This window comes from Pseudomonas sp. LBUM1674 (assembly GCF_059695635.1).
The window spans coordinates 2233504-2348846 of sequence record NZ_CP166779.1; the positions used below are offsets into that span (position 1 = coordinate 2233504).

93 protein-coding genes, 3 rRNA genes, 2 pseudogenes and 1 riboswitch (2 of these 99 only partly in view) are annotated in these 115343 nt (G+C 60.3%); of the genes and pseudogenes, 51 read left to right on the forward strand and 47 right to left on the reverse strand.

Annotated features, from left to right (window positions below; all coding sequences use genetic code 11):
* The 6 genes in view from ACA067_RS10510 to ACA067_RS10535 are tightly spaced (at most 52 nt apart) and all read left to right on the forward strand, a layout consistent with a single transcriptional unit that may run on beyond the window.
* Window positions 1-445 carry the 3' portion of an enoyl-CoA hydratase/isomerase family protein gene (locus ACA067_RS10510; protein ID WP_497461678.1) on the forward strand. The gene continues 347 nt to the left of window position 1, outside the view, so 445 of the gene's 792 nt are visible here — the last part of the coding sequence; its start codon lies beyond the left edge, outside the window; the stop codon is at window positions 443-445.
* A 52-nt stretch (window positions 446-497) separates the two neighbouring features.
* On the forward strand, window positions 498-1658 hold the full coding sequence (locus tag ACA067_RS10515; RefSeq protein ID WP_497461679.1) for an acyl-CoA dehydrogenase family protein: 1161 nt from the start codon (window positions 498-500) through the stop codon (window positions 1656-1658).
* Between the two features lie 18 nt (window positions 1659-1676).
* On the forward strand, window positions 1677-3776 hold the full coding sequence (locus ACA067_RS10520) for an acetate--CoA ligase family protein (RefSeq protein ID WP_497461680.1): 2100 nt from the start codon (window positions 1677-1679) through the stop codon (window positions 3774-3776).
* A gap of 10 nt (window positions 3777-3786) precedes the next feature.
* Window positions 3787-5400: a 5-guanidino-2-oxopentanoate decarboxylase gene (locus tag ACA067_RS10525; RefSeq protein WP_497461681.1), complete on the forward strand. Its 1614-nt coding sequence runs from the start codon at window positions 3787-3789 to the stop codon at window positions 5398-5400.
* A gap of 24 nt (window positions 5401-5424) precedes the next feature.
* Complete coding sequence (locus ACA067_RS10530) at window positions 5425-6615, forward strand: pyridoxal phosphate-dependent aminotransferase (RefSeq protein ID WP_497461682.1); 1191 nt, start codon at window positions 5425-5427, stop codon at window positions 6613-6615.
* Window positions 6608-8023, forward strand: a complete 1416-nt coding sequence (locus tag ACA067_RS10535) for an aldehyde dehydrogenase family protein (protein ID WP_497461683.1) — start codon at window positions 6608-6610, stop codon at window positions 8021-8023. The genes ACA067_RS10530 and ACA067_RS10535 overlap by 8 nt, the downstream gene beginning before the upstream one ends.
* A gap of 134 nt (window positions 8024-8157) precedes the next feature.
* Here the strand turns inward: ACA067_RS10535 and ACA067_RS10540 are convergent, their stop codons facing one another.
* Window positions 8158-8598: an Rrf2 family transcriptional regulator gene (locus ACA067_RS10540; protein WP_497461684.1), complete on the reverse strand. Its 441-nt coding sequence runs from the start codon at window positions 8596-8598 to the stop codon at window positions 8158-8160.
* 176 nt (window positions 8599-8774) lie between these two features.
* Here ACA067_RS10540 and ACA067_RS10545 point away from each other — a divergent pair, with 176 nt between their 5' ends.
* The 5 genes from ACA067_RS10545 to ACA067_RS10565 all read left to right on the forward strand — a co-directional run bounded on the left by ACA067_RS10545 (window position 8775) and on the right by ACA067_RS10565 (window position 14629).
* Window positions 8775-10376, forward strand: a complete 1602-nt coding sequence (locus tag ACA067_RS10545; protein WP_497461685.1) for an ABC transporter substrate-binding protein — start codon at window positions 8775-8777, stop codon at window positions 10374-10376.
* Window positions 10377-10445: 69 nt separating this feature from the next.
* On the forward strand, window positions 10446-11405 hold the full coding sequence (locus ACA067_RS10550) for an ABC transporter permease (RefSeq protein WP_497461686.1): 960 nt from the start codon (window positions 10446-10448) through the stop codon (window positions 11403-11405).
* 3 nt (window positions 11406-11408) lie between these two features.
* Window positions 11409-12236, forward strand: a complete 828-nt coding sequence (locus ACA067_RS10555) for an ABC transporter permease (RefSeq protein WP_497461687.1) — start codon at window positions 11409-11411, stop codon at window positions 12234-12236.
* Window positions 12237-12238: 2 nt separating this feature from the next.
* Window positions 12239-13900: an ABC transporter ATP-binding protein gene (locus ACA067_RS10560; protein ID WP_497461688.1), complete on the forward strand. Its 1662-nt coding sequence runs from the start codon at window positions 12239-12241 to the stop codon at window positions 13898-13900.
* Between the two features lie 9 nt (window positions 13901-13909).
* On the forward strand, window positions 13910-14629 hold the full coding sequence (locus ACA067_RS10565; RefSeq protein WP_497461689.1) for an NAD(P)H-dependent oxidoreductase: 720 nt from the start codon (window positions 13910-13912) through the stop codon (window positions 14627-14629).
* 106 nt (window positions 14630-14735) lie between these two features.
* On the opposite strand, the gene ACA067_RS10570 is transcribed toward ACA067_RS10565, so the two are convergent.
* The 3 genes from ACA067_RS10570 to ACA067_RS10580 form a co-directional block, all read right to left on the reverse strand.
* Complete coding sequence (locus tag ACA067_RS10570; RefSeq protein WP_497461690.1) at window positions 14736-15002, reverse strand: DUF1652 domain-containing protein; 267 nt, start codon at window positions 15000-15002, stop codon at window positions 14736-14738.
* Window positions 15003-15395: 393 nt separating this feature from the next.
* Window positions 15396-17057 carry a PHA/PHB synthase family protein gene (locus ACA067_RS10575; RefSeq protein WP_497461691.1) on the reverse strand — a complete coding sequence of 554 codons (1662 nt, stop codon included), beginning with the start codon at window positions 17055-17057 and terminating at the stop codon, window positions 15396-15398.
* A gap of 181 nt (window positions 17058-17238) precedes the next feature.
* Entirely contained in the window at window positions 17239-18213 is a 975-nt protein-coding gene (locus ACA067_RS10580; RefSeq protein WP_497461692.1) for a ribonuclease Z, read from the reverse strand.
* Between the two features lie 263 nt (window positions 18214-18476).
* Here ACA067_RS10580 and ACA067_RS10585 point away from each other — a divergent pair, with 263 nt between their 5' ends.
* Window positions 18477-18641, forward strand: a complete 165-nt coding sequence (locus ACA067_RS10585) for a KGG domain-containing protein (RefSeq protein WP_497461693.1) — start codon at window positions 18477-18479, stop codon at window positions 18639-18641.
* Between the two features lie 60 nt (window positions 18642-18701).
* Here ACA067_RS10585 and aldA read toward each other — a convergent pair whose 3' ends face one another.
* The 4 genes from aldA to ACA067_RS10605 are packed head-to-tail and all read right to left on the reverse strand — an operon-like array spanning window position 18702 to window position 23469.
* Window positions 18702-20135 (reverse strand): aldehyde dehydrogenase, encoded by a 1434-nt coding sequence (aldA, locus tag ACA067_RS10590; RefSeq protein ID WP_497461694.1) that lies wholly within the window; start codon window positions 20133-20135, stop codon window positions 18702-18704.
* A gap of 20 nt (window positions 20136-20155) precedes the next feature.
* A complete protein-coding gene (locus tag ACA067_RS10595; protein ID WP_497461695.1) occupies window positions 20156-20956 on the reverse strand; it encodes an aldolase/citrate lyase family protein in 801 nt (266 codons plus the stop codon).
* Between the two features lie 14 nt (window positions 20957-20970).
* Window positions 20971-22155: an L-rhamnonate dehydratase gene (rhmD, locus tag ACA067_RS10600; protein WP_150799084.1), complete on the reverse strand. Its 1185-nt coding sequence runs from the start codon at window positions 22153-22155 to the stop codon at window positions 20971-20973.
* 18 nt (window positions 22156-22173) lie between these two features.
* The gene (locus tag ACA067_RS10605; protein WP_497461696.1) at window positions 22174-23469 is read right to left on the reverse strand and encodes an MFS transporter; all 1296 of its coding nucleotides are present in this window, start codon (window positions 23467-23469) and stop codon (window positions 22174-22176) included.
* Between the two features lie 124 nt (window positions 23470-23593).
* Between ACA067_RS10605 and ACA067_RS10610 the strand changes: the two genes are divergently transcribed.
* A complete protein-coding gene (locus tag ACA067_RS10610) occupies window positions 23594-24535 on the forward strand; it encodes a LysR family transcriptional regulator (protein ID WP_497461697.1) in 942 nt (313 codons plus the stop codon).
* Between the two features lie 503 nt (window positions 24536-25038).
* Here ACA067_RS10610 and ACA067_RS10615 read toward each other — a convergent pair.
* Window positions 25039-26073 carry an ABC transporter substrate-binding protein gene (locus ACA067_RS10615; protein WP_497461698.1) on the reverse strand — a complete coding sequence of 345 codons (1035 nt, stop codon included), beginning with the start codon at window positions 26071-26073 and terminating at the stop codon, window positions 25039-25041.
* Window positions 26074-26149: 76 nt separating this feature from the next.
* Window positions 26150-26923 carry a class II aldolase/adducin family protein gene (locus ACA067_RS10620; RefSeq protein ID WP_497461699.1) on the reverse strand — a complete coding sequence of 258 codons (774 nt, stop codon included), beginning with the start codon at window positions 26921-26923 and terminating at the stop codon, window positions 26150-26152.
* A 173-nt stretch (window positions 26924-27096) separates the two neighbouring features.
* Between ACA067_RS10620 and ACA067_RS10625 the strand changes: the two genes are divergently transcribed.
* The 5 genes from ACA067_RS10625 to ACA067_RS10645 all read left to right on the forward strand — a co-directional run bounded on the left by ACA067_RS10625 (window position 27097) and on the right by ACA067_RS10645 (window position 34772).
* Complete coding sequence (locus ACA067_RS10625; RefSeq protein WP_497461700.1) at window positions 27097-28497, forward strand: aminotransferase-like domain-containing protein; 1401 nt, start codon at window positions 27097-27099, stop codon at window positions 28495-28497.
* Window positions 28498-29061: 564 nt separating this feature from the next.
* Window positions 29062-30598, forward strand: a 16S ribosomal RNA gene (locus ACA067_RS10630).
* A 312-nt stretch (window positions 30599-30910) separates the two neighbouring features.
* Window positions 30911-33803: ribosomal RNA gene (locus tag ACA067_RS10635) — 23S ribosomal RNA — on the forward strand.
* A 152-nt stretch (window positions 33804-33955) separates the two neighbouring features.
* Window positions 33956-34071, forward strand: a 5S ribosomal RNA gene (gene rrf / locus ACA067_RS10640).
* Together the 16S, 23S and 5S rRNA genes form the textbook arrangement of a ribosomal RNA operon.
* Window positions 34072-34322: 251 nt before the next feature.
* Complete coding sequence (locus ACA067_RS10645) at window positions 34323-34772, forward strand: hypothetical protein (protein ID WP_497461701.1); 450 nt, start codon at window positions 34323-34325, stop codon at window positions 34770-34772.
* Between the two features lie 137 nt (window positions 34773-34909).
* Here ACA067_RS10645 and ACA067_RS10650 read toward each other — a convergent pair whose 3' ends face one another.
* Both ACA067_RS10650 and ACA067_RS10655 read right to left on the reverse strand, forming a co-directional pair.
* Window positions 34910-36265, reverse strand: coding sequence for an amidase (locus ACA067_RS10650; RefSeq protein ID WP_497461702.1), 1356 nt, complete (start codon window positions 36263-36265; stop codon window positions 34910-34912).
* A 13-nt stretch (window positions 36266-36278) separates the two neighbouring features.
* Window positions 36279-37610, reverse strand: coding sequence for an MFS transporter (locus tag ACA067_RS10655; protein ID WP_497461703.1), 1332 nt, complete (start codon window positions 37608-37610; stop codon window positions 36279-36281).
* 211 nt (window positions 37611-37821) lie between these two features.
* Between ACA067_RS10655 and ACA067_RS10660 the strand changes: the two genes are divergently transcribed.
* The 3 genes from ACA067_RS10660 (at window position 37822) to ACA067_RS10670 (ending at window position 40715) form a co-directional block, all read left to right on the forward strand.
* Entirely contained in the window at window positions 37822-38859 is a 1038-nt protein-coding gene (locus tag ACA067_RS10660) for a LacI family DNA-binding transcriptional regulator (RefSeq protein ID WP_497461704.1), read from the forward strand.
* 210 nt (window positions 38860-39069) lie between these two features.
* On the forward strand, window positions 39070-39735 hold the full coding sequence (locus tag ACA067_RS10665; RefSeq protein WP_497461705.1) for a c-type cytochrome: 666 nt from the start codon (window positions 39070-39072) through the stop codon (window positions 39733-39735).
* On the forward strand, window positions 39732-40715 hold the full coding sequence (locus ACA067_RS10670; protein ID WP_497461706.1) for a c-type cytochrome: 984 nt from the start codon (window positions 39732-39734) through the stop codon (window positions 40713-40715). The genes ACA067_RS10665 and ACA067_RS10670 overlap by 4 nt, the downstream gene beginning before the upstream one ends.
* Window positions 40716-40807: 92 nt before the next feature.
* Here the strand turns inward: ACA067_RS10670 and ACA067_RS10675 are convergent, their stop codons facing one another.
* A complete protein-coding gene (locus ACA067_RS10675) occupies window positions 40808-41086 on the reverse strand; it encodes a hypothetical protein (RefSeq protein ID WP_497461707.1) in 279 nt (92 codons plus the stop codon).
* A 292-nt stretch (window positions 41087-41378) separates the two neighbouring features.
* Here ACA067_RS10675 and ACA067_RS10680 point away from each other — a divergent pair, with 292 nt between their 5' ends.
* Window positions 41379-41576: a hypothetical protein gene (locus ACA067_RS10680; RefSeq protein ID WP_497461708.1), complete on the forward strand. Its 198-nt coding sequence runs from the start codon at window positions 41379-41381 to the stop codon at window positions 41574-41576.
* Between the two features lie 104 nt (window positions 41577-41680).
* Here ACA067_RS10680 and ACA067_RS10685 read toward each other — a convergent pair whose 3' ends face one another.
* Window positions 41681-42898 (reverse strand): DUF3422 domain-containing protein, encoded by a 1218-nt coding sequence (locus ACA067_RS10685; protein WP_497461709.1) that lies wholly within the window; start codon window positions 42896-42898, stop codon window positions 41681-41683.
* 217 nt (window positions 42899-43115) lie between these two features.
* Here ACA067_RS10685 and ACA067_RS10690 point away from each other — a divergent pair, with 217 nt between their 5' ends.
* Entirely contained in the window at window positions 43116-43400 is a 285-nt protein-coding gene (locus tag ACA067_RS10690; RefSeq protein ID WP_497461710.1) for a hypothetical protein, read from the forward strand.
* Between the two features lie 137 nt (window positions 43401-43537).
* Here the strand turns inward: ACA067_RS10690 and ACA067_RS10695 are convergent, their stop codons facing one another.
* The gene (locus ACA067_RS10695) at window positions 43538-43903 is read right to left on the reverse strand and encodes an avidin-fold protein (RefSeq protein ID WP_497461711.1); all 366 of its coding nucleotides are present in this window, start codon (window positions 43901-43903) and stop codon (window positions 43538-43540) included.
* An 899-nt stretch (window positions 43904-44802) separates the two neighbouring features.
* A complete protein-coding gene (locus ACA067_RS10700; protein WP_497461712.1) occupies window positions 44803-45186 on the reverse strand; it encodes a DUF6124 family protein in 384 nt (127 codons plus the stop codon).
* Between the two features lie 711 nt (window positions 45187-45897).
* Between ACA067_RS10700 and ACA067_RS10705 the strand changes: the two genes are divergently transcribed.
* Complete coding sequence (locus ACA067_RS10705; RefSeq protein ID WP_497461713.1) at window positions 45898-47109, forward strand: MFS transporter; 1212 nt, start codon at window positions 45898-45900, stop codon at window positions 47107-47109.
* A 290-nt stretch (window positions 47110-47399) separates the two neighbouring features.
* On the opposite strand, the gene ACA067_RS10710 is transcribed toward ACA067_RS10705, so the two are convergent.
* On the reverse strand, window positions 47400-48932 hold the full coding sequence (locus tag ACA067_RS10710) for an MFS transporter (RefSeq protein ID WP_497461714.1): 1533 nt from the start codon (window positions 48930-48932) through the stop codon (window positions 47400-47402).
* A gap of 173 nt (window positions 48933-49105) precedes the next feature.
* Between ACA067_RS10710 and ACA067_RS10715 the strand changes: the two genes are divergently transcribed.
* Window positions 49106-49993, forward strand: coding sequence for a LysR family transcriptional regulator (locus ACA067_RS10715; protein WP_497461715.1), 888 nt, complete (start codon window positions 49106-49108; stop codon window positions 49991-49993).
* Between the two features lie 166 nt (window positions 49994-50159).
* Window positions 50160-50821, forward strand: a pseudogene (locus ACA067_RS10720) (quinone oxidoreductase family protein); the annotation flags it as partial.
* A gap of 317 nt (window positions 50822-51138) precedes the next feature.
* Here the strand turns inward: ACA067_RS10720 and ACA067_RS10725 are convergent.
* Window positions 51139-53031 (reverse strand): sigma-54-dependent Fis family transcriptional regulator, encoded by a 1893-nt coding sequence (locus ACA067_RS10725; protein ID WP_497461716.1) that lies wholly within the window; start codon window positions 53029-53031, stop codon window positions 51139-51141.
* A 361-nt stretch (window positions 53032-53392) separates the two neighbouring features.
* On the opposite strand from ACA067_RS10725, the gene ACA067_RS10730 reads away from it, so the two are divergent.
* The 4 genes from ACA067_RS10730 to ACA067_RS10745 are packed head-to-tail and all read left to right on the forward strand — an operon-like array spanning window position 53393 to window position 57607.
* Window positions 53393-54493: an ATP-NAD kinase family protein gene (locus tag ACA067_RS10730; RefSeq protein ID WP_497461717.1), complete on the forward strand. Its 1101-nt coding sequence runs from the start codon at window positions 53393-53395 to the stop codon at window positions 54491-54493.
* The gene (locus ACA067_RS10735; RefSeq protein ID WP_497461718.1) at window positions 54471-55448 is read left to right on the forward strand and encodes a thiamine pyrophosphate-dependent dehydrogenase E1 component subunit alpha; all 978 of its coding nucleotides are present in this window, start codon (window positions 54471-54473) and stop codon (window positions 55446-55448) included. Before ACA067_RS10730 ends, ACA067_RS10735 begins: the two co-directional genes overlap by 23 nt.
* A 33-nt stretch (window positions 55449-55481) precedes the next feature.
* Window positions 55482-56501: an alpha-ketoacid dehydrogenase subunit beta gene (locus ACA067_RS10740; protein WP_497461719.1), complete on the forward strand. Its 1020-nt coding sequence runs from the start codon at window positions 55482-55484 to the stop codon at window positions 56499-56501.
* On the forward strand, window positions 56498-57607 hold the full coding sequence (locus ACA067_RS10745) for an acetoin dehydrogenase dihydrolipoyllysine-residue acetyltransferase subunit (protein ID WP_497461720.1): 1110 nt from the start codon (window positions 56498-56500) through the stop codon (window positions 57605-57607). The genes ACA067_RS10740 and ACA067_RS10745 overlap by 4 nt, the downstream gene beginning before the upstream one ends.
* A gap of 52 nt (window positions 57608-57659) precedes the next feature.
* Here ACA067_RS10745 and ACA067_RS10750 read toward each other — a convergent pair whose 3' ends face one another.
* From ACA067_RS10750 to ACA067_RS10765, 4 genes are all read right to left on the reverse strand, one after another.
* Window positions 57660-59888, reverse strand: coding sequence for an LTA synthase family protein (locus ACA067_RS10750; RefSeq protein ID WP_497461721.1), 2229 nt, complete (start codon window positions 59886-59888; stop codon window positions 57660-57662).
* A 135-nt stretch (window positions 59889-60023) separates the two neighbouring features.
* Complete coding sequence (locus tag ACA067_RS10755) at window positions 60024-60464, reverse strand: hypothetical protein (RefSeq protein WP_497461722.1); 441 nt, start codon at window positions 60462-60464, stop codon at window positions 60024-60026.
* 149 nt (window positions 60465-60613) lie between these two features.
* Window positions 60614-61525 (reverse strand): carbohydrate kinase family protein, encoded by a 912-nt coding sequence (locus ACA067_RS10760; RefSeq protein ID WP_497461723.1) that lies wholly within the window; start codon window positions 61523-61525, stop codon window positions 60614-60616.
* A gap of 73 nt (window positions 61526-61598) precedes the next feature.
* Window positions 61599-62549, reverse strand: coding sequence for an AraC family transcriptional regulator (locus tag ACA067_RS10765; protein WP_497461724.1), 951 nt, complete (start codon window positions 62547-62549; stop codon window positions 61599-61601).
* A 399-nt stretch (window positions 62550-62948) separates the two neighbouring features.
* Here ACA067_RS10765 and ACA067_RS10770 point away from each other — a divergent pair, with 399 nt between their 5' ends.
* On the forward strand, window positions 62949-63722 hold the full coding sequence (locus ACA067_RS10770; RefSeq protein ID WP_497461725.1) for an L-iditol 2-dehydrogenase: 774 nt from the start codon (window positions 62949-62951) through the stop codon (window positions 63720-63722).
* Window positions 63723-64066: 344 nt separating this feature from the next.
* On the opposite strand, the gene ACA067_RS10775 is transcribed toward ACA067_RS10770, so the two are convergent.
* From ACA067_RS10775 to ACA067_RS10795, 5 genes are all read right to left on the reverse strand, one after another.
* Entirely contained in the window at window positions 64067-66130 is a 2064-nt protein-coding gene (locus ACA067_RS10775) for an ABC transporter ATP-binding protein (RefSeq protein ID WP_497461726.1), read from the reverse strand.
* A 23-nt stretch (window positions 66131-66153) separates the two neighbouring features.
* Entirely contained in the window at window positions 66154-67047 is an 894-nt protein-coding gene (locus tag ACA067_RS10780) for an ABC transporter permease (protein ID WP_497461727.1), read from the reverse strand.
* Window positions 67044-67997, reverse strand: a complete 954-nt coding sequence (locus ACA067_RS10785; protein WP_497461728.1) for an ABC transporter permease — start codon at window positions 67995-67997, stop codon at window positions 67044-67046. The genes ACA067_RS10780 and ACA067_RS10785 overlap by 4 nt, the downstream gene beginning before the upstream one ends.
* Window positions 67994-68665: a dimethylsulfonioproprionate lyase family protein gene (locus tag ACA067_RS10790; protein ID WP_497461729.1), complete on the reverse strand. Its 672-nt coding sequence runs from the start codon at window positions 68663-68665 to the stop codon at window positions 67994-67996. The genes ACA067_RS10785 and ACA067_RS10790 overlap by 4 nt, the downstream gene beginning before the upstream one ends.
* A gap of 76 nt (window positions 68666-68741) precedes the next feature.
* Entirely contained in the window at window positions 68742-70211 is a 1470-nt protein-coding gene (locus ACA067_RS10795; RefSeq protein ID WP_497461730.1) for an ABC transporter substrate-binding protein, read from the reverse strand.
* Between the two features lie 166 nt (window positions 70212-70377).
* On the opposite strand from ACA067_RS10795, the gene ACA067_RS10800 reads away from it, so the two are divergent.
* The 3 genes from ACA067_RS10800 to ACA067_RS10810 all read left to right on the forward strand — a co-directional run bounded on the left by ACA067_RS10800 (window position 70378) and on the right by ACA067_RS10810 (window position 72829).
* Window positions 70378-71253 (forward strand): LysR substrate-binding domain-containing protein, encoded by an 876-nt coding sequence (locus ACA067_RS10800; protein WP_497461731.1) that lies wholly within the window; start codon window positions 70378-70380, stop codon window positions 71251-71253.
* Window positions 71254-71408: 155 nt separating this feature from the next.
* Window positions 71409-72344 (forward strand): Ppx/GppA phosphatase family protein, encoded by a 936-nt coding sequence (locus ACA067_RS10805; protein ID WP_497461732.1) that lies wholly within the window; start codon window positions 71409-71411, stop codon window positions 72342-72344.
* Window positions 72345-72415: 71 nt separating this feature from the next.
* Entirely contained in the window at window positions 72416-72829 is a 414-nt protein-coding gene (locus tag ACA067_RS10810; protein ID WP_497461733.1) for an arsenate reductase ArsC, read from the forward strand.
* Window positions 72830-72872: 43 nt separating this feature from the next.
* Here ACA067_RS10810 and ACA067_RS10815 read toward each other — a convergent pair.
* Window positions 72873-76566, reverse strand: a pseudogene (locus ACA067_RS10815) (chemotaxis protein CheB).
* A gap of 418 nt (window positions 76567-76984) precedes the next feature.
* Here ACA067_RS10815 and ACA067_RS10820 point away from each other — a divergent pair.
* On the forward strand, window positions 76985-77629 hold the full coding sequence (locus tag ACA067_RS10820; RefSeq protein ID WP_497461734.1) for a glycosyltransferase family 2 protein: 645 nt from the start codon (window positions 76985-76987) through the stop codon (window positions 77627-77629).
* 93 nt (window positions 77630-77722) lie between these two features.
* Here ACA067_RS10820 and ACA067_RS10825 read toward each other — a convergent pair whose 3' ends face one another.
* Complete coding sequence (locus ACA067_RS10825; RefSeq protein WP_497461735.1) at window positions 77723-79024, reverse strand: erythromycin esterase family protein; 1302 nt, start codon at window positions 79022-79024, stop codon at window positions 77723-77725.
* Window positions 79025-79240: 216 nt separating this feature from the next.
* Between ACA067_RS10825 and ACA067_RS10830 the strand changes: the two genes are divergently transcribed.
* Genes ACA067_RS10830 through ACA067_RS10840 form a run of 3 tightly spaced genes read left to right on the forward strand, consistent with a single transcriptional unit; the run spans window position 79241 to window position 81152 of the window.
* On the forward strand, window positions 79241-79894 hold the full coding sequence (locus ACA067_RS10830; RefSeq protein WP_497461736.1) for a hypothetical protein: 654 nt from the start codon (window positions 79241-79243) through the stop codon (window positions 79892-79894).
* On the forward strand, window positions 79894-80325 hold the full coding sequence (locus ACA067_RS10835) for a phage holin family protein (protein ID WP_497461737.1): 432 nt from the start codon (window positions 79894-79896) through the stop codon (window positions 80323-80325). Before ACA067_RS10830 ends, ACA067_RS10835 begins: the two co-directional genes overlap by 1 nt.
* Window positions 80322-81152 carry a DUF3618 domain-containing protein gene (locus tag ACA067_RS10840; protein WP_497461738.1) on the forward strand — a complete coding sequence of 277 codons (831 nt, stop codon included), beginning with the start codon at window positions 80322-80324 and terminating at the stop codon, window positions 81150-81152. The genes ACA067_RS10835 and ACA067_RS10840 overlap by 4 nt, the downstream gene beginning before the upstream one ends.
* Before the next feature lie 77 nt (window positions 81153-81229).
* Here the strand turns inward: ACA067_RS10840 and ACA067_RS10845 are convergent, their stop codons facing one another.
* The 14 genes from ACA067_RS10845 to ACA067_RS10910 form a co-directional block, all read right to left on the reverse strand.
* Window positions 81230-81679: a GFA family protein gene (locus ACA067_RS10845; protein ID WP_497461739.1), complete on the reverse strand. Its 450-nt coding sequence runs from the start codon at window positions 81677-81679 to the stop codon at window positions 81230-81232.
* The gene (locus ACA067_RS10850) at window positions 81676-81930 is read right to left on the reverse strand and encodes a DUF6555 family protein (protein ID WP_497461740.1); all 255 of its coding nucleotides are present in this window, start codon (window positions 81928-81930) and stop codon (window positions 81676-81678) included. Before ACA067_RS10850 ends, ACA067_RS10845 begins: the two co-directional genes overlap by 4 nt.
* 257 nt (window positions 81931-82187) lie before the next feature.
* Window positions 82188-82706, reverse strand: coding sequence for a GNAT family N-acetyltransferase (locus ACA067_RS10855; protein ID WP_497461741.1), 519 nt, complete (start codon window positions 82704-82706; stop codon window positions 82188-82190).
* Entirely contained in the window at window positions 82664-82969 is a 306-nt protein-coding gene (locus tag ACA067_RS10860; RefSeq protein ID WP_497461742.1) for a type II toxin-antitoxin system TacA family antitoxin, read from the reverse strand. Before ACA067_RS10860 ends, ACA067_RS10855 begins: the two co-directional genes overlap by 43 nt.
* Before the next feature lie 363 nt (window positions 82970-83332).
* The gene (locus tag ACA067_RS10865) at window positions 83333-83713 is read right to left on the reverse strand and encodes a RidA family protein (RefSeq protein ID WP_497461743.1); all 381 of its coding nucleotides are present in this window, start codon (window positions 83711-83713) and stop codon (window positions 83333-83335) included.
* 400 nt (window positions 83714-84113) lie between these two features.
* Window positions 84114-85655: an acyl-CoA carboxylase subunit beta gene (locus tag ACA067_RS10870; RefSeq protein ID WP_497461744.1), complete on the reverse strand. Its 1542-nt coding sequence runs from the start codon at window positions 85653-85655 to the stop codon at window positions 84114-84116.
* Complete coding sequence (locus ACA067_RS10875) at window positions 85655-86713, reverse strand: alcohol dehydrogenase catalytic domain-containing protein (protein WP_497461745.1); 1059 nt, start codon at window positions 86711-86713, stop codon at window positions 85655-85657. Before ACA067_RS10875 ends, ACA067_RS10870 begins: the two co-directional genes overlap by 1 nt.
* 2 nt (window positions 86714-86715) lie before the next feature.
* Window positions 86716-87900, reverse strand: coding sequence for a thiolase C-terminal domain-containing protein (locus tag ACA067_RS10880; RefSeq protein ID WP_497461746.1), 1185 nt, complete (start codon window positions 87898-87900; stop codon window positions 86716-86718).
* The gene (locus ACA067_RS10885; RefSeq protein WP_497461747.1) at window positions 87897-89426 is read right to left on the reverse strand and encodes a class I adenylate-forming enzyme family protein; all 1530 of its coding nucleotides are present in this window, start codon (window positions 89424-89426) and stop codon (window positions 87897-87899) included. Before ACA067_RS10885 ends, ACA067_RS10880 begins: the two co-directional genes overlap by 4 nt.
* Window positions 89427-89434: 8 nt before the next feature.
* Window positions 89435-89851, reverse strand: a complete 417-nt coding sequence (locus tag ACA067_RS10890; protein ID WP_497461748.1) for a Zn-ribbon domain-containing OB-fold protein — start codon at window positions 89849-89851, stop codon at window positions 89435-89437.
* Window positions 89852-89858: 7 nt separating this feature from the next.
* Window positions 89859-91358: a hypothetical protein gene (locus tag ACA067_RS10895; protein WP_497461749.1), complete on the reverse strand. Its 1500-nt coding sequence runs from the start codon at window positions 91356-91358 to the stop codon at window positions 89859-89861.
* A 3-nt stretch (window positions 91359-91361) separates the two neighbouring features.
* Window positions 91362-92759, reverse strand: a complete 1398-nt coding sequence (locus ACA067_RS10900; protein ID WP_497461750.1) for a hypothetical protein — start codon at window positions 92757-92759, stop codon at window positions 91362-91364.
* Window positions 92756-94165, reverse strand: a complete 1410-nt coding sequence (gene accC / locus ACA067_RS10905) for an acetyl-CoA carboxylase biotin carboxylase subunit (RefSeq protein ID WP_497461751.1) — start codon at window positions 94163-94165, stop codon at window positions 92756-92758. Before accC ends, ACA067_RS10900 begins: the two co-directional genes overlap by 4 nt.
* The gene (locus tag ACA067_RS10910; protein ID WP_497461752.1) at window positions 94165-94635 is read right to left on the reverse strand and encodes an acetyl-CoA carboxylase biotin carboxyl carrier protein; all 471 of its coding nucleotides are present in this window, start codon (window positions 94633-94635) and stop codon (window positions 94165-94167) included. The genes accC and ACA067_RS10910 overlap by 1 nt, the downstream gene beginning before the upstream one ends.
* 196 nt (window positions 94636-94831) lie before the next feature.
* Between ACA067_RS10910 and ACA067_RS10915 the strand changes: the two genes are divergently transcribed.
* The 10 genes from ACA067_RS10915 (at window position 94832) to ACA067_RS10960 (ending at window position 108441) form a co-directional block, all read left to right on the forward strand.
* Window positions 94832-95056: an acyl-CoA carboxylase biotin carboxyl carrier protein subunit gene (locus ACA067_RS10915; protein WP_497461753.1), complete on the forward strand. Its 225-nt coding sequence runs from the start codon at window positions 94832-94834 to the stop codon at window positions 95054-95056.
* A gap of 5 nt (window positions 95057-95061) precedes the next feature.
* Window positions 95062-95772 (forward strand): GntR family transcriptional regulator, encoded by a 711-nt coding sequence (locus ACA067_RS10920; RefSeq protein WP_497461754.1) that lies wholly within the window; start codon window positions 95062-95064, stop codon window positions 95770-95772.
* A 63-nt stretch (window positions 95773-95835) separates the two neighbouring features.
* Window positions 95836-97395, forward strand: a complete 1560-nt coding sequence (locus ACA067_RS10925) for a class I adenylate-forming enzyme family protein (RefSeq protein WP_497461755.1) — start codon at window positions 95836-95838, stop codon at window positions 97393-97395.
* A complete protein-coding gene (locus ACA067_RS10930) occupies window positions 97392-98972 on the forward strand; it encodes an acyl-CoA carboxylase subunit beta (protein ID WP_497461756.1) in 1581 nt (526 codons plus the stop codon). Before ACA067_RS10925 ends, ACA067_RS10930 begins: the two co-directional genes overlap by 4 nt.
* Before the next feature lie 62 nt (window positions 98973-99034).
* Complete coding sequence (locus ACA067_RS10935; RefSeq protein ID WP_497461757.1) at window positions 99035-100309, forward strand: spinster family MFS transporter; 1275 nt, start codon at window positions 99035-99037, stop codon at window positions 100307-100309.
* Window positions 100310-100312: 3 nt separating this feature from the next.
* Entirely contained in the window at window positions 100313-101320 is a 1008-nt protein-coding gene (locus ACA067_RS10940) for a YeiH family protein (protein WP_497461758.1), read from the forward strand.
* Between the two features lie 179 nt (window positions 101321-101499).
* The gene (locus tag ACA067_RS10945; protein ID WP_497461759.1) at window positions 101500-103326 is read left to right on the forward strand and encodes a DUF1302 domain-containing protein; all 1827 of its coding nucleotides are present in this window, start codon (window positions 101500-101502) and stop codon (window positions 103324-103326) included.
* A 36-nt stretch (window positions 103327-103362) separates the two neighbouring features.
* Window positions 103363-104721 carry a DUF1329 domain-containing protein gene (locus ACA067_RS10950; protein ID WP_497461760.1) on the forward strand — a complete coding sequence of 453 codons (1359 nt, stop codon included), beginning with the start codon at window positions 103363-103365 and terminating at the stop codon, window positions 104719-104721.
* A gap of 69 nt (window positions 104722-104790) precedes the next feature.
* On the forward strand, window positions 104791-105864 hold the full coding sequence (locus ACA067_RS10955; protein WP_497461761.1) for a WD40/YVTN/BNR-like repeat-containing protein: 1074 nt from the start codon (window positions 104791-104793) through the stop codon (window positions 105862-105864).
* A gap of 30 nt (window positions 105865-105894) precedes the next feature.
* Window positions 105895-108441 carry an efflux RND transporter permease subunit gene (locus ACA067_RS10960; RefSeq protein WP_497461762.1) on the forward strand — a complete coding sequence of 849 codons (2547 nt, stop codon included), beginning with the start codon at window positions 105895-105897 and terminating at the stop codon, window positions 108439-108441.
* A 12-nt stretch (window positions 108442-108453) separates the two neighbouring features.
* Here the strand turns inward: ACA067_RS10960 and ACA067_RS10965 are convergent, their stop codons facing one another.
* From ACA067_RS10965 to ACA067_RS10975, 3 genes are read right to left on the reverse strand one after another with little or no spacing between them, the layout of a single operon-like run.
* A complete protein-coding gene (locus ACA067_RS10965; protein WP_497461763.1) occupies window positions 108454-109245 on the reverse strand; it encodes an ABC transporter ATP-binding protein in 792 nt (263 codons plus the stop codon).
* Complete coding sequence (locus ACA067_RS10970; RefSeq protein WP_497461764.1) at window positions 109242-110258, reverse strand: FecCD family ABC transporter permease; 1017 nt, start codon at window positions 110256-110258, stop codon at window positions 109242-109244. The genes ACA067_RS10965 and ACA067_RS10970 overlap by 4 nt, the downstream gene beginning before the upstream one ends.
* Window positions 110255-111268: an ABC transporter substrate-binding protein gene (locus tag ACA067_RS10975; protein ID WP_497461765.1), complete on the reverse strand. Its 1014-nt coding sequence runs from the start codon at window positions 111266-111268 to the stop codon at window positions 110255-110257. Before ACA067_RS10975 ends, ACA067_RS10970 begins: the two co-directional genes overlap by 4 nt.
* A 143-nt stretch (window positions 111269-111411) precedes the next feature.
* Window positions 111412-111605, reverse strand: a riboswitch (cobalamin riboswitch).
* Between the two features lie 383 nt (window positions 111606-111988).
* On the opposite strand from ACA067_RS10975, the gene ACA067_RS10980 reads away from it, so the two are divergent.
* Window positions 111989-112885, forward strand: coding sequence for an alpha/beta fold hydrolase (locus tag ACA067_RS10980; RefSeq protein WP_497461766.1), 897 nt, complete (start codon window positions 111989-111991; stop codon window positions 112883-112885).
* 222 nt (window positions 112886-113107) lie between these two features.
* Here the strand turns inward: ACA067_RS10980 and ACA067_RS10985 are convergent, their stop codons facing one another.
* A complete protein-coding gene (locus tag ACA067_RS10985; RefSeq protein WP_497461767.1) occupies window positions 113108-114082 on the reverse strand; it encodes an aliphatic sulfonate ABC transporter substrate-binding protein in 975 nt (324 codons plus the stop codon).
* 225 nt (window positions 114083-114307) lie between these two features.
* Between ACA067_RS10985 and ACA067_RS10990 the strand changes: the two genes are divergently transcribed.
* Both ACA067_RS10990 and ACA067_RS10995 read left to right on the forward strand, forming a co-directional pair.
* Window positions 114308-114523 (forward strand): TOBE domain-containing protein, encoded by a 216-nt coding sequence (locus ACA067_RS10990; protein ID WP_059404251.1) that lies wholly within the window; start codon window positions 114308-114310, stop codon window positions 114521-114523.
* 261 nt (window positions 114524-114784) lie between these two features.
* A protein-coding gene (locus ACA067_RS10995; RefSeq protein ID WP_497461768.1) for an aliphatic sulfonate ABC transporter substrate-binding protein crosses the window boundary here: on the forward strand, window positions 114785-115343 show its 5' portion. It continues 383 nt past the right edge of the window; the window shows 559 of its 942 coding nt (coding positions 1-559); its start codon is at window positions 114785-114787; its stop codon lies beyond the right edge, outside the window.

The window sequence follows — 115343 nt, forward strand, 5'->3', positions numbered from 1 at the left end:
GGATTTGACCCTGTGCTGCGACCTGCGGGTTGCCGCGCAGTCCGCCCGGTTCAAGGCCGGTTACACCAGCATGGCCTACTCGCCGGACGCCGGTGCCAGCTGGCATCTGCCACGTCTGATCGGCACCGAGCAGGCCAAGCGACTGCTGTTCCTCGATGAACTCTGGAGTGCCGATCGCGCCCTGACGGCCGGCCTGGTCAGCGAAGTCTGCGCCGATGAACAACTGCCGAGCGTGGTGGGCGAACTGGCCGCGCGCCTGGCCAGCGGCCCGACCTTCGCGTTTGCCCAGACCAAGCAACTGATGCGTGAAGGCGCCCAGCGCAGCCTGCCGGAACAACTGAGCGCGGAACTCGCCGCCGGTTTGCTCTGCGGTCGCAGTGCAGACGGCGCCGAAGCCTTGCGCGCGGCGATGGAAAAACGTGCGCCAGTCTTTATTGGCAAATAAACACCGCATCGCAGCCCTCGAATAAAACGATTATCGAAGAACAGGTAGCGTTATGAATTTCCAGCTGACCCAAGAACAAGACATGTTGGTGGACGCGGTACGCAGTTTTGTCGCCAAGGAACTGCTGCCCCATGAAGAAGCGGTCGATCGCGCCGATGAAGTGTCCCCGGAACTCGCCGCACACATTCGCGGCAAGGCGCTGGCGGCAGGTTTCTATGCCTTCAACATGCCTGAAGAAGTAGGCGGCGGCGGGCTCGACTACCTGTCCCAGGCATTGATCGAACGCGAACTGTCCAAGGTGTCGTGGGCGCTGCATGTGTTCGTCGCACGCCCGTCGAAAATCCTCATGGCCTGCACCGGCCAGCAGATTCAGGACTATTTGCTGCCGTGCATCCAGGGCGAAAAGATCGACTGCTTCGCCCTCACCGAACCGGGTGCCGGCTCCGATGCCAACGCCATCAAGACCCGTGCCGTACGCGACGGTGACGACTTTGTGTTGAACGGCAGCAAGCACTTCATCAGCCATGCCGGGCACGCCGATTTCGCGATTGTCTTCGCCGTGACCGACACCTATGAACACAACGGTCGCCAGCGCAACGCCGTGACCTCGTTCCTGGTCGACCGGGGCACGCCAGGCATGACTATCCGCCGCGGGCCCAAGTGCGTCAGCAACCGCGGTTATCACACCTATGAAATGTTCTTCGACGATTGCCGCGTCCCGGCTTCCAAAGTGCTCGGCGAAGTCGGCAAGGGCTGGGAAGTGGCCAACGCCTGGCTAACCGCCGGGCGGGTGATGGTCGCCGCCAACTGCGTCGGCCAGGCCCAGCGGGCGCTGGACGTTTCGCTGCAATGGGCGGCGGATCGCAAGCAGTTCGGCCAACCCATCGGCACCTATCAAGGGGTGTCGTTCAAGCTGGCCGACATGGCCACGCAAATCCGCGCTGCCGAACTCTTGACCCTGCACACCGCCTGGAAAATGGATCAGGGCAGCATGACCGACGGCGAGGCCGGGATGGCCAAGTTGTTCGCCAGTGAGGTGCTCGGTCGCGTGGCCGACGAAGCGGTGCAGATTTTCGGCGGCATGGGCTTGATGGACGAAGGTCCGGTCGAGCGCATCTGGCGCAACGCCCGGATCGAGCGAATCTGGGAAGGCACCTCGGAGATCCAGCGTCACATTATTTCCCGCGAATTGCTGCGGCCCCTGCTGCGCTGATCGGGTCGGAGAACGGATATGTCCCAACAGATTCGCGACAACCTCAAACGCCTGCTCGCGCCGCGCCACCTGGCATTCATTGGCGGCCGGAGCATGGCCCGTGCGCTCAAGCGCTGTGCCGAGGGCGGTTATCAAGGCCAGATGTGGCTGGTCAACCCGCAGCACGACAGCCTCGAAGGCGTGCCCTGTGTGCGTAGCGTGGCGGAACTGCCGTGCGGCCCGGACGCGGTGTTCATCGCCACCAACCGCGAGCTGACCTTGACCTGTGTCGCCGAACTGGCGGCCAGGGGCGCGGGCGGGGCGATTTGCTACGCCTCGGGTTTCGCCGAGACCGGCGCGCAAGGCCAGGCCATGCAAGACCAGTTGCTCAAGGCGGCTGGCGACATGGCCTTGCTCGGCCCCAACTGTTACGGCTTGCTCGATTACCTGCACAGCTCGGCCCTGTGGCCGGTCGCCCATGGCGGCAAGACAGTAGAGAAGGGCGTTGCGGTGCTGACCCAGAGCGGCAACTTTGCCTACAACCTGTCCATGAGTGACCGCTCGTTGCCGGTGGCCTATATGGCGTCAGTCGGCAACCAGGCGCAACTGGGCATCGCCGAGCTGATGGATGTGCTGCTCGACGAGCCGCGCGTCACCGCGATCGGCCTGCATCTGGAAGGGCTGAAGAACGTTCCTGGCTTTGCTCGCGCGGCACACAAGGCGCTGGAAAAAGGTATTCCGATCATCGCGCTGAAAACCGGGGTGTCGCAGATCGGCGCCGAATTGGCCCTCAGCCACACCAGCTCGCTGGCCGGTTCCGATGTGTTGTACGACAGCCTGTTCGAGCGCCTCGGGGTGATTCGCGTCAGTGGTCCGGTGAGTTTTGTCGAAACCCTGAAAGCCGCTGCCTGCGGCAATCTGCCGGCAGGCAACAGCCTGATCGCCCTGGCCTGTTCCGGTGGCGATGCCGGGTTGATTGCCGACTATGCCGAACGCAATGACTTGAGCCTGCCCAAGCTCGATGAAAGCCAGCGGGTCGAACTCGATCAGGTGCTGCCGAGCTACGCCAATCTGGTCAACCCGCTGGATTTCACCACGGCGATCTGGGGTGACCGCGAAGCGCTGGACAAGATGCTCGACAGCGCCCTGCGCACCGAAGCCGACGCCGCGGTGCTGGTGCTCGATTACCCCTCGGAAGCCACCGGCGAGCGCAAGGAATGTGACCTGCTGCTGGAGCTGTATTGCGCGGCGTTGAGCCGTCACGGCAAGACTGGTTTCGTCACCTCGGCCTTTCCCGAACTGCTGCCGGCCAGTGCACGTGAGCGTCTGCATGCGCGCGGTGTGGCGGCTTTGCAGGGCGTCGAGGATGGCTTGGCGGCATGGGGTCGGATCGCCGGTTATCAGCGCAAACGACTGGCGCTGCTTGCACTCGGGGAGTCGGCGCTGGTGCCGCTCTGCCCGCAAGCGCTGGAAGGCGAGGGGCAACTGCTCGATGAATGGCAGTCCAAACAGGCGTTGCGCGCCTTTGGCCTGCCGATACCGCAAGGCCTGTTGAGCACTCCGGACGAGGCGCTGAGCGCAGCGAATGCGCTGGGTTATCCACTGGTACTCAAGGCGGTCAGCGCCGAGCTGCCGCACAAGACCGAAGCCGGTGCCGTGGCACTGAACCTGCGTGATGCGCAGGCCTTGAGTGATGCATTGGAACAGATGCGTGCACGGATTGCCGACTACGCGCCGGGAGTGGCGTTCGATCAGGTGCTGCTGGAGCGCATGGCAACCCCGCCCTTGGCCGAGCTGATCGTGGGTATCAAGCGCGAAACCGGGTTCGGCCTGGCGCTGGTCATCGGCGCCGGGGGGATTCTGGTGGAGCTGCTCAAAGACAGCCGCAGCCTGCTGTTGCCAACCACTGACGGGGCCATTCGCCACGCGTTGTCGAGCCTGCGCAGCGCCGCCTTGCTGCAAGGATTTCGTGGTCGCGAAGCCGCGGATGTGGAGGCGCTGGTGGCCGCGATCCGCGCCGTGGCGGACTACGCCTGTGAGAACGCCGGGCAGTTGCTCGAACTCGATGTGAACCCATTGTTGGTCGGTGCCCATGGCACCACTGCGGTCGATGCGTTGATACGCCTCGGCCAAGCTTGAGGATCTGAGCATGCAAAGCAAAACCTTGACCGGCGGCCAGACCCTGGTGCGCCTGTTGGCCAATTACGGCGTCGACACCGTGTTCGGCATTCCTGGCGTGCATACCCTGGAGCTGTATCGCGGCTTGCCCGGCAGTGGCATTCGCCATGTGCTGACCCGGCACGAACAAGGGGCCGGTTTCATGGCCGACGGCTATGCGCGGGTCAGCGGCAAGCCGGGGGTGTGCTTCATCATTACCGGCCCCGGCGTGACCAATGCCGCGACCGCGATCGGCCAGGCCTACGCCGACTCGATCCCGATGCTGGTGATTTCCAGCGTCAACACTACGGCCAGTCTTGGCAAAGGTTGGGGGTGCCTGCACGAAACCCAGGATCAGCGCGCCATGACCGCGCCGATCACCGCGTTTTCGGCGGTGGCCTTGAGTGCCGAGGATTTGCCCGAGCTGATCGCCCGCGCTTACGCGGTGTTCGACAGCGAACGTCCACGTCCGGTGCATATTTCGGTGCCGCTGGATGTGCTGGCCGCGCCCGTGACGCGTGACTGGAGCAATGAGGTGGTGCGCCGTCCGGGACGCGGCCTGCCGGCTGCCGAGGCGCTTGATCAGGCGGTGGCAAAACTGCAGGCGGCTCGCCGGCCGATGATCATCGCCGGCGGCGGTGCGCTGAATGCCGCCCAGGCGCTCGAGGCCTTGAGCACGCGGTTGGCAGCGCCGTTTTTCAGCAGCGTCGCCGGCAAGGGCTTGTTGCCGCCGGATGCACCGTTGAATGCCGGGTCGACCCTGTGTGTGGCACCTGGCTGGGCGCTGATCGCCGAAGCCGATGTGGTGCTCGCGGTGGGCACCGAGATGGCCGACACCGATTACTGGCGTGAACGTCTGCCGCTGAACGCCGAGCTGCTGCGGGTGGATATCGACTCGCGCAAGTTCAACGATTTCTATCCGTGCACGGTGGCCTTGCAGGGCGATGCGCGGCAAACCGTCGTGGCCTTGCTGGAGCGTCTGCCGCAATCCCCACGCGATGCGAGCGCTGCCATTCAAGCCGTCGACACTTTGCGAAAAGCGGTCAAGGCCGGGCACGGCACCTTGCAGTCGATCCATCAGGCGATCCTCGACCGGGTCTCGGCCGAACTGCCGGACAACGCTTTTATCAGCAGCGACATGACTCAACTGGCCTACACCGGCAACTACGCCTTCAGCAGCAACGCGCCGCGCAGTTGGCTGCACCCGACCGGTTACGGCACCTTGGGTTATGGCTTGCCCGCGGGTATCGGCGCCAAGTTCGGCGCGCCGAACCGGCCCGGTTTGGTGCTGGTCGGCGACGGTGGTTTTCTCTACACCGCGCAAGAACTGGCGACCGCCGTGGAAGAGCTGGACAGCCCGCTGGTGGTGCTGTTGTGGAACAACGATGCCTTGGGGCAGATCCGCGACGACATGCTCGACCTCGACATCGAACCGATTGGCGTGCTGCCGCGCAACCCGGATTTTGCCGCATTGGGCCGCGCCTTTGGTTGCACCGTGACTCAACCCCGGAGCCTGGACGAACTGCAAACCGACCTGCGTGCCGGCTTCAAACGAAACGGCGTGACCCTGATCGAACTCAAGCACGCCTGTGCGCTGGTCGGTTAAACCCTCAACAAGGAATAAACCCACATGCGTTTTTCCGATCTGACCCAACGTGTCGCCGGTGACGGTGCCGCCGCCTGGGAGATTCATTACCGCGCCCTGGCGCTTCAGGAGCAAGGCCGGGACATTCTGTTGCTGTCGGTGGGCGACCCGGATTTCGATACCCCGGTGCCGATCGTGCAAGCGGCCATCGATAGCCTGCTGGCGGGCCATACCCATTACGCCGAAGTGCGCGGCAAGCGTGCCTTGCGCGAGAGCATCGCCAAACGTCATCGGCAACGCAGCGGCCAACCGGTCGACGCCGATCAGGTGGTGGTGCTGGCCGGCGCGCAATGTGCGCTGTTCAGCGTCGCCCAGTGCGTGCTCAATCCCGGCGATGAAGTGATAGTCGCCGAGCCGATGTACGTCACCTATGAAGCCGTGTTCGGTGCCTGCGGCGCGGTGGTGATTCCGGTGCCGGTGCGCTCCGAGAACGGCTTCCGGGTGTTGCCTGAAGACGTCGCCGCACGCATTACCCCGCGTACTCGCGCTTTGGCGCTCAATAGCCCGCATAACCCGTCCGGCGCCAGCCTGCCGCGCACCACCTGGCAGGCGCTGGCCGAACTGTGCATTGCCCATGACCTGTGGCTGATTTCCGACGAGGTCTACAGCGAGCTGTTGTTCGAAGGCGAGCACGTCAGCCCGGCCAGTCTGCCAGGCATGGCCGAGCGCACCGCGACCCTCAACAGCCTGTCGAAATCCCACGCCATGACTGGCTGGCGCGTCGGCTGGGTGGTCGCGCCGCCGTCACTCGCCGGGCATCTGGAAAACCTCGCGCTGTGCATGCTCTACGGCTCCCCGGATTTTATTCAGGACGCCGCAGTAGTCGCGCTGGAGACCCAACTGCCGGAACTCGAGGCCATGCGCCAGGCCTATCGCCAGCGCCGGGACCTGGTTTGCGAATGCCTGGCCAACTGCCCTGGCGTGCGTGCCCTGAAGCCCGACGGCGGGATGTTCGTGATGGTCGACATCCGCGAAACCGGGCTCAGTGCCCAGGCCTTCGCCGACCACCTGCTGGATCGACACGGCGTCTCGGTGCTGGCCGGTGAAGCGTTCGGCCCGAGTGCCGCCGGGCATATTCGCCTGGGGCTGGTACTGGGCAGCGAACCCCTGCGCGATGCCTGCCAGCGGATTGTCCGCTGCGCCAATGAACTGATGGAGATACGGGTCGATGCGTAATTACAGCCGGTTGTTTAGGGATGGCGCCTGGCAGCTACCTTCCGGCCAGGGCCTGGCCGAAGTGATCAATCCGGCCACTGAACAGGTCGCAGGCTCAGTGCCGTTGGGCGACGAGCGTGACGTTGAACGCGCCGTGGTCGCGGCCCGACGGGCCTTCGGTTCATGGTCGCGAACCTCGTCCAGCGTCCGCGCGGCTTATATCCGCGCACTGGTCGAGCAGCTGCGAGCGCGGGCGGACGAAATGGCGCAGGTGATCACCGCCGAACTCGGCATGCCGGTGCAATGGTGTCGCTCGGTGCAGGTCGAGGGGCCAATCGCCGGGTTGGAACAGTACGTCGAAATCGCCGGGTTGATGGATGAGGTGCGCGAGGTCGGCAACTCCCTGGTGATTCGCGAGCCGGTGGGTGTCTGTGCCTTCATCAATCCGTGGAATTACCCGCTGCACCAGTTGATCGGCAAACTCGCGCCGGCACTGGCGGCCGGCTGCACGGTGGTGGTCAAGCCGAGTCAGGAAACCCCGCTGCATGCCTTCCTGTTGGCGGAAATGATCGAGGCCATCGGTCTGCCGGCCGGGGTGTTCAACCTGGTCAGCGGGCCCGGTTCCAAGGTCGGTGAAGCTTTGGCCAGACACCCGGATGTCGACATGATCTCGTTCACCGGCTCCACTGGCGCCGGTGTCCGCGTGGCCCAGGCGGCAGCGCCTTCGGTCAAGCGGGTCTGCCTGGAACTGGGCGGCAAGTCGCCGCTGCTGATCGGCGAAGATGCCGATCTGGCGGCGGCGGTGCGTTACGGCGTGCAGGATGTGATGATCAACTCCGGACAGACCTGCACTGCCTTGACCCGCATGCTGCTGCCCGCCAGCCGTTATGCCGAGGCGCTGGAGCTGGCCCTGGCAGAGACTCAAAGCCTGCGCATGGGCGATCCGCTCGACCCGCAGAGTTTCCTTGGCCCGATGTGCTCGGCCGCGCAACGGCGGACCGTGCGTGACTACATTCAAGTCGGTCAGCAAGAAGGCGCGCGGCTGCTGTGTGGCGGTGAAACGGCCGACGAGTTCGAGCGCGGTTTTTACCTCAAGCCAACGCTGTTTGCCGACGTCGACAATCGGATGCGTATCGCCCAGGAAGAAATCTTCGGCCCGGTGCTGTGCCTGATTCCCTATGCGGATGAAGCCCAAGCCATACACATCGCCAACGACTCGCCGTTCGGCCTGTCCAGCGGCGTATGGGCCGGCAGCACCGAGCGTGGACTCGGGCTGGCGCGGCAGATGCGCGCCGGACAGTGCTTTATCAACGGCGCGGCGTTCAACTATCAGGCGCCGTTTGGCGGCTATAAACAGTCAGGCAATGGTCGCGAGTGGGGTGAAGAAGGGCTGGCCGAGTTTGTCGAAGTGAAGGCGATGCAGTTGTGATCTCGCCACGGACGCACTCCCGCGTCGAAACAGCAACCCCGTAGGAGCTGCCGCAGGCTGCGATCCTTTGATCTTGCCCCTCTGTTGGCCACCGAAAAGATCGCAGGCTTCGCCAGCTCCTACCAGGCGCCAAATCAGGCGCTATCGCGGTTTTCCAATGGGGTATCGAAGGCCACGAACAACTGGTCGGCGGTGATGCTTCCAAGATCCAGCCGCATGTTGTTTTCCAGCATGGCGAACAGCCGGGTGAACACTTCGAAGACCTTGCAATGGTCTTCCATGCCGGAAAACGGGTTGTCGATTTTCTCGGCGATCAGCGAGCTTTCCTGCACCGCGTCGTAGACCTCGCGCAGGGTGATTTCATTCGCGGGCCTGGCCAGGGTCAGCCCGCCCTTGGCGCCGCGCCAGGACTTGAGAATGTCGGCCTTGACCATCTGCGAAACCAGATTGCGCACCCGTGTCGGGTGGGTCTTTACCCACTTGGCAATGGTTTCGGTGCGCAGCTTCTGCGGTGCGTTGGCGGCAACGAAAGACAGGATGTAAGAAGCGGTGATCAATCGGGTCGACTGGCTCATGAGGCGGAAGGCTCCCTGTAAAAACCGGATTATTCAATCGATAAAAAATACCCGTCAGGGCATGGAATTTACGTTGTGAAATCACTAATGTATTTGTTACGGTAACAATTATGAATACTAGCAGCTTCGGTACACCTTCGAATCATTTTCTCTGCGACTAATCAGGGGCAAATGCAATGAGCGATAACAAAAACAAGATTACTCAAGCAATCCATGACTGCAATCTTCCTCGTCGGGATTTCCTCAAAGGCAGCGCCGCCGCCGGCCTGGTGGCCGCTGCGTTTTCCATGGGCCTGCCGTTCGGGGCTTATGCCCAGCAAGCTTCGCCCAAGCCGGGCGGCGTGCTGCGCCTTGGCCTGGCGGGTGGCAGCACCACCGATTCGCTGGACCCGGGCTCCTGGAGCGATACGTTCACCTTTGTCGGCTTCTCGGCGGTGTACAACACCCTGACCGAAATTGCCGTGGACGGCACCGCAATTCCCGAGCTCGCCGAGCGCTGGGAATCGTCGCCGGATGCGCGGATCTGGACCTTCAAACTGCGCCAGGGCGTGACCTTCCACAACGGCAAGAGCCTGACCGTCGAAGACGTCGTGGCGTCGATCAATCACCACCTGGGCGAGAAATCCACTTCGGCGGCCAAGACTGTTCTCGGAGATGTCGCCCAAGTGCGCGCACAGGGCACCGATGCGGTGGTCTTCGAATTGCATTCGGGTAACGCCGACTTCTCCTATGTGGTGGCCGATTACCACTTGGTGATCATGCCGAGCAAGGACGGCGTTGCCGACTGGCAAGCGGGGGCAGGCACCGGCGGTTATCGCCTCAAGGCATTCGATCCGGGCGTGCGCATGGCACTGGAACGCAGCCCCGATTACTGGAAACCAGGCCGGGCGCATTTCGCCAGCGCCGAGTTGATCGGCATTGCCGACGGCGCGGCGCGGATCAATGCGCTGGTGACCGGGCAGGTCGATGTGATCAACAAGGTCGACCTGAAAACCGTGGCGCTGCTCAAGCGCAATCCGAACATGGTGATCGAAGAAACCAAGGGCGCGCAGCACTACACCTTCCCGATGCTGTGCGACAGCCAGGATTTCAAGAATAACGACATCCGCCTGGCGATGAAGTACGCCATCAACCGTGAAACCCTGTTGGCCTCGATACTGCACGGCTATGGTCTGGTCGGTAACGATCATCCGATCCAGCCCGGCAGCCGCTTCATCAATACCGCGCTGGAGCAGCGCAGCTATGACCCGGACAAGGCGCGTTTCCACCTGCGCAAGGCCGGCGTCGAATCGCTCAAGGTGCGCCTGCAAGCGTCCGACGCGGCTTATACCGGCGCGGTGGACGCCTCGGTGTTGTTCAAGGAGCAGGCGCGCCAGGCGGGGATCGATATCGATGTGGTGCGCGAGCCGGCGGACGGCTTCTTCTCCAACGTCTGGATGAAGCAACCCTTCACCACCTCGTTCTGGTACAGCAGCCTGACCGCCGACCGTATGTTCAGCATCGGTTACGCCAAAGGCGCTGCCTGGAACGAAACCCACTGGGACAACGGGCGCTTCAACCAGTTGCTGAACGCCGCCCGCGGCGAGATGAACGACCCGCTGCGCCGCGAGATGTACAACGAAATGCAGGCGCTGTGCCGCGACGATGGCGGGGCGATTGTGCCGTTGTTCGCCAGCTCCGTGGCCGCCCGCTCGAAACGCGTCAGTCATGGCGAACTCACCGCGCCGTACGGCGAACTGGACGGTCTGCGGGTCATCGAGCGCTGGTGGCAAGCCTGAGCATCTGATCGTTGATGGCCGACCTGCGCGCAAGTCGGCGATCCCTGTGCCATCCCGGAGGATTCTGCGGTGAATAGTATTTTCAAGCTGCTGTTGCAGCGCCTGGCCCTGGGCCTGTTGTCGCTGTTTGCGGTGTCGGTGATTATTTTTCTGGCGGTCGGCATGCTGCCGGGCGATATCGCCCAGGCCATGCTCGGACAGTCGGCGACGGCCGAAACCGTGGCGGCCTTCCGTGCCCAGCTGGGGCTGGACTTGCCGCCATTGACCCGCTTCGTGCAGTGGATCTGGCAGCTGCTGCAAGGTGACCTCGGGGTCTCGCTGGCCAACCAGCGGCCGATCGCCGAGCTGATCGGCACGCGGTTGGGCAACACGCTCAGTCTGGCGGCATTGGCGGCATTGGTGTCGGTGCCGTTGGCGCTGGTACTGGGGATGCTTGCGGCCTTGTATCGCAATAGCTGGTTCGACCGCCTGCTCAACACCTCGGCACTGAGTGCGGTGTCGTTCCCGGAATTCTTCGTCGCCTACCTGTTGATTCTGCTGTTTTCGGTGAAGCTCGGCTGGTTTCCAAGCATCTCCAATCTGGCGCCGGATGCGTCCTTCGCCGCGATGCTGGAACGCTCGGTGCTGCCGGTGGCGACCCTGAGCCTGGTGGTGATCGCGCAAATGATGCGCATGACGCGCGCATCCTTGATCAACCTGCTTGCCAGCCCCTATATCGAAATGGCCCGGCTCAAGGGTATCAGTCAGTCGCGGATTATCTTCCGGCATGCCTTGCCCAACGCGCTGGCACCGATCGTCAACGTGGTGGCATTGAACCTCGCCTACCTGGTGGTTGGCGTGGTGGTGGTCGAGGTGGTGTTCGTCTACCCGGGTCTTGGCCAGTTGCTGGTGGACTCGGTGGCCAAACGCGACATTCCGGTGGTCCAGGCCTGCAGCCTGATCTTTGCCGCGACCTACATCCTGCTCAATACCACGGCCGATGTGCTGTCCATCGCCAGCAATCCACGCCTGATGCATCCGAAGGGGTAGAACATGAGCCTGCTAAAAGAACTGGCCCGGGCACCGCTGAGTGCGAAGTTCGGGATTCTGGTCATCGTTGTGTACATCCTGGTGGCGCTGTGCGCTCCGGTACTGGCGCCCTATGGCGAAACCGAAGTGGTCGGCGAGGGCTTTGCGCCCTGGAGCGGGCAGTTCCTGCTGGGCACCGATAACCTCGGTCGCGACATGTTCAGCCGACTGGTGTATGGCGCCCGCAACACCCTGGGTATCGCCTTTCTCACCACGGTGCTGGCGTTCCTGCTCGGTGGCTTTTGCGGTTTGATCGCGGCGATCAAGGGCGGTGGGGTCGATCAAGGGTTGTCGCGAGTCGTCGACATCCTGATGGCCATTCCGCAACTGATCTTCGCCTTGCTGATTCTCAGTGTGGTCGGCACCACGGCCACCTCCCTGGTGTTGGTGATCGCGCTGCTGGATGCCACCCGGGTGTTTCGTCTGTCACGGGCGGTGGCGATGAACGTGGTGGTCCAGGACTTCGTCGAGGCGGCGCGGCTGCGGGGCGAAGGCTTGTGGTGGCTGGTGACCCGCGAAGTGTTGCCCAACGCCGCCGCGCCGCTGATTGCCGAATTCGGCCTGCGTTTCTGTTTCGTCTTTCTGTTTATCAGTGCGCTGTCATTCCTCGGCCTGGGCATTCAGCCACCGACTGCCGACTGGGGCAGTATGGTCCGGGACAACGCGGTGCTGATCACCTTCGGCGACATCAGCCCGCTGCTGCCGGCTCTGGCGGTGGCGTTGATTACGGTAAGCGTCAACTTCGTCGTCGACTGGATGCTGCACAAATCCAGCGGCCTCAAGGAGTGCTGAACATGCACCAACCCTCTTGCAACAACGACCAGCCGCTGCTGGAAATCCGTGACCTGCATATCGAAGGTCATTACGAAGACGCCTGGCATCCGCTGATCAAAGGCATCGACCTGACCCTGCAACGCGGCGAGGTGCTGGGCCTGATCGGCGAGTCGGGTGCCGGCAAGTCGACCCTGGGCCTGGCAGCCATGGGCTATGCCCGTGACGGCTGCAGGATTACGGGCGGCTCGGTGCGCTTCGACGGTATGGAACTGTTGCAGGCCAAGCCCGACACCCTGCGCAAACTGCGTGGCCTGCGCATCGCCTACGTGGCGCAAAGTGCCGCGGCATCGTTCAACCCGGCGCATCGGCTGATCGATCAACACGTGGAAACGGCGGTCAACAATGGTGGCATCAGCCGCGCTCAGGCCGAAGCCGAAGCGGTGGAGTTGTACCGCGTGTTGCGCCTGCCGAATCCCGAGCAGATCGGTCAACGTTATCCGCATCAGGTGTCGGGCGGGCAACTGCAACGGGTGATGACCGCCATGGCCATGGCCTGCCATCCGGACCTGATCATCTTCGACGAACCGACCACGGCCCTCGACGTCACCACCCAGATCGAAGTGCTGGCGGCAATTCGCGACGCGGTGGCGCAATTCGGCAGTGCGGCGATTTATATCAGCCATGACCTGGCCGTCGTCGCGCAAATGGCCGACCGCATCATGGTGCTGCGCCACGGCAAGCTGGTGGAGGAAGCCGAGACCCGCACAATGCTCCGCGACCCCCAGGAGGACTACACCAAGTCACTGTGGGCGGTGCGCAGCTTTCGCACCGAACCCAAGCCGTGCCCGCAACAGGAAGTGCCATTGCTGGAACTGCGCCAGGCCTGCGCCAGCTACGGTCATCAGCCGGTGCTGCACGATGTCTCGCTGAGCCTGTATCGCGGCCAGACGCTGGCCGTGATTGGTGAGTCCGGCAGTGGCAAGAGTTCGACGGCGCGGTTGATTACCGGCCTGCTGCCACCGACTTCCGGTCAGGTGCTGTATGGCGGCGAACCCCTGCCGGCGGACTTCCGTCAGCGCAGCAAGGAGCAGTTGCGACGGGTCCAGATGATCTACCAGATCCCGGACACCGCCTTGAATCCCCGGCAGCGGATCGTCGACATCATCGGTCGACCGCTGACGTTTTACCTCGGCCTGAAGGGCAAGGCCCTGCGCACGCGGGTCGCCGAGTTGCTGGAAATGATCGAGCTGGATCCGGCGACGTTCATGGAGCGCCAGCCCCGTGAGTTGTCCGGTGGGCAGAAGCAACGCATCTGCATTGCCCGGGCGCTGGCGGCCGATCCGCAGTTGATCATTTGCGACGAAGTGACCTCGGCACTCGATCAACTGGTGGCCGAGGGGGTTCTGAAGTTACTCAATCGAATCCAGCAGCAGCTCGGCGTCGCTTATCTGTTCATTACCCACGATGTCGCCACCGTGCGAGCGATTGCCGATGAAGTGGTGGTGATGCAGCGCGGGCGGGTGGTCGACCACGGCTCCCGCAGCGCGATCTTCACCCCGCCGCATCAGGACTACACCGGCCTGTTGTTTTCATCCGAACCGGAAATGGACCCGGACTGGCTGGATCACCTGCTCGCCCAGCGCGCTGGCCAACCAACGCCTTCCAAGCTTGAAATCGTCTAAGGAATTACCATGAAAGTACTGATTGTCCACGCCCATCCCGAACCAAACTCTTTCACCGCCGCCCTGCGCGATCAAGCGGTAGACACCTTGAAGGCCCAAGGGCATGAAGTGCAGGTCAGTGACCTGTATGCGATGAACTGGAACCCGGTGGCCAGCGCCGAGGACTTCTCCTCACGGGAGAATCCGGACTATCTGGTCTATGCCCTGGAGCAGCGTCTGGGCGTTAAAAGCCAGTCGCTGGCGGCGGATATCCAGCAAGAACTGGACAAGCTGCTGTGGGCCGACCTGCTGATCCTCAACTTTCCGATTTTCTGGTTCTCGACGCCGGCGATACTCAAGGGCTGGATCGACCGGGTACTGGTATCGGGCGTCTGCTACGGCGGCAAGCGCTTCTACGACCAGGGCGGGCTCAGCGGCAAGAAGGCGCTGGTGACGGTGACCCTGGGCGGACGTGAGCACATGTTTGGCGAGGGCGCGATTCACGGCCCGCTGGAAGACATGCTACGGCCGATCCTGCGCGGCACCCTGGCGTATGTCGGATTCGAGGTGCTGGAGCCGTTCGTGGCCTGGCATGTACCGTACATCAGCGACGACGCGCGCAAGGACTTCCTGCGTGGCTATCAGCAACGCCTGGAACACATCGCCGACGACCAACCCATCGAGTTTCCGCGCTTGTCGCAGTTCGATGATGCGCTTTATCCGTTGCCCGGCCAGCGGGTGGCCGGCTGAGTCGCTCAGTCGTAAAAGCGCTCCAGGTCGGGCGCATCATTTAAGGGGAGGGCGATGACAACGCGCAATCTGGCGTGTCGGGGTAAGGTGGGGGGGCCGCAGCCTCTTACCCTGGCATTGTCCAGGATTGCAGCGTGTAGCCTTCCTGGTTCAACTCGGCGCGCACCTCTTCCAGCAGGCTTTCCAGCTGCGCCGGGTCGGAATAGGCACTGCTTGGAATCTGTTTGCGACAAATACGCGTGCTGGCCCGGTCGATGACGGTCAGGCTCAGTTCGCCATTACCGTCTTGCGGAGCCCAGGCGATGCATTGAAAAGGTTCGAATGCGTGGCCGGCAATCAAAAGTGCTTCGTTGATGCGGAGCGGGGTGCTCATGGGTCTCGTCTCTCCTTGTACCCAAACAAATGATATGCCGTCGGTTGGGCGCTGATTTCTACTTATTTTTTTGTGCTGCAGGAAAGCAGATTGTTCGGTATCGACGGGCCGTGCGGAAGTGTTTGAAGGTGACGTTTTCCTGTCCATCGGTGCCACGTCTTGCTCGTCGAACTCTGGAATCAGAAAAAACGGTTCATCCGCCCAGCGATACCGGCAGGCACAGCGGTGGCATCTCGCTCCGTGCTCGATTGCCATGCCGACTGTCGGGTCGCGGCAGGAATGACATGACCTGCCAGTCCTGCCGCGATCAGAGTTTATTGTTGAACCTGCGGCGTATTTTTCAGCGGCGACTTAAACCTGAAACAGCGTCGTTTTTGCATCACCCGCGCTTTCTCACTCATGGATGTAGCGGCCAGGAGCGGGTTCCAGTTCACCATGGCGTTTGCGCCCAGCCATTGTCGGTGCCGAGCGTTCTGCTCCAGCGCGTTCGGTCACCCAGTCAGCCCAATGTGTCCACCAGGTGCCGGAGTGCTCACTGGCCTGCGCCAACCAGTCGTCTGCGTCCAGGGTCGGAGCCGGGCCGGTCAAGTGGCGCGCCTTGGGGTTGCTCGGTGGATTGACCAGGCTGGCGATATGCCCCGCGTTGCTGAGCACGAAACTGCGCTCGCCACCAAATAGCTGGGCCGACTGGTAACAGCCTTTCCAGGGCGTCACATGGTCCCCCTCTGCCGCCATGAAATAGCTGTCGCAGTCGATAGCGCCTGCCTCGAAGGGTGAGCCGAGCACCGTCAACGGTCCGTCGACCAGGGCGTTGTCGCTGAAAACATCGAGAAACTGACTGTGCAGCGCCGCTGGCATGCGAGTGCCATCGGCATTCCAGGCCATCACATCGATCGCCGGTGGCGACTCGCCCATCAGGTAATTGTTGTGCCAGTAATTCCACACCAGGTCGTTAGGACGCAACCAGGCAAAAGCCGCGGCCATATCGCGCGAACTCATCACGCCGGACTTGGCGGATCGCTGACGAACCAACTTCAGCAAGGGGGCTGGCGAATACGCGGCGAGGGACATTGGATACTCGAAGTCCAATAACATCACACCAAAGGACGCGGCGTTCACCGGGCACTTACCCTGGGCCACACTGTGGTTCAGGGCCGCGCTGAGAATGAGGCCACCGGCACAGAAACCATGGGCATTCACTTCGGCGCCATCGGCAATCTCGCGCACCACCTCCAGCGCTTCAAGCACGGCGGCGGCGTAGGTGTCGAGATTCCATGCGGCGTGTTCGGGATTCGGGTTGCGCCAACTGATCGTGAAGAAGTGCAAGCCGCGACTGACCGCGTATTCGATAAAGCTGCGTCCCGGCGCCATGTCGAGGAAGTAGTACTTGCCGATCATCGGCGGCACCAGCAGCACCGGGCGCTCACGCACCGTGGCGGTAACCGGGTGATACTCGATCAGCTCGAACACCTCACAGCGATACACCACCGAGCCGGGGGTGACCGCCAGGTTCTCGCCGACTTTAAAGCCGCTGGCGTCCACCTGAGTGGGCATGCCGCGATTATGCAGCACGTCGTGGAGCCAGTTTTTGCTCCCTCGCAGCAGACTGGTTCCGCCCGAATCGAAGGCTTTTTGCAACGCCGCCGGATTACCCAGCAGGGTATTGGTCGGTGCGGCGGCACTGGTCCATAGATCAAGGGCAAAGCGCAATTGCTCCCTGGTACGCCAATCCGGTGTGTCGAGTCGATCGGCCAGGCCATTGACACTGCGTGACCACGCCAGATAGGCCTGACCCAGGCGGCGGTAACCGGGGTGTTCGCGCCAGGCCGGGTGGTTGAAACGCCGATCGGACTTCTCCGGTTCAATCTGTGAAGTGCCAACGCCGATGGAAGCCAGTTGGGTGGTCAGTTCAGCACTGGCCGAGACGACCCGGGCGCTGTTTTTTGCCAGGCGCGCCAATCGTGCAAACAGCGATTCCTTCCTGGTGGCCTTGGCCTGAGTTGTTTTACGCGGCGGGACGACAATGAGCTGATTGTTGGTTCTTTTTTTGCTCACGGCATGGGTTCCTGTTGGGGACGAACTGGGTATTGAAAGCTTAGGAGAACCCTGTCGTTTGTGCATGGTCCGCTTGGACGCCAAGCGCACAACCGCAAACTGCCCATCAACTCCGCCAGGGCCTGGCGTGTACCGGCCATGTTCTGCAGCCGGATTTCTGCTGATTCTCAAAAAGTGAGCACTATTGCGACAAGCGTTCCATGACGACTTGAAGACGACCCTCCCGATCGAGATGGTAGCGTTGCAGATCCTGCGCCAGGATCAACTGGCCGGTGAAACAGGCCGATGCTTCCTCGCGGATATCGCCAATGAACGGGCTGTGTTCGGGATTGGATTGATAGCGTGCACTGAAGTGGGTAAGCACCAGATTTGGAATACGTGCCGACTCGGCGAAACGCGCCACGGCGGCGGCACTGCTGTGTCCGTAACTCTCGCGAGTGCGATCGATCAATGACTTGCAGAAGGTTGCCTCGTGCACGAGCACATCCACACCTGGAACCACCTTGGCCAGCAGTTCGGGGGTGTCGTTGTCGCCACAGATGATGATGCGTTGACCGGGTCGCGCCGGGCGTAAATAGTGCTCCGCACGCAATAGACGTCCGGCGTGCTCAATCTCACGTCCATGCGCCAACTCACCCCAAAGCGGGCCGCGAGGAACGCCCTCGGCCTCCAGGCGTTGCACATCCAGTCGCGGCTCAGGATTTGATTCGGCAAATATATAGCCATGACAGGGAACACGATGAGACAGGGCAACGGTGTCGACCTGAACATGGCCATTGCGCCAGCCATTCAAGGTTTCGGTCGCATGCAAACGTAACTCAAAGGGCAGGCAGGTCCTGCTGACGCTCAGGCTGAGGCGTACCCAGTCATGTAGCGCCACCGGCAAAACGATATCGAGCGGTTCCAGGCGCCCCGACATGCCGGCAGTGGCCAGCAGGCCGGGTAAGCCGAAGCAATGATCACCGTGGACATGCGTTATGAAGCACCCGCGAAGGTTATTCAACGACAACGGTGTGCGTAGCAGTTGATGCTGGGTGGCTTCACCGCAATCCACCAGATACCAGCCCTTGCCTGAAGACTCGATGAGAGCGGTGCCACTCACATTTCGATTTCGGGTAGGGACTCCTGATGAAGTACCAAGAAATATGAGATCCATGGCCGATCCTTCATTCAGGTAATTGATCTGACAAGCAGCCAGCTTGCGAAGCGCTGAATAAAAATCATGATTTCTTCCCCCCGCATGCCTTTCGACACCATTGAGTTGAGTTTGGCGTTACGTAAGTTTCGGGCCGGGTGACCTTCACTTGGTATCTTCGCGCCTGCAGGCGGCGGGCCAGCTCCGTTGGTCGTGTCAACGGGACGAAGGTTCAGGGTGTCGATCCAATGAAGGTGACTATTTTTTTGTCCAGGAGATTGGCCATGACCAAACGACAAGAAACGCATCACGGCTTTTCCGACGACCCTCAAAAAGTCAAAGAGGCGGGGCGCAAAGGCGAACCAAAGGCCAATGTGGCCACCGATAAGGCAGAGAAAGCTCGCATCGGTGGGCAGCACAGTCATGGAGGCACACGCGGAGAACGATGATATCCACACTCGACCTGCTGACATGCTTCAGTCAGCAGGTCGGTGACCTCAAAGCGTGGCTCAGCCTTGCAGATACACCGCATGGGTATGGGTGTATTCGTACAGCCCGTGCTTGCCATCCGCACCGCCGATGCCTGACTTGCGCACACCGGCGTGGAACCCCTGCATGGCTTCAAAGTTCTCGCGATTGACGTAGGTTTCGCCAAAATCCAGCTCGCGCATCGCTTGCAGGGTTTTGCTCAGGTCGCGGGTGTAGATCGACGATGTCAGGCCATAGTCGCAGTCGTTGGCCAGGGCGATGGCTTCGTCGAGGTCATCGATGATCTGGATCGGCAGCACCGGGCCGAAAATTTCTTCGCGCATGATCTCCATGTCGGCGCGGCAACCGGCCAGCACCGTGGGCTGGAAGTGAAAGCCGTTGGGCAGGTCGGCAATCTGCCCGCCACTGATCAGACTCGCGCCCTGGTTCAACGCGGTGCGGACTTTACGGTTGACGCTGTCCAGACCCTGACGGTTGATCAGCGGCCCCATCTCGATGTCCGGTTGGGCGATCGGATCGCCGTAGCGGGTAGCACTCATCGCTGCTGCAATGCGCTCGATAAACTGGTCGGCGACCTTACGCTCGACGTACACCCGCTCGGCGCAATTGCACACTTGACCACTGTTGATGATCCGCGAATCGCGGATGGCTTTCACCGCCAGCTCCAGGTCCGCATCCGCCAGCACAATGGCGGGTGCCTTGCCGCCCAGTTCCAGATTGAGCTTGGTGATGTTCGGCGCAGCGGCGGCCATGATCCGCGATCCGGTGTCGACACTGCCGGTGAAGCTGATCATGTCCACGCCCTTGTGTGCGCTCAGTGCCGCACCGACTCGGCCATCGCCGCAGACTACGTTGAACACGCCGGCCGGCAGGTCGGTTTCGGCTACCAGTCGGGCGAATTCGAAGCAGTTGTTTGGCGTTTCTTCGCTGGGCTTGATCACGATGGTATTGCCGGTCAGCAGCGCCGGGGCCATCTTGCGGGCGATCAGGAAGAACGGGAAGTTCCACGGCAGAATCCCGGCGACCACGCCCAGCGGTTTGCGCAACAGAAAGATGTTTTCGTTCTGGCGGTCGCTGGTGATGATTTCGCCTTCTATGCGCCGGGCCCATTCGGCCATGTAGTCCAGGTAGTCGGCGGTGAAATTGACTTCGACTTCGGCCAGGCCGCTGACCTTGCCTTGTTCCAGGGTGATGGTGCGCGCCAGATGGGCGACGTTTTCCCGCAGCTTGGCGGCGATCCGCCGTAGATGCCCGGCGCGTTCAATCGCCGGTTTGCGCGACCAGTCTTTTTGCGCGCCCCGAGCGGCGGCGAGGGCATGGTCGACGTCTTCGGCAGTCGATGCCGGGACCTTTGACAGCACGGCGCCGGTGGCCGGGTTGATCACGTCGAGATGGGCGGCGCTGGCCACGAATTGGCCGTTGATGAAGTTTTCGTAAACAGGCACGGACGACATTGGGACGACTCCTGGGCTGATCAGTAGGTGCGCGATGGCGCTTGCTCGGTGGCCGGTGTGCGGTAGCGAGCGAGGGTGGCCGTGGCGCCTTGGCGCAGCAGGCTGATGTCGATGGCCACCGCAATGAACTGGCAGCCCCAGCTCTGATAGCGGCGTGCGTCTTCTTCGTTGGGCGCGAGAATTCCGCAGGCCTTGCCGGCGGCGAGGGTCGCTTTCACCGCGTGTTGAATACGCTCTTGAACCTCGGGATGACCTGGATTGCCGGCATGGCCAAGACCGATGGACAAATCCGCTGGCCCGATAAATACCGCGTCGACGCCTTCGACGGCGGCAATCGCTTCGACGTTTTCAACACCTAATCGCGATTCCACCTGAACGATCAGGCACAACTGCTCATGGGCGGTGTTGAGGTAATCGGGCACCGCGTCCCAACGCGTGGCGCGGGTCAGGCCGCCGCCGACGCCGCGAATACCGTGCGGCGGGTAGCGCATGGCGCGCACCAGTGCTGCGGCTTGTTCGGCGGTTTCGACCATCGGGATCATCAGCGTCTGCGCGCCGATGTCCAGCAGTTGCTTGATCAGGTTGGCGTCGCCTGTCACCGCACGCACCACCGGCGCGGTGGAGTAGGGCGCCACCGCCTGCAATTGGGCAAGCACGCCGGGCACGGTGTTCGGCGCATGTTCGCCGTCGATCAGCATCCAGTCGTAACCGGTGGTGGCGACGATCTCCGCGGCGTAGCCGGTGGCGAATCCGGCCCAGATTCCATACTGGGTTGCGCTGTTGTTCAGCGCGGCTTTGAAAGCGTTGTGCGGCATGTTCATGACGGGGTCCTTTCTCAGCGGTTATACGGCCGATGCAGTTGGCATTCCGGGTTGAGGGTCACGCCGAAGCCTGGCTGGTCGAGTGCGGACAGGCGCATGCGGCCGTTCACCGGCACCGGTTCGCCGAGCAGTTGCGGGTGGAACATCGGCACCACTTCATCGGCTTTGGGCGCCATCATCAGGAACTCGGCGAACGGGCTGTTATGCCGGGTGGCGACAAAGTGATAGCTGTAGACCGAAGAACCGTGGGGAATGACCAGCGCGTTATGGGCGTCGGCCAGCGCCGAAATCTTCACCAGTTCGGTGATCCCGCCGCACCAGCCGACGTCCGGCTGGATGATGTCGCAGCAGCCCATCTCCAGCAGCATGCGGAAACCCCAACGGGTCGCTTCGTGTTCGCCGGTGGTGACCAACATGCCTTTGGGCACGTTGTTGCGCAGCGCCGCGTAGCCCCAGTAATCGTCAGGCGGCAGTGCCTCTTCGATCCACTTCAACCCATATTCGTGAGCACCGACCGCCAGCTTGGTGGCGTAGTTGAGGTCCAGGCTCATCCAGCAATCGAGCATCAGCCAGAAGTCCGGGCCGACCCGCTCGCGCATGGTCGCCAGTTCTTCGAGGTTCTTGCGCAGGCCTTCTTCACCTTCGGCCGGGCCATGGTGCAACGGCATCTTGCCGCCGATGAAACCCATTTTCTGCGCCAGGTCCGGACGGGCGCCGGTGGCATAGAACTGCAATTCGTCGCGCACCGCACCGCCGAGCAGTTGATGCACAGGCTCCTGGCGGATTTTGCCGAGCAAGTCCCAGAGGGCCAGGTCGACGCCGGAGATCGTGTTGATGACGATGCCTTTGCGGCCGTAGTACAGGGTCGATTGGTACATCTGATCCCAGATGCGCTCGATGTCGGTGACTTTGGCGCCTTCCAGGAAACGCGCCAGGTGTTTCTCGACGATGTAGGCAGCAGGCTCGCCACCGGTGGTCACGGCAAAACCGACGGTGCCGTCGCTGGCTTCGATTTCCACGACCAGCGTACCGAGCACGTTGATGCCGAAGGTGCGGCGGCTCTGGCGGTACTCGGGGTATTTGCTCATCGGCGTGGCAATGTGATCGTCGATCCAGTGGCCGTCGGCCTGATCGTGATAATCCGCGCCGCCGCCGCGCAGAGTGAAAGCGCGGACGTGTTTAATGGTTGGAATGCCCATGGTGTGACTCCTCAGGTTTTAAACGGTGGCCGGTTTTTTTGAAGCGGTCTGAACGGGCGAGCGGATGCCCAGGACCAGCAACGCGGCGATGACAGTGGTAGCGGCGAGCAGGTACAAACCGGCGGCCGGTGAATGGAAGGCGCCTTCGGCCCAGTTCTTCAGCACCGGGGCAATGAAGCCGCCGAGGGCACCGAACGAATTGATCAGGGCGATTCCGGCCGCCGCGGCGCTGCCGGCGAGGTAGCTGGAGGGGAAGGTCCAGAACACCGGTTGCACGGCGATGAAGCCGGAGGCGGCGAAGCACAGGGCGACGATGCCCAGGAACGGACTGCTGAAGGTCACTGAGCAGGCGATCCCGGCCGCCGACATCAGCAAGGTCAGGCACGCAGTGCGGCGTCGTTCGCCGGTGCGGTCGCTGTAGCCGGGGATCAGGTAGGCGGCGACGATCGCGCAGATCCATGGAATGGCCGTGACCAGTCCGACCATCAGCCCGACCTTGGTGCCGAGCAAGCCGCCGACCTGAGTGGGCAGGTAAAACACCACGCCGTAGACGCTGGCCTGGATCAGCAGGTAGATCAGGCACAGGTACAGCACCGAAGGCTGACACAGAACATTGAGCAAGCTGCGGCCATGGTTCTGTTTGTGGCTATCTTCGCGATCCAGCAGGTCTTGCACTTGTTGGCGTTCTTCAGCTGTTAGCCACTTGGCATCGGCCGGACGATTGTCCAGGTACCAATAGGCCCAGACACCCACCGCCGTGGCCATCAAGCCTTCGACCGCGAACAGCCACTGCCAGCCGTGGACACCGGCAAATCCGTCCAGCTCCAGCAACAGGCCGGACAGCGGGCTGCCGAAGATGAACGCCAGCGGGGCGCCGAAGTAAAAGAAACCCATGGCTTTGCCGCGTACCGCGTTGGGGAACCAGTAGGTGAGGTAAAGAATCACGCCGGGGAAGAAGCCGGCTTCGGCCACGCCGAGCAGAAAGCGCAGGACGTAGAAGCTGGTTTCGGTGTGGGCGAAGACCATGGCGGCGGAGACCAGGCCCCAGGTGACCATGATGCGGCACATCCACAGACGGGCGCCGACGCGATGCAGGATCAGGTTGCTCGGCACTTCGAGCAGCGCGTAGCCGACGAAGAACACTCCGGCGCCGAAGGCGAAGGCGGCGTCACTGATGCCGGTGTCGGCTTGAAAGGCTTGCTTGGCGAACCCGACGTTGGCGCGGTCGAGGAAGGCCATGATGTACATCAGCAGGAGAAACGGCAGGAGCCGCCAGGAAATTTTGGCGAGCAGAGGCGCGGGTAGAGTCTTCATCGCAGTTTTCCTTTGGTAGGCATTTGTTCTTATGGGAAAGACTGTACGACCGCAGATCAATGCGTTACAAATCGAATTTAGCTAACAACTGATACCCTGAAGGTATCGATAAAAAAGGCCTGACATGACCACGCCGACCATCTCCCGCAGCCTGCTCAACCGCTTGCGCTACAAGCATTTGCACATGCTGGTGGCGCTAAGCAGCAGTCAGAACCTGCACCGCGCTTCACAAAGCCTGAGCATGTCGCAACCGGCGGCAACCCGCATGCTGCATGAGATTGAAGACATGTTCGGCTGCGATCTGTTCGAGCGCCTGCCGCGCGGGATGCGGCCAACAGCGCTGGGCAGTGAGTTGATCCGTTTCGCCGAGTCAGCCATCAGCGGCCTCGATCGTTGCGCCGAAGACCTGATCGCGAGGCAGCAGGGCGGTTTCGGTTACCTTTCCATCGGCACCATCATGGGCGCCGCGCCGGACCTGGTGATGGATTCGATTGCCGAAATCAAGGCGCTCAATCCGCAGTTGCGAATTCGCATCATGGGCGACACCAGCGATCAGGTGATCCAGTTGCTGGAGCAGGGCCGCATCGATCTGGCCATCGCCCGGCGCAATGCCGCCACCGACAGCGAACATTACGAATTCGAACAACTGGGCAACGAACGTCTGCTGGTAGTGGTACACGCCGGTCATCCCCTGGCCCGGCGCAACACACTGGAACTGTCGGAACTGGTCAGCGGCTGGCCTTGGATCCTGCAACCGGAAACCAGCCCTGCGCGAATCGGCCTGGATCAGGCCTTGCAGCGCCTGGCCTTGCCGTTGCCGGCGGACATCATCGAATGCAGCTCGGTGTACTCGATGCAGCAATTGATTCAACTGACCGACGCGATCATGGTGCTCTCGGAAACCGCATTGCGCGACTACCTGAAAATGGGCCTGGTGGTGGCGCTCCCGGTAGAGCTGGACGTGCAACTGGCGCCGTTCGGATTGCTGCTGCGCAAGGGCGAACACATCAGTCGGGAGCTGGGTTTGTTCATCGATTTGCTGCGCCGAAAAGCGCAGGTTTTTTGACCGGAAACAAAACAGCACCCGCCACCGAGTGGGTATTTATTGCTTGAAAAAAATGAGCGAACACATCAATCAGCGTCGAAGGCGGACCTTCTCCCAGCTGCGGTCAACGTAAAACGATCCCGTATCGCCCCGAATGGAATAGAGCGTCGCTCTGTAGAAGGCCGTTCGGCGAGAGCAGTGCAGCCCGCGCAGTTTTTCGTAGGCCCATTTCCAACCGTGCTTAGGTACGCTGCTCATAGTGATCCCTCCACCGATGTCATCCGTTCCTTGATCGTAGCTGGTAGCTAATTAGTGGCCAACCATTGTTTTCAGGCGTCAAAAAACCGTTCTGGAGAAGGCCGGGTTTCTCTTTTAGCTGAAAAAACGAATGCTGATTACGGGTGGAAATCGCTGCTGAAGAGGGTCCTATGAGGCCCGTGATGCGGGTAATGCTGCTGTAGGAGCAAGCTCCTACAGTATTCGATGTTCACAAAAGACCAGCAGAGCTGGCCTCCGTGGGTGAGTCAGTTGGTTTTGGCGACCCAGGCATTGAAGCGCTGTTCAAGCTCCTCACCATGATCGACCCAGAACTCACTGTTCATAGGCATTGCCTGCGACAGGTTGGCGGGGGCGGTGTTCAGGCGGGTTGCCAGGGCCGGTTCAAGCAGTGATGCGGTGTGCAGGTTGGTCGAACCATAACCGAGCTTTTCGGTGTGGATCTTCTGGTTTTCCGGGCGCAAGGAAAACCCGATGAACTGTTCTGCGACGGCCTTGTTCTTGCTGCCTTTGGGGATAGCCCAGGAGTCGATGGCATAAATGCTGCCCTGCCAGACGATTTGTACCGGGGCTTTCGATTCCTGGGCCGAGAACACTCGACCATTAAATGCGGTGCTCATGACCACATCACCGCTGGCGAGGAACTGCATGGGCTGCGCACCCGCTTCCCACCATTGAAGGCTGGGTTTGATCTGATCCAGTTTATTGAATGCGCGATCCACACCTTCTTTAGTGCCGAGTACTTTGTAGACGTCGGCATAGTCCACGCCATCGGCCATCAAGGCAATTTCCAGGGAATACTTGGCGCCCTTGCGCAGGCTGCGTTTGCCGGGAAACTTCTGTGTATCCCAGAAATCCTTCCAGCCCGTCGGTGCAACGCTGAGTTTTTCGCTGTTGTAAGCCATTGCCATCGACCAGACCAGCAAGCCAGCACCGCATTCCGAGAATGTGCCTGGCACGAAGTCTTCCTTCTTGCCCAGCTGCGCAGCATCCAGAGGCTCAAACATCCCTTCCTCGCAGCCGCGAATCAGTTCCGGCGCCTCGACCTGGACCACGTCCCAATTGACGCTGTTGGTGTCGACCATGACCTTGATCCGACCCATTTCACCGTTGTACTCGCCGGCTATCAGTTTGTTGCCGATGGTTTTTTCAAACGGTTTGTAGAATGCCTCCGACTGCACATCCTTGCTCACGCCGCCGAACGAAATCACCGTTATTTCGTTGGCCATGGCACTCGACGCCATGGCGGCGAGCAACAAGGTTCCAATGGCTTTGCTTTTCATGTCTACCCCTATGATTGTTGGTTTTGGCAGATGTGGACGGATGGATAATCTTTTCGCTGTGATCGGCTGTCGCCCATTAGCTCCGGTAATCCATGGGATCACCGGCGATGAGACGCAGCGCCGAGGTCCAGGCAAGTCGATGCAGTTGTTGGTCGATCTCGTCGTCGGACTGTAGTGCGGTCAATTCGCATACGGCCTCTGACGGGAAGCGCAATGCTTGTCCGCCAGCCAATGCCTGCACCTGAGCCTGGCAAGCGCGCTCGAGGAAATAGATCTGATTGAAGGCTTCGGCGATGCAGCGGCCGGCAGCAAGCAGCCCGTGGTTGCGCAAGATCATCGCCATGTGCGGTCCCAGGTCGGCCACCAGCCGGGCGCGCTCATCGGGGTTCAAGGAAATACCTTCATAATCGTGGTATCCCAGGCGCCGGTAGAACTTCAGGGCATGCTGGCTGATCGGTAACAACCCTTGCTCTTGCGCGGATACGGCGATACCCGCCGAGGTATGGGTGTGCACCACACAATCGATATCCGGGCGCGCCGCATGGATCGCCGAATGAATATTGAAGCCGGCACGATTGACACTGTCAGGGCCGCGCCAAGGGTCGATGACATTGCCCTCATGGTCGATCTTGATCAGGTCCGAGGCGCGCATTTCGTGGAACAGCACCCCATAGCAGTTGATCAGGAAGTGCCCGTCCTCGCCAGGGACCCTGGCGGAAATGTGCGTGTCGATCAGATCGGTCATCCGAAAGTGCGCGAGCAATCGATAGAGTGCCGCCAGGTCACACCGGGTGTTCCACTCTTCTGTGCAGATCTGGCTGCGGTCGATTTGCTGGGGTGTATCGTGCATGGCGGATCCTGGTTCGTGGTATGTTTTGTCGATAAATCGATCGGCTATGACCCGATCGTGCCGCAGCAGCCTGCTGGCGACCAGACACAGAACCTGCCATTGAACGGCATCACTGTTATGGTCTTTTTACCAGTACACCTACCTGCTCGTACTTTGCTTGAATGGACGTTTTTATGATGTTCTTGGATCCTGGTTCGCAGGCGCCACTGGTTGGCCAGATCGTTGCTGGCATCAGCCTGGCGATCAAACAGCAACAGCTGCGCCCCGGCAGTAAATTGCCCTCTATCCGCAAGCTCTCGCAATCTCACAAGGTCAGCCACTTCACCGTGGTCGAGGCCTACGATCGGCTGGTTGCAGTGGGCTTGTTGAAAGCGGTACCCAATGCGGGTTTCTACGTGCGGGAACTGGCTGACAGCGTTATGTGCGAGGCGCCATCGGCGGCTGCCGACCCAGACAGCGAGTTCGACTTCGACGCGTACCTGCTATTGCAACGAGTCTTCCAGCCAATGGGTATAGAGGTGCGTCCAGGCGTCGGTCTGTTGCCTGAACAGTGGACGGACGACGATGGCCTGCAACGTAGCCTGCGGATCCTGGCTCGCAGCGCGCCCGGCGATTTCTCCGGTTACGGCATTGCCAAAGGCAGCGCGAAGCTGCGCGCCAAGCTGGCTGAGAAGCTGGCGGACAGCCGGATTGCCGCCCACCCCGAACAAATCATCCTGACCAGCGGCGCCAGCCATGCACTGGACCTGGTGGTGCGTTACCTGGTGCAACGTGGCGACAGTGTGCTGGTAGACGAACCGGGTTATCACAACCTGTTTCTCAACCTGCATTTGCAAGGCGCCAAGCTCCTGGGCGTGCCGCGCACCCGTGACGGCATCGACCTGATACAGCTTGAGCAATTGATCGTGCAGCACCAGCCCAAGGTGTTCTTCACCAACACCCGCCTGCAATGCCCGACCGGCACCAGCCTGTCGCTGGCGGTCGCCCATCGTTTGCTGCTATTGGCGCAGAAGCATGATTTTCTGATCGTCGAAAACGATATCTATGCCGACCTGGACCCGAGCGGGCAGCAGGCCCTGGCCGGGATGGATCAGCTGTCGCGGGTGATTTACATCGCCAGCTTTTCCAAGACCATTGCTCCGGCATTGCGAGTGGGCTTCATCGCTGCCCGCCACGAGCTGATCGACGAGTTGCTGCCGCTGAAACTGGTCAGTGGCCTGACAACCTCGCAAATCACTGAAGAGCTGACCCTTGAAGTGTTGCTGCAAGGGCGCCATCGTAAACATGTCAAACAGCTGCAAAGCCGTTTGGCTGAGGCTCACGAGGTCGTCGGCCGGCGCTTGCGCAGTGTAGGCATGGAGCTATTTGTCGAACCCTATGCGGGTCTGTTCCTTTGGGCGCGGCATCCGAAGATCGAAGACTCCACAGCGCTGGCCATGCACGCCAGGGATGAAAAAATCCTCCTTGCCCCAGGACAGTTGTTCATGCCCGATGCGCGAGTGGTGCCCTGGATTTGCTTCAACGTGGCCCATTCGATGGATGAACGAATCCATCGTTTTCTAGGCGAAATATGACCCGTCGGACCGTTCTGCAACGGGATGACGAGGCGGCAGGGTACCTTCGGCAAAGCACAGTCGGTTTGAATCTATTCAAAAAGCGCTTAGTCAATGTCCACGAAACAAGAGGTGCTTCAGTGACGATGTGGTCTGGATTCTCTGCTGCCTTGATGCTTTGTATTGACCTTGGAAGTTTCCATAGTGGTACCTGGGTTCTTTGGGAAGGAAAAGAATTTTTAGAGGGGGGTTGACCACGTATTTGAATCCTGTATTATTCGCCTCCCGCTAACGAGCAGTTCGCTGCTGGTTTAGCTTAAGTAATTGATTTTGTTAATGAAATCAGGCGCTTTTAAGGGTTGCTGTTTGAGAGAGTGTGCTGTAGAGTGCGCTCCTCGGTTGAGACGAAAGATCTTAACCAACCGCTCTTTAACAACTGAATCAAGCAATTCGTGTGGGTGCTTGTGGAGTCAGACTGATAGTCAAAAAGATTATCAGCATCACAAGTTACTCCGCGAGAAATCAAAGATGTAACCAACGATTGCTGAGCCAAGTTTAGGGTTTCTTAAAAACCCAAAGATGTTTGAACTGAAGAGTTTGATCATGGCTCAGATTGAACGCTGGCGGCAGGCCTAACACATGCAAGTCGAGCGGTAGAGAGAAGCTTGCTTCTCTTGAGAGCGGCGGACGGGTGAGTAATGCCTAGGAATCTGCCTGGTAGTGGGGGATAACGCTCGGAAACGGACGCTAATACCGCATACGTCCTACGGGAGAAAGCAGGGGACCTTCGGGCCTTGCGCTATCAGATGAGCCTAGGTCGGATTAGCTAGTTGGTGAGGTAATGGCTCACCAAGGCGACGATCCGTAACTGGTCTGAGAGGATGATCAGTCACACTGGAACTGAGACACGGTCCAGACTCCTACGGGAGGCAGCAGTGGGGAATATTGGACAATGGGCGAAAGCCTGATCCAGCCATGCCGCGTGTGTGAAGAAGGTCTTCGGATTGTAAAGCACTTTAAGTTGGGAGGAAGGGCAGTTACCTAATACGTTGCTGTCTTGACGTTACCGACAGAATAAGCACCGGCTAACTCTGTGCCAGCAGCCGCGGTAATACAGAGGGTGCAAGCGTTAATCGGAATTACTGGGCGTAAAGCGCGCGTAGGTGGTTTGTTAAGTTGGATGTGAAATCCCCGGGCTCAACCTGGGAACTGCATTCAAAACTGACAAGCTAGAGTATGGTAGAGGGTGGTGGAATTTCCTGTGTAGCGGTGAAATGCGTAGATATAGGAAGGAACACCAGTGGCGAAGGCGACCACCTGGACTGATACTGACACTGAGGTGCGAAAGCGTGGGGAGCAAACAGGATTAGATACCCTGGTAGTCCACGCCGTAAACGATGTCAACTAGCCGTTGGGAGCCTTGAGCTCTTAGTGGCGCAGCTAACGCATTAAGTTGACCGCCTGGGGAGTACGGCCGCAAGGTTAAAACTCAAATGAATTGACGGGGGCCCGCACAAGCGGTGGAGCATGTGGTTTAATTCGAAGCAACGCGAAGAACCTTACCAGGCCTTGACATCCAATGAACTTTCCAGAGATGGATGGGTGCCTTCGGGAACATTGAGACAGGTGCTGCATGGCTGTCGTCAGCTCGTGTCGTGAGATGTTGGGTTAAGTCCCGTAACGAGCGCAACCCTTGTCCTTAGTTACCAGCACGTTAAGGTGGGCACTCTAAGGAGACTGCCGGTGACAAACCGGAGGAAGGTGGGGATGACGTCAAGTCATCATGGCCCTTACGGCCTGGGCTACACACGTGCTACAATGGTCGGTACAGAGGGTTGCCAAGCCGCGAGGTGGAGCTAATCCCAGAAAACCGATCGTAGTCCGGATCGCAGTCTGCAACTCGACTGCGTGAAGTCGGAATCGCTAGTAATCGCGAATCAGAATGTCGCGGTGAATACGTTCCCGGGCCTTGTACACACCGCCCGTCACACCATGGGAGTGGGTTGCACCAGAAGTAGCTAGTCTAACCTTCGGGAGGACGGTTACCACGGTGTGATTCATGACTGGGGTGAAGTCGTAACAAGGTAGCCGTAGGGGAACCTGCGGCTGGATCACCTCCTTAATCGACGACATCAGCTGCTCCATAAGTTCCCACACGAATTGCTTGATTCACTGTAGAGGCGATAGGCATCCATATGGTTGTCTTTTTCGTTAGAGTTTAGAAATGAATATTCGCAGATGAATATTGATTTCTAGTCTTTGATTAGATCGTTCTTTAAAAATTTGGGTATGTGATAGAAAGATAGACTGGACAACACTTTCACTGGTGTTGGATCAGGCTAAGGTAAAATTTGTGAGTTGCTCTTTATGAGCAAGAATCGAATTTTCGGCGAATGTCGTCTTCACAGTATAACCAGATTGCTTGGGGTTATATGGTCAAGTGAAGAAGCGCATACGGTGGATGCCTTGGCAGTCAGAGGCGATGAAAGACGTGGTAGCCTGCGAAAAGCTTCGGGGAGTCGGCAAACAGACTTTGATCCGGAGATGTCTGAATGGGGGAACCCACCTAACATAAGTTAGGTATCTTAAGCTGAATACATAGGCTTAAGAAGCGAACCAGGGGAACTGAAACATCTAAGTACCCTGAGGAAAAGAAATCAACCGAGATTCCCTTAGTAGTGGCGAGCGAACGGGGACTAGCCCTTAAGTGGCTTTGAGATTAGCGGAACGCTCTGGAAAGTGCGGCCATAGTGGGTGATAGCCCTGTACGCGAAAATCTCTTAGTCATGAAATCGAGTAGGACGGAGCACGAGAAACTTTGTCTGAATATGGGGGGACCATCCTCCAAGGCTAAATACTACTGACTGACCGATAGTGAACTAGTACCGTGAGGGAAAGGCGAAAAGAACCCCGGAGAGGGGAGTGAAATAGATCCTGAAACCGTATGCGTACAAGCAGTGGGAGCCCACTTTGTTGGGTGACTGCGTACCTTTTGTATAATGGGTCAGCGACTTATTTTCAGTGGCGAGCTTAACCGAATAGGGGAGGCGTAGCGAAAGCGAGTCTTAATAGGGCGTCTAGTCGCTGGGAATAGACCCGAAACCGGGCGATCTATCCATGGGCAGGTTGAAGGTTGGGTAACACTAACTGGAGGACCGAACCGACTACCGTTGAAAAGTTAGCGGATGACCTGTGGATCGGAGTGAAAGGCTAATCAAGCTCGGAGATAGCTGGTTCTCCTCGAAAGCTATTTAGGTAGCGCCTCATGTATCACTGTAGGGGGTAGAGCACTGTTTCGGCTAGGGGGTCATCCCGACTTACCAAACCGATGCAAACTCCGAATACCTACAAGTGCCGAGCATGGGAGACACACGGCGGGTGCTAACGTCCGTCGTGAAAAGGGAAACAACCCAGACCGTCAGCTAAGGTCCCAAAGTTATGGTTAAGTGGGAAACGATGTGGGAAGGCTTAGACAGCTAGGAGGTTGGCTTAGAAGCAGCCACCCTTTAAAGAAAGCGTAATAGCTCACTAGTCGAGTCGGCCTGCGCGGAAGATGTAACGGGGCTCAAACCATACACCGAAGCTACGGGTATCACTTAGGTGATGCGGTAGAGGAGCGTTCTGTAAGCCTGTGAAGGTGAGTTGAGAAGCTTGCTGGAGGTATCAGAAGTGCGAATGCTGACATGAGTAACGACAATGGGTGTGAAAAACACCCACGCCGAAAGACCAAGGTTTCCTGCGCAACGTTAATCGACGCAGGGTTAGTCGGTCCCTAAGGCGAGGCTGAAAAGCGTAGTCGATGGAAAACAGGTTAATATTCCTGTACTTCTGGTTATTGCGATGGAGGGACGGAGAAGGCTAGGCCAGCTTGGCGTTGGTTGTCCAAGTTTAAGGTGGTAGGCTGGGATCTTAGGTAAATCCGGGATTCTAAGGCCGAGAGCTGATGACGAGTGTTCCTTTTGGAACACGAAGTGGTTGATGCCATGCTTCCAAGAAAAGCTTCTAAGCTTCAGGTAACCAGGAACCGTACCCCAAACCGACACAGGTGGTTGGGTAGAGAATACCAAGGCGCTTGAGAGAACTCGGGTGAAGGAACTAGGCAAAATGGCACCGTAACTTCGGGAGAAGGTGCGCCGGTGAGGGTGAAGCATTTACTGCGTAAGCCCATGCCGGTCGAAGATACCAGGCCGCTGCGACTGTTTATTAAAAACACAGCACTCTGCAAACACGAAAGTGGACGTATAGGGTGTGACGCCTGCCCGGTGCCGGAAGGTTAATTGATGGGGTTAGCTAACGCGAAGCTCTTGATCGAAGCCCCGGTAAACGGCGGCCGTAACTATAACGGTCCTAAGGTAGCGAAATTCCTTGTCGGGTAAGTTCCGACCTGCACGAATGGCGTAACGATGGCGGCGCTGTCTCCACCCGAGACTCAGTGAAATTGAAATCGCTGTGAAGATGCAGTGTATCCGCGGCTAGACGGAAAGACCCCGTGAACCTTTACTATAGCTTTGCACTGGACTTTGAATTTGCTTGTGTAGGATAGGTGGGAGGCTTTGAAGCGTGGACGCCAGTTCGCGTGGAGCCAACCTTGAAATACCACCCTGGCAACTTTGAGGTTCTAACTCAGGTCCGTTATCCGGATCGAGGACAGTGTATGGTGGGTAGTTTGACTGGGGCGGTCTCCTCCTAAAGAGTAACGGAGGAGTACGAAGGTGCGCTCAGACCGGTCGGAAATCGGTCGTAGAGTATAAAGGCAAAAGCGCGCTTGACTGCGAGACAGACACGTCGAGCAGGTACGAAAGTAGGTCTTAGTGATCCGGTGGTTCTGTATGGAAGGGCCATCGCTCAACGGATAAAAGGTACTCCGGGGATAACAGGCTGATACCGCCCAAGAGTTCATATCGACGGCGGTGTTTGGCACCTCGATGTCGGCTCATCACATCCTGGGGCTGAAGCCGGTCCCAAGGGTATGGCTGTTCGCCATTTAAAGTGGTACGCGAGCTGGGTTTAGAACGTCGTGAGACAGTTCGGTCCCTATCTGCCGTGGACGTTTGAGATTTGAGAGGGGCTGCTCCTAGTACGAGAGGACCGGAGTGGACGAACCTCTGGTGTTCCGGTTGTCACGCCAGTGGCATTGCCGGGTAGCTATGTTCGGAATAGATAACCGCTGAAAGCATCTAAGCGGGAAACTAGCCTCAAGATGAGATCTCACTGGGACCTTGAGTCCCCTGAAGGGCCGTCGAAGACTACGACGTTGATAGGTTGGGTGTGTAAGCGCTGTGAGGCGTTGAGCTAACCAATACTAATTGCCCGTGAGGCTTGACCATATAACACCCAAGCAATTTGACTACTCGAAAGAGCATCAGATTGCGGTGTGTGAAGACGAAACGAACCGAAAGTTCGAGACCTCACAAAACACCGAAAGCTATCACATACCCAATTTGCTGAAACGTCGAAAGACGGTTCAGTACCCGAATTTCTTGACGACCATAGAGCATTGGAACCACCTGATCCCATCCCGAACTCAGCAGTGAAACGATGCATCGCCGATGGTAGTGTGGGGTTTCCCCATGTGAGAGTAGGTCATCGTCAAGATTAAATTCCGAAACCCCTATCTGCGTATGCAGGTAGGGGTTTTGTTTGTCCTCGAAAAAACATCCGGAGACTGGTATGGAGTACCCGCTGGGTTTTGATTGCTCCTTGCCCGTCTTCCCATCGAAAATCACGGGCCCTTACCCGCGTGATCACCCTTTCGAACTGCCGGTACTGCCCAAACGCAACGCCTAACACAGGGAATATCAATGCATCAGGTTGCGCAATGTTATCTTGGCGTATGGAAGCGGCGTTTGATCCAGCACCGCTCAGGGCATTCGGACAGCGAAACGGCCGTGTATTGGCTACAGACACCGCGACTGTTTGCCGACCTGCGAATCCCCGCCAATCCGCTCCCCAGTCTGGCACTCGAAGAACTCAGCCACTCTCAACATCTGGCGTTTTGTGAACAGAAAGGTTTCGCCGGGGTGACCCAGATAGACGCCGACATTTGCCAATGGCATCGCAAAATGGACTATCAGCCGGTCAGTGGCGCTGAAGACATTGGTCGCATGCGCTTTGAAACCAGTGAGTGCCTGATCGAAACCGCTCTGGACGAAAGTTACTACGAAATATGGGAACGCTTGCCCGACTCCCTCGGCGCTTGTCGTGGCCAATGGTTGCAAGCGATGGATGAGCCATCACGTCAGGGCTGTCTGCTATTGGCCGGGGACTATTTTCTGTTCGCCGCCAGCCGCCAATGAAGCCGTCACGTCTTCACTCGGCACATTCATTCCAGCTGGCGGTTGGCGCTGTGCGCCTGATCCGTGACCGTCGTAAAGGGGCATAAAAAACCCCGAAAGGCTCAAGCGATTCGGGGTGGTCTGGATTCGCCGGTCCACTAGTCCCGCACGAATCGCTGCGCCGTAACCCGCAACAAACGATCATCCTCTCCCGAGGCGCCAATCACCTGCAGCCCTACCGGCATACTCCTTACCTGGCCCACCGGCAGGCTGATCGCAGGCAGCCCGGTGAGGTTCCAGGCACTGGTATGGCTGAGCAGCGCGGCGCGCACATCGATGTCCTGCTCACCAACCCGGACCTCGCGCGCGTCGACCGCTGTCGCGGTAATCGGCACGCTGGGCGAGACCAGGAAGTCATAGCGCTCGAACAAGCGCGCCATCGCCGCCTTGAGCCGTACCTGGCCGGCCTGGGCGCGGATGTATTGCCAGCCCCTGACTTCACGCGACAATTCGAGGCGCTCGCGCACCTCCTGCTCGAACTTGTGCGATGCATCCTGCATGCGCTCGGCATGCACATCGAAGGCCTCGGCGCGTTGCAGCACCAGCAAGGTGTCTTTCATTCCGGCCGCCAGCGGCTCCAGTTCGGCAGTATCCAGCAGCGCCTCGCCAAACAGCTGCTGCGCCGCCTGGTAGACCTGCCGATCCAGCTCGGCGTCGACCGGGCCGAAGCTGCCGCTGGTGATCCAGCCAACCCGCAACAGTCGAGGGTTGGCCACCGGCGCACAAACTCGCCCAGCCACCACCTCGAACAGTAGGCGCGCATCCTCGATGTGGTTGGCGATCGGGCCCACGTGGTCGAGGCTCGACGACAGCGGGAACACCCCCTCCAGCGGCACGCTGGCAAACGATGGCTTGAAGCCGACCACTCCGCACAACGCCGCTGGAATACGGATCGACCCGCCGGTGTCGGTGCCCAGCGCCAGCGGCACCAGACCACTGGCCACCGCAGCGGCACTGCCGGCGCTGGAGCCGCCAGTGATACAGCTGACATCCCACGGGTTGCGTGCCGCGCCCTGCAGCGAGCGGTCGCCGGTCGGGCCGTAGGCGAATTCGTGGGTCAAGGTCTTGCCGACAATGACCGCACCCGCCTCGCGCAGGCGCTGCACGCACAGCGCATCGCGGCTCGGCTTGAAGCCTGCGAAATGCGCCGAACCATAGCTGGTGACGTGGTCGAACGTGTCGATATTGTCTTTGACCGCCACCGGGATGCCGTGCAGCGGGCCCAGGTCCAGGCCCTGGGCGAACAACTCGTCGGCGTTGCGCGCCTGGGCCAGCGCCACGGGGGCATCGACGTGAACGAAGGCGTTCAAGATCGGATTCAGGCGCTCGATGCTGTCCAGGGCTGCTTGAGTCAGCTCGACGCTCGTCAGGCTGCCCGCGCGCAGACGCTCAGCCAGCGTGATGACCGATAGACCAAAAAAATATCCAACGTGAGGAGGTTTTGCCAGGCTCATACAAACAACTCCATCAAACTGCTGCGGGTAAAGGGGACGGGCTGACCTGCCGACTGCCGGGACGCACCATCAGCATCGCGCTCATACCCAGTGCAGTGGCCACCGCCGCCGCCACGAACATCGACGAGTAGCCATAGCGCACGGTCAGGTAGCCGGTCAGCATTGGCGCGATGAACGAAGCGGTGTTGGCGATGAAATGGGTCATGCCGCTGTAGGCACCGACCCGGTTGGACGGCGCAGTGTCGATCACCACGGCCCAGTAAACCGAGTTGGGCAGCGCGTTGAGGGCGTTGGCCAGGGTCATCAGGGCAATCACGCCCCACACGGTCTGGGCCTGCGAGACCAATATGAAACAGAGCGTGGTCAACAGCAGACAGGTCGCGGCCAGCCAGCTGCGTGCCACCTTCAGGTTGCCGGTGCGGCGCAACAGCAGGTCGGAGATCTTGCCGCCCAGTAGTACGGTGAAGCAGGCGCCGGTCCACGGAATCATGCCCATGTACCACAGCGACGACAGGTTGTAGTGGAACTCGTCCTGCAGGTATTTGGGGGTCCAGGTCAGCAGCAGGAACGTCACGTACACGAACGAGAAGTAACCGACCGCATTGAGTATCAGGTCCTTGTTCTTGAAGAAATGCCATACCGGCGCAACGCTGGTGGTCGGGGTCGAGGCATTGGCCGCCGCGGCGCGTTCCCGTCGCAGGAAGTCGCGCTCGGCCTTGGACACCCGCGGGTTCTCATCGGGGGTGTTGGTGAAGCGCGTCATGAAGAAGATCAGCAGCGCCAGGCTGACCACGCCCAGCACCACGAACATGCTGCGCCAGCCGCCAGTCAGGGTTTGCAGGCCTACCGCCACCGGGGCGGTGAGCAGCGCGCCCAGTGGTGTGCTGAGCAGTCCGACCGAGACCACGAAGCCGCGCTCCTTGGGCGTGGCCCAGTTGGCCACGCTCTTGTTGATCACCGAGTAGGCCGGGCCTTCGGCAAAGCCGAACAGCACGCGGATCGTGGCGAAACCGGCCATGGCCGAGCCGCCCATGAATGCCAGCCCGAGGTCACCGGCAAACGCGGTGGCGATCTCGAAAATCGACCAGGTGGCACCCGCTATCAGCCAGATGCGCCTGGCGCCAAAGTGGTCGGCCAGGATCCCGCCGATCAACGCCCCGAGGATGTAGCCGTAACCGAAATAACCCAGGACTTTGCCCCAGTCGGCCTTGTCGAAACCGTACTCCGGAAGAATGCTCGCCGATGCATAGGCAATCGCGCCGCGGTCAATGTAGTTGAGCAGTGCCATCAGCATGATCAGGAAGAAAATCTGGTAGCGGAAAGACGGAATAGCTGCGCTCTTCATAGGGATCTGACTCGTCAAAATGATGGCAGAAGTCAAAAAGTCGGCCGCGTCCGGCGTATTTTTTATTGTTTGCCCAAACGTTTGGGTTGACGAAATGTAGAGACAGAAAAAGTTTTAGTCAATCGTTTGGGTAAAGGTTTATTTCCGGGAAGATGTCCGGATTGAGGTAGAATCGCGCGCTGGATAACGCACGGTTGGAAGCCTCTCAGACATGCCGAATCAATCTCGCCCCGCCACCCTGAAGTCCATGGCGACTGCACTCGGGTTGCACGTCTCAACGGTGTCACGGGTGCTCAATGGCGACCCGACCGGGGTTGAGCGAGCGGCGTCGGCCGAGGTGGTGGCGCGTATCCGCGCATTGGCCAAGGAGCTGGATTATCGGCCGAACACGCAGGCATCCAACCTGAAATTGCGTAAAAGCCAGGAGATCTGCGTGCTCATGCCACGTCTCACCGACCTGGTAATGGCGACCATTTACGACAGCATCGACAGTGCGGCCGAGCAGGCCGGCTACCTCACCTTCGTCTCCAATACCGACGACCAGCAGCCGCGCCAGATGGCGCGTGCCGAGCACGCCTTGCGCCGCTCGGTGGCCGGGCTGATTGTGGGTGACTCGCACGTGGGTGAAACCCAGCCCCTACTCGATCTGCTTGCGCGCAAGCACATTCCCTACGTGTTGGTCAGCCGGCAGATTGCCGGGCACCTGACGGCGGCCAGCGACGACGAATTGGGCGGCTGGTTGGCGGCCGAACACTTGTATCGGCTGGGCTGTCGCGATGTGGCGATCCTGGCTGGCGAACGGCATGCGTCCACCGGGGCTGATCGTACCCGCGGGTTCATCCGTTACTACCGTGAGCAAGGCTTCACCCTGCGCCCCGAGTGGATCCTCAATGGTCCTTTTGACAGCCACACCGGGCACCGGCAAGGCGAATATCTGTTGGGGCTCGACCCGCGCCCGCAGGCATTTTTTGCGGTCAACGACTTCCTTGCCATCGGCCTGATGGGCGCCGCGCGCGACAAAGGATTGCAGCCAGGCAAGGACATTGCCGTCGTCGGCTTCAACGACATCCCGCTGGCCAACGAACTGCTCGTTCCACTGACCAGCGTGCGCCTGCCGCTGGCGCAGATGGGCCGGCATGCGGTGGAGTTGCTGCTCAAGCGCATCAAGGGCGAGGCCGCCGAGTCGATCATCCTTGCGCCGCAGTTGCAGGTGCGTGCAAGTTCCTCGCTGTTGCGCCGCGCTGACTGAGGGGCGGCGGCGCCGCAACGCCCTGGTTTCGTGTAGGAAGAAACCAGGTTTCGCGCAGGTAGAAACTTGGCTATACTATTTTCAGTTATAAGGATATTCCTGAAGAGTATAACGGCGCGATCTATCGCTTTCTATCTATGACCCTCTCACATGGGACCTAAGTAGTTGGCCGACGCTGTGAATTAGCCAAAAAAAAAGGAGCCCCGAACCATGAATCTTGCAACGAGATTCGGCCTCAAGACCAGCATTATCCTCTGTATTTTTATGCTGGCGACCGCAGCAAACGCCGGGCCCCAAGGGCAGAAAATCTACACCCAAGGGGGCGAGTCCCCTGCCGCCATGGCCTGCGCCACCTGTCATGGCGCCAATGGGATGGGCACCGATAGCGCAGGATTTCCCCGTCTAGCGGGCCTGCCGCAGGGTTATCTGGTCAAGCAGCTTGAGGATTTTCGCTCAGGCAAGCGGGCCAACGCCGTGATGCAACCCATCGCATTGGCGCTTGACGATACCGAAGGCAAGGCTGTTGCCAGCTATCTGGGTGCGTTGGATATCGCTGCGCGGAGTGTTGATTCAGATCCCACGGGAAGTAATGGCAGCGCTGCTGAAAAACTGGTCAAACAAGGAGACTGGAGTCGTAACATTCCTTCCTGTGCGGCTTGTCACGGGGTGGGTAACCGCGGCGTGGGAGAAAGTTTTCCTCCGCTCGTTGGCCAGTCCGGCGCCTACATCGCAGCACAGTTGAATGCCTGGCGCAGCGGTACGCGCAAGAATGATCCAAATGACTTGATGAGTCATATTGCGCGCTCGCTGAGCGACTCCGAAATCAAAGACTTGTCAGCCTATTTCGCCAGCCTGAGCGGGGAGGCTAAACAATGAACTTTCCAGCGAAAATACTTCTGACTGTAGCGATAGCTGTGCCGTTTTTGGCTGCGAAGACGTTTTACGAAGAGCGCGACATGGCGCCCATAATGAAGGACTCGGTCGCACATCCAACCGTTGAGAATGCTCACAACGACTCAGTAGTGGTGGGTGAACCGACCCGGCAATCCAGCCCTTTGGAATTTACTCCACCGCAAGAGGCGGAGCTGCCCGACAATGCATTCGGGGTACTGGTGCGGGAAGGGCGGGATATTTTCATCAATACCCAGAAAAACGCCCCTGAGTTTGTGGGTAATGGACTTAACTGCAGCAATTGCCACCTCGATCAAGGTCGCAAGGCGGGGTCTGCTCCTCTTTGGGGAGCTTACGGCATGTACCCGGCCTATCGAAAAAAGAACAACAAGGTCAATACGTTTACCGAGCGTATGCAGGGTTGCTTCGAATTCAGCATGAACGGCAAGGCACCCTCCAGTGATAGCCATGTGATGAAAGCGCTCGGCACCTATGCCTATTGGCTCTCGACCAAAGCGCCTGTGGGCGTGGACCTTCCGGGGCGCCTCTATCCTGTTATCCCTGCACCTGAAAAAGGCTTTGATCTGGTTAAAGGGAAACAGATTTATGCCGAACAATGCTCCATCTGCCATGGCGGGGAAGGGCAGGGCCAGAAATCCGCAGGAGTGTTTGTATTTCCGCCACTGTGGGGCAAGGATTCCTACAACTGGGGTGCGGGGATGCACCGTATCAATACTGCCGCCGGTTTTATCAAGCAAAACATGCCACTAGGTAAGGGCGGATCCCTGACTGATGACGAAGCCTGGCATGTCGCCGCCTACATCAATAGCCATGAGCGACCTCAGGATCCGCGTCTGGTCGATAATTCCGTTGAAAAGACCCGCAAGAAATACCATGAGGGCGACGGCGTAAACTTATACGGAGAGTCCGTTAATGGCGTGATGCTGGGGCAAGGCATCAACTAACCGACTCAACGCTGGCAGCGACGCCGTGCATGAACACGGCTTCGCGCGCCATATCATCTTCTGACCGCCCTCCCGATCTCGCGGATGCGGCACTATTTCGCCGTAGACCGCGCCCCTCCCACCCGACGGTCGGACTTTTCCTCGAGTTGGATAGCGAAATCCGTGGCCTCTTGGTAGTTACGGAAGATCCAGGTCTTGCCAGTGTATCGCTCGATGACCTGGAAGATGCCGAGCTTCTTGGTCACCACCTGGAAGCGAGCACCGCGGCGCGACTTCAGGTGATTGCGCCGGAAGAAATCCATGGATGCTTCATTGGAGTGGACGAGCAGGGCGCCTAGCTCATCGATGCGCTGCAGGAAGGATGGATGCATGTCTGATCCTCGAAGTGGGGAACATGTATTCGCAAGCACTTGTGCCGCTAGTTGCTTGCCTATGCAGGCAGAGGTGTGTTCTGAACTAAAGGTGACCTGAAGGTAACGGTGACCTAAAGGTGACGGATCTATTTAGGCGAGCACAAACGATCCTGCCTAAAATAGATAAGTCCATTTTTGGCCATCGGGTTTTTTGTTCACATACCGTTCGTCCAAAGTTCCGCACTTGCAGTGTCTCGCAGTTACTAATGTTCAAGCACGTAGATCGCGCGCATCAGAACGGAGAGCCGGCATGGACATTGATGAAAATGCTCCTGGAAACATATCTCAGAAGGGCGTAACGAGCGGTACGGATAACGAAGCAGGCCATGATCCCAGGCGCGATGAATCTGAAGTTCCGCTGCCTGCGGACGACGAAGCACCGGTGGATGAAGAATTGGCGGATTTGGATGCCAACAACTCAGTGTCGAGTGGGCGTCCCAATCCCTGATGACCACCGCAGCCACGGCGGTCCCGTCGTGGTCTGGACGTCGATATCCGGTTAGTGCGACGTTCGGGATCAACCCCGGCGGCCCGCCCCCCCTGCGATGTGTATCAGTGCCCTTTAACCTTCTTGATGCGCAGCACAATGAGCGCAAGGATGCCGATCGCGAGGGGCGTCATGGCCAGCATGGCTTCCCGTGGGGCCACTTCGACACCGAGCAGGTGCAACCCCGAATAGCCAAGCTTGAGCAGGTTCAGCAGGTAGTAGGTGATGGCGATGATCGACAGGCCCTCCACCGCGCGCTGGATCTTGATCTGGGCATCGGCGCGGGCGTTCATGCTTTTGAGGATCTCCGAATTCTGCTCTTCCATTTCCACCTGAACCCTGGCCTGCAACAGATCGCCCAGGTTGGCCACGCTTTTGGCCAGGTGCTCCAGACGCTGTTCGGTGGCGGTGCAGTACCTGACGGTGGGCTTGAAGCGGCGATCGATGAACACCCCTAGCCGCTGGCAATCCCCCACATGACTTTCCCGCAGTTCGCCCAGGCGCTCGAATACCAGTTGGGCGTAGGCCTGGGTGGCGCTGAAGCGATGGCGGGTTTTCGCGGTACAGCTGACTACCTGGGCCGAAAGGCTGGAGATGTCCGCCAGCAGGGCTTTCGCGTTGCCACTGTCGGCGTCGGCGTTACGCCCGGAAAGCGTGACCAGGGTCTGGTCAAAGACGTTGAGTTGCGCGCTCAAGGTCTTGGCCGTGGTCAAGGACAGCGAGGCCATCATCCGGTAAGTCTCGATTTCCAGCAGGCGGCGGATCATCCGTCCCTGGCGGTAGGCGTTGAGGCGCCGGTTGACGAACAGGAGGCGGTTGCTGCCGTCCTCGCGGAGGCGAAAATCGCTCCAGACCACCGCGTCGCCGCCGCCCACACAGGAACCGCACGGGTCCTTGAAACCGTAGGAGGCAAGGTCCAGGCCGGCTTCGCCACGCACGACGATCTGCACCGAGTTGATCAGCTGCGGCAGATGCCCTTCGACCTTTTGCGCCAGCACCTCGGGCAGCGATGTCCAGGACAAGTCATCGCAGGATGAAGTGACCACCAGGGTCAAGGTGAAGAATTCGGCGTGGCGTTCCCATTTCAGGGCGTGGCCCTCGAGTCGGGTGATGCCTTGGGCGGCATGAGGATCGATCGGACCAGGGCAGCAGCGCTCCAGCAGCGCATTGCACTGCGGTTCCGTGCCGAGAAAAGCCATGTGAAACACATGGGCCGGCTCGTCGAAATACAGTGACGGGCGCGCGTGCAGTTCGTTGTGCAGGGTTTGTCTTTGCGGATGCATGCTGTTCAGGCCATGTTGGTCGACTGCTGTTGTTAGTGGGACAGGTGGGCGAACTCACGAGTCACTTGCAGTCAGCGATACTTTTCTGGCGATGTTGCCAGTGACCGACTTGGCTACATCACCCGCCGTGTGTCGCCGCGGTTCTCGCCGGCTAGCGTGATTCGCTGAAGTGGGGTATGACAAAAGACCGACATAGAGCCGGATCAAGGAGCAGCAAATGAAGCTGACAGTAGATCGCCCGCGGCCCCCTATTCTCACCATCGAAAGCGGCAAGGGGGCTGGAAAGGAGATCATGGCGAAGCCAACGTGGGGCGACGATAACGATCCTTTACCGGTGTCGGTTTGGGTAGTCGTTAATACCGAGTCGGGTGAGAACGTTATCGATAAGATCGGTGGCCCTTTTGAGAGCATTGAGCAAGCTGAAGAGCTGGCACTTGAACGTGCCACTGCTTGGTACGATGGCGGGGGTGGATACGATCATGACAATGGATTAAAGCCGTAATAGGTTACGGTGGGTCAGCCAGCCTGTGACATCGGCACGGCCTTCAGGTCGTCTTTTTCGTCCGCTCCATCCGGGTAAGGCTTCAAGTCGGCGCGGGTGTACTTGCCCGCCCTGACTGTGTAGTTGCTGCAGTTCGGCTATGCGCCAAGCTCGACGTAGCTGGACTCCCCACCTCCCGTCGCGCCCGACAACCAACCCCATACGAAGGTCAGAGTAGTACGTCCTGCGTGATCAATGCCTACCGTGCCACGAGACCAGCCGGCCAGCATCTCACCATCCGTCGTCAAGCACTGAAAAAGAAGCTCGATGGTATCGGGGCCTGTCGCGCGTCCGACCTGATGACCCATGCGGATCCGGCCGCCTTGGTAAGTGCCCGATATGGCATCTTCCTCGACATGGTAATGAAATACTGTGCCTGTACCGGATAGCCCTTGGGCGTTGTCCGCTACCGTAAATCGGCGATTGTTCAAACGTTCGCTGATTTGAGAAAAGGGGATTTCCATAAGTGTCGCGTCCTTTTAGTCGAGATGTTCCCTTGCAGTCTTCGATTATCTTAAGCCATTTTGTCGCGGCGCAGATCTGAAGACGCAAAGCAAAGCAAGATCAAAAGATCGCAGCCTCGCTTCACTCGACAGCTCCTACACGATCACCGGTGTACAGATGAATTGTGGTCAGCGCCGAACCCTGGTAGGAGCCGGCTTGCTGGCGAAGGCGTCGTCATGGGCGCTGCAAGGCGCAAACGCCTGGGAATCGGGGCCTGGGTCGGAACGGCAAGGCGATTGCGCAACGCGCCGCGGCGTTCGACATGCACATCCGCTATCATGGTCGGCGTCCGCGCATTTTGCTGGGGCGCCGCTGTCTACGCCCATCCCAGGGTGACATGAAGCCCCGGTGGCACGCGGTTAGAGAGTCTCGCTTATCCGCTCATATTCGGATTCCAACCAGGCTGCGCGGTCCCGAGCCTCCTCGATGGTCGAGAATGAATCTATTTTCTTTCCGCACTCGGTATCGACCGAGAACATCGCGGTGCCATTGGTAGAGTGATCTACGACTTGGAATTTCATGATGGGACCCTCGGGGGCTGGAGCCGGGTAATTGGAAAGCGAAAAGGTCGTTCGAATCAGTGAAGGCGGACAGGAATGAGCGCAATTGAGCGTCAGGGATCCGTATGACCAGTCGGTGAATGTTGACTAGCGGTATCAATGGATCGTTCAATTGCGCAGAGGTTGAGAGTCTGCGCGACGAGATTCGCGTGATCGAGAACGCTCTTGATGACGAACACGATGTCTCGTCAGGTTTGCGGAAAAGGTGACTGGAAAAGGTGACTGATCTATTTATCGCTTTTTGCCATGAAATAGATCAGTCACCTTTTAGTCGGTCATCTTTTAGCCAAAGGGCTTACTCATTCGGCCTCAGTCACCCGCACCTGTTCGCGCGGATCGATCTGATCCAGCACCCGGTTCGCAGTAACTTCTGCCAGCATGATGCTGTTGGAAATGCCCAGCAAGGCGTGGCGCGATCCACCGTCCAGATGATCCACCAAGTGATGAACCATCACATCGACTGAGGCCAGCGTTTCGACCAGATAAACCACCAGGGTTTCGGTCGTAGCCTCTGGGTCCACGTTAAATAATGTGCAGGGCGTACGTGGCTTGGCTTTAATGTCAGCAGTCGTCGGAAAGTGGTAGGAGAGGGCGCGCTCGCCTGCCTCGTTGAAGTTGTTTGAATCAGGTTCGAACGGGGAGGCCGGATCGGTGTCCGGCGGATTGGGTGTGACCTTGAACATGGTGAATCTCCGTCTACGAGTTCAAGCTGCTCCATTCGGTTCCAAGCGAAAGGGTGGCAGCTGTACGCGGGTTGGAACCCGGGGTAAACGGAACCCGGCAGACCCGAAGGTCTCCCGCGCACAGCCGCCATAACGGAGTGCACACATTAAAGGCGCGCAAGCATACGTTATGAAGGGCGCTTTTGCGCCGTTTACTCATCGGGGTTCCAAGCCCGGTCGCTGAATTGGCAGCGACACGGAGACGATAGAGATGGGGGGCAAAGCGCACAAGCCGGCGGATTCTGGTGTAACCGTAGGCAACGGCGCAAGGTCTTGTAGCTTTCAGGAAGTAAGCTGGCGGGTGTTTAAACATGTTCTTGCCGCGGATGTTTAATCTGACTGAAAGGCGACGGATCTACTTTGCGATAAAGCTGATGTCCAATAAAAAAGACGGGATAAGCCCCATTTGATGGATTTGGCCGCAGGAAAGGGCCGGCATATCTAAGTCTAAAAGCAAAGCAAGATCAAAAGATCGCAGCCTCGCTTCGCTCGACAGCTCCTACAGGGCAGGATTGGCGTGCTTTCGCCGTCCTGAAAAAAAGTATCAGTCAGCATTACCTCACGCGTTAGCCACGACCCTCCTTCGATGGGATTCTTGCCTCGGCGCTCGCCGATCCTGTTACGCGCATGTCGGCTGCTGCTTTACCTACAAATACAAAAAAAGGAACAACCATGGTCACTCGCGAATCGTCTCGAGGATTGTTGCTGGGCATGCCTGTCTGTCTGATATGGGGTTACGTTGCCATTGCTCTGTTCATGACAGGGGACGGCATTGAGCTGGCTTTCCTGTCGCGGTACATCGTTGACCTCGGTTTCACTCCGACCCAGGCTTCCTTGCTGTTCACGGTGTATGGCCTGCTCGCAGCCTTGTCCAGCTGGAGTTCCGGTGTGCTGGCCGAGACCTTCGGCCCACGTCGAATCATGCTGGTCGGCGTCGTGGCCTGGCTGGTCTTCCATGGGTTGTTTCTGACGTTCGGCCTGAGCGCACAGAACTATCCGTTGATGGTGCTTTTCTACGGCATCCGCGGGCTTGCCTATCCCTTGTTCATCTACGCATTCCTGGTCTGGATTGCTCAGGTCACGCCCGGTGCTCGCCTTGCTTCAGCGATGGGGTGGTACTGGACAATGTATTCCATCGGTATCGGTTTTCTCGGGACGTACCTGCCGAGCCTGAGCATCTCGCGGATCGGTTTTATCGGCACGTTATGGATGGCGACATTCTGGGTCGCGCTGGCGGCGGTGTTGATTGTGTTCATGGTCAAGGATCGAGGTGCGGCACGGGAGAACACGCCTGCACTGCTCGCCGAACGTTTGCGCGAGTTGAGCCGAGGGGTCACGATCCTGTTCGATCAACGCAGCATTCTGATCACGGCCATCGTGCGAATTATCTGCAACCTGACGCTGTTCGGTTTCCCGGTCATCATGCCGCTGTACCTGACGTCGGCCGAGATTGGTTTCACCATGGAGCAATGGTTGCATCTGTGGGGTGTGATGTTCATCGTCACCATTTTCACCAATGTGATCTGGGGATGGGTCGGTGACCGGATCGGCTGGCTACGGCAGATGCGCTGGTTCGGTTGTGTCGGCGGTGCGCTGGCGACCCTGGCGTTCTATTACGTGCCCCTGATGTATGGCGCCCACTTCGAACTGGCGATCGTCGCTGCGGTTGCACTGGGCATTTGCGTCTCAGCGTTCGTGCCCATGGGCGCGGTCTTTCTCGCTATTTCCCCCGAGCGTCAGGGGGCGGCCATTTCTGCCCACAACCTGGCCGCCGGGCTGTCGAATTTCATGGGGCCGGCCATCGCGACCCTGACGATTTCCTGGCTGGGGTGCAAGGGGTGGTGTGGGTCTACGCATCGTTGTACCTGGTGGGCGCGGTGTTGACCTGTTTCATTCGTGTCGAGCAACCCGGACTCGGGTCGGACGCCGAGCCGGTACCCCATTTTCCGGCCCGTGCCCGTCCTGAAGAAGCCATGTGAACAAAGGGATACGAGATCCGTGGCGGTCACGTAAGCAGGCTGGACACCATGAATCCTCGAGCACTGTGGGAAGCTGCACGAAAGCCTTCCACTGGGGTGATGAAACCGAAGATGAGCAGAGCCTTCCCCGCTGGATACCCGCGTATAGCCGATGCTATGTGCGGTCGGGGGGCCGAGAGCCTGTCCCAATCGGATTCATGCCGCGGCTCCCACTTCTTCATGCGCACGCGATCGACCCAGCAAGGCGAACACTAGCAGCGCAGTCAGTGCCGAAGAGGCAGCCAGGATGTACAAGACCCAGCGGAATGCCCGGTCGTAGGTCGCCAGCAGCAAGGCGCGCTCGCCGCTGACAAGGGCACTGGCATGCGCCAGATCGCCGAGCGCGGCGCGATTGGCGGCCTCGATCACAACGGCTGGATCGGCCGCGGCTAAAGTGCCGAGCAATCCGCCCTGAATTAAGAACGCCAGCATCGCGCCCGCCACCGCGATGGCAATCCCATCGGCCGAAACACGCACGCAGTTGAAGATGCCGGTCGCCATACCTGCACGTTCTGTCTCCACCACGCTCACGGCCATGCCATCCATCAGCCCCCAAGGCAGGCCAATGCCTGCGCCGATCAACGCCAGCGGCGCTACCAGCGCAGGGCCGGCCCCGCCGGACAACACCTGACCCACCCAGACCAGTCCGGCCGCCACCAGCAGCAGCCCGACGCCAGACAGCATGCCGGAGGTGAACCAGCGCGACAACAACGCGGTAAGGAACGGCACGACCAGTAGCGGCGCAGCCAGGGCGATCATCATTTGGCCCGCTTCCAATGCGCTCAGTCCGTCGATTCCGATGAAGCGGCCCGGCAGCATCACGATCAGTGTGACAAAGAAGAAGGCCGGCGATGCGGCCAACACCTGCACGCCGACGAAGCGCCCACTGCCGAATAACGAAAGGTCGAGCATCGGGCGCGCGACACGGCGTTCGATGCGTACAAATGCGATGAATAGCACGACTGAGGCCAATAGCGTGCCGAGCACCGAAGCGCTGCGCCAGCCTTCTTCCGGCGCCAGCAGGATGCCGTAGGTGAACAAGCTCAGCGCGGCGGTGAAGCTGAGGGCGCCGGGCCAGTCCAGGCCGGTAGAGTCTGGGTCTCGGGACTCCGTGGCGCTGACCCACACCAGCAGGAAACCGGCCACGCCGATCAGCGCCGTCGCCAGGAACACCCAGCGCCAGCCCGCCACCTCCACCAGCCAGCCTGCCGCCAGCGGCCCGAAGGCCAGGCCGATGCCAAACGTGGTGCCGAGCAGGCTGAACACACGTGTACGGATCGGGCCGTGGAAGGTCTGTGCCAGCGAGGACATGGCGCCCGCGAAGGCGGCTGCGCCGCCCAGCCCTTGCGCCAGGCGCAGCCCGTCGATCCAGCCGAGCGTCGGCGCCAGCGGGATTAAGAACGTCATCAGCACGAATAGCACCAGGCCGACCAGCCACACGCGCTTGCGGCCATAGGTGTCGGTCAGGCTGCCGGCCGCCATCATGGCGCTGCCGTAGGTCAGGATGTAGCCGTTGACCACCCAGTTCAGTTGCACCGCCGTCCCGCCCAGTTCCTGACTGATGGACGGCAGCACGACGGCCGGCCCGGTGAAGCACAGCGGGATCAGGATGCCGGTCAGGCAGGCGGCAAGCAGTTGCAGCCAGTCGCGTCCGGTGGTACCGCTTGTGGCGGTCAGGGCTTGTGTCATGGGAAACATCCGCAAAGAGTCATTAGAGGGTCAGGCAGCCGTCCCATATCTCGAAAGCCAAGCAAGACAGCCGGATCCAACCTGTGCAGCCGTCAGCGTAAGTGCGGGCTCGATTAAGAAAAATAGGCTAAGGTTCCGAACATATCGGACAAATTTTCTTAGAACGGTGAAGAATGGACTCCCTTAACGGCATCACGTTCTTCGTGCAGGCGGCGCAAGACCGTAGCTTTTCGCAAGCCGGGCGCGTGCTCGGCGTCTCGTCTTCCGCCGTGGGCAAGAGCGTGGCCCGGCTGGAGGAGCGGCTGGGCGTGCGCCTGCTCCACCGCAGCACGCGCAGCATCACGCTGACCGCCGAGGGCACGCTATTCCTGGAGCGTTGCCGGCGCATCCTCTGCGAGGTCGAGGCGGCAGAATTGGAACTGTCGCAAACCCGGCAGGCGCCCCGAGGCAAGTTGCGCGTGAGCATGCCGCTGGTCAGCAGCTTGGTCATGCCGGCGCTGACGGCCTTCATGCACCGCTACCCCGCCATCGAGTTGGACGTTGATTTCTCGGATCGGATGGTCGATGTAATCGAGGACGGATTCGATGCCGTCATTCGCACTGGAGAACCGACTGATTCCCGGTTGATGTCCCGTGCACTGGGCACCTTCAAGCTGCTGCTAGTCGCCTCGCCCTTTTACTTCGCCGCGCGCGGCACTCCGCGCGTGCCCGCCGACCTGACGGGCCACGCCTGCCTGCAACATAAGTTCCCGAGTACCGGCAAGTTCGAGTCATGGCCCTTGGGCAGGCAGGAGGGCGAGGCAGAACCCGTCCTCTTGGCCTCGATGGTATGCAACACCACCGAAGCCCTGTTTCACATCGCCCGCGATGGACTTGGAATCGCCTGCCTGCCGGACTTCATGGTGCGTGATGCCATTGCGGCCGGCGAACTGGTGACGGTGCTGGACGACTTCAACCAGCATCAGGGCACCTTCCGCATGCTTTGGCCATCGAGCAAGCACCGGGCGCCGAAGCTACGCGCATTCATCGACTTCATGGGCGCGGAGCTTTTCAAAACCTGATCCGGACTGGGCACCGGATAAGTCATCCACCGCATGCACTGATGCCGGCGGCCAACTGTCATGAAATGAAAAGCCATTGTCGTCTGATGAGAAGCGGCTGGCCAGGCTGCGTCCTACAGTCCAATCAGCGCAAATCGACGCTGCACAGACTGGAGAACAAGACAACATGGCCAACGCCGTACGCTTCTACGAAACCGGTGGTCCCGACGTCCTGCGCTATGAAGAGGTCGACGTCGGCGAACCCGGTCCAGGCCAGGCCAGGTCCGTCTTCGTCATGTGGCGGTCGGCCTGAACTATGCCGACACCTATTTTCGCAATGGCACCTACCCGATCCCGATGCCGAATGGCATGGGGGTTGAAGCGTCCGGTGTGGTCCAGGCCATCGGCGAAGGGGTGACCAACGTACAGGTGGGCGATCGCGTCACCTACACCGGTTTTCTCAACACCCTGGGTGCCTACAGTACCGAACGCCTGATCCCGGCCGCGCCGTTGATCAAGCTGCCGGAAACCATCAGTTTCGAGACGGCCGCCGCCATGACCATGCGCGGCCTGACGTCGTCGTACCTGATGCGTCGCATCTACGACTTCAAACCCGGCGACAGCATTCTGCTGCACGCGGCTGCCGGTGGTGTCGGCCTGATCGTTTCGCAGTGGGCCAAGCTGCTTGGCCTGAACGTGATCGGCACCGTGTCCACCGAGATCAAGGGTGACATTGCCCGGGCCCATGGCTGCGATCACGTCATCAACTACAGCCACGAAGATGTCGCCCAGCGCGTGCGCGAGTTGACGGACGGCGTGGGTGTGAACGTGGTGTTCGACAGCGTCGGCATCAGGATCCGGTGTCGCCGCGCAGCCAATAGAGGGGCGCCCGGTAGAGCGCCGTGGTTCGGGAGCAGTGCAATCCACGAAGTTTTTCGTAGGCCCATTTCCAACCGTGCTTAGCTGCGCTGCTCATCCCATGTCCCTATATCATGGCCATCCTTCCGGAATGGTAGCAGCTAAATAATCAATCGGATCCAACTTGTTTCAGGCGTCAAAAATTTGTCCCTGCCTTCTGGAGTGCGTTCTTTTTCCTCAAGAAATCACCCTATTACTCTGCAGCAGCGATGGCTGTTCGTTGTGCCATTCTGTCGACAGCCACCGTTTCACGTTCGACCTCTGCCCGGCATATCGATGGCATGCTGATGCACTCGTCGATACAGCGTGGCCCGAGAGATGCCCAAAGCCTTGGCCGCGGCAGTGGGTTTCCAGCGATGACGGACCAGGGCATCGATGAGTGCCTGGCGTTCCGGACTTGCGCAACGTTCCACGCAGTCGCCCGGGATCGGATCATCGACGCCGTGGCCGAGCAGTTGCCCGGGCAAGTCGCTCGACAGAATCAGGTGGGTCTCGCACACCGCGCAGGCGTAACGCAGTACATGCCGCAGTTCGCGTACGTTGCCCGGCCAGCGGTAGCCAAGCAGGCATTCCAGGGCGGCGTCGCCCAGTTGCATCGATACACCGCAGGCCGCCGATTCTTCGTCCAGTATCCGGTTGATCAAGGCCAGTCGATCACTGCGTTCGCGCAACGGCGGTAATAGGAAGCGCGCGCCACTGAGGCGAAAATACAGGTCTTCGCGAAACGCGCCAGCGTTGACCAGTGCTTCCAGGTCGCGATGGCTTGCACAGATGACCTGAATGTCGATCGCTTTGCTGCGTGACGCCCCCAGCGGCGCCACTTCGCCCTCGGCCAGAACTCGCAGTAGCCGGGTTTGCAAGGGCAGGGGCATGTCGCCGATTTCATCGAGAAACAGGGTGCCGCCATCGGCTTGTTCCAGCAGGCCTTGCATGCCTTTGCTCGACGCACCGGTGAAGGCGCCGGGTACATAACCAAACAGCTCGCTTTCAATCAGGTTTTCCGGAATGGCCGCGCAGTTCACCGCGATAAAAGGCCGCTCGCAGCGGCGACTGGCCTGGTGCAGCTGGCGGGCGAAAACTTCCTTGCCGGAGCCGGTCTCGCCCTGGATCAGCACGGGTAAATTGCGATCCTTGACCCGGACTGCCAGGCGCAGGCCTTCTTCCAGCCGCGGGTCAAGTTCGGCTTGTGTGGGTACCCGACGCGCAGGGTTGCGTTGTGCTCGACGAGGCATGCTGAGCCGCCCGTGCAAGACATGGCGGCCACCCTGGCATTGAAGCAGGCAGAGCGATTCGTCCCGGGCCCGATGCAACAATTGCTGATCAAACACCTGGCTGATGTGTTCCGGCAGTCGACCAAAGCCTTGCAGCAATAGTTGCCGCGCCGCGGGGTTCAGCGCCTGCAGTCGGCCCTCGTCGTCCCATGCGAGCAAGTAGTCGGGTTGACTGTCAACGTAACCCGGGCTGTCATGAGCCCGCAGCACCCAATAACCCTGGGCACTGCTCATGAAAAATGCCTGTTCTATTTCCCGCGCGCTTTGCACCACCATCTGCCGGATCAGGTGTTGGGAGCGACGGTCGTCCGGGGAGCGCACCGCGGATACGTCGAGCACCCCGAGCAATTCGCCTCGGTGGTCGAAGACCGGTGCGGCAGAGCAGGTGAGGCCGATAAAAGCGGCGCGAAAGTGATCGTGCTTGTGCACTGTGACCGGTGCGCGCGCGGTCAGCACCGCGGCCACGCCACAGGTGCCTTCCTCGCCTTCCGACCAGCAGGTGCCGAGGTACAGGCCCGCTTTGCGGCAGTCATTGCGCAGGGTGCTTTCCACGCGGTAGTCGATGGTCTGGCCCTGGGCGTCGGTGAGCAGCACGCAATAGTCGGCATCGCGCACCCGGCCATGGAGGCGGGCGACTTCTTCGCTGGCGATGCGCAGGAACAGCTCGGAGCGTTCCCGGCACTCCTGCAGCACGTTCGGTGAAAGGATCCGTGGACCTTGTAATGAGCCCGGGTCCAGGTGGTGTTGCTCCATGGAGCGGCGCCAGGAATCGAGTATCAACTCCGGCACCGGCAACTGCGGCAGGTGCGCTGCATTTTTCAAGACACGGCTGACGCAATCGACATGCGCCTTCGAGTGTGCGGAAAGCATTAAGGCCTCCGGTTCCATCTTCTTTTAGTTGTGCGGCTATTAAGCGCCGTTCATGGACGCTCGACAAGCGTCGGTTCACCCACGGCGAAGGTGAGACGCAACGTCTCAGCGTCTCATGGCCAGCCCGTGTTGGCTGACATGGGACGTCTCATTCAAGCGAGATCCGGATCACCTGTAACACCGCGCAATACCGCTCTGGAACAGGTGTCCTGGCGCTTTTTTGCGAATCTGGCACCGGCCTTGCTCTAGCGCTTGCAACAGTCCGACTTTCAACCAGCCTGACAAGCGACCCGATAATAAAAAAGAGGTGCCCTATGTCCTCATGCCGAGGCTCTTTCCCTGTTCTGCCTGTGGTGGCGGCATGAGTCGCTTGCCCCTGACCGTCGGCATCATTGCCAACCCGGCGTCGGGTCGCGACGTACGGCGTCTGACAGCGAACGCCGGGCTGTTTTCCAGCACCGACAAGGTCTCGGTGATCCAGCGTCTGCTGGCGGCTTTTGGCGCCACCGGCGTCGAACGGGTGCTGATGCCCACCGACATGACCGGCATCGCCGCTGCAGTGCTGAAGAACAGTCAGGGTCGGCAGGCGCGCGACAGCCACTGGCCAACCCTGGAGTTCCTCGATATCACCTTGCGTCAGAGCGTGGCGGACACTCGTCAGGCAGCACGCTGGATGGCTGAACGCGGCGTGTCGCTGATCGCCGTACTCGGCGGTGACGGCACCCACAAGGCGGTGGCGGCCGAAGTCGGCGACATTCCACTGCTGACGCTGTCCACCGGTACCAACAACGCCTTCCCGGAGTTGCGTGAAGCCACCAGCGCAGGGTTGGCCGGCGGGTTATTCGCCAGCGGGCGGATTCCCCCCGAAATCGCCTTGCGCCGCAACAAGCGTCTACTGGTGCGGGTGCCGAGTCGCGACTTGTGCGAAGTGGCGCTGGTGGACGTGGCAGTGTCCTCGCTGCCCTTTATCGGTGCCCGTGCAATCAGCCGTGGGATTGATCTGGCCGAGGTATTTGTGACCTTCGCCGAACCCCAGTCCATTGGCATTTCGGCCCTTTGCGGCCTCTGGTTTCCGGTATCGCGCCAAGCCCCGGGTGGGGCATGGATGCGCCTTGATCCGCATTCACCCGAAGCCCTGTTGGTGCCACTGGCGCCTGGCCTGCTGCAAGGCTGCGGCGTGTTGGCCGCCGGCAGCCTGGAGCCTGGCGTGGCCCATCGCCTATGCCTGGCCAGCGGCACCCTGGCCCTGGATGGCGAGCGGGAAATCGAATTCAACGCCCAGGACCTGCCCACCGTAACCCTCGATGCCGGCGGCCCGCTGAGCATCGATGTCCATACGGCCCTGGCCTATGCAGCACGACAGCGGCTGCTGGCCATCGGCCGTGAACACCCGCGACACCCTCTGAACCTTGAGTCTCAAGACACCCTGGAGAATAAAAATGTCGACACAGTTGACCGCTGAACAATTACTGCATGCCTACCGGGTGATGCGCACCATCCGCGTTTTCGAAGAGCACCTGCACGTGGAGTTCGCCACCGGCGAGATCCCGGGTTTCGTCCATCTGTATGCCGGCGAAGAGGCTTCGGCCGCCGGTGTCATGGCTCACCTGAGGGATGACGATTGCATCGCGTCCAACCACCGGGGCCATGGCCATTGCATCGCCAAGGGCGTGGATGTGTACGGGATGATGGCCGAGATCTACGGCAAGAAAACCGGGGTCTGCCAGGGCAAGGGTGGCTCCATGCACATTGCCGATTTCGAAAAGGGCATGCTCGGTGCCAACGGCATCGTCGGCGCCGGTGCACCCTTGGTCGTGGGCGCAGCGCTGGCCGCCAGGCTCAAGGGGACCGACAGCGTCGCGGTGGTGTTCTTCGGTGACGGCGGTTCCAACGAAGGCGCGGTATTCGAGGCGATGAACATGGCCTCCGTATGGAACCTGCCGTGCCTGTTCATCGCCGAGAACAACGGTTACGCCGAGGCCACGGCCTCCAATTGGTCAGTGGCCTGCGATCACATCGCCGACCGCGCCGCGGGTTTCGGCATGCCTGGGGTCACGGTCGATGGCTTCGATTTTTTCGCCGTTCACGAAGCGGCCGGTGCCGCTGTCGAGCGGGCCCGCGCAGGCGAAGGACCGTCGCTGATCGAGGTCAAACTGACCCGTTACTACGGTCACTTCGAGGGCGATGCCCAGACCTACCGGGCGCCGGATGAGGTCAAGTATTTCCGCGAGCACAACGACTGCCTGATGCAATTTCGCGACAGCACCACCCGCTCGGCAGTGGTCGATGCCAGCCAGTTGGACCAGATCGATAGCGAAGTGGACCTGCTGATCGAGAACGCTGTGCGCAAGGCCAAGTCCGATCCCAAGCCGAGCGCGGCCGACCTGCTCACCGACGTCTACGTTTCCTATCCCTGAACGCCCCCTATAACAAAAAACGAGACCATCATCATGGCGAGAAAAATCAGCTATCAGCAGGCAATCAACGAAGCCCTGGCCCAGGAAATGCGCCGCGATCCCAGTGTGTTCATCATGGGTGAAGACGTCGCCGGCGGTGCCGGTGCTCCCGGTGAAAACGACGCCTGGGGCGGGGTGCTGGGCGTGACCAAGGGCCTCTATCACCAATTTCCCGGGCGAGTGCTGGATACACCGTTGTCAGAGCTGGGCTATGTCGGTGCCGCGGTAGGCGCAGCAACCTGTGGCGTGCGTCCGGTGTGTGAATTGATGTTCGTCGACTTCGCCGGTTGCTGCCTGGACCAGATCCTCAATCAGGCAGCCAAGTTTCGCTACATGTTCGGCGGCAAGGCTTCCACCCCGCTGGTGATTCGCACCATGGTCGGTGCGGGCCTGCGGGCCGCCGCCCAACACTCGCAAATGCTCACTTCGCTGTGGACCCACATCCCCGGGCTGAAAGTCGTCTGTCCGTCATCGCCTTATGACGCCAAGGGGCTGTTGATCCAGGCCATCCGCGACAACGACCCGGTGATCTTCTGTGAGCACAAACTGCTCTACAGCATGCAGGGCGAGGTGCCGGAAGAGCTCTATAGCATTCCTTTCGGCGAAGCCAACTTCCTGCGCGATGGCAAGGACGTGACCCTGGTGTCCTATGGGCGCACGGTCAACACGGCGATGGACGCCGCCCGCAGCCTGGCAGGGCGCGGTATCGACTGCGAGGTCATCGACCTGCGCACCACCAGCCCGCTGGATGAAGACAGCATTCTCGAAAGCGTGGAAAAGACCGGGCGCCTGGTGGTGATCGACGAGGCCAACCCGCGCTGCTCCATGGCCACCGATATCTCGGCCCTGGTGGCGCAAAAGGCCTTCGCCTCACTCAAGGCACCGATTGAAATGGTCACCGCGCCGCATACGCCGGTGCCATTTTCCGACGCCCTGGAAGATCTCTACATCCCCGACGCGGCGAAGATCGAAAACGCCGTGCTCAAACTGATCGAATGGAGCAAGCGTTCATGAGCCAGATCCATACCTTGACCATGCCCAAATGGGGCTTGTCCATGACCGAAGGCCGGGTCGATGTCTGGCTCAAGGAGGAAGGGCAGGCGATCACCAAGGGCGATGAAGTACTGGATGTGGAAACCGACAAGATTTCCAGCAGTGTCGAAGCGCCCTTTTCCGGAGTACTGCGCCGGCAGATCGCGCGCCAGGATGAAACCCTCGCGGTAGGTGCCTTGCTCGGCATCGTGGTCGACGGCGAGGCCAGCGAGGCGCAGATCGATGCGGTGATCGAGCAGTTCCAGGCCGCGTTCGTACCCGGCGATGGCGCCGAGGAAGACAGCGGGCCCAAGCCGCAGAAGGTCGAGCTGGACGGCCGGCTGATCCGTTACTTCGAGCGCGGCGAAGGCGGGGTGCCGTTGGTGTTGGTACATGGCTTTGGCGGCGATCTGAACAACTGGTTGTTCAATCACGAAGCATTGGCCGCGGGGCGGCGGGTGATCGCCCTCGATCTGCCGGGTCACGGCGAGTCGGCCAAGCAATTGGAGCGGGGCGACCTGGATGAGCTCAGCGCAGTGCTGCTGGCACTGCTCGACCATCTGGATATTCCCGTTGCGCATTTGGTGGGTCACTCCATGGGCGGTGCGGTATCGCTCAACACCGCACGCCTGGCACCGCAGCGGGTGCGTTCGCTGACCTTGATAGGCAGCGCCGGCCTGGGCACCGAAATCAACGGTGAATACCTGCAAGGATTTGTCGAAGCGGCCAGCCGCAATGCCCTCAAGCCGCAATTGGTCCAGCTGTTCTCCAATGCGGAACTGGTCAACCGGCAGATGCTTGAAGACATGCTCAAGTACAAGCGCCTGGAAGGGGTGGACGCGGCCTTGCGTCTGCTGATTTCGGGATTGTTTGCCGATGGCCGGCAAACAGCGGATCTACGCGGCGTGGTGCTGGAAGGCCGCCAGCCGGTATTGCTGATCTGGGGCAGCGACGACGCGATTATCCCTGCCACCCACAGCGCCGGGCTGTCGGCGCAAGTCGAGATCCTGCCGGGTCAGGGACACATGGTGCAGATGGAAGCGGCCGAGCAGGTCAACCGGCTGATTCTGGACTTTGTGCAACCATAAGCCAGGGTGCAGTCGGCTGGGCCATCTCGTGGGGGGAGGAGTCGTTCGCCGGTCAGCTCGATTCGGCGATGTCATCGTCGAGGGTCTCGGCCGGCGATTCCTCTTGCCCGGGCAGTTCGGTGATCACACTGAAGTCACTGACTTCGACCGCGCCCGATCCATACCCCAGCAGATGGAAAGAGAAGGCCTTGCGCGACTGCGGGTTGGGGAAGCTGAAATCCATCTCCAGTGGCTGGTCAACCGTGACGAGCATTTCGCTGGGCAGGCCCAATTGCACATCCTGTTCCAGCTCCTTGGTCTTGAGCTGGATGTAGGCGTTCTGATGTGGATCTACCGAGCGCACGGTCAGGCGCACGCGGGTGTGTGAGCCTTTGGGCATTTCAAGGTACTGCGCGCCGATCAGGTTGTCGGCCCAGTCATCCTTGATCTGCGCCTGGAGAGGAATGATGGTCGGGCTGCCGAACTGGTAGTGCAGGTTCAGCGGTGTCTGCAACAGGGTGTGATCCAGGGCTGCGGCTCTTGCCGCGATCTGGCGGGCACGCTTGCCCCCGTATTGACCGGTCAAGGTGGCACGTTCGGCGATGAAGCCTTCGCTGGCGTAATACCGGCAGCGTTGTTGAAAGTCGCACTCGGTGAAGGTGCCCTGGCCATCGTGGTAGCGCAGCTTGCCGTTGGTGAACGACATGATCTCGCGGCCGGTATCGTACTGGCGAAACAGCGAGCGACCGCTCAGGGTCGGAGGGATAGGCAAGGCGAAATAATCGAGGATCGAGGTGCTCAGGTCGACATGTCCGTAGACCCCGGTCTTGATCTGCGGCAGCTGCTCTTGCTCGGGTGCCAGTGTCAGGTTGAAGCCCCAGGAGGAAGCGAGGCGCACGCCGTCGATGCCGTGGGATTCGTCGGACGTGATCACCACCAGGGTGTCCTTGAGGATGCCTTGGCGTTCCAGGCCGCTGAGGAATTGCCCAAGGGCATCGTCCAGGTAACCCACGGCGGCTTGCTTGGCGGTGTCATAACGCTGCAAATAGTCGTCCGGGGCCGAGTAGGGCTGGTGGGTACCCACCGTGAGCAGCGTCAGCATCCACGGCGTGTTCTTTTTCTCCAGCTGGCCGACATAGTCCAGCGCGCCTTCGAAAAAGGCTTTGTCATCCTTGCCCCACGGGAAGTCGAGGTAGGACGCATTGGTGAACCATTCGAGGCCATGGGTCGCGTCGAAACCGATGTGCGGCATGATCTTGTCTTTGGCCATGAAGCGCAGCCCGGCGCCCTGAAGGTAGTGGGTGGAGAAGCCGTTCTTGCGCAATTGTGCCGGCAGGCAGGCCTGGTTACGTTCGCTCTGGGTCAGCATCTCGACGCCTTTGGGGGTGCCATTGTCGAGCTTGTCGTAATCGCCGCAGAGCATCGCGTACAGGCCACGAATGGTCTGGTGGCTGTGCAGCACGTAGTCCGGCGTGTTCATGCCCCGTTCCGCCCACTGGCTGAGATGGGGCATCAGGTTCTCTTGATAACTGCTCTGCAGAGCCTGGCGGTTGACCCCGACATAGGCGCCGGGAATGCCCTCCAGGGCAATGATCAAGACGTTGCGTGCACGTCCCGGGGCTGCCAACAGTCTTTGGCCGGTCAGGTCGAGCTCGGTGAGTCCTGCCATCTGCGGGGCGACATCGATCTCGTCACCTTCCAGCCAGTCTTCTGCGCGCGCTTGAACCTCGCCCACGCCGGCGGCCAGCGCCTGGTGCGGCAAGTTGAACACGTGCCACTGGTCGGCATCGGTAGGTTGCAGGTGTTGCGCACCCCAGTGAGCGATCAACAGCAACAGCGGCACGGACCAGGCATGACGGGGCAAGCGCGGTGCAGGTGTCGCAGGGCTCAGCCAATGGGTGCACAGCCACGCAATCAGTCCCAGCAGCAAGGTGGCGGCTAACCAGGGTTGGGCGAATCCGCCGCCGGTGGAGTTTTCCAGAAACTGCGGATCGATCAGGTAATGCAAGTCCGAGAGGTTGGGCAGCCGGCCGACCGCGCTGACCAGTTCGGCGGTCGCCACCGTCATGAGGCCCCAGGCCAGCAATATCGGCAGGGCCAGCCACCAGGGGCGACGATGCAGGAGCACGATGAGCAGGCTCGCAATGCACAGGTCCGACAGGTAGCCATGCGGATTCGACCAGCCCAGCGCTGCACGCAGGCACAGGGGCATGATCAGAACCAGTCCGATGAGGGCGATGAGACGTGCGTGGGGGTGTCGTAACCACTGACGGATGATGTTCACAAAAGTTCTTCCAGACATTAAAGCTTCATACCAGTGTGCTGGATGGTATCAACTGGCGACAAAACTGGCCCGGGTATCAATGGGTGGAGGCGGTGTTGAGCGGGTGACTGGCATGAATATTGTTTGACATGAAGTGTCAGAGCGATCGCAACGCTAACTGCACGCCACGCTGACCGCTTTCGCGGCGCGCTGCAGTTCCTGTCTGACGTCGACCGGTATCCGCCGTTTCGTTGGTCGCTGGTCGAGGAATATCTGCTCGCCTCGAGCATTGACCTCCGCGTCGATAGCCGCTGCCTGGGCTTCGATGGAGGCCGCGTGAGCTTCTATCACACGGTTGACCTCGGCTTCATTGGTCGCTGCGTCGAGGGCATCGATCAAGGCCGCCACTTTGGCTTCCTCATCCTTGGCGTACTCTTCTACCGACAATCCGGCGGCCAACGCACGTGCGCGGATTTCCACGCCTTTGAGCGCCTGCTTGGCTTCGCTGCACAGCGCATCCTGTTTGCGGTGTTCGACGGTGTTCCACTGGATGAGTCCATAGGTCATCGCACTGATCACCGCGACGGCGATGCCACCCATCAGGGTTCGCTTCATCGCTGCACCGCCGAGCGGCTGGGGAGTGAGGGTTCTTTTTGCATCGCTTCAACTCTACTCGAGGAGATGAAAGCGTAGCATCGGAACCGGCCGCCCCCCGGTTGACCGTCGGGTATTGGCGAAGCAAAAAGCTGAGTGTTTCAGCGGTGTTACGACTGCACAGCTGACGCTTGCAGCAGGTCGTTCACATCGGCCAGGGTCGGCGCATGGGCGCCGGCATGGCGGCACGACAGGGAGGCGCAGGCTGCCGAGAATCGCAGGCGTTCGCGCACGTCGGTAATGCCGAGCAAGTCCGATGCAAGCCAGCCGGCCATGCACGCGTCCCCTGCACCGACAGTATCGGCCACGGTCACCGGGATCGCCGGCTGCTCGTACTGACTGTCGGGGGTGTGAAGCAGCATTCCGTGTTCACCTCGGGTGAACAGGATCTCGGCCATGGGATTAATCGCGCGAAGCTCATCCAGTGCCTGGTGTTCGCTCAAGCCCGGATAAAGGTGGCGAAGGTCTTCGTCGGACAGCTTGATCATGTCGGCCAGGGCGGTCATCGTCGGGAAGGTCTGTTCCCGATAATGGCGGTCCATCAAATTGCGCCAGTTCGGGTCAAAGCTGATTCGTTTGCCGGCGCCCTTGGCTTGCTCGGCGAGCGTTACCAGGCGGTCTCCCAGGGGCTGGCGAGCCAGGCTGATGCAGCTGAAATGACACACTTGCGCCTGCTCGATCCAGCCTGGCGGCAGCAGGCCCGGATCAAAAAACAGATCGGCCTCCCCGGCAAAAAAATAGCGCGGAGGGCGACTCGACGGGACGATGGCGACCAGGGGATCGCGGTTCACGCGTTGTAGAAATCGCATATCCAGACCTGCCGCTTGCGACTGCCTGGCGATCTCGTCGCCCAGGGAGTCGGTGCTGACGGATCCGGCGAAGGCGCTGCCGACGCCCAGGCGACTCAGTGCGCGTGCCACGTTCCAGGGCGCACCGCCCGGATAGCCTTGCCATTGTCCGGGCATACCCTGGACAAGGTCGGTCAGGGCTTCGCCAAATACGATTGCGCGAGGCAATACCATGGTCATTTCCTCAGTTTTTTCCTGGAGTGATGGCTGTTGGCTGATCAGGGGGCGATCACCGGACACCACTCAATCAATGGGCTTTGGTGAACGGAAGGGTGGGATGAACAGCGTTGCGGTTGAACAGCGTCATTGCCGTTGCGCGACGATATTCGCTCGGAGTCTGGTCCATTTCGATCCGGAAATGCCGGTTGAAGTTGGAGAGATTGGCGTAGCCCACCTCAAAACAGATGTCAGCCACCGACATCTCTGTCTGCAACAACAGCCTGCAGGCGCGTTGAACCCTGAGCTTGCGCATGAGATCGATGAAGCCATGACCGGTAATCCTTTTGAAGAAGCGCGAAAACCCTGGTTCGCTCATGTCCAGGCGTTGAGCGATGACCGACAGCCGAGGGTCGCCTGTCAGCTCAGTCAGCAGATAGTCGAAGGCCTTGTTGATTCGCTCGGAACTGCGGTCATCCAGGGTAGGCAAATAGCAGGCACTGGCCAGTAAGTGCGCATCCTGCGTGGGCGCTTTGCTCAGCGTGTTGATCAGCTGCAGGAAGAGGATCAGGCGTTCGAGCCCTTGCGCGGGACCTATGGCTTCGAGCAATCGAGCGGCCTGGACGGCGGTTGCTCCGGTGAACTCCAGGCCACGACGGGCCCGTGCAAACAGGTCCTGCACCTCACCCAGCTCAGGCAGGGTGCCGCGCAAGGCCAGGAGGGCTGCGCCGTCGAACTGCAGCACTACATCGCGTCCGGCCAGGTATTCACCGGGTGCCAGGTCGCCTATCCAGTCATGGGGCAGGTCGGGGCCGATCAGCGCGACATGACCTGCGCCAAACGCACCGATGTAGTCGCCGGCGACCAGCTTGCCGCTGCCTTGGCGGATCAGATGAATCTCGAATTCAGGATGATGGTTCCAGCGAGCCAGGGCGTAGGGGTAGTCGTGTTCGTACCAGCGAAAGCAATGATCGGGCACAGGGAGAATGATCTCCAGCTCGGCGGGTCGCTGCTCGAACAGAGCGGCTCGGCTATCAGGCATGGCATGCCCCTTTTATTGTTATTTGATCTTCGTGTGTGACCAACATACCTCCTCTCGGCGAGTTCCCGCTAGCACCGCTATTGCACCACGACTGATACTTTTTTGACTTCGGGGCAGTTTTTCAGCGTGTGGTTAAAAAAGTATCGGTCGAGCATCCGCCATGCATTTGTCCGGGGCTTTCCAAGCTGCTGTAATCGAGTCGTCCAGCCACGCTCCCACAGGTTTAACGAAATCATTGTGGGAGCGAGCCTGCTCGCGAAGGCGGTATTCCAGTCGCCGAAGATGTACCGGATGTACCGGCCTCTTCGCGAGCAGGCTCGCTCCCACAGTTGATCTTCGTTTGTCTGTTCCTCAACGGTTCCAACGCCATGACTATTCAAACAAACGGATGAACAATCAATGAAACGACTGCAAGGTAAAAGTGCACTGGTGACCGGATCGGCACGCGGCATAGGACGAGCCTTCGCCCAGGCCTATATCAACGAAGGCGCAACGGTCGCCATCGCCGACATCAACCTGGAGCGAGCCCAGGCCACGGCCGACGAATTGGGGCCAAACGCCTACGCCGTGGAAATGGACGTGACCGACCAGGCGTCCATCGATAACGCCATCGCTGCCGTCATCGCGCAGACAGGCAAGCTGGATATCCTGATCAACAATGCTGCGTTGTTCGACCTTGCGCCCATTGTCGACATCACCCGCGACAGTTTCGAACGTCTGTTTTCGATCAACGTCGCCGGAACCCTGTTCACCCTGCAGGCCGCGGCGCGCCAGATGATCCGCCAGGGGCATGGCGGCAAGATCATCAACATGGCCAGTCAGGCGGGGCGCAGGGGAGAGGCGCTGGTGGGGGTTTATTGCGCAACCAAGGCAGCGGTTATCAGCCTGACGCAGTCAGCCGGCCTGGGGCTGATCAAGCACGGGATCAATGTCAATGCCATCGCGCCAGGCGTGGTGGATGGCGAGCATTGGGATGGCGTCGATGCCATGTTCGCCAAATTCGAAAACCGGCCGTTGGGTGAAAAGAAAAAGCTCGTGGGGCAGGAAGTGCCTTTTGGCAGAATGGGTACGGCTGAGGATCTGACGGGGATGGCGATTTTCCTGGCGTCGTCGGAGAGCGAATATGTGGTGGCGCAGACGTATAACGTCGATGGTGGTAATTGGATGAGTTGAGAATGTGGGAGCGAGCTTGCTCGCGAAGAGGGACTGTCAGTCGATACTGATGTTGCCTGGCACACCGCTTTCGCGAGCAAGCTCGCTCCCACAGGGATTGGTGGTGTTCATGCAATAGTGTTCACACCAAAAATCCACTGTGGGAGCGAGCCTGCTCGCGAAGAGGGACTGTCAGTCGATACTGATGTTGCCTGGCACTCCGCTTTCGCGAGCAGGCTCGCTCCCACAGGGATTGGGGGTGTTCATGCAATAGTGTTCACACCAAAAATCCACTGTGGGAGCGAGCTTGCTCGCGAAGAGGGACTGTCATTTGACATTGATGTTGCCTGACACACCGCTGCAGCTCAGGTTATCGACCGATACGGCAAACAAGGCGACGCAGGACCCGATACCTGAGCATGTCGCGCACTGACCGAGACGTCACTGTGATGGGCCAGCTCGGCAAGCGGGATGTGGCAGCGGATGAAACCACTCTGCGTCATCTGCGGCGCAGGGCGACGCTCTGCGCACAGGCTGCCGATCTGCCGCGGGCAGCGACCCGCCAGCGGACAACCGTTACCTGCGATGGATGGCGAGCCGGGCATCGCTGGCGGTTTCGGCACGTAATCATCCTTGCGCAGGCCCGGGGCCGCCAGCAGGAGCATTTCGGTATAGGGATGCAAGGGCGAATTGAAGAGCGCATCGGTATCGACCCTCTGCATCAATTCGCCGCGATAGAGCACCGCGACCCGATCGGCCAATTGCCGCACGACCGCCAGGTCATGCGAGATGAACAGCATCGCGACCGCATGCTGCTCCTTGAGCGCCAGGAGCAATTCGACGATTTTCGTCTGCACCGATACATCCAGCGCCGAGAGGATTTCATCGCAGATCAGCAGCTTCGGATTGACCAGCAGGGCACGCGCAATGGCGACCCTTTGGCGCTCGCCGCCGGACAGCTGTTCGGGGAAACGATTGAGATAGCCCGCATGCAGACCGACACTTTCCAACGCCGTCTCAAGGGTGGCGGGGGTCGATTCGATCGCGAAATGCTGCAGCGGTCGCTCGAGGATGGCCCGGACACTGCGACGCGGATTGAGTGAGGCATCCGGGTTCTGGAAGATGTATTGAATCTCTCGCAACTGCTGCACCGACCTGCCGGCGAGCGTAGGCTCCAACACCTGCCCGTCAACACTGATGGTGCCCGACTTTGGCGCCAGTCGACCGCTGATGGCGCGAGCGATCGTCGACTTGCCGCTGCCCGATTCACCGACCAATGCCACGATCTCGCCGGCGCGCAGTTCGAGATCGATATCCCGTGCGATGGGCACCGTTCGTTTGCCCAGCCACTCTGTGAACCACCCGGACTGCGCGTAGGACAGCGAGAGATTGTCCACCGATAACAGCGGTGTCGACTGCCGTTCCGGTCGCAAGGCAATAGACGCCGACGCCGGTGAATGTTGCGTGTCGGCCAGCTCGGACCAGCGCATGCAGGCCACGGATTGCCCGTCGGCCACGGGCACCAGCACTTGTGGGGTCGAACGACATTTTGCTGTCGCAAAGTCGCAGCGGGGCTCGAATTTGCAGCCCTCGGCCATTTGATCGCGCCGCAGCATGCCCCGCAGGCCGCGACCCCTGGCATGACCCTGGAGCATCGACGGGATCGAGGCGATCAGCCCGCGCGAATAGGGATGGGCAGGGTGCGCCAGCAACTGCGCGCAAGGCGCTACCTCGACCAGCTGGCCGGCATACATGACGCCAATGCGGTCGGCAATTTGTGCCAGCAGGGCCAGGTCATGGGTGACGTAGAGCATGGCCATGCCGATGCGGCTTCTCAGGTCCGACAACAATTGGATGATCTGGCGTTGGGTGGTGACGTCCAGTCCCGTGGTCGGTTCGTCGAGAACCAGCAGGTCCGGATTGCAGGACACCGCCATGGCAATCGTGACGCGTTGCTGCTGGCCGCCTGACAACTCATGGGGATAGCGCCGACTGACATCGGGCAGACCGACCAGGGCAAACAGTTCCGTGATGCGGGTCTCCATGGAGATCCCGTCGGGCAGTGCGCGGTGAGTCAGGATCATCTCGCGAATCTGCTGCCCGACCCGCATGCCAGGGCTCAACGCGGTCGTCGGATTCTGGGGGACCAGGGCAATGCGATTACCGCGCAGGTCTGCCAGCGACCGGGCGTCGAGCTGCAGAAGGTCTGTGCCTTCAAATAACACCTGGCCGGTCTGCACGCGGCTGTTGGCGGCGCCATAGCCGAGCAGCCGGTAGGCCACGGTGGATTTGCCGCAGCCCGATTCCCCGACGAGACCGAAGGCCTCGCCGGGGGCGATTTCAAGGCAAACCCCTTCCACGACATCGGTCCATCCGGTTTGTCCGCCGTAGGCGATGCCGAGGTTACGAATCTCGATCAGCTGAGTCATGGTTGCAACACCTTTATGGTTATTCATGCGCCGACCACCGACCGTTGGCCGAGCATTCTCGACAAGCCATCGGTAAACAGGTTGAGGCCGACCACCAGGGAGGCGAAGCCCAGGCCGGGGCCGAACACCGTCACTGGTGAGGCGATCAACAGGCCACGGTTCTCGCTGATCATCAGGCCCCATTCGGGCGTTGGCGGCCGGATGCCGAAACCGAGGAACCCGAGCGCGCCGATCAGGATGGGCGCATAGCTGATGCGCAACGAGAACTCGACCAGCAACACATTGGCGGTGTTGGGCAGGATTTCCCTGCGCACGATAGACCAGGTGCTCTCACCCCGAAGCTCAGCCACCGCCACGTATTCGCGGGTAGCGATTTCCATCGCGGCCGCCCGGGCAATTCGGGCAATGCGCGGGGTGTAGACCAGCCCGACCACCAGCACGATGAGTGCCGGCTCGCCGGCAAGGGCAGGGCCTGCGGCAATGATCGTCACCAGCGCCAGGGCGAGAAACGGGATACTGATCATGGCTTCGACCAGACGCTGCACGATCTCGTCGAACAGACCGCCGAGATAGCCTGACACCAGTCCGAGAACAGTGCCGGCGACCATCCCCAGCGTGGTGCCTGCCAGGGCCAGCAGCAACACGATGTGTGCCCCGTACATGAAACGGCTGAGGACATCGCGGCCGATTTGATCGACCCCCATCGGATGCAGCCACGACATGCCGGAGAGCGGGATGCCGGTGCCCATTTGCGCAAAACCGTAGGGTGTCCAGAACACACCGATGAGGGCAAACAGCACGTGTGCCGCGAGAATCATCGATCCGACCTTGAACGAGCCGGGCATCGCCAGCCAGCGTCCGGGCCAGGAGGAGAGCGCAGGCGTGCGCAATCCGGACATAACGTTGGTCAGGCTCATCGGCTGGTCCTCAGGCGTGGTTGAAGTAATACAGCGCCAATGTCCGCCACCAGGTTGGCGGCGATGTAGACAGCGGCACTGATCATCACGGTGGCCTTGATCAACGGCAGGTCACGCAGCTGCAAGGCATCGATCAGCAGCGTGCCGAACCCGGGATAGGAGAACACCCGCTCGACGATGACCACGCCGCCGATCAGGAAGCCCAGGTTGAGGGCCGTAATATTGAGCGCCGGAACAATGGCATTGGGCATGGCGTGTCGCCAAAGCACGGCATAAGGCCGCAAGCCTTTCAATTCGGCGAGGCGCACATAATCCGAGCGCAGCACCTCGATCAGGCTGTCGCGCAGCACCCGGATGGCGTACACCGCCATGATGATGGCCAGGGTCACCGCCGGCAGGATCATCGCGCGCAGATTGTCCAGCCAGCTGCCGGCGTCGGAAACCGTCGCCAGCGCGGGCAGGATCGGCAGGGCCACGGCGAAGATGAACAGCAGTATCGTCGCCAGCAGAAAGTCGGGAAGCGACAACAGCACCAGCGTCACCACCGAAATAACGTGGTCGACCTTGCTGCCTCGGTGCGTGGCCTGGATCACGGCCGGCACGATCGCCAGCACCAGGTACATGGCAAAGGCCAGCAGCGACAGCAACAGCGTATTGATGATGCGCGGGCCGAGTACGTCGGCAATCGGGCGGCCGGTTGCAATCGAGACCCCGAGATTGCCGTGCAGCAAATCGCCCAGCCAGTGCAGGTAACGGCTGAAGGCGGGGTCACCCAGATGCAGTTGTTCGCGAAGCACTTCCAGTGCCTTGGCGGTGGCGTCACGCCCCAGGATACGTGTCGCGACATCGCCCGGCAGGGCTTCGAGAATCAGGAAGATCAGGAGCGAGACGAGCAGCAGCGTAACGGCCGATAGCGCGACCCTGCTGATGACAAGCCGAAGAATGCTCATTTCGAGTTATCCCTCTGAGTGGTCAAGGTTGAGTCCGAGGCCATCGAGTCAGGCGTAAAAGCCGCATCGGTCTCGAGATCGCCTTGCCACACGTACAACAGCACCAGAGGTCTGTCCCCCGCGAGTGTGGCATGGGGAATCCATGACGGATGATGGATGATTTCACCGGCCTTGCGTGATGACCATGCGTCGTCGCCCGTTCGCCAGGACGACGGGCCCGTGACGGTGTAGTAGATTTCGTCGGCCGGGTGGCTATGCAATGGATAGTGGGTTGTGGGGCCCAGGAGCATCAGCCCGAAGGAGATGTGCGCATCCTTCATCAGCGCCGGTGGTCCGCTATCGGGTCCACAGATCACGCCATAGCCGTAGTTGTTGCCGAAATCCGCGCTGGGTGGGGCCGCCAGGTAGCTCTCGCTGCGAGTCAGGTGGATCGCAGGCATGAGGTCCGCGAGCGCGCTGGCCAGTTCGCAATCGGCGGTATAAGCCTGTAGCTCGTCTTCACAACGTGTCTGCACCGGCACTCGTGCGGCAGGCACGTCCTGAAGGGTCGAGAGGCCCGATTGCAACAGGCGCAGGCGTTTTGCATGGGATCGTGCGACGGGCTGATCATCGCGATCCAGCGCGTCGGCGAAGCATTGAAGAAATCTGGACAGATAAGGGAGCGTCATGCGCACAGCCTCCTCCCCGGAGCCAGCGGGCTCCGTGGAATGGATTGGATTGAAGTCGGGCGAGGGTGCAGAGCGGCTACTTGGCGCAGCCCAGCTCGGCATAGTTGATGCGGTTCACGTCGACGTTCGGCGAATAGCCGGTACACCCTCTGCGCAGGCCGGCCACCACCGAAGAGAAGACCGGAAGGATCATGCCGCCCTCTTGCGCGACCATGCGCTGGGCATCGCGATAGAGTTTGTTGCGCTCTTGCTCGTTCGAGGTTTGCCCGGCCTTGACCACCAGCGCGTCGAAATCCGCCCGCTTCCAGTGCGTCTCGTTCCATTCCGATTGGCTGTTGAGCGACAGGGTCAGGGCTTCCGCAGGCGGACGCGCACTGGTGTACGAAATCACCGCCGGTTTCTTCAGCCAGATGGTGTCCCAGTAACCCTCGGCCGGCGAGGTGATGACGTTCACTTTTATGCCGGCGGCGGCTGCCATCTGGGCATAGACCTGGGCCAGTAACAGCATGCCCGGGTAGGAGTCGGACGTGTAAAGATCGAACGCGATGCCATCGGGATGACCCGCCTCGGCCAGCAAGGCCTTGGCCCGTTTGATGTCAGCGGCTTTCGGCGCAGTGCCCAGGCTCAGCGGTGAACTGGGGGGTATCGGTGTGTCGCCGCCCACTTCGCCGTAGCCCAATAGCACGGTATCGAGGATGGTTTGCCGATCCATGACCAACTTCAAGGCCTCACGCACCCTGACATCATCGAAGGGCGCCGTGTTGGTCCAGACCGCCAGGTACAGCGAGGTGGCACCGGGCGTCGATACAAGATCGACTGCCGGATTGCCTTTGAGCGAGATCAGGCTGGCCGGATCGACGACCAGCGACAGATCGACCGAGCCCGACAACAGTGCCGACAGGCGCGAAGTCGCTTCGAGACTGGTGGTGATCTCAAGGCAATCCGCTTTCGGCAGACCGGCCCGCCAGTAAGCGGGATTGCGCCGCATGACCCGCACAGGACCGTTGGTAGTGAAGGTTTCTTGCATGAAAGGCCCGGTCCCGTCGCCCTTGGTCCGAAGGTCTGCACCCTTGGCCCCCTCGGGAACCATCAAGGCGTACTTGGTCGCGATCAGCATCGGCAGTTCGACCACCGGGGATTTGACCTTGAATCTCACCGTGTTCTTGTCGACCGCGGTGATACCGGCGGGGTCGAGGAAGGAGAGGGTGGAAAATCCACCGGGGGAGATGGCCGGGTCGAGCAGGCGACGATAGGAATAGACCACATCCGCCGCGTCGAAATCGGATCCGTCGTGGAACTTCACCCCTTCGCGCAGATGGAAGGTCCATTCGGTGGCGTCCGCGTTGGATGCCCACGATTGCGCCAGGACCGGGATCGGCTGCATGGTATTGCTGCGATCGACCAGGGGTTCATAGACAGCGCGGATGTGATAGACGCTGTCGGTGCCGATCAGCGCGGCCGGGTCCATCGTTTGCTTCTCGCCGTCCGATTCGTACCCCAGCACCCGCACGCATTTCTCTGCGGCCGAGACAGTGGGTGGCGACAAGAAACAGGCTCCGAAAGCAAGCGCAAAAGCTGAGGTTGCAAGCAAACAACGGTTCATTTCAGTGCCCCTGGTTTATTTTTATGGACCGAGTATGAAATTGCGTTGCCCCCCAGGCAAACGAGTATATTTAACCCCCGCTTGAATTTTTTTAACGTCGCGAGCAAGCATGATTTCGAGATCGCTTCCCCCCCTGTCGACGCTGAAAGTCTTCGAATCCGCTGCGCGCTTGCGAAGCTTCAAAAGTGCCGCCGAGGAGCTGAGTCTTACCCAGTCGGCCATCAGTCACCAGATCGCTTCGCTGGAGCGCTACCTCGGGACAGCGCTGTTTTGCCGATTACCGGGTCGGGTGGAGCTCAACGAAAAGGGCGAGCTGTACTTTCCGGTGATCCAGGATGCCCTCGATCGCATCGCGCTCACCACCGACCTCATTCGCGAGAAACAGACTCAGACGTCCTTGACCGTTCAGGTCTATGTCACCGTGGCCGTCCGCTGGCTTATCCCCAGACTTCAGAAGTTCAAGGAAGCCTCGCCCGAAATTGCTGTCAGCCTGGATGCCAGCCTGTTGGATTGGGAGTTCAATCCCGCCCGTGCCGACGTCGGGATCATCTACACCCGTACACCGGATCGACCAAACCTGACCTATACGCTGTTGCGGCAGGAGCGGCTGGTGGCGGTCTGCTCAAAGGACATGGCCAAGACCATTGCGACGCCTGACGATCTGCGTCAGGTCCCGTTCCTGGCGATTTCCGGGGCCACTGAAGACTCCTCGATCTGGGCCCGGAGCATCGGCCTGCCCAACCCCCTGCAAAAAAACGTGCCGCGGTTCGACAGCTGTTTGCTGGCAATTGAAGCGGCGATCAGCGGACAAGGGGTGGTGGTGGTTCCCGAATTCCTGGTCGAGGCCGATCTGCGCCTGGGCAGTCTGGTCATTCCCGCGCAAACGGACGTCATGCAGCCCGGAGGCTGGTATCTGGCCTATCTTCAAAGGCGTGGCCATGAACAGCCGATCAGACGTTTTCTTGACTGGATACAGACGCAATAACGCGGGTCACTGTGATCGAGCGACTGGCGTGGGTGTGGGGCTAGTGATGGCGGTGTCATCTGCGTGTCATCCAGGTCTGGCAAGCTCCTGGCAAACCCTCTTGCGCCCGGCGATACGCTGGGCGCTGGCTTGTGCATCTGCCAGGAATCCCCACCATGAAAGGAGACGCTCCTCTGTTCGCGGCCATTGACCTGGGGTCCAATGCGTTTCGCATGATGATTGGGCAGTCGGTCAAACGAAACCAGCAGTTCGTGATCCAGGAAGTGAAAACCCTGCGTGAACCTGTCCGCTTGGCGGAGGGGGCCCAGGGCGGAGCGCTGGACGAACTGGCGCTGGATCGAGGATGGCAGGCGCTCGCGCGATTTGGCAAAAAGCTGCGCGGCTTCGAGGCCGGACGGGTGCGGGCGGTGGCGACCAGCGCCGTGCGCGAAGCCGACAATGCTCAACTGTTCCTGGCCAGCGCGGAGCGCCACCTGGGTTTTCGTATCGATGTCATCTCCGGGCATGAAGAGGCCCGACTTGTATACGCCGGCGTGGCCCATACGGTTCCGGGTACAGAACAGATGCGCCTGGTGGTGGATATCGGCGGCGGATCCACTGAACTGATTCTGGGCAGGGGCCTGCAACCGCTTGTCACCGAGAGTATTGCCATCGGCAGCGGCACCTTTGGTGCGCGTTACTTTCCGGGAGGCAGCGTCACGGCCCAGACGCTGCTGGAGGCGGAGCGAGTCGCCACGCTGGCGTTTGAAAAAGTTGCGCGACGTTATCGTGCGCTCGGCTGGCAGCAGACCATCGGCTCTTCAGGCACCGCCCGCATGCTGGCCAAAGTGCTCAAGGCCAACGGCTTGAACGACTTTGGCCAAAGCGGTATCACCTACAGCGGCCTGTTGCGCCTGTCGTTGCGTCTGCTGGAAGTGGGGCACGTCAAGAAGCTTCGTCTGGCGGGCTTGCAAACCCATCGTCTGAGCATCTTGCCTGGCGGCCTGGTGCTGATGCTGGCGGCTTTCAAGGTCTTTGGTATCTCGCAGATGACGCCCTCCGAGCCGGGTCTAAGGTTGGGCGTTCTTCATGGGCTGATGTCCAGACACTGAGCTTCAACCACCACTTGGCGCAGTGCTGGTTGCACTTCCATCTTGGCAAGCTGACGTAATGGAGAGGAACCGTGACAGACAAATTCCGGGTGCTGTTCGTTTGCGCGAAAAATGACATTCGCTCACTGATGGCCGAAGCACTGCTTCGTCACACCGATTCCGAGCACTTCGAGGCCTTCAGCGCCGGGCTTGCGGCCAGTGAAATCGACCCGCGCACCCTTGAGACTCTGGATCACATCGGCATCGACACCACGGGGTTGCGCAGCAAGTCACTCGATGAGTTTGACGGGCAGCCATTTCATTATCTCATCACCCTGTGTGATGAATCGTCCGAAGATACCTCCCGCATGCCGTCGTCCGACGAGGTGATCGTGTGGCATTTCGAAGACCCGGCCATCAGCGGCAAACATGAGCCTTTTCGGCATGCCGTGCAGGAAATTCACGATCGCATCAAAATGTTCACCGTGGTGAAGACCCGGCCGTAAGACCGGAGGGTTCCAGGCGCGTGTTTTGTTTATGCCCTTGCAATCATCCATTCAGCAGTGCGCGTCTCAGCTCCTCGATGGTTTCGATCAGCGCTTCATAGGATACCGGCTTGCTCAGATGACGATCGAATCCCGACTTGCGAGACTCCTCGATATCGCTGTCAGCGCCATAACCGGTCAATGCAATGGCCGGAACCCGCTGAATCTGTGGGAGCTCGCGCAAAGCGCGCATCAATTCATGGCCGCTCATGACCGGCATGCCGACATCGGAGATGACCAGGTCGTATCGGCCTGTCTGTGCCGCTTTCAGCGCCTTCACCGGTTCAGAGAAGGCAATGACTCGGGCATCCTCCATCTCCAGCAGCATTTTCAGGGTTTCCAGAACTTCCGCAGAATCGTCCACCAGCAGCACCGTGACACCGGCAAGACGTCCGGACAGTCCGTCGGTCGGTGCGGGTCGCGCGGTGTCTTCGGCAGATTGGCTCAGCGGCAGCAGGACCGTGAAGGTACAACACTGGCCCAGGCCTGCGGAGGTAACCTCCACACTGCCGCCATGGGCTTCAGCCAGTTGCCTCACCAATGACAGACCGATCCCCAGGCCATCCCGTTGATGGGTCGCATGCTGGTTGGCAGCCTGGCCAAACAGTTCAAACATTTCGCTGATGCTCTCTGCACTCAAGCCTACGCCACTGTCCCTGACGTCGAGCCTGGCCATGCCGCCATCACGACTGGCAATCAACTGGATCTGGCCGCCCGCCGGGGTGAATTTCAGCGCATTGTTCACCAGGTCTGCGGGGGGCAAGGATTTGGTAATGGGCAGGCGTCGCAACAGTTCCGCGTTGAGCTGGATCAGATTGAGCGGGTGCTTGAGTTCATGGGACATGACGGCGAAGAACTCGTCTTTGAGATGGCTGCTGATCTTTGTTTCAGCCAACTGCTGATTTTGCTCTTCGTGCAAGCGTTTGTGGCCGGTCAGGTCCCGGGCAATTTTCACATAACCCTTGAGATTGTCCCCCTTGAGCCGCGTCACCTCGCCGCTGCAAAAGAAGCGGCTGCCATCTTTGCGCAGGTGCCAGCGTTCATCCTGGCTGCGGCCGTGGGTACGCGCTGCCTGCAGTTCGCTTTCAGGCAGGCCGTTGGCGCGGTCTTGCGCGGAGAAAATGAAGTCGTAATAGGCCCCTTCGGCCTCGGCCTTGCTATAGCCGAAGATCAACTCGGCGCCTTTGTTCCAGCTGGTGATGGTGCCCAGCTCATCGAGGGTGATGATCGCGTAATCGCGGGTACTTTCGGCAACCAGGCGCATGCGTTCTTCGCCCTGGCGCAACTCTTCTTCAGCGGCGCGACGCTTGCTGATGTCGATGAAGGTCAGCACGGTGCCGTCGATGTGGTCTTCGCTGGAGCGGTAGGGCAACAGGCGCGCGATGTACCAGCGGTGGTCAGTGCTGCTGACTTCACGCTCGATCATGTTCAGCGACTCGAACACCTGCGCCGCATCAGCGGCCAGGTTGTCGTAATGCAAGCGGTGGGTAATGTCGAGCAACGAGCGCCCGGTATCCACCGGCAACATATTGAAGATGTCGGTGGCGCGCGGGGTGAACCACTTGATGCGCATGCTGCGGTCGACAAACACCGTGGCGATGTCAGTGGAGGCGATCAGGTTGGTCAGGTAATCGTTGATCTTGTCGGTCTCTTCGACCTTGGTTTTCAGCTCGAAGTTGACCGTCAATAATTCTTCGTTCATTGACTGCAGTTCTTCCTTGCTGGTTTCCAGCTCTTCGGTGGCCGAGCGCAGTTCTTCGTTGATCGATTGCATTTCCTCGTTGGACGTCTTGAGCTCTTCGCTGGAGACTTCCGATTGTTCGATGGTGTCCTGCAATTGCAGCTTGGTGCTTTGCAGGTCGCGCTCAAGACTGGACAGCACCTGATCTTCTCTGCGCAGTGCATTGCCAGCCGACGCTTGGGCAGGGTCGACTTCGACCTCCTCGAACATCACCAGAACGAACTCGTCGTCTGATTCTTCGTCCTTGTAGGAATGGGCCACCAGATTGACGAGGAAGCTTTTGTCTTCGCGCTTGATCGGTACCGCGCGGGATTGGACCACCAGGCCGCTCTGCTGAACTTCGAACAGCGTGGTGCGCAGCTCCAGGCGCAGTTCCGCCAGGATAAGGGGCAACAGGTTACGTGACAGCTCCCCACCCCCGTGGCGCAGAAAGCGTCCGGCACTCTCACTCATGTGCAGGATGTCGGCACTGGCATCAATGATGATGCTCGGCGGCGCCGACTGTTTGAGGGCACGCTGGTGAATGTCGGCGAATGACGATTTGCGCGACCTGGTACTTTGCGGCGCCTGCTGGGAAATCCGGGTGCGCACGTAGCCGCCGCGTGGCAGGGTGAGGGGGGTTGCGACAGACGATCAGGTCGATGTGCGAGAAGGGTGGGTCGGATAACAGATTGTGCTTGGCAAACAGCACCTTTTCGCGGATTTCCTTGCGGATCCGGTATTGCCTGCCTTCTTTCGCAAAGTAGTGCCGCAGCCGCGTGGGTGGCACATCGGTAATGATCGCCTGCGGGTACAGCCCGGCCCGGCCGACGCTGATGGCGCGCTCGTCGATGTCGGTGGCGAATAGCTGGAATGAGGCCGGGCTTCTGTCCAGTTGCAGCTGATCGTTCAGCAGTATCGCCAGGCTGTAGGCTTCCTCGCCCGAGGCGCAGCCAGCGGACCAGACCCGGATCTCTTCTTTCTCGGGTTGCGCCGAGACGGCGGCGCTGACCAGTTGCGGCACCACATCCCGTTCAAGGGCTTCGAAGGCTTCACGGTCGCGGAAGAAGTTGGTCACGCCGATCAGCATGTCAGCCAGCAGCGCGCTGATTTCTTCGGGGTTATCCAGCAGGTAGCGGTAGTAGCCGGCCAGATCGGGTTGAGTGGTGACCTGCATCCGGCGCTCGATCCTGCGCAACACGGTGGGGCGTTTGTAGTGTTTGAAATCATGGCCGGTGCTGGAGCGCAACTGGACCAGAATATCCTGCAACAGCTGTTCGGCCACCACCGCGTCGTGCTCAGCCACCGAGGCAGTGGTTTGCAGTTGCGCATCGTTGGCGCTGGGCAGGGTGATTTTCTTCGCGTTGCGCCACAGCTCCAGCAGTTTCTGTGGCATTTCCACGACCGGCAGCACCAGGTCCACCATGTGCGTATCGATCGCCGCGCGCGGCATGCCATCGAACTCGGCGTCCTCCGGTGCCTGGGCGAGGGTGACGCCCCCCTGTTCCTTGATTCGCGATAATCCCACAGCACCATCGGAACCGGTGCCCGACAGCACGATGCAAAAGGCCCGCTCGCGGTGTGCCAGGGCGAGATCGCGGAAGAATAGATCGATAGAGGCATGGCGGCCGTCGCCAGGGCTGACTTCAAGATAACCGTCATTCATCGTCAGCCGCTGCGCTGGTGAAATGACATACACCCGGTTTTTCTCGATAGGCACTGTTTCGGTCACCTGCAGCACCGGCATCCTGGTCGATTCCTGGATGATCTTGTCCGCGACACTTTCGTGATCGGGGGACAGATGAAGAATGACGACAAATGCCAGTCCGTTGTCCTGAGGCATGTTTTCGAAAAACAGTTTGATGGCTTGCAGCCCGCCGGCTGACGCGCCGATGCCCACCACTCCGAAATCCGGGCGTCGAGAGCGGGTTGGCCTGGTCCGGGGGGTATTTTTCGACTTGTCAGATGAGGTTGTCATGGAAGTGTGCCTGTAAAGGCGACGTCCTGACGCCGCGAAAATATCCAGTGGGCGGGAGCCTGTTGAATGTCAGCCCTGGCGATTGCTGCGGCTTCGCACAGGCTCTGCGCAATGAATCGACCCGAGCGTGAGGGTGGCGGACTGGCGGGTCACTCAAGGTGTTTCGTCGGGGACTGAAGCGCTGATGTAGAGCTGATGTAGAGCTCTACACCTGTCTGATAAGGACAGCTCAGTGTTTTAAGCGTAGTCCATGGTTGATCAGTCGACCTTGAGGAGGAAGGTTTCGGGACGCCTGGCGCGCATCCGCATTGCCCCGCGGCCAGGCGCCGCGCTGGGGCCAGATATTCTTTAAACCTTCCGCTGGAGCGAAGGGTCGATAGCTGAAGACCATCGGCTTCGCGAAATCGAGGGAAGATCAATGATAGGTGTCGTGATACCCGCCCATAATGAAGAAAAACATATTGCCACCTGTCTTTCATCCGTCTTGCTTGCCGCGAAACATCCGGGACTCGGAGGTCGCCAGGTGACTGTACTGGTGGTTCTGGATGACTGTTCAGATGACACAGACAGGTTGGTCTGCGCCATGGAAGTCACTGCGTTGATGGTTTGTTTCCAGAATGTGGGTAAAGCCAGGGCGACCGGAGCGGAAGAACTGCTCAGCGCTGGCGCGCAGTGGCTCGCCTTTACCGATGCCGACACTGTTGTTCCTCCCGATTGGCTCTCACGCCAGCTTGAATTCATGGTGGATGCGGTGTGCGGAACGGTCGAGGTCGACAGTTGGGATGAACATGGCGAGCGGGTTCGTTCCAGGTATATGGAGCGCTACCGGTTCATCGAGAACCATCGCCACATCCACGGTGCCAATCTCGGCCTGAGTGCCACAGCGTATCGAGACGCTGGCGGTTTCCAGCATCTGGTGGCCCACGAAGACGTTCACCTGATTGCCGAACTTGAAAGAATCAATGCCCGCATTATATGGACGGCAACAAACCCGGTCGTTACCAGTGCGCGCAGGGATTACAAATGTTGCGGCGGCTTCGGTGAATACCTGATGTCCCTGTAGGAGCCGCCCCGCGAAGCGAGGCTGCGATCTTTTGATCTTGCTCTAGCTTTTTGCCTGGCCCTGGATTCGCATCCAGTCCTGATAAGCGCGGGGTCAGATGCCAAAGGGAAAGGTGTCCTGTTCATGACTGGTCGAATGTTCGATCGCCAACGGCGTGATCGCCCGGGTATGGGCAAACCATAAGTAAGCGTCGAACTGATCACCCAGGCTGGCTTCGAAGTAGTGGCTTTGACGCTCGGTTTCCGGCCGGTAGATGACGCCGATGGCCCGTTCCAGCAAGTGCGTCGACAGCGCCGAACGCAACTGCTGACGGTTGTCATCGCGCCAGTCATACAGGGCCTGTGAAGGGCCGGCCTCGACAAATGCACGTTCCCAGCTATAGGCCAGGGCCGGTCGGACTTTCTTGATTTGCAGGGGGCCATCCCAGTCACTGGCGGCTGCCACGGTGCCTTGGTCGGTCCCCATGCCAATCAGCACGACGTCTTCGCCCCAGGCTTCGCGACACAGCTGGCCAAGGGTCAATTGGCCGCCGTCACCCATCTGCGTCGCCCGCGCATCTCCGACATGCGAGTTATGCGCCCAGACAATCGCCTTGGCGTTGGGGCCCAGGCGCGAACGCACGACTTGCAGGGTTTCGAACATGTGCCTGTCGCGCAGATTCCAGGACGATGTACTGCCGCGATACATCGCCCGGTAGTACTGCTCGGCAGCGTGAATGACCCGGGCATTCTGCGTGGCGTTGAACAAGGCTTCGCCATCTTGTCCGATTGACGCAAGACGCTTGTTCAACAGCTGCTGCAGTTGTTCGAGTACGGCGCTCTCGCAAGTGGCCATTCCGCCACGCTCGGTGAAGTGTCCGTAGAGCGCCGGGTCGTTATGCCACGGGGTCAGACAGGCATAGCGTTGCCGGGCCTCACGGGCCATGGACGGGTCGGTGTCTTCCAGGTAGCCCAGCACTTCGCGAATCGAACTGCGCAGGCTGTACACATCCAGTCCGCGAAACTCCACGCGCGCGTCAGGCGGCAGGGTTTGATTGTGCTCGCTCAACCAACGGGTGAACCTCTGAACATCGGTGTTGCGCCACATCCAGGTGGGGAAGCGTGTGAAGGCCGCTTCATGCCAGCCGCCCTTGTCCCGCCCTCTGACGCAACGGTCGATCTGATCGGCGTCCGGCCAGTCGGCCTCCACCGCAACGATGGAAAACCCGTGATGGGTCACCAGGCGCCGGGAAATCGCCGCGCGCGCCTGATAGAACTCATGGGTGCCATGGCTGGCTTCACCGATCAGTACCACCCCGGCCTTGCCGAAACGATCGAATAGCGCGGCAAAGTGTTCGCTGTGGGCATCGGCCAGGGCCTCGGCGTTTCCCTTGAGGAGGGTGCTCAGGTTGTCCATGCTCAAGTGCTCCTCTGCTGGTGAGCGATAGAGGACGGGGTGGAAACAGGGTTCCATCGAGATGACTGAATGTCGTATTTCTCACTCCACAACGCATCGCTCGTCATTCCTTTGGAACTCCTGACAACTCTGCTTCGTCCTTTGAAATGAGGGGGGCTGCGGGTATTTCGTGGCGAACCCTATAACGCTTTTTTTATGCGCAAGGCGAGGAACGTCATGAATACTTCAGACACCAGAGCTGGGACTCAGACAGACAATCAAGACGACATTGGGAGACCCGAACAAGACTTTCAACATTTAAAGGAGGACGTCACAGAGGTGCTCGGCGGCGCGAGGCAACAGGTCGATGCGCAGTTCGGGCAGTACCGTGATACAGCGGCGGATCAGATCGAGGCACTGGCCAAGGGCGCCAAGTCTTTCGTGTCCGAACTGGAAAGCAAGGACACGCTTGGCATGTCCGACTACCTCTCGGACATGGCGCAGTCCATGAGCGGCCTGGCAGGGAGTCTGCGCGGTAAAAGTGCCGAACAGTTGCTGCACGACAGTGCCGACCTGGCGCGTAACAATCCGGCCCTGTTCATTGCCGGCAGCATCGCGCTGGGCTTCGGCTTGTCGCGCTTCCTGAAAGCCGGCAGCAGCCCCGCGGCGACCTTCACCGGTGCCGATAAACCGGCCAGCGACAACTCGATGCCTGCATCGGACACTTATGGTGCGCAACGCCCTTATGAAACCTCCGTTACCCCGCGCACCGATTCCGGGGCAGGCCTGGCCACCGGTATCACACCGGCCTCGCCGAATGAGCAGGACCACCCTTCGGACTTTGCCACGACGTCGACCCCTGGTTCGACATCCTTCAAAGGAGAGCTGTGATGAACAGAAAAGATCCGGATCTGCCGAACTCAAGACCGCTGTCCGTGCCTGAGCAGGACGCTTCGGTCATTGGATTGTTGCGGCAGTTGTCCCGCGAAGTGCCCGATCTCTTCACCAAGGAGCTGGCGTTGGCCAAGGCTGAGTTGCAAGCCAGCCTTACGACGCTCAAGGCCGGCATTGCCGGTGTGGCGGGTGGTGCGATTGTGCTGCTGGCGGGGTTCATCATCTTGTTGATGTCGGCCGTCTACGGCCTGAGCCTGTTCATGGCGTCGTGGCTGGCCGCCCTGATTGTCGGAGTGGTGGTGATGATCGTCGGGTTTGCCATGCTGCAGACAGGCAAAAAACAATTCGAGCCGTCCCACTTCAAGCCCGATCGTACGTTGGACGCCTTGAGTAAAGACCAGGAAGCGCTGCGGAGGAAAGTCTCATGAACCGTGAATTTGAAACCCAAGCAGACAAAAGTCCTGAAGCCATCGAACGTGAAATCGATGCGCAACGGGCCAACATCGGCAATATCGTCGATGCCCTGGAAAGCAAGTTCACTCCGGGTCAGGTATTCGATCAGGCGTTGAGCATGATGCAAAGCAACGGCACGACATTCCTGACCAACCTGGGGACCAGCGTGCGTAATAATCCGGTGCCCGTGGTCCTGACTTCCGTTGGGCTGCTGTGGATGATGATGAGTCAGAACCGTCCACCAACGCCACGTCCGGGCTATCGAGCTGGCCCGGTCGACAAGGCAGGGGAGTGGGTCGATGGCTTTACCGACGGTATCGACAGCGCGCGTGATCATCTGCACCAGACTGCTGATACCTTCAAGGAAGGCTATCAGTCGGTCAAAGGCAAGGCGGCGAACCTGGGCGATAATCTGGGGGCGGCCACGGAAAACATCAGCCATGCCATGCATGATGCCAGCGACCGTTTGGCGCGCAGTACCCAAGTGATGAGTCATCAATTGCGCCATTTGTTGCAGGAACAACCGCTGATGGTCGCCGCTGCGGGCATCGCGCTGGGCGCCCTGTTGGGGGCGGCATTACCTTCGACGGCGACGGAGCAACGTTACCTGGGCAAGACCAGCGCGGGACTGGCCGACAAGGTCAAGCAGCAGGCTCGGGAGGGCTTTGAGGCGGTGCGCGATACGGTGACAAAGACGACGGATCACCCGGATATGGACGTCAGACCGGATGGGGAGCAGCGCCCGGCATCCACGAGCGAAGCGAGTGCAGCCGACCTGTCGCGAGGATTGGGGACTTCCTGATCGGGCGTGTGACGGGAGGTCCGCAACGGACCTCCCGTATTACTTGAGAGCATCGCAAAACGCCGCATTCACCGGGTTTACAGTATGTTCCAGACCCCGCCATCCGCGACCGGGACATCGTCCAGATCGAAGGGATTGACCCCCTCCAGGCAGCCGATGTTGAAACCGAACTCTTCCGGATTGGTGCTGCTGCGGTGGTGTGTATAGGTGCCGCAGTTTTTACAGAAGTAATGCTCGGCCACATGCTTGCCAAACTGATATCTCGACAGCGCGGTCTTGCCCCTGATCACCTTCAGGTCTGCCCAGGCTACTGCTGCGACGATTGAGCCTTTGCGTTTACAAAACGAGCAGTCGCAGCGGTGTGGATTGGGAACACCGTCCGGCAAATGGATCTCCAGAATGACGGCTCCACAGTGACAACTGGCCCGGTGATGCGGGCGGATAGCAGTGTTGCCGATTTTCTTCAGCATCACACTGGGCTGATCATTGATACCGGTAACCACGAATTGCTGCGGGTTTTGGGTCATGACGTTGAAACCTCTGTCCAATCCAATTTTGCGGATTCGCGCCATTTAACGTCAGTCACTCCATACTTCTCCGCTTGAGGCTTGGAGATGATTTTAAGCGGCGGTCTGCCCGGTTTAGGTATGGGAGCTATTCCGGCATCACAGCTTGCCCAATGACATGCATCGGCGTTGCGCATCATTTTTGCCCGAATGATGAACGACTTCGGCTCCCCGTGAAGCTTGTACTCGATGACGTAAAGACAGGTATTCATGAGGCCCCCTCCATTTGCTCATAGACAAAGGAGTGGTCGCGTCAAAAAAAATTCAAAAGGAATGCCTGGCCCTGATTACTGGTTGATTTGGATCACATAAAGCGTATTCAGACTTTTCACTCTAGCTGATTTTGGCAAATGTGCCGCTTACGTCCACCACCGTCTTTCCAGTGTTTGACGTCATCGGCAAATACCATCTGCTTCATCTCGTGCGCAATGCCGTAGGCCAGGGATGCCAGTTTACTGTCGCTGGTCAATCAGGTGAGGGGAAGCATCATCGTGATTGGGGAAAGTTGTGGGCTGCGGATGAACCCGGCCTTTTCATAGAGCGTCACCAGCCTTTCATTCAGCGGATGGACTACCAGGGCGGTTGACCCGACTTCGCTGGATGCTGCGATCGCACGGATAATGGCATCTCTGAGCAGGTCAATCGACAGCCCGGTGCCTTGAGCCGACTTGCATACCCCCATCCGCCCCAGAATCGTGATCGGGTGTTGGTCAGGTGAATTGCGTTGCGCCTTCTTGGGCACCACATTCGCGCGAATGATCATGCCGCTCGACAACGTGTAATAGCCAACGACGGTTTTGCTGCCCTTCAGGCAGGTGACGAACACTGTGGAAAACCTGGAGTCCTGAGCCTTGAAAGCCTTCTTTGCCAAGTATTCGTTGATCGACTCATCACCACAATCGAAGGCGCTCAGATCGTGCACGTCCTTCAGTTTTTCCGGTGCGGTCAGCTCCAACGAGGCGGCCTTTCCAGCAGTTGGCGCAGACATTCGTTACTCCTTAACGGGTTTGACTCCAAGGCTTGTTCGAATGCATCAAACTCATGGTTGGCAAGGACGAACAGGCGCTGATCCAAAATGACTTCCTCAGCTTTTTTACAAGCAGCATCCAGGATAAAGCTGGTCCGGTCGCTTCCCGAAATGGCTGCGGCCACATCAATCAAGTCTCGTTTTCTGAAATCGACCCGCATGTTGATCGGAACGGGTTTGGATCTGTCAGTTGCAGCAGGTTCCGCCGGCAATAGAGTAGTCATGGTTTTGGTCCTTTTTTCTGAGGCCCTTATAAGTGCCTACAAAAGTATAAGCAGCCTGTGTAGCAGATGTCTACATGTAACGCAGAAAGCTATACAGATCGGTTGCGCCAGCTTTTGCCAAAGCTGCATGCAGCCATATCGAATCAACGCCGGGTATAAATCACCAGCAGAATGGCCCCATGCGCCGAGCCCGCGCTGTGTGCCGCGTCAGGTGCACGGCAACAATAGTCGCCGAACTGCAACGTTCGATCCTGATCAAAGAACGAGCCTTGCAGTACCAACAGTTGCTCAAGCTCCCCGGCATGGGTGTGGCGCGATATCGGTGCGAACGCCTGTGGAGGTTGACTGCGAGCGTTAGCGGGCTCAGCCCTTGGCTGCCATCGCGGTGACTTCCACACGCATGCCTTCCACCGCGAGAGCGGCCACGCCAACGGCGGCGCGCACCGGCCAGGGCTTGGCGAAGAAGCGCTGGTACACCTCGTTGAAGGCGGCGCGGTCGGCCATGTCGGTGAGGTAGATGGTCAGGTGCAAGACCCGATCCATGGAACTGCCGGCGCGCTCCAGGGCGATCTTGAGTGCCTGCAGGGTGCACTCGCTTTGCTCGACGATGCCGCCGAGTTCCAGGCTGCCGTCGGCACGGGTAGGGATCTGGGTGGAGACCAGCAGGCCGCCGAAACCGGCGACGTCGGAGGAGATGGATTCTGCGTCGGGATCGGGTACGAAGGTGATGTCGTGGTTTGCCATGGGGCGCTCTTGTTGAGGGGTGATGAGGTGGCGGTCTTGCGCCTTCGTGTAGGGCGAAGGCCGTTGATTCTACATCGACCACTGTATCGTAAACATCATGGCCTGCCGTCACGAAAGCATTGCTCCGGGGGCGGCTACCGCAGGATCCTTGCCGCGGTACTCCCTGCGCAACGCCAGCGTTCGGCGTTGGGGAAAGGGGCGGCAGATCTGAAGCCGAAGCAACGGCAACGGCAAGATCAAAAGATCGCAGCCTCGCTTCGCTCGACAGCTCCTACAGGGGCAAAAGCCCTTGGTTACTTGTGGCTCTTCCAAGTGACCCGCCGTCAGGGCGGAACCCTAAGTCGCCGTTACCGCAGAAACGGATATGTACACGTCAGTGATCACTTGCGCTGGCCGCAGGTCAAAAGTAGGTCGGCCACGCACGCATTTCATGGCGCCCGATACCGTTATTGAATCCGCGGCGCTGAGCCGCCAGCGCCTCGACAAGAAAGCGCCGGGTTTCTCCCGGTGTAATCACCTCGTGGGTACCCATCGCACCGGCCAGGGCAAAAGCCGACGTGTCTTTTGAAAATTCAGCGTGTAGCTGGGCATAGCGCTCGGGATCGGACTCGCGTGTCACGTCATGCACGACACTGACCGCTACGCCGGGGTCGACGAAGCTGACGTCGGCCATGCACCAGGCGGCCGATTGGTCGCTGTTGCGGCCACCGCCGAAATTCAGATAGGCCTGGCCGAAACTCTTGCGCACGATCACCGAGAGCTTCGGCACCGAGCACAGTTGTACCGCGTGAATCATGTTCATGATGTGGGCGGGCGCGCTGCGTTTCTCGCCTTCGATGCCCACGAGGAAGCCGGGCGTATCGACCAGAAATATCAGCGGGATGTTGAACGAGTCGCACATGGCGATGAAACCGGTGGCCTTGCGGCAGGCATCGGCGTCCAGAGCCCCGCCTTTGAATTGCGGGTTGGAAGCGACGATGCCGATACTGGCGCCTTCAAGACGGGCGAAAGCGGTCACCACCGAGCGGCCGAAGCGGTCCTTGAGTGGGAACAGACTGTCGCGATCGACCAGAGTGGCGAGCAGCTTGCGCATGTCGTAGGTCTTGCTGCGCTCGACCGGGACGATGGTCTCAGGACCCGACGCGTCCGGACGGTCCTCGGGCGCGCAGGGCAGCACGGCGGGTGTCTCATTCGAATGAGACGGCAGGTAACTGAGAAAACGCCGAATGGCGTTCAGCGCTTCCTGATCAGTGTTGACGACCATGTCGGCCAGCCCGGTGATTTCAGCGTGCATGCGCCAGCCACCGAGTTCTTCGGTATCTGAAGACTCACCGATCGCCACCGAGGTGACCTTCGGGCTGGAGACCGCGAGCAATGCACCCTTGCGCATCACCGTGAAGTCGGACACACACGAGTACCAACTCGCTGAGCCGAAACAAGGGCCGAGTACCGCACTGACCCAAGGGGTCTCGCGGCGCCGGCAGTATTGCTGGCCATCCTGACCGGCGCCGGCCATGCTGGCTGCGCCCATCGCGTCTTGCATACGCTGGCCCGACGATTCGCCGAGGAAGATCAGCGGCATGCCGTTGCGGGTGGCACATTCCTTCATGTACGCGATCTTGCGCGCGTTGATCCACGAGGAGGACGCGCCTTTCACCGTCATGTCGTTGGACACGACAGCCACCCGGCGCGAATCGATGCGGCCGAAGCCGGTGATCTTGCCATCGGCGGGTGTGCTGTCGCGATCCTCAGGGCGGGCTGAGTGAGCCAACATGCCGATCTCGCTGAACGACTGCGGGTCCAACAGGCCCTCCAGGCGTTGACGTGCGTTGAGCACGCCAGCGTCGCGGCGTACCTGAAGTTTGGCTTCGCCGCCCATTTGCAGGACGCTTTCGCGGCGGGCGTGCAGTTCTTGTTCGGGTGATGTGTGTTCGTGAGTCATTAGTAAGTCTCATTGGGAACTATGACGGCACGTCCGACGATTTCGCCGCGACGCAGTTTGTTCAGGACTTCCTGCACTTCGTCCAGCCGATGGCGTGTCAGGTGTATCGGTAGGCGGCCGGTCGATGCCAGTGCGACGAGTTCGATCAACTCGGACTTGCTGCCACCGAAGGTGGTGCTGATCATCGTGCCATACGGCAGTGAGCCATTACGTAACTCAAACGCACCATGCCCGCGTCCAACCACCACGATATGTCCGAGCGGGCGTATCACGCCGGCAGCCAGACGCAGGGTGTCGCCGCTGCCGACAAAATCCAGAACCGCATCGACCCTGCCGGCACGCTTGATGAGTGCGTCGGGCGTCAACCCCGTTGCATCCATGACCAGTTCCGCTCCCTGCTCGGCGGCGAGCCCCAAGGCCTCAATGCGGGTATCGATGGCGATGATGCGGGTCGCCGTAATTGCGCCAAGTGCTGCGATAGCGATATGCCCCAGTCCGCCGACACCGATGACCAGTACGCTGCTGCCGGGTTGCAGTAGCGGCGCGACGCGTTTGACCGCGTGGTAGGAACTGAGCCCGGCATCGGTCAGTGGCGCAGCCTTCCAGGGTTCGAGATTGCCGATATCCACCAGGCAGTCCTGGTGAACCACGACGTATTCGGCGAGCCCGCCGTCAAACCCGCCGCCGTAGATGCGCCGCGAGGCAGAACAATAGTTATTCCAGCCATCACGGCAAGCACGGCAATGACCGCAGCCGGGGGTACTCACGGCGCATGCCTGACCGACCTTCCAGCAGTCGACGCCCGGACCGAGTGTGTCGATCCATCCGGCGATCTCATGGCCGAGGGTCATCGGCAGTTGCACGTCCAGATGCGGCGGCGAGCAGCACAGGTCGTCCAGTGCATGCAGGTCGGACTGGCAAAGGCCATTGCCACCGACCCGCAGGCGAACTTCACCGGGACCGGGAACAGGCACAGGCACTTCGCACAGGCGGCCGCCGTCGTGCCAGTCGAACATGCGAAAGGCCTGCATGGTTGCAGCGGGGATTGTCGTCATCATGGTCAATCACCAGCGCCTTTGGCCAGCACCAGGCACATAAACGCCGACATTACGAGCCCGGCGGCCTGGACCAGGCAGCTGCTGGCATTGGCGACCTGACGCTCGCCGCATTCGCCCCGTAGCTGGCGCACCGATTCGATCATCAACTGCATGCCGAATTGACCGGAGTGGTTGAAGGCCAGTCCACCGCCCGAGGTATTCACCGGTAAGGCGCCACCGGGCGCGGCAATGCCGCTGCGCAGGAAAGACCCGGCCTGGCCGGGCGCGCAGAATCCCATGGCCTCGAGCGCGACCAATACGTTGATGGTGAAGGCGTCGTATATCTGCAGCATGCTTAATTCGTTGCGCGCTATACCTGACATTTGCAGCGCCCGCTCGGTGCAGCCAGCGATCACACCATGATCGAGCCAGTCGGTCGAGCTGACCGGCGTCACGTGCTGCCGATAGGTGTCGGCGAAGCCGCGGATAAAAACGGGCGGCTTTGCCAGCGTGCGGGCGTGTTCGGCCTTGGTGAGAATCAACGCACCGGCACCGTCAGTGACCAGGCAGATATCGGCCTTGCGCAGAGGGTCGGATATAAGCGGTGAAGCCAGATACTCCTCCATCGTCAGTGGTTTGCGCAGCGTGGCCTGGGGATTTAATTGCGCCCAGCGCCGCGCATTGATCGCCACTTCGCCGAGGTCCTCGTCACTCGCCTGATAGCGATGCAAATACTGCTGCGCAAGCATCGCGTACCAACTGATCGGACTGAGCACGCCGTAGGGCGACACAAATTGGCCGGACGGAGAGCGCGGGTCGACGAACAGACCGCCGCGGTTACGGCTGTGATCGAGTCGCTGGGTGCTGCCATAGGTGACCAACGCCACCGAGCACAAACCGGCATCGATCGCCGCCATGGCGTGGATCAGGTGAGTGAGCGGCGAGCCGCCGCCTACCACCGTGCTGTCGACATAGCGCGGCGTGATGCCCAGGTATTCGCTCACCAGCAGTGCATTGGCGCGGTCGTCCCAGTGCGCAAAGACGCCATCGATGTCGGCGAGTGTGAGCCCTGCATCGAGCAAGGCTGCGCGGGCCGATCGGCATTGCAGCGACAGCGCGGTGTCCCCTGGCTGCGCCTTGCCAAGACCGGCCTCGCCCACGCCGACGATGGCATAACGACCGGCCAGGCGGGAAGAATCAATCGTCATGGTTGAGGCTCCTGCGCGATGAGCTGCGCTCGCACGTCTTTCTTCAACACCTTGCCGACCGGGCTGCGCGGCAAGCTCTCCCAGAACAGCACGTGTTTGGGTGTCTTCAGGCTGCCGAGTTTTTTGCGGCAGATCGCGATGAATTCCTCGGCAGTCGCGCTGATGCCAGCCTTGAGTTCGATGACGGCGACGACTTTCTCGCCCCAGTCGGGATCGGGTATGCCGACCACGGCGCAATCCATGACCGCTGGATGCGCCCAGATCACCTGCTCGATCTCGCTCGGATAGATGTTGAAACCGCCGGAGATGATCATGTCCTTGGTGCGGTCGACGATGTACAGGTAACCGCCTTCGTCGAACACGCCGATGTCACCGGTGTGGTGCCAACCGAAGCGTCTTGCCTCGGCATTGGCCTGCGGGTTGTCGTAGTAACCCGGGGCGACCAGCTCACCGCGGGCGACAATCTCGCCGCGTTCGCCGGGCTTGACCATTTGTCCTTCCTCATCCATCAGCACCACTTCGCAGGCACCGGTCGGGCGGCCGGCGGAAGCCAGGTGCTTACCGTCATGCATATGATCTTCGCGGGTCAGCACCGTGATCACCCCTGGCACTTCGGATTGGCCATAGAACTGAACGAACACCGGCCCCCATAAAGCGATGCCTTCACGCAGTTTGTCCACAGACATAGGCGCGGCGCCGTAAATGACGTACTCGAGTGACGAGCAGTCGCGTGTCTTGGCATCCGGATGCGACAGCAATCGGTAGATCAGGGTCGGCGGCAGGAACAGGTGGGTGATGCGTTCCCGTTCGATGGTTTCGAGAACGGCCCCGGGATCGGCGGAGGGCGCGATCACATTGCGCGTACCAAAGGTGGATAGCGCCACGGCGGTTGCACCTGCCGCATGGGTCAAGGGTGCCACGACCAGGTGAGCGGGACTTTTCGCCGGCGGCATGTACTGGTTGGTGATGCGGTAGCAGGCCAGCAAAGCACGATGGCTTTGCATGATTGCCTTCGGTCGCCCAGTCGTGCCGCCCGAGGACTTGATCAGGGCGGTATCGTCGATCGAGCGACGCACTGTGCAGTGCTGGCCGACGTGTTCGCGGCACCAATCGGCGATGCTCAACCCATCGATGGGTTGGTCGAGACCGATCAGGGTTGTCAATGTGGGCACGCCAGCGCGGATGCGCTCGGCATGCTCGGCGTACTGTGAGTGCAGCACCAATACGGAAAGCCGGGTGAAACTCATGAACCAGATCAGGCTTTCGATCGAATCACGGGCATTCAGGGGAATGAAGGTGGCTCCCGCGCGCAAGGCGCCCAGCATGGCGACGAAGCTCAGCGGGTGATTGGGCGCCAGTACGCCGACGTGGGCCGAACTCAGGTTCAGCTGCGACAGGGCATGGCCAATGGCATGCGAGTCGGCCTGGACCTCGGCATAAGTGAGGCTGAAGCCTGTGCTTTGCAGACAGACATTGTCCGGGTGGCGATTGGCGCCGGCATCGAAGTGGTCGGTAATCATTTCCATGGTGACGGCTAATCCAAAAGAGTGAACTGGGGCAGCGTGCAGGATTCGCTGACGGACTCGAAACAGACGTTGACGCGGGCGCCGATGGCGATGCGTTCAAGGTCTGCATTCAGGATGTTGGCGACCAGGCGTACGCCTTCATCGAGGTCGATCAACGCAACGACATAAGGCAGCCGAGACTCGAAGGCTGGCGAGGGCGCGATCCGGCAGACCGTGTAGGTGTAGATGCACCCACGACCGGTGGCATTGATCCATTCGAGGCTGTCGGACAGGCAACTGATGCAGAACGCCCGCGGGTAAAACTGGCAGTTGCCGCAGCTACCGCAACGCTGGATCACCAGTCGGTGTTCCTGCGCGGCCGCCCAATAGGCGGCCGTTTCGGCGGTGGGTTGCGGCAATGGCCGTGCAGAGAGAGGAGTCGACATGGCAGCCTCAGTGAGTACGCAATTCGAAACCGGCCATGGCGATGTGCACATGACGTTGTTCCGGGAGTTTGGCCAGACCGGCGATCAGTTCGTGCAGCGGACGACGCACACTGAAGGTGTCGTCGACCACGGTGGGCACGAGCCCGGTGATCTTTTCGTCGCCATACATGGCGCGCAGCAGCAGCTCATCATCCGAGAGGCCGGGATAGCGACGACGCAGCTCAGGAACTCTTGGCGCCAGTACCGGTGGTTCAAGGGCGATATCGCGGGAGCCATTGGCGAGCACGCGATCTTTTATCTCGGGATCGATCGGCAGTGGCAGGGCACCGAAATAGCCACACACGTATTTCTTCACCTCATCCGGCACCACCTTGTAACGCTCGCCGCACAGCACGTTCATCACCGCTTGCGCGGCAATCATGGCGGGGAAGGGGGTCGCCATCACGGGCGAACCCAGTTCGACGCGGATGCGGGCGATCTCTTCGAGCACGACCGGCAGCTTGTCGGCGATTCCCGCCAGCTGTAGCTGCGACTGCAGGTTGGATATGGCGCCGCCAGCGTATTGGGTGACGAAGTGAGCCGGGTCGTACTCTGCCGGGATACCGAGGGGGAAGCCATTCTCTTCGGCAATCCCGGCGATGTACTCACCGATCTCGTCCGCCGCTCGGTCATCGAAGTCGACCTCGAAGCCGATCTCGCGCAGATTGCGCGCCAGCATCTGCGCCGACGGCCCGGCATTGCCATTGGCCAGCGGATCGATCGAGCACAGCAGGCGGTCGGCACCGTGCACGGCTGCTTCCAGCGCCACCAGTGAGCCGGTCGCATTCAGGCAATGGGTGAGCACTTCAAGCGGCCGATCGCCGATTACGGCCCTGATGGCCGGCACAATGCTGCGCACCTGCTCCACCGTCATGCTGCCGCCGGCATCGCCGAAGGCAAAGGCATCGATATCGAAGCGCTGGATGGCCTCGCGTGCTTTGGCAGCGTAGAACGCCGCGTCGTAGCCCGGTGCCAGGTTATAAACCAGCGCGATCGCGGTGGTGGCACCCAGGCGCTTGGCCGTGGCGATCGATGTCGCCAGATTGTCCCAGCAATGCAGTGACTCAAGAAAGACAATATCGCGCACACCGTTGGCGACCAGACGTTCAACGTACAACTCGCTAAGGTCATCCGGCTCGGGGTAGAAGCTACGTAACATATTGCTACGCACCGCTGCGCGTAGCGATGTGCGGCGGATGCGCTCGGACAACAGACGTATCCGCTCCAGCGGACTCTGGTTGAGGAACAGCACGCTCGCGTCGAATTGCACCAACGCAATGGTTTCAATTGCGGAGAAACCCAGGGCATCCAGACGCTCGGCCATCGGCAGCATGTGCTCGGTGCGCATACGGGTGGCCCACAGGCACTGGTGCGCGTCGCGCAGGGTGGCATCGACCAGCTGGATGCGGCGACGTTTGCCGGTACGGGCGAATTCCGCGTTCACTTTTTCGCGTAGTTGATTCAGCACATGTCACCCCTTGCTGTGTTCGAGATGGATGGACAGGCCAGGGCCTGTGACACTCAATACCGTGTAGTTGGGCCAGCGTTGCAGCAGCCCGTGTGTCAGGGCTTGCTCAGGCGAGCGAACTTCATAGTGAAGTTTCTGCAAGTGTGGCAGTGCAGGGCAGCCGCAGATCAGCGCCGCCAGCGCCTCTTCAGTGGCGGGCATGTCGATCGGACGACAAGGGGTCGCAACGGCGCCGATGCGTTGTTGCAGACGGGTCAGCGACGTGTCGATCGGGCCGTAACAGCCTTGCAGCCACCGGCGCAAGACTGGCTGCAACGTGGCGAAACGTGGGCCGGCGTCGAGATGCTCCAGTGCCTGTCGCGCGATCGCTTTTGCGAAGGGTTGCAGCATCGGCGGATGGCCGAGCTCCTGTCGAATGCGCGTGCATTCACGGGAAAACTCGAACAGGTCGGCCTGGCGTCCGCGCTCGCGCAGTGCCTGCATGGCTTCGGCGGCGATTTCCCCTGGCAACTGGTGTTCGTAAGGGGCCAGGTCGAAGGCCCACGGCAGGCTCTCGGCAAATCCCTCCTGATCCGCCACGGCCGCGAGCTGAGCCTGGGCTTCCTTTATACGATCCTGATCCGGGGCTTGCAGCGGCAGTTCGAGCAACACCGCGGAGCGGACCAACAGCGGCAGCGAAGGCGTCGATGCGCCGTTGGCGACACCGGGCAGCGCGGCATCGAGGCGGTCGACACCGAGTCGAATCGCCTCCAGCGCAACCTGCGGGCCGAGACCGGTGTGGCACCGTGTGTGCAGATCCAGAGGTTTGCCATCAACGCCGCTGCGCAGGGCCGAAAGCAGGCCGGGCAGGCGATCGACATGCAGCAGACCGGCTTCGTCGCGCAGCATGATGCGTTGTGCACCGGTCTGGGCCAGACGCGCGGCAGCGGCCGAATACCAGGCGTCGCCATGCTCATGGTCGTCTGCATAGGGCAGGGCGGCGACTGCGCTCAGGCCATTCGCCAATGCCATTTGCACGGCGTCGCCCAGACGCTGGAAGTCCAGCTGCGGATCGATCAATACGACCTCGCTGATGCCATGTCTGGCGAGCAGTCGTAGCCAGGCGTTCAGTGCATCGCCTGCGAGCACATCGATGTGGCCATGGGCGGGCAGCAGGTTTACCGTTGCGCGCAGGGGTGTGCCATTGGCGCGCGCGCGAAACGCGGAGACGCGTTGCAGCGGATTCTCATCGCGACTGATGCATTGCGCGATCACGGCCGGACTCAGCACCTCGATCGCCGCAAGGCGTGCATGCCCTAGCGAGTTCATCGTCCCCAGCAGCATCGCTGTACTGGCGGCACCGCCCCAGGCAGCGATCTGACCGTCGCTCAGGCTGACATCGACCAATGTTGTCATGCTCATGCGCGCTCCTTGGCTTGTTTCAAAGCCTGTTTGCGGGCCGGTACAAAGACATCTTCTACCCAGCGAGTGGTGACGAGGCCTGCGACGAAGTCCGGGTGGTCGAGCACGGCATGATGGAAGCTGGCCGTGGTCGCCAATCCCACGACTTTCATGTCTTCCAGCGCCTTGCGCATGAGCACGATCGCCTCGCTACGGGTCGGCGCATGCACGATCAGTTTGGCGAGCAGGGAGTCATAAAAAGGCGGAACGGTCGCGCCGCTGTAGCAGTGGGTGTCAACCCGCACGCCTTGGCCTTGGGGTGGAAGCCACTCGCTCACCAGGCCCGGGCTCGGCAGGAAATTGCGGTCCGGGTCTTCGGCATTGATCCGGCATTCGATCGCATGGCCGACCAGTTTCACGTCCGCCTGACTGAACGACAGCGGCAAACCGGCAGCGATGCGAATCTGCTCGGCGACCAGGTCGTAGCCGGTGATCATCTCCGTCACCGGATGCTCGACCTGGATGCGGGTGTTCATTTCCAGAAAATAGAATTTTCCATCGCGGTCATCGACCACGAACTCGATCGTACCCGCGCCGAAGTAGCCGACATTTTTCGCCAGACGAACGGCGCACTCACCCATTTGCTCCCGGGTTTGCGGCGCGAGGCTGGGGGAGGGCGCTTCCTCGATCAGCTTCTGGTGACGGCGTTGAGTCGAGCATTCCCGTTCGCCCAGGTGCACCACGTTGCCATGACGGTCGCCCATGATCTGGATTTCGATATGGCGCGCCAGCTCGATGAACTTCTCGACATACAGGGTCGGATCGCCAAAGGCCGCTTGTGCTTCCGAAGAGGCCGAGCGGAACGCCGCCTCGGCCTCTTCATCGCTGCGCACGATGCGCATGCCGCGGCCGCCACCGCCGGCCGTCGCCTTGAACAGCACGGGATAGCCGATCTCGCTGGCGATGCGGCGTGCGGTGTCGGCATCGGCGACGGCGTCCGAACCAGGCACGCGCGGTACTTCGGCTTTTTCTGCCAGACCGACGGCGGTGATTTTGTCACCCATCGAGTCAATGATCTCGGCGGAAGGGCCGATGAACACCAGCCCTGCGTCTTCGCAGGCCTGAGCGAAATGCGAGCGCTCGGAAAGGAAGCCATAACCCGGGTGGATGGCATCACAGCGCTGTTCCAGCGCGGTGCGCACCAGCAGATCGGCGCACAGATAACTTTGCGCAGCCGGCGGTGGACCAATGACCACGTACTGGTCGGCCAGACGGGCGGCCAGGCTGTCCTGGTCGGCTTCGGATACGGCCGCGACCGATTCGATACCCAGGGTTTTGCAGGCCCGCACGATACGTACGGCGATTTCGCCACGATTGGCGATCAATACCCGGCGAATGTCTCGGGTTGCTACGGGAATGCTGCTCATCAGCGAGTCTCCGGTTCGATAATCATCAATAACTGGTCCCGCTGAACCATCTGCAGGTCTTGGGCGACGATGCGCACGACGCGGCCTTTCACCGGGGAAGCGAGGGTGTTGAAGAGTTTCATGGCTTCGACCAGGCACAGTGGCGTCCCGGTCTCCACCATGGCGTTCTCTTCGACAAAGGACGGTTGGTCGGGGCTGGGTTTGCGATAGAAGGTACCCATCATGGTCGCGCGCACGGCCACCTGGCCTTCGGCGACTTCCGGTTCGCTGGCGACCGGTACGCAGGGCGCTGCCTGGGCGGGTTGTGCGGGTGTGGCACTGCCTTGGGCAGGCTCCAGGGACCGCTGAATCGTGCCGGACTTGCTGGCAGTCAGTGTGGTGTCACCGATGCGCACTTCAAGGAAGTCCAGATGCGTGGTGTGATCCAGAATCTCCAGGATTCTGCGTGCTTCTTTATGTGAGAGCGACATGCCTGATGGCCTCTTGTTGTTCGATTGCCCTGAGTGATAAAAACATTGAAACGTAGGATTGTCAACAATCGTACAATCGTGTAATTTACTGATCATCACCCAGGGCGTTTGCGCAGCTCTTGATAAAAAAGCGTAGCGTGCGGCGACCCAGGGCTCATCGAATTCAGAAAACAACAGTGTTTTGGAGGGGGCGAGAATGAGTACAATCGCGGTTAAATCGGATGTCGCTGGAACCGTGTGGCAGATCCATGTCCGCGAAGGCGATGTCGTTGAAGAAGATCAGACGCTGATCATCATGGAGTCCATGAAAATGGAAATTCCCTTGATGGCCGCAGAATCGGGTCGTGTGGTGAGCGTTCTCGTTGCCGAGGGCGACGTCGTCAAAGACGGCCAGGATGTTTTGCTTATGGAGTGCGATTGAAGTCTATGTCAATGAATGCAGGTTCGGCATCGGCCGCCAAGGGCGGTAGTGCAATAGGTATCATGCGCGCTGGTCGTCAGCGCGTGTTGACGATGCCGGAGCAGATTGCCGAGAGCATTACGCTTGCGATTCTGCGCGGTGAATACGGGCCGGGTGACTCCGTGCGTGAACAGGAACTGGCCGACCACTTCCAGGTCAGCCGTGGTCCGATTCGCGAGGCCCTGCGCATTCTCGAGAAGGTAGGCGTCGTGACCATCGTGCCGCAGCGTGGCGCGCATGTAACGTCATTGAGCAAGCAGGAGATCGACAACCTGTTCGAGATCCGCGCCGTGTTGGCCGGGTTGGTGGCCAAGTACCTGGCTGATCCTGATGCGTCAGTGGTCAATCAAATGGATGCCATCGTCACCCGGCTTGAGCTGATCGCTGCGCATTCGGACGCGCTGGATGAGTATGCACAGGGCAGTTATCGCCTGAGCACGCTGTTGTTCCAGGCTTGCGATAACAAGCAGTTGGCTGAGCTGATGAGTGCGCTGGCGATTCAGACCGCTCGCTACACGCGGTTGGGATTGCGTTCTCCAGAACGCCGGCAGGCTTCCGTCAATTATTGGCGTGAACTGGTGGAAGCACTCAGACAAAACAACAGTACGGTCGCCGGGAAGCTGATGGTTGAACTCATCAACGCTTCCCATCAAGCCGCATTGAATCATTTGGATTAACTCACACGGGGGCACAACACTCCCAAGTGCTGTGTCAAATTGTCGACAATAAGACAAAATATCATGACAAAAAAACGTACCGCAGGATTCATGCTCAGTTGGGCCGCCCGGCAACACCGTGGCCGCACCGCCCTGATCTTCGGCGACAACTGCCTGACTTATGACGAGGTCGAGTCGGGGAGTAACCGTCTGGCCCATGCCCTGGTTTCCCTTGGGTTGCAGGTTGGGGAGCGCGTCGCTGTTTTACTCAACAACTCGCCCGAGGCGATCGAGAGCGTTTTCGCCGTCGAGAAGGCCGGCCTGGTTTACGTGGCGCTCAATGCCCGGCATACGCTGGCCGAGCAGATCGCGATCCTCGACGACGCCGGCGCAAGCCTGTTGGTGGTGGGGCCGGAGTTCCGTGAGATCGGTTTGGGTGTTCTGGGTCGCGTCGAGAGTCTGCGCCACGTAATGGCGCTCGATTGGCAGGCGCCGCAGGTACTGGATTACCGGCAAATGCTCGCTTCAATGCCGGCAGATGCTCCAAATATTCAGGTTTGCGCAGATGCGTTGCTACGTATCGCCTATACCTCGGGCACGACCGGAAAACCCAAGGGCGTTACCTACACGGTCAAGCGCTGGTACGAGCGTTTGAGCAACCACTTCTACGCCATGGAATACAGCCTCGGCATAGAGGATGCGATGTTGCACGTCGGCCCCTTGACCCATGCCGCGGGCGTCCATTTGCTGCCCTGCTACTTGCGTGGTGCGCGCAATGTGATTCTTGAGAAATTCGAGCCTCTGGAGACGCTGCAGCAAATCGAGCGCCACCGGATCAGCCAAATGATGTGCGTGCCCACCATGCTCACGCGCTTGCTGGACACGCTCGACAGCGGCGTCGAGGCCGATCTGTCGTCGCTCAAATGCATTCATTACGGAACAGCGCCGACCTCCGTTGACCTGATCCGCCGAGCCATTGCGCGGTTCGGTCCGGTGATGCGCCAGCAGTATGGAATGACCGAGGCGGTACAACCCTTGGCGGTGCTGTATCCCCATGAACACGCTGAGGACGGTGTGCTGCGCTCCTGCGGCAAGCCGACCGCCAATGTGCAGATCACCGTACGCGACGGGCAGGGCGAGGCGTTACCGGCGGGTGAAATCGGCGAAATCGCCATCGAGAGTTTTGGTATCGGCGAAGTGGCTTTCTGGCGCCGTCCCGATCTGGAGGCCGAGGCCATCCGCGATGGCTGGTACTACTCGGGCGATCTTGGCTACCTCGACGAGCAGGGCTTCCTTTATATCGTCGGGCGCAACAAGGACATGATCATTTCCGGTGGCTTCAACGTCTACGCGCGGGAAGTCGAGGATGCGCTGGAAAGCCATCCACACGTCGTCGAAGTGGCGGTTCTCGGATTGCCCGACCCGGAGTGGGGCGAGCGTATCGCGGCCTTTGTCGTCAGACGCGAAGGCACCACGGTCGACAGCGAAGCGCTCGGCAGTCATTGCGCCACACTGATCGCCGGCTACAAGAAGCCGCGTCTCATCGAGTTCGTTGACGCTCTGCCGCGCAACAACGCCGGCAAAGTCGTGAAAAACATTCTGCGCGATGACTATCTCGCGCGCCTGGAGAGGACATCATCATGAGCACGCCTGTTGCCCCTGAATGGTCGCTGGAGCTCGCCGACATCCGCGCGCGTCGAGAAGTCGCCTATGCGTTGGGTGGCCCGGAAGCGGTGGAAAAGCATCATGCCCAGGGCAAGCTCACGGCACGTGAGCGCATCGGTCATCTGCTCGAGAGTGACAGCTTCGAGGAATTCGGCATATTGGCCGGCGCCGTGAAGTACACGCCGGAGGGCAAGATTGCTTCCGCTACGCCGAGCACGGCAGTCGTCGGCGTGGGCAAGATCGAGCAGCGGCGTACCGTGGTGGCGGCAGATGATTTCACCATTCGCGGTGGGTCGTCGGAGGCCGCGGTGGCTGAAAAATGGATCTACGCCGATCGTTATGCCTGGGAATACAAGCTGCCGATCATCCGTATGATCGACAGCGCCGGTGGCAGTGTGAAGCTGCTCGACAAGCTCGGCCATACCAAGATCCCGGGTTATGCCCTGTTGCCGATCACCAACCTGTTGGGCGCCGTGCCGGTGGTGGGCATTGCTCACGGTGCCTGCGCCGGGCTGGGTGCGCTGCGGGTCGCCGCTTCACACCTGTCGATCATGGTGCGTGGCCAGAGCCAGGTGTTTGCGGCTGGACCGCCGGTGGTGAAGCAGGCGTTCGGAATCGATATCGACAAGAACGATCTCGGTGGCTATGACCAGGTGCATCGCCACAGCGGCATGATCAATCTGGCCGCCAACACGGATGCCGAGGCATTGGATCTGGCCAAGCGTTTCTTGTCTTATCTGCCGGGCAATGTCTGGGAACAGCCACCGCGTGTGGCATCGGCGGACGCTCCCGGCCGCCGCGACGCCTGGCTCAACGATGCTATTCCCCATGACCGGCGCAAGATCTTCAACCCGCACAAGATCCTCAAGTCGATGGTCGACAAAGACAGTCTATTCGAGATGTCTCCGGATTTCGGCGCGTCGACCATCACCGCGTTTGCCCGTTTCAACGGCCATTCTGTGGGGATCATCTGCAACAACCCGCGGGTCGGTGGCGGCGCGCTCACTCGTGCGGCGGCGCTTAAACAGACCCGATTCATTGACCTGTGCGACACCTTTCATCTGCCACTCATCTTCCTCGTGGATCAGCCGGGTGTCATGACCGGGCAAGAGGCGGAAATGCAGGGCACCTTGAGTGCTGCGATGCAGGCCGTGCATGCGATCGAGCAGGCCAGCGTGCCCGTGATCACCATCGTGCTGCGCCGCTGCGTCGGTCTCGCCGGTGCCATGGTCAGTCCCTGGCATGGTCCGACGGGCACGGCATTGCCGCACCGGTTTGCCTGGCCTTCGGCGCAGTGGGGCTCGATCCCGATCGAGGGGGGTGTCGCGGCAGCCTACAAGCAGGACATCGCCGCAGCGGATGATCCGCTGGCACGGCGCAAGGAGCTGGAGGCTCATTACCAGGCCCTGGCTTCACCGCTGCGTACCGCCGAGCGCTTTGGCGTGATCGACATCATCGAGCCGGACAGTACACGTCCACTGCTGTGCAACTGGGTGGGTGACGCGTATCGCATCACCGCGCTTTCCCTTGGGCCGAAGCGGCGAACCATGCGCTAGTCCTGGCAGGACGAGTGGCATCCAGCCTTGCCTTCATAAAAATAATTCAAAGGTACAGACCGATGTTCTGGAAAAAGAGTCCCTGTGCAGTGCTCGCAACGCTGATGGTGATTCACCTGTTGGCTCAGGTGGACCGCAATATTCTGCTGGGCTTCGCACCGCAAATCACCAGCGAGCTGGCGATCAATAACGCGCAGTACGGCTTTCTCGTCGGCGCGGTCTGGGTGCTGAGCTACGGCGTCATGGCGGTGGTGCTCGGCGCGCTGGCCGATCGACATAGCCGGCCACGAGTGATTGGCGCCGGCATGCTCGTCTGGAGCGCCTGTACGATTGCCTCCGGCTACGTCCAGAACTTCGAACAGATGGTTGTGGCGCGTTTTCTGGTGGCTACCGGTGAAGCCGCTTTGGTTCCCGCCGCCACGGCGCTGTTGATGGAGCTGTTCTCGGAAAAGCGCCGGGGCACGGCGGTGGGGCTGTTCTACCTCGGCATTCCGTTGGGCATTGGTTGCAGCTTTTTGTTGGCTGGCACGCTCGGCGCCACCCATGGCTGGCGCACCACGTTCCATGTCCTGGGGATTGCCGGAGTGGTCATCGGCCTGCCTTTGATGCTGATGGGCGACAAGCGCAGTCACAACACGGCGCAAGAGCGCGGTGCTCCGCTCAAGACCCAGATGGTTGCGGTGCTCGGTGAACTGCGTGACAACCGTGTCGTGCGTTACACCGTTGCCGGATTTGTGCTGGCCCATCTGGTCTATCCGGGCATTTCTTTCGCGCAACTGTGGATGACGCGGGAAAGGGGGCTGGATCCGGCCACTATCGCTATGACCCTGGGCGCCATGCAGATCGTTTTCGGCTCATTGGGTGCGTTGGCAGGCGGCATGTTGAGTGACCGCCTGGCCCCGCGTTTCAAAGGCGGACATGCCAGTGTCCTGTTGTTGCTCATGCTGCTGAGCGCGCCCTTCATGATTGCTTTCCGCCTGGTACCGACTGACTCGCCGCTGTTCTATGTGGGGATGGCGGTCGGCATCTTCATGTTGATGTCGCTGTACGGTTGCGCGACCACCGCGATTCAAGGCGCCGTCCCCGTGCGCATGCGTTCGACGGTGATGGGGTGCTCGATGCTCCTGCTGAACCTGTTCTCGGTGGCGCTCGGCTCCTTTGTCGTGGGCTGGATCAGCGACGCGCTGGTGGCTGCCGGGGTGGCCTCGCCGCTGACCCATGTGTTGCTGGTCAGCGACATTCTGGCGTTGGTGTTGGGTGGGTTGTTCTTTTATCTGGCGGCTCGCATCAAGCGTGAAAGCTCGCATGCGCTGCCGACCATGGGAATCAAGGTTTAACTTATGACCAGGTCCGCCGTCATTCAATTTCAGTCGGTTGTCAGCCAGTACCTTCCGGGTGTTCTGGCCAGCATCGTGGTCGCCATTGCCGCGCGCTTTCTGGCGGATCAATACCAGGCGCCGGTGATGTTGCTGGCACTCTTGCTCGGCATGGCGATGAATTTTCTGGCGGCGGGGCCGAGCAAGCCGGGCATCGATTTCAGCGCTCGTGAAATCCTGCGCGTCGGGGTTGCCTTGCTGGGCCTGCGCATCTCCCTGGAGCAGATCGTGGCGCTCGGTTGGCATCCGGTGCTGATCGTTGTGGTTTCGGTAGTGGTCACCATTGTGGTGTCCATGCTGGCGGCGCGTGCGCTGGGCTTCAATGCGCTGTTCGGCCTTTTATCCGGCGGTGCTACTGCGATCTGTGGGGCGTCTGCGGCGCTGGCGTTGGCGGCGGCGCTGCCTGCCCATCAGGCCAAGGAGCGCGCGACGCTGTTCACGGTCATTGGCGTGTCCGCTCTGTCGACCCTGGCCATGATCCTGTATCCGGTGATTGCCCGGGCGCTCGGCCTGGACCCGCTGCAAGCCGGGGTATTTCTCGGCGCCACCATCCATGACGTGGCCCAGGTGGTCGGTGCCGGGTACAGCATGTCCCATGACATCGGCGATACCGCCACGGTGGTGAAGCTGATGCGCATCGCCATGCTGCTGCCGGTCATCGTTTGTGCGGTCCTGATCACCCGTTCTCAGGGCGGGCAGGGGACAGGTGAGCGGCCTCCGTTGTTGCCCTGGTTTGCGGTGGTCTTCGTAGTATTGGCGACGGTAACCAGTTTGGGTTGGCTCCCTTCAGTGGTGCAGAGCCTGGGTAATCAATTATCCAGCTGGTGTCTGGTCGTGGCCATCAGTGCGCTCGGGATGAAAATCCAGTTGAAGGAGCTGGCGACGGTGGGGCTCAAGCCCATCCTGTTGATGATAGGTGAAACCCTGTTCCTGCTGGGACTGGTATTGCTGTTGATACGATTCGGTAGTTGAGTCGGGTCGTTCAATACCGCGGGGTGTGCTGACTCCGGCGGTATTGATTGGGCCACTTTGAATGAATCGAACGCTCCCCTGATGGGGATAAGAGTGGTGAGCTCTGTTACGCCCGAATCGGGTAGCCAGATGTTCTTTCATAAACACAGAACAACAATAAAAAAAACCGGAGCCAACGTATGCGAATAAACAAAAAACCTGGAGTGAGTCTGTGGGCGCCAATGCTGCTGGCCTCGGCGCTGTTCGTCGCCGCATTGCCGGCGGCCCGGGCTTTCGAACTCACCACCGGAAATGAAGATTGGGCCGTGCGTTTCGACAACACGTTCAAGTTCAACTATGCCCAGCGGGTCGAAAGCCCCAACAGCAAGTTGGCCAATGCGTGGAACAACAACGACGGCAACCGTAACTTCTCCTCGGGCAGTGCGGTGTCCCAGCGTCTGGATGTGCTCTCGGAACTGGACGTGACCTACCAACAGAAAATGGGTTTTCGCGTCAGCGCCAACACTTGGTATGACCACGCCTATGACACTGTCGGCAGCGATAACGCGGCAACCAATCAGCTTAACCACGGGGTGCCGGACTCGCGTCATCTCAGCGGTTACTCCGACCGCTACTACAACGGCCCGTCCGCCGAGATCCTCGATGCCTTTGTCTTCGGCAGTACGGAAGTCGGCGAAGAGTCGATGCTCAGCGCCAAGCTTGGCAAGCACACCCAATACTGGGGCGAAAGCATCCTGGCCTTTGCCCATGGCAACAGCTACGGCCAGTCCGGCCTGGATATTTCCAAGGCGCTGGCGGTGCCGGGCACCGAAGCCAAGGAGTTGTTCATCCCGCGCAACCAGTTGTCCACCAGCTTCACAGTCAACTCGGAGCTGACCCTCGGTGCCCAGTATTTCTTCGACTGGGATGCTTCGCGCCTGCCGGAGTCCGGTACGTACCTGGGCTTCAACGACGGCATCCAGAATGGCGGGCACAACCTGTCGTTGATCGGCGGCGTCAACCCGTTCTTCGGTGCGCCCGGCCCGATCGGTGCCAACCAGTTCCTGCGCCTGAGCAATGGCCATACCTTCACCCCGGACAAGCACGGCGACTTCGGCCTGATGGCCAAGTGGAGCCCGGAATGGCTGGACGGCACCCTCGGTTTCTACTACCGCAACACCTCCGACATCCTGCCCAACCTGGTGCTGCAACCGACCGCCGTCGGCCCGGCACAGCTGATCTCCGGCAACATCGGCAGCTACAACCAGTTCTACGTCGATGACATCGATATCTATGGCATCAGCCTGTCCAAGAGCATCGCCGGGGTCAGCGTCGGGTTCGACCTCAACTACCGCGAGAACATGCCACTGGCCAGCGTGGCGGGCACTGTCAGTCCGGCTGCGGCCGCCGCCGGTTTGCCCGGCTTCATCGGCAGCTTCAACGGCGAAGACGGTGTGGCCCGCGGCAACACCGTGCACGCGGTGCTCAACGGTTTGACCACCTTTGGCGACACGCCACTGTGGGACAGCTCTTCGTTGCTGGTCGAACTCGGCTACAGCCGCTGGCTGAAGGTGACGGACAACAAGCAGTTGTTCAAGGGCGAAGACTGGTACCACGGCACCGACAAGGTGACCAAGGACAATTACATCATCGGCGTCAACTTCAATCCAACCTGGTACCAGGTGTTCCCGGGCATCGATATGTACCTGCCGATGACCTACAACGTCGGCCTCAACGGCAACTCCGCCGTGCAGCTCGGCGGTAACGAGGACTCCGGCAGTTATTCGGTCGGCATCGGCATGGATGTACGCAATCAGTACCGCTTCGACCTGAAATACGTGGACAACTTCGGTCCATTCGATACCTGCAGTTCACCAGGCAGCGCTGGCAGTCAGGGAGACGGCGCTGCGCCGGGTGCCAACGGGCAATACAACTGCGCCGTCGGTCAAACCACCGCCTTCGGCGGCACCCCGGCGCAGCTCAAGGATCGCGGCATGGTCACGGCGACCTTCAAGACAACTTTCTGATTCGCGATTGCTAAACACAATCAGGAGAACGACAAAATGAAATGCATGAACACACTGTTGACCGCTTCGCTCGCGCTGACCTTCGCCGGTCTCGTCCAGGCCGCCGTGCCCGCCGCAGACGCCGCCAAACTGGGGAGCAACCTGACTGCCGTAGGCGCCGAAAAAGCCGGGAATGCCGATGGCTCGATTCCGGCCTACACCGGCGGGCTGACCACCCTGCCGGCAGGTTTCAAGGCCGGTGATACCGTTCGCCCGGATCCTTATGCCAACGAGAAGCCGCTGCTGGTGATCGATGGCAAGAACGTCGCCCAGTACAAGGACAAGCTGACCGCCGTCACCGTCGAATTGGCCACGCGCTTTCCAAGCTTTCGCATTGACGTCTATCCGACTCACCGCAGTGTGGCCCTGCCTCAGGGCGTGCTGGACAATACGGTGAAGAACGCTACCGGTGCCAAGTCGCTGGAAGGTGGCAACGCGATCGAAAATGTATTACCTGGCGTGCCTTTCCCGATCCCGCAGTCAGGTGCCGAGGCCATGTGGAACCACCTGTTGCGCTATCAGGGCGTCGCCTATTCAACCAAGTATGACTCCTGGAACGTCGACTCCGCAGGTGCGCAGATTCTGGCCACCAGTGGTGAGATCTCCAACTCGTTTCCGATCTTCGAAGACCTGAGCAAGATCATCGATGGCAAAGACACTTACTTCCAGACCCGCTTGTTCTATACAGGTCCTGCCCGCCGGGCGGGTGAAGCGATCATGCTCAAGGATGCTGCCAACCCATTGGTGCAGGCTCGCCGCGCCTGGCAGTACTTGCCCGGGCAACGCCGCGTGAAGCTGGCACCGACCCTGGCCTACGACACGCCAAACCCGGGCACCGCCGGTTCGGGCACCTATGACGATGTTTATGTCTTCAACGGTGCGCTGGATCGCTATGACTGGAAACTGGTCGGCAAGCAGGAAATGATCGTGCCCTACAACACCTACGCGCTGAGCTACCTCAAGGATCCGAAAGCCCTGACCACGCCGAACCACTTGGCGCCGCAATTCGTACGCTGGGAAAAGCATCGGGTGTGGGTCGTGGAAGGCACGCTGAAGGCCGGTGCCCGTCACGTCTACGCCAAGCGTCGCTTCTATCTGGATGAGGACAGCTGGGTCGCTCTGGCATCCGACCAGTACGACGCCCGCGGCCAGCTGTACCGTGGTTCCTTCAGCTTCCTCTCGCAAAGCTACGATGCGACGACACCCAACACCACGCCGCACGTGATCTATGACCTGATTGGCGGGACCTACAACATCAATGGTTTGTCGGGCGCCTACGGCGGTATCAAGTACATCGCACCGCTTTCCAAGGCGCAGTGGTCGCCGGATGCGCTGGCCGGTAATGGTGTTCGCTAAAGCACGGTGCATGAAGAGGCCGGCTGCACCCAGCGTGCAGCCCGGTCCGGTTTTACAGGAGGACGCACCATGTGTTCATGCAAAAAACCCGGGTTGCTGGTGTTGGCGATGCTGTTGGCGTTGTGCCAGACCATTGCCCAGGCGTCCGGTTACGTTGATGTGCTGGATTTGCCCGCCAAGCCCAGTGCGTTGGCCGTGCGCAGCCCCTTGCTCGATGTTGCGAATGCCGGGCAGCGCCTGGTCGCCGTCGGGCAGCGCGGCCACATTCTTTATTCCGATGACGCCGGCCAGCAATGGCAGCAGGCTGACGTGCCGGTCAGCAGCGACCTGAATGCCGTGTATTTTCCCACCGCGGAGCAAGGCTGGGCGGTCGGCAATGATGGGGTGATCCTGCACAGCAGCGACGCCGGCGTGACCTGGAAAAAGCAACTGGACGGTCGAGAGATCGGCGCGTTGTCGGTCAAGCATTATGCGGCGCTGGCGGCTGCCGAGCCGGGCAACGAGCAATGGCCGCTGTTCGTCGCCGATGGCCAGCGGCTGGTCGAAGAGGGCGCCGACAAGCCATTGCTCGATGTCTGGTTCGCCGACGACAAGCTCGGTTACGTGGTCGGCGTATTCAACCTGATCTTGCGCACCGAGGATGGCGGCCAGAGCTGGACGCCGTTTCAGGACCGTACCGATAACCCGCAGAGTTTTCACTTGAATGCCATCGCGTCGACCGGCGATGCGCTGTACATCGTCGGCGAGCAAGGCCTGGTGCTCAAATGGGACGACTCGCAGCAGCGTTTCGCCGCCCTGGTGACACCCTATCAGGGCAGCTATTTCGGTGTCGTCGGCAAGCCTGGCGAAGTCGTCGTCTACGGCCTGCGCGGCAATGTGTTGCGCAGCACGGATGGCGGGACGAGCTGGAAGCCGTTCGATACCGGCCTGCAAGTCAGTGTCACCGCCGCTGCGATTGATACCCAAGGTCATTATCGGTTGTTCACCCAAGCGGGACACATGCTGGTCGATCAGGCCAACAACGCCCGGTTGCAATTGGTGCCGCAACAGAACCCGTCACCAGTGGCCGGTGCCGCCCTGGCCAGCGATGGTTCGCTGATCGTGGTGGGCAGTCGCGGCGCACGTGCGCTCCTCAAAGAATAAGAACCAGAACAATAGAGCGAGTACTCAGACATGGCCCATACCAAGCAAGACAATATGCCGGTGATCCGCGATCTGCGTGACTTTGATCGGCGTTCCGGCAATCGGCTGGAGCGGCTGGTGTTCAACTACCGCCCGCTGTTCATCCTGCTCATGACCCTGGCCACCCTGGTGCTGGGCTACATGGCGGCGACCCGTCTGGAGCTGCGCCCCAGTTTCGAGAAAATGATTCCGCAGAGCCAGCCGTACATCAAGAATTTCCTGGAGAATCGTCAGTCGCTACGCGGCCTGGGCAACTCGGTACGGGTGGTGGTGGAAAACACCCAGGGCGACATCTTCGACCCCGACTACCTGAATGTGCTCAAGCAGGTCAACGACGAACTGTTCCTCACTGAAGGCGTCGATCGCGCGTGGATGAAGTCGCTGTGGACGCCGGCCGTGCGCTGGACCGAAGTCACCGAAGAAGGCTTTCAAGGCGGCCCGGTGATGCCCGACAGTTATCAGGGCTCGCCCTCGGACATCGAACAGCTGCGGCAGAACATCACCCGCGCCGGCATCGTTGGCAGCCTGGTGGCCAGCGATTTCAAATCGAGCATGCTGATCGTACCGCTGCTGGACAAGGCCTCGGCCACTGGCCAGAGTATCAACTACCATCAATTTTCACAGATGCTCGAAGCGCAATTGCGCGACAAGATCGAGTTCGCCGGTGACAGCGCGGCGCGCCAGGCCGGGGAAGAGGGCAAGGGCCACTACAAGGTCCGGGTGATCGGTTTTGCCAAGCTGATGGGCGACCTGATCGATGGCTTGATTCAGGTGATGATGTTCTTCGGCCTGGCTGTGGTCACCTCGCTGGTGATCATCTACCTCTATACCCGTTGTGTGCGCAGCACCTTGCTGGTGGTCGGTTGTTCGCTGATTGCGGTGGTCTGGCAACTGGGCATCGTCGCCTGGCTGGGGTATGCCATCGACCCCTACTCGGTGCTGGTGCCGTTCCTGATCTTTGCCATCGGCGTGTCCCACGCGGCGCAGAAGATGAACGGCATCATGCAGGACATCGCCCGCGGCACCCACAAGCTGATCGCCGCACGCTATACCTTCCGCCGTCTGTTCATTGCCGGCGTCACTGCGCTGCTGGCCGATGCCGTGGGCTTCGCGGTGCTGATGCTGATCGACATCCCGGTGATCCAGGACCTGGCCATTACCGCCAGCATCGGTGTGGCGGTGCTGATTTTCACCTCGCTGTTGCTGATGCCGGTGGCGCTGTCCTATGTCGGCGTCGGTGCAAAAGCGGCCGAGCGTGCGCTGAAAATCGACACGCGGGCCACCGCGCATGAGGGCTTCGGCAAACTGTGGGACAGCCTCGATCGCTTCACCACACCGAAGTGGGCCACCGGCGCCGTCCTGGTGGCCGCCTTGCTCGGGATCGGCGGCTTTGCGGTCAGCCTGCAGCTGAAGATCGGCGACCTCGACAGCGGTGCCCCGGAGTTGCGCGCGGACTCGCGCTATAACCGTGACAACGCCTACATCACCCAGCATTACGCGCTGTCCAGCGATCTGTTCGCGGTGATGATCAAGACCCCGGTGGAAGGCTGTCTGAATTACCAGACGCTGATCCTCGCCGACCGCCTGGCCTGGGAACTGCAGCAGTATCCCGGCGTGCAAGCCACGGCATCGCTGGTCAACGCGGTACGCCAGATCACCGCGGGATCCTACGAAGGCAACCCCAAGCTCAACAGCATCCAGCGCAACCAGAACGTGCTGAACTATGCCGCGCAACAAGCCTCGGTCAACTCTCCGGAGTTGTTCAATACCGACTGTTCGCTGATGCCGGTGATCGCTTTCCTCAAGGACCACAAGGCCGAGACCCTGGATGCCGTGGTGGCCATTGCCGACAAGTTCGCCAAGGACAACAGCACTCCGGACCGTCAGTTCCTGCTCGCCGCCGGCACCGCCGGCATCGAGGCGGCGACCAACATTGTGGTGCGCGAGGCCAATCGGACCATGCTGTTGTACGTCTACGGGGCGGTGACGCTGTTTTGCCTGATCACCTTCCGCAGCTGGCGCGCCACGCTGGTCGCCCTGCTGCCGCTGGTGCTGACCTCGATCCTCTGTGAGGCGTTGATGGTGGTCATGGGCATCGGCGTGAAGGTCGCAACGCTGCCGGTGATCGCCCTCGGCGTCGGCATTGGCGTCGACTACGCGCTGTACCTGCTCAGCGTCCAGTTGCAGTACCAGCGTCAGGGCCAGTCGTTGATGCAAGCCTACCGCAACGCCGTGTCGTTCACCGGCCGGGTGGTGGGGCTGGTCGGTATCACCCTGGCTGCCGGCGTGGTGTGCTGGGCCTGGTCGCCGATCAAGTTCCAGGCGGACATGGGCATCCTGCTGACCTTCATGTTCCTGTGGAACATGTTGGGTGCATTGATTCTGATCCCGGCGTTGTCGCATTTTCTGTTGCGCACTGATCATGTCCTGGGCAAGAAAGCAGAGGGGGTGGCCCTTGAAGAGTCTGGTGCCGAGGGATCGCAGGGGATGGAGCACTGCGTTTCTGAACGGCGTGGCGAAGACAGGCTGCGTGTGTAAACTTGCGGCGAGTCAAACAGAACGAAACCGCAGAACCCGCGCACCGTCGAAAGGGTCGGTCAGGTAATGCGCGTGCACGCCAAATGTCTCCAGCAAGCGCTGCGGGGTCAGCACCTCCAGCGGCTTGCCGAGGGCCACCAGTCGCCCCCGTTCCAGTACCGCCAGACGATCACAGGTCAGTGCCTGGTTCAGGTCATGCAGGGCGATCAATGTCGTCACCGGCAGCGCCTGCACCACGTTCAGGATCGCGAGCTGATGCTGGATATCCAGGTGATTGGTCGGCTCGTCCAGCAACAGAATCTGCGGGCGCTGGGCCAGGGCGCGAGCGATGTGGACACGCTGGCGTTCACCGCCGGACAGACTGTGCCAGGTACGGTTTTTCAGGTGCGCCGCATCGACGTCGCACAGCGCCTGCTGGACGATGGTAGCGTCCTCGTTCGACCACGGGCTCAAGGCCGACAGCCACGGTGTCCGGCCCAGGGCCACGGCATCAAACACATTGATGGCGTCCAGGGTGTCGGCCTGTTGCTCAACCACCGCCAGGGTTTGCGCGATGGTCCGCCGTGATAGCGCCTTGAGGCGCTGGCCGTTGAGTTGGATGTCACCCCGGCTGGGGACGCGCACGCCGGCCAGCAGTTTCAGCAGCGTGGATTTTCCCGAACCGTTGGGCCCGACGATGCCCAGGGTTTCTCCCCGTCGGATGTCCAGGTGGATATCGTGCAGCAGTTCAGCGTCGCGGACTCGGAACCCGAGTCCGGAACAGCTCAGCACGGATTCGCCGATAACAGGTGTGAGGGCATTCATCGGGCATTCCTCCTGCCGATCAGGATCAACGCGAACACCGGAGCGCCGACCAATGCCGTGATGACTCCGACCGGGATCACCTGGCCTTTGATCAGTGTCCGGGAGAGGACATCGGCGGCGATCAGAAACACTGCACCCCCCAGCGCACTGGCCGGCAGCAGGCGCGCATGCCGGGTGCCCAGCAGCAGTCGCACGGCATGGGGAATGACCAGCCCGACAAAACCGATGGAGCCGACAATCGACACCATCACTGCCGTCACCAGTGCGGCGCAGCTGATCAGCAGCAATTGCACGCGGCGTACCGGGATGCCGAGCGAGGCGGCCGAGTCGGCGCCGAAGGTGAAGGCGTCCAGTGCCCGCCGATGCCACAGGCAAACGGCAAGACCGGCCATAGCAACCGGGACGGCCAGCCACACCGACGGCCAGCGCACCCCGCTGAGATTGCCCAGCAACCAGAACATGATGCCGCGGGCCTGTTCGGAACTGGCCGACTTGGTGATCAGGAACGCCGTGAGCGCATTGAATAGCTGCGAACCGGCAATCCCCGCGAGGATGATCTGCGAGGTACCGCCGGGCGAACCGCTGGCACGGGCCAGCAAAACCACCACGGCGAAGGCGGCAACCGCCCCGGCAAACGCGCCGACCGACAGCGAAATCAGTCCCGCCCCCAGGCCCAGCAATGCCACCAGCACCGCGCCCGTCGAGGCGCCGGCGGAGATGCCGAGCAGGTAGGGATCGGCCAGCGGATTGCGCAGCAGCGATTGCAGGATCACCCCGCAAGTGGCCAGACCCGCACCGCAGGCCGCGGCCACCAGCGCGCGGGTCAGGCGATAATTCCAGACGATGCCTTCGTCGATCGGGTCGAGGACATAGCCGGCAGCCCACAGTTTGTTGGCCAGCACCTGGAACACCACGCCCGGAGCGATCGGCGTTTCACCGATGGCCACTCCGGCAATGACGGCCAACAGCAGGGTCATTGCGGCGAGCAATGTGCGAATCAGCGTCCTGGTCATTGCGGCAGGTCATAGCCGTCGATGGCTGATGCCAGGGTGGCCAGGCCGTCGAACATTCTGACGCTGGCCTGCATGGCCATGGCGTCGAGAATGATGATGCGGTTGTTTTTCACCGCGTCCATGTTGCGGGTCACCGGGTCGCTGCGCAGGAATGCCAGTTTCTTCAGATGGTCGTCAGCGGGAAAGCGACGGCGATCCATGCGTGCGATGACCAGGAACGTCGGGTTGGCCTTGGCGATGGTTTCCCAGCCGACGGTCGGCCATTCTTCGTCGGATTGCACCACGTTGCGCACGCCCAGGGTGTTGAGCATGAAGTCGGGAATGCCCTTGTGTCCGGCGACATAAGGGTCGATGTCCAGACTGGCACTGGAGAACCAGAACAGCGCGCTGGTGTGCTTGAGGTCCTTGTTCTGCACCGTGGCGACAGACTTCGCCAGGCTGGCCTTGAGTTCGTCGTTCAACTGCCGGCCGCGTTCCTGCACATCGAAGATCTCGGCCAGTTGGCTGATGCTTTTGTAAATGCTGTCGATGCGAAACGCCTCCAGCCGTGTGCCGTCGGCGCCGACCAGATTGTCCTTGGCTTCGCAGTCGGAAGGCATCAGGTAGGTCGGGATCTGCAGCTCGTGAAACTGCTCGCGGGTACCGACCACGCCTTGCGGGCCGACCATCCACTCCAGTTCCACCGCCACCAGCTGCGGGCGTTTGCCGATCACCGCCTCGAAACTCGGCTCGTTATCGGCCAGGCGCGGGATCGGGTCGTTCACTGTCTTGTACTTGGCCAGCACCTCGTTGAACCACAGCGACGTGCCAACCAGTTTGTTGCCAAGCCCCATGGCGTAGAGCATTTCGGTGCCGGCCTGGCCGATGGTCACGGCGCGGCTCGGTGCCTGCTCGAAGGTCAGGGTGCTGCCGCAGTTCTCGACCGTCAGGGGGTAGTGGGTCGGGGCCGCATGGGCGAGAGTGGACAGACCCAGCGCAGTGACGAGGGTGGCAAGGCGTGACAGCAGCATGACGCAAACTCCAGTTGACCGTACTCGGGGCAGGGGGCACGGACTGGAAACACATCATCGAACGCTGCCGTTAAAGCACTGGCGTGGCGATCACAGCAGGTGACGCACGGCGCAAGGATGTCCTTCCCGGACACCCCGCCGGTTAGTGATTAGCTTGGCCGGCAGGTCTCCTGACTGATGCGTCATCGCCTGGCTCCAGCCTTCCCGGAAGCGATCCCAGTGGCAGTTCAGGAGCAGGCTCAGCACCTACAGTTGCGGGGGCAGTTCCGATTGATGCCGTGTCGGGCATCTCGGATTCCCTATTAATCCCATGTGGAAACCGGCGGCCGGCATGGTAGTCGATCATGCCGTTCAACGGTCCAGTATTTTTTCTCGTGTGCCGATTCCAGGGTGCAAGTGCGCGTTGAAGGTCAATCAGCACCAAAGTGCTGCACAGGCTTGCAGACCGGGAAATACCTGCTTAACTCTGAACCTCTGGTCAGTCAGTGACTTATCGGTCACAGAGCGCTGCGTAACACGCTCGCGCTGTCGCCGCTTGCCCGTGATGCAGGTTAAACCCCAGGAGGCCCATGCGTTGACGTTTGAAAACCACCTTGAGCTTTTAATGTATTTACCTGGCACTTCGCTGTCGGTTCCACCCGTACTGCTTTGTGCGATAGGGCCCTGTGGGCATCCCTCACGCTGTGCGCTCAGTCCAATGGGTTCAAGGAAGAAAATGACATGATGCCGAAAACCGCCATCGTCGAGATTTGCGATAAGTACAAGATTTATACCGAACACTATCTCAACGCCGCCGCTGACAAAACCATCATTCTGGTCAACGGCTCGCTGTCAACGACCGCATCCTTTGCCCAGACGGTGCGTTACCTGCAGCCGCAATTCAATGTGGTCCTCTACGATCAGCCCTATGCCGGTCAGTCGAAACGACACAACCTCCACGGCCAACCGATCCGCAAGGAAGACGAGGCAGCGATTCTGCTGGAATTGATCGAACACTTCAGTGTGCACCATGTGCTGTCCTTTTCCTGGGGCGGTGCGGCGACCCTGGTGGCGCTGGCCCAGCGGCCACAACGAATCGAGAGGGCGGTCATCAGTTCTTTCGCAGCGCGCATCAATACACCGATGCGCGATTACCTGGAACGCGGCCTGCACGTACTCCAGGCCTGCGATCGCCTCAATGTCGGACGCTTGATCAACAACACGATCGGCAAGCACCTGCCCTCGCTGTTCAAACGCTTTAATCACCGCCATGTCAGCAGCCTGGCGGAGCACGAATACAGGCAGATGCATTTCCACGTGAATGAGGTGCTGACCCAGGACACCCACTGTTACATCACCTGTGCCAATGCCATCGACATCCCGCTGCTGTTTGTCAACGGCGAATGGGATGAATACACCTCGGCGGAGGACGCCCGGCTGTTCGGCGAGCATGCTCCTCAGTCCGAGTTCCATACCGTCACGAACGCCGGGCACTTCCTCGATATGGAGCACCCGGCAGCCTGGCATGAAACCCGGCAGGCCTTGCTCGGTTTTCTGCAGCCGGCGTCCGGGATGCGGGGTGGTGACGAGCCCTTTAGCATCGTTAAACGTAGTGAGTGCCGGGTTGCGGCAGGATAGCTGGGGGGCTGGGCGCCAATAGCACAGTCTTGTCGAACGCGTGTGGCGAGGGAGCTTGCTCCCGCTGGACTGCGCAGCAGTCCCTCTTCTGGGGCCACTGCGCAGCCCGGCGGGAGCAAGCGCCCTCGCCACAGGGTTATGTGTTCACCTGTCGAGCTGACCGGGTTCGAATCTCAGGACGAAACGCTTCGGCCAGTCGGCCGGATTCAACGGCAATCGTTCTCACGGCTTCCAGATTTCAACATCCTTCGCATCCACCGCCTTGGGCAATAACCCCGCGGCAAAAAACGCATCGGCGATTTTCTGCTGCTCACCCAACTGATCACCTTTCACCGGCTGCACCTGATAACTGCGATGGGTGTTGGCGGTCTCGACGGTCGCCACATCCAGGTTGCCCCACAACGGGCTGAGTATTTTCGCCGCTGCACCGGGGTTGGTTTTCACCCATTCGCCGGTCTTGTGCAGTTGCTCGTAAACCAGCTTGAGCACCTCGGGATGCGCCTTGGCGTAGGGGGTGCTGGTCAGGTAGTAGCGTTTGTAACTGGCCAGGCCTGCGCCGTCAGCCAGGGTGCGCGTCGGCAGTTGACGTTGTGCGCTGGTGAGGAAGGGTTCCCAGGTGACCCAGGCGTCGACCTTGTTGTTCTCGAAGGCGGCCCGGCCATCGGCGGGCGACAGGTAGGCCGGCTCGATGTCGGAAAACTCCAGACCGGCTTTTTTCAGGGCGGCGATCAGCAAATAGTGGGAGCCGGCCGCCTTGGTGACCGCGACTTTCTTGCCTTTCAAATCCGCCAGTTGCTGCAGTGGCGAATCCTTGCGCACGACGATGGCCTGGGCCGAAGGCGAGGGCGCTTCCTGGGCAAAATAGGTCAGCTTGGCCTGGGCGGCCTGGGCGAAAATCGGCACGGTGTCGGCCACGTCGGCACTGATGTCGACATTGCCGACATTCAACGCTTCCAGCAGTGGCAAGCCACTGGAAAACTCATGCCAGCTCACATCGATGTTGTTCTGCGCGAGGGTTTTCTCCAGGGTGCCTTGAGTTTTCAACAGCGTGATCAGCGTCGATGACTTCTGGTAACCGATGCGCACCGTCTCCCGGGCCTGCGCCGGGAGGGCGAAGGACAGGGCCAGTGCAATGGCAAGGCCGGTCAGTAGCGGGCGACGGAGTTTCGCTTCAGGGTTTTTGGTGGGCTTGGACATGGCACGCTCGCTATTCAGCAGGAGAGTAGGGCTATCTGCCATGAAGCATATGGTTCTAAAAAACTTTTTATAAATAATTTTTTAGCATTAGCTTAGTGATTTTGTATATTCCATTCGGGAATAAATAAATAGTTATTTATTCCTTTTATTGTTATCCCAGGAGGTGCACCTTAGAGGCCTGCACATCAGTGCGAATTTGCCCAACACCAGACAGGAAGCCTCACCATGACCATCAAAGCGATCAACGTACGTAACCAGTTCAAGGGCGTCATCAAGGAAATAGTGGAAGGCGAAGTGGTCTCCGAAATCGATGTGCAAACCGCCTCGGGCATCGTCACCTCAGTAATTACCACCCGCTCGGTGCGTGACCTTGAATTGAAGATCGGTAGCGAGGTCATTGCCTTCGTCAAATCCACCGAGGTCTCGATCGCCAAACTCTGACCGGGCCGGCCACAAGCCTTGAATCTCAAGACCCCGCGGCTTCGCTCTTCTTTGCCCCATCGGTCGGGCAGATATCGAAGCCGTTCACGAACCGTCCGACGCAACCGGCATAACCATATAATTATATGATTCTTTCATAATTATTGATCGCTAATATAATCAAAATTGCTTTCTGGCTCGCCCTCGAAACCTCGCTGGACGCAACACGGCTGACCCGGTTTTTTGCTCGGCCTCTTCGAACCAACCCACTCAAGGTCTTTCATGAAGTTGAAAAAACTCATCGTCGCCGCCAGCCTGTTGTTCGCCGCAGCGGGGGCTCATGCACAGCAAGCCATCGATATCAGCTACCAGCGTTCTTCGACCTTGTGGATTCTGCTCAAGCAGAACGGCCAGCTGGAAGAGCGTCTCAAACCCCTGGGCTTCACCGTCAACTGGCATGAATTCAGCACCGGCCTGCTCAGCTCCCTTAACGCCGGCAGTGTCGATTTGCACGCCGACGTCGCCGACGCCTTTGCCCTGTTCACCCAGGCGGCCGATGCGCCGCTGACTTATTACGCCAGGGAAAATCCATCGTCCAGCGCCCAGGCGATCATCGTTGCGGACCATTCACCGATCCGTAGCGTCGCCGACCTGAAAGGCAAGACAGTCGCCGTCTCCAAGGGCTCGGGCAGCAACTTCCTGTTGATTTCGGCCTTGAAAAAAGCTGGCCTGACCCTCGCCGACATCACCCCGCGTTACCTCGAAGCACCGGATGGCGGCGCGGCATTCGCCAACGGCAGTGTCGATGCCTGGGCTATCTGGGACCCGTTCCTGGCCACCC

Coding starts and splice junctions, on each gene's coding strand:
- ACA067_RS10970 (WP_497461764.1), bottom strand. CDS start 110,258: ATGACCAGGACGCTGATTCGCACATTGCTCGCCGCAATGACCCTGCTG.
- ACA067_RS10785 (WP_497461728.1), bottom strand. CDS start 67,997: ATGAGCATTCTTCGGCTTGTCATCAGCAGGGTCGCGCTATCGGCCGTT.
- ACA067_RS10560 (WP_497461688.1), top strand. CDS start 12,239: ATGCACCAACCCTCTTGCAACAACGACCAGCCGCTGCTGGAAATCCGT.
- ACA067_RS10660 (WP_497461704.1), top strand. CDS start 37,822: ATGCCGAATCAATCTCGCCCCGCCACCCTGAAGTCCATGGCGACTGCA.
- ACA067_RS10790 (WP_497461729.1), bottom strand. CDS start 68,665: ATGACGCTCCCTTATCTGTCCAGATTTCTTCAATGCTTCGCCGACGCG.
- ACA067_RS10750 (WP_497461721.1), bottom strand. CDS start 59,888: ATGTCTGGAAGAACTTTTGTGAACATCATCCGTCAGTGGTTACGACAC.
- ACA067_RS10735 (WP_497461718.1), top strand. CDS start 54,471: ATGTCGACACAGTTGACCGCTGAACAATTACTGCATGCCTACCGGGTG.
- ACA067_RS10835 (WP_497461737.1), top strand. CDS start 79,894: ATGAACAGAAAAGATCCGGATCTGCCGAACTCAAGACCGCTGTCCGTG.
- ACA067_RS10890 (WP_497461748.1), bottom strand. CDS start 89,851: ATGTCGACTCCTCTCTCTGCACGGCCATTGCCGCAACCCACCGCCGAA.
- ACA067_RS10555 (WP_497461687.1), top strand. CDS start 11,409: ATGAGCCTGCTAAAAGAACTGGCCCGGGCACCGCTGAGTGCGAAGTTC.
- ACA067_RS10965 (WP_497461763.1), bottom strand. CDS start 109,245: ATGAATGCCCTCACACCTGTTATCGGCGAATCCGTGCTGAGCTGTTCC.
- ACA067_RS10960 (WP_497461762.1), top strand. CDS start 105,895: ATGGCCCATACCAAGCAAGACAATATGCCGGTGATCCGCGATCTGCGT.
- ACA067_RS10820 (WP_497461734.1), top strand. CDS start 76,985: ATGATAGGTGTCGTGATACCCGCCCATAATGAAGAAAAACATATTGCC.
- ACA067_RS10715 (WP_497461715.1), top strand. CDS start 49,106: ATGGACTCCCTTAACGGCATCACGTTCTTCGTGCAGGCGGCGCAAGAC.
- ACA067_RS10845 (WP_497461739.1), bottom strand. CDS start 81,679: ATGACCCAAAACCCGCAGCAATTCGTGGTTACCGGTATCAATGATCAG.
- ACA067_RS10910 (WP_497461752.1), bottom strand. CDS start 94,635: ATGTCGCTCTCACATAAAGAAGCACGCAGAATCCTGGAGATTCTGGAT.
- ACA067_RS10605 (WP_497461696.1), bottom strand. CDS start 23,469: ATGAAGACTCTACCCGCGCCTCTGCTCGCCAAAATTTCCTGGCGGCTC.
- ACA067_RS10620 (WP_497461699.1), bottom strand. CDS start 26,923: ATGCACGATACACCCCAGCAAATCGACCGCAGCCAGATCTGCACAGAA.
- ACA067_RS10885 (WP_497461747.1), bottom strand. CDS start 89,426: ATGGAAATGATTACCGACCACTTCGATGCCGGCGCCAATCGCCACCCG.
- ACA067_RS10980 (WP_497461766.1), top strand. CDS start 111,989: ATGATGCCGAAAACCGCCATCGTCGAGATTTGCGATAAGTACAAGATT.
- ACA067_RS10945 (WP_497461759.1), top strand. CDS start 101,500: ATGCGAATAAACAAAAAACCTGGAGTGAGTCTGTGGGCGCCAATGCTG.
- ACA067_RS10935 (WP_497461757.1), top strand. CDS start 99,035: ATGTTCTGGAAAAAGAGTCCCTGTGCAGTGCTCGCAACGCTGATGGTG.
- ACA067_RS10675 (WP_497461707.1), bottom strand. CDS start 41,086: ATGCATCCATCCTTCCTGCAGCGCATCGATGAGCTAGGCGCCCTGCTC.
- ACA067_RS10775 (WP_497461726.1), bottom strand. CDS start 66,130: ATGACTCAGCTGATCGAGATTCGTAACCTCGGCATCGCCTACGGCGGA.
- ACA067_RS10800 (WP_497461731.1), top strand. CDS start 70,378: ATGATTTCGAGATCGCTTCCCCCCCTGTCGACGCTGAAAGTCTTCGAA.
- ACA067_RS10585 (WP_497461693.1), top strand. CDS start 18,477: ATGACCAAACGACAAGAAACGCATCACGGCTTTTCCGACGACCCTCAA.
- ACA067_RS10840 (WP_497461738.1), top strand. CDS start 80,322: ATGAACCGTGAATTTGAAACCCAAGCAGACAAAAGTCCTGAAGCCATC.
- ACA067_RS10865 (WP_497461743.1), bottom strand. CDS start 83,713: ATGGCAAACCACGACATCACCTTCGTACCCGATCCCGACGCAGAATCC.
- ACA067_RS10805 (WP_497461732.1), top strand. CDS start 71,409: ATGAAAGGAGACGCTCCTCTGTTCGCGGCCATTGACCTGGGGTCCAAT.
- ACA067_RS10625 (WP_497461700.1), top strand. CDS start 27,097: ATGATGTTCTTGGATCCTGGTTCGCAGGCGCCACTGGTTGGCCAGATC.
- ACA067_RS10765 (WP_497461724.1), bottom strand. CDS start 62,549: ATGCCTGATAGCCGAGCCGCTCTGTTCGAGCAGCGACCCGCCGAGCTG.
- ACA067_RS10595 (WP_497461695.1), bottom strand. CDS start 20,956: ATGAACATGCCGCACAACGCTTTCAAAGCCGCGCTGAACAACAGCGCA.
- rhmD (WP_150799084.1), bottom strand. CDS start 22,155: ATGGGCATTCCAACCATTAAACACGTCCGCGCTTTCACTCTGCGCGGC.
- ACA067_RS10880 (WP_497461746.1), bottom strand. CDS start 87,900: ATGACGATTGATTCTTCCCGCCTGGCCGGTCGTTATGCCATCGTCGGC.
- ACA067_RS10705 (WP_497461713.1), top strand. CDS start 45,898: ATGGTCACTCGCGAATCGTCTCGAGGATTGTTGCTGGGCATGCCTGTC.
- ACA067_RS10745 (WP_497461720.1), top strand. CDS start 56,498: ATGAGCCAGATCCATACCTTGACCATGCCCAAATGGGGCTTGTCCATG.
- ACA067_RS10985 (WP_497461767.1), bottom strand. CDS start 114,082: ATGTCCAAGCCCACCAAAAACCCTGAAGCGAAACTCCGTCGCCCGCTA.
- ACA067_RS10855 (WP_497461741.1), bottom strand. CDS start 82,706: ATGTCTGCGCCAACTGCTGGAAAGGCCGCCTCGTTGGAGCTGACCGCA.
- ACA067_RS10780 (WP_497461727.1), bottom strand. CDS start 67,047: ATGAGCCTGACCAACGTTATGTCCGGATTGCGCACGCCTGCGCTCTCC.
- ACA067_RS10700 (WP_497461712.1), bottom strand. CDS start 45,186: ATGTTCAAGGTCACACCCAATCCGCCGGACACCGATCCGGCCTCCCCG.
- ACA067_RS10850 (WP_497461740.1), bottom strand. CDS start 81,930: ATGAATACCTGTCTTTACGTCATCGAGTACAAGCTTCACGGGGAGCCG.
- aldA (WP_497461694.1), bottom strand. CDS start 20,135: ATGTCGTCCGTGCCTGTTTACGAAAACTTCATCAACGGCCAATTCGTG.
- ACA067_RS10650 (WP_497461702.1), bottom strand. CDS start 36,265: ATGAGCCTGGCAAAACCTCCTCACGTTGGATATTTTTTTGGTCTATCG.
- ACA067_RS10950 (WP_497461760.1), top strand. CDS start 103,363: ATGAAATGCATGAACACACTGTTGACCGCTTCGCTCGCGCTGACCTTC.
- ACA067_RS10525 (WP_497461681.1), top strand. CDS start 3,787: ATGCAAAGCAAAACCTTGACCGGCGGCCAGACCCTGGTGCGCCTGTTG.
- ACA067_RS10925 (WP_497461755.1), top strand. CDS start 95,836: ATGACAAAAAAACGTACCGCAGGATTCATGCTCAGTTGGGCCGCCCGG.
- ACA067_RS10695 (WP_497461711.1), bottom strand. CDS start 43,903: ATGGAAATCCCCTTTTCTCAAATCAGCGAACGTTTGAACAATCGCCGA.
- ACA067_RS10665 (WP_497461705.1), top strand. CDS start 39,070: ATGAATCTTGCAACGAGATTCGGCCTCAAGACCAGCATTATCCTCTGT.
- ACA067_RS10565 (WP_497461689.1), top strand. CDS start 13,910: ATGAAAGTACTGATTGTCCACGCCCATCCCGAACCAAACTCTTTCACC.
- ACA067_RS10655 (WP_497461703.1), bottom strand. CDS start 37,610: ATGAAGAGCGCAGCTATTCCGTCTTTCCGCTACCAGATTTTCTTCCTG.
- ACA067_RS10825 (WP_497461735.1), bottom strand. CDS start 79,024: ATGGACAACCTGAGCACCCTCCTCAAGGGAAACGCCGAGGCCCTGGCC.
- ACA067_RS10535 (WP_497461683.1), top strand. CDS start 6,608: ATGCGTAATTACAGCCGGTTGTTTAGGGATGGCGCCTGGCAGCTACCT.
- accC (WP_497461751.1), bottom strand. CDS start 94,165: ATGAGCAGCATTCCCGTAGCAACCCGAGACATTCGCCGGGTATTGATC.
- ACA067_RS10915 (WP_497461753.1), top strand. CDS start 94,832: ATGAGTACAATCGCGGTTAAATCGGATGTCGCTGGAACCGTGTGGCAG.
- ACA067_RS10545 (WP_497461685.1), top strand. CDS start 8,775: ATGAGCGATAACAAAAACAAGATTACTCAAGCAATCCATGACTGCAAT.
- ACA067_RS10770 (WP_497461725.1), top strand. CDS start 62,949: ATGAAACGACTGCAAGGTAAAAGTGCACTGGTGACCGGATCGGCACGC.
- ACA067_RS10860 (WP_497461742.1), bottom strand. CDS start 82,969: ATGACTACTCTATTGCCGGCGGAACCTGCTGCAACTGACAGATCCAAA.
- ACA067_RS10760 (WP_497461723.1), bottom strand. CDS start 61,525: ATGGTATTGCCTCGCGCAATCGTATTTGGCGAAGCCCTGACCGACCTT.
- ACA067_RS10955 (WP_497461761.1), top strand. CDS start 104,791: ATGTGTTCATGCAAAAAACCCGGGTTGCTGGTGTTGGCGATGCTGTTG.
- ACA067_RS10710 (WP_497461714.1), bottom strand. CDS start 48,932: ATGACACAAGCCCTGACCGCCACAAGCGGTACCACCGGACGCGACTGG.
- ACA067_RS10725 (WP_497461716.1), bottom strand. CDS start 53,031: ATGCTTTCCGCACACTCGAAGGCGCATGTCGATTGCGTCAGCCGTGTC.
- ACA067_RS10830 (WP_497461736.1), top strand. CDS start 79,241: ATGAATACTTCAGACACCAGAGCTGGGACTCAGACAGACAATCAAGAC.
- ACA067_RS10540 (WP_497461684.1), bottom strand. CDS start 8,598: ATGAGCCAGTCGACCCGATTGATCACCGCTTCTTACATCCTGTCTTTC.
- ACA067_RS10990 (WP_059404251.1), top strand. CDS start 114,308: ATGACCATCAAAGCGATCAACGTACGTAACCAGTTCAAGGGCGTCATC.
- ACA067_RS10870 (WP_497461744.1), bottom strand. CDS start 85,655: ATGACTCACGAACACACATCACCCGAACAAGAACTGCACGCCCGCCGC.
- ACA067_RS10730 (WP_497461717.1), top strand. CDS start 53,393: ATGAGTCGCTTGCCCCTGACCGTCGGCATCATTGCCAACCCGGCGTCG.
- ACA067_RS10930 (WP_497461756.1), top strand. CDS start 97,392: ATGAGCACGCCTGTTGCCCCTGAATGGTCGCTGGAGCTCGCCGACATC.
- ACA067_RS10685 (WP_497461709.1), bottom strand. CDS start 42,898: ATGCATCCGCAAAGACAAACCCTGCACAACGAACTGCACGCGCGCCCG.
- ACA067_RS10610 (WP_497461697.1), top strand. CDS start 23,594: ATGACCACGCCGACCATCTCCCGCAGCCTGCTCAACCGCTTGCGCTAC.
- ACA067_RS10515 (WP_497461679.1), top strand. CDS start 498: ATGAATTTCCAGCTGACCCAAGAACAAGACATGTTGGTGGACGCGGTA.
- ACA067_RS10530 (WP_497461682.1), top strand. CDS start 5,425: ATGCGTTTTTCCGATCTGACCCAACGTGTCGCCGGTGACGGTGCCGCC.
- ACA067_RS10570 (WP_497461690.1), bottom strand. CDS start 15,002: ATGAGCACCCCGCTCCGCATCAACGAAGCACTTTTGATTGCCGGCCAC.
- ACA067_RS10680 (WP_497461708.1), top strand. CDS start 41,379: ATGGACATTGATGAAAATGCTCCTGGAAACATATCTCAGAAGGGCGTA.
- ACA067_RS10875 (WP_497461745.1), bottom strand. CDS start 86,713: ATGATGACGACAATCCCCGCTGCAACCATGCAGGCCTTTCGCATGTTC.
- ACA067_RS10975 (WP_497461765.1), bottom strand. CDS start 111,268: ATGCTGCTGTCACGCCTTGCCACCCTCGTCACTGCGCTGGGTCTGTCC.
- ACA067_RS10690 (WP_497461710.1), top strand. CDS start 43,116: ATGAAGCTGACAGTAGATCGCCCGCGGCCCCCTATTCTCACCATCGAA.
- ACA067_RS10755 (WP_497461722.1), bottom strand. CDS start 60,464: ATGAAGCGAACCCTGATGGGTGGCATCGCCGTCGCGGTGATCAGTGCG.
- ACA067_RS10670 (WP_497461706.1), top strand. CDS start 39,732: ATGAACTTTCCAGCGAAAATACTTCTGACTGTAGCGATAGCTGTGCCG.
- ACA067_RS10920 (WP_497461754.1), top strand. CDS start 95,062: ATGTCAATGAATGCAGGTTCGGCATCGGCCGCCAAGGGCGGTAGTGCA.
- ACA067_RS10615 (WP_497461698.1), bottom strand. CDS start 26,073: ATGAAAAGCAAAGCCATTGGAACCTTGTTGCTCGCCGCCATGGCGTCG.
- ACA067_RS10740 (WP_497461719.1), top strand. CDS start 55,482: ATGGCGAGAAAAATCAGCTATCAGCAGGCAATCAACGAAGCCCTGGCC.
- ACA067_RS10580 (WP_497461692.1), bottom strand. CDS start 18,213: ATGGATCTCATATTTCTTGGTACTTCATCAGGAGTCCCTACCCGAAAT.
- ACA067_RS10520 (WP_497461680.1), top strand. CDS start 1,677: ATGTCCCAACAGATTCGCGACAACCTCAAACGCCTGCTCGCGCCGCGC.
- ACA067_RS10900 (WP_497461750.1), bottom strand. CDS start 92,759: ATGAGCATGACAACATTGGTCGATGTCAGCCTGAGCGACGGTCAGATC.
- ACA067_RS10940 (WP_497461758.1), top strand. CDS start 100,313: ATGACCAGGTCCGCCGTCATTCAATTTCAGTCGGTTGTCAGCCAGTAC.